The sequence below is a fragment of the Curtobacterium sp. YR515 genome (assembly GCF_900113095.1).
Lineage (GTDB): Bacteria > Actinomycetota > Actinomycetes > Actinomycetales > Microbacteriaceae > Curtobacterium.
Map to the genome: position 1 here is coordinate 170,463 of NZ_FOOD01000004.1, position 115,343 is coordinate 285,805.

Sequence of the window (115,343 nt, forward strand, 5' to 3'; positions counted from 1 at the left end):
GTCAGGGACCGGGCGCGAATTCCACTCGGTCGTGTCGCTCTGCGGCGTAGTGCCGGCCGGGGTACCTGAGCCCGCCGAAGTACATGTTCGTGTGGGCGACGATCTGCTCACCACTGATGCGGACACCGTCGTGCTCTGCGTCCGTCGTCGTGTGTGCATCGGACACCAGCGTCACGTCGAAGCCCCGCGCGGCCGCGGCCTGGGTCGTCGTCCGGATGCAGTAGTCGCTCTGCGCACCCGCGACGACGAGATGCCGCACGCCCAAGCGATCGAGGACCTCGTCGAGGTCCGTGTCCGAGAACGAGTCCCGGTACGCCTTCTTCACCAGTGGCTCGTTCGATCGCCGCTCCAGCGGCGCCGCCAGTTGCCAGTCTGCGGACCCCTCCGCGAAGTCGTCGTGATCCTGCACCCACACGACAGGCACGTCGCTTGCTCGGGCACGATCAACGAGTCGGGCAGTCCGCGCGAGCACACCCTCCGCGTCGAAACAGTCCCTCATCACGCCCCGCTGCAGATCGATGACAAGAAGCGCACTCATGGTCGGCATGACCAGCATCCTGTCACCCATGTGCGATCCGGATGACGGTTCGGACAAGCGTCGGGCCCTGAGCAAGGTCTCGACATCTGATCCGCAACCGGTCGCCGCCACAGGCGCATGGCTTCAGTACTCGAACCGGGGCCACTCCTGCAGTCGCGCGAAGCGCGGGCGCGGAGGCATCGACTCGTCGTCGTTCCGAAGACCCGTCAACGGTGTGCAGGACGCCGTCCTCGTAGCGGTCGCGGTGCGCATACCCCTGCTGGTCGAACGTCCAGCTCTTATTCCGCTTGTCGACGAGGGCTTGGAACTGCGAGGGGCGTTCACCCGCGTCGCGTCGCATGGTCACGCCTCGCGCCAGTCGACGTCCCGGGAGCCGGAGCGCAGCAACCTCAGCTCGGACGGTGGGGACGTCCGCCTGGGTCAGTACGGTATCGAGACGCACCCGACCAGTGTGGCCGACCCTCGTGGCTCTGACCACAGAGGGGCACGTACGCCGCTCCTCTACCGGCCACCTCCGGATAGCTTCACCAACACGACGACTCTTCAGCGATCAGGTCGACGCCTCCCGCTGTGGACGTTGGTGCTCGTAGGGGTCGTACTCCTGGGTGTCGCTGCGCTCCTGTTGTTCCGCGTCGACTCAATGATCGTGTTCCTGGCGATCTCTCCACTCACGATCAGTGGGCTGTACACGCTTGACTACGCTGGCGGCGAGTGGCGACAGCGAAGCGACGAACGGGACGTTCGATAGCCGATCGACTACCGGTCTCAAGTCACTCCAGGAGCGATTGCACCGCGTTCCAGAGGTCCATCTGCTTCCCGCCGGCGAAGAGCGCTCCAGCCTTCTTGAACCGGTAGGTCGTAGCGCCCGGCACGCCCGCCCCGAGCAGACGCACATGACCCACCAGGCGACCATCCCCTGCGCTGGACACATCCCAGTCCGACGGTGAACCAACAGGAGGGCCCTGACACACGACGAGGTACCTGTGGCCAGCGTCCGTCTCAACCTCGAACTGTTGCACATGGTCCAGGTCCGCATCGCGGCCCTGCTGCTCGCCACGGACGGTCACCAGCCGGATGTTCGCCTGCATACCGGAAGGATCCCACCAATCCCCATGCGCGCCCGGTCGACGATCCTCAATCGGCCGTGCGTAGTCCCTTATTGATAGCCTCGGCGGATGGTCCAGACGCTCGCCGAATCTGCTGCACCGACCATGGCGGCGGTGAACCCGAACGACGGCAACTCGCTGCCGCCGTGGCTGTTCGTCATTGTTGCCATCGTGATCGTCGGTGTTGCTGTCGTTCTGTTTGCTCGTCGCAAACGCTGAACGGGCGCTCCGCGCCGTCCGATAGGTGATCGGCTAACGGTCAGTCCGCGTGAGCGGTTTCGGGCGACTCCGAGACGGCTGGCACGCGCTGGCCGATCGCATGGCGCTCAGCCGGCACGCTGCGCCTCGACGAAGTGCTGGCCGATCGGCGCGGGAAGCAAACATCCTCTGCCTGCCCCCAAACTCGTCGCGGTCCTCGACTAGATTCGGATGGTGTCCGACTCCCCGTCGCCGTACGGAGACCGCCGTCCAGTGCCGCCCAACAAGGGTCAGGCTGCGCCATGGCGTGGCGTCGCACTGAGTCTGCTCGTCGTCGCACTCGTCTTGTTCCTCGGCGCGGCCGTCGCGGTCGTGGTCGCAGTTGCCCGAATATGGATAACGCTCTCGCAAGATACGGGCGTGGACATTGCCGTAGGGCTGATCATCATCGTGTTCGTGGCGTTGGTCCTCTCTGGCTACGCCGTAGCGACCGCAGCCAGTAGAAGGCGCCAGAACTGACGCTCAGCGGAGCGCACTGGTCGGACTCCTTACGCCGAGTACACCTAGCCGGTCATTCAGCGAACCACCGGGCCCGCGGGACTCTGCCCGGTAAGACGTCACCGCTCGAACGCTACGGCGCAGCATGACATTCGATAGCCGATCGTCGTTTGGGGTGGAGGGGTGGGGGGCCGCGGTCACATGGTGAGCCGTTCCTGCTCGACGTGGGCCTCGGGCACACCGAGGCGCCGAAGTAGCCGTTGTGTGGCGAGGACCGCAGGGTTCGGCCCCACGACGAAGAAGCGGCCGGCTTTCAGCTCCTCGGAGCTGAGGAGGTTCCGGAGCGTCTCCGGTCGGAATCGTCCGACCTGGATCGTGGACCGGAATGGTGCGCCATCGCTGCTTTCATAGGCCGCAAGTACGTCCGCGTAGTAGGCGTCGTCCGAGTTCCGCACGGACCAAAGAACGTTGATGGGACGGTGGCCATGGTGCGCATCAGCGAGGCTGAGCAGGGGCGCGATGCCCGCCCCCATACCGAGGAAGACCAACGGGGTGCATGCAGGGAGGCGCTCGATCGCAGGCGCGAAGCGTCCGAACGGACCCTCGAGCCGGACGGGGGTACCTGCTGTCACGCGGTCGAGGGTGCGGGTGAAGTCCCCCGAGGCTCGGATCGTGAACGCGAGTCTGTCGGTCGACGCGTCCGTCGCCGAGAACGGGTGTGGTTCCCGGCTGACTCCGCGGCCTTCGAAGCGCGCGAAGTAGAAGTCGCCCGGGCGGGCGTTCGTTGCTGGTTCGTCGAGTGCGACCTCGAGACGGCGGGTGCTGGCGTTGAGTGGTTCGCTGGTGCCGACGACACCGGCGAGGTCTCGTTGCGGTGCTACCCATTTCTTCCAGGCGTAGATGCCGAGGACGGTGACGGTGTAGACGTCGAACAGCGTCATGAAGGCGAGGTGCTGGTTTACCCGGTCGATGACGTGGACGTGAAGCCAGATGAGCAGCACGATTGCGATGGTCGCGCGGTGTATCCAGACCGAGAGCTGATGGCGGAACACCACCTCGAGCGCCGCCTTCGCTCGGTGTGCGATTCGTGAGCGGTCGGTGAGCCACCCGCTGAGGAACAGCACGGCGTGGCACACCACGACGATGATGCTCCAGAACGCCCAGTCGCCGAGGAGCAACGCGAGACGGTCGGGGGCGAAGGTGTTCTGCCGGTGCAGGTAGGCCGGCACGATGGCGAGGACCGCGAGGACGCCGTGCACAGCGTAGATGGAAGGAAGTCCGACGGCGCGGTCGAGCCACGACGGTCGGGTGCTGAGGATGATGCCGAGGAGCCACCAGCTGTAAGCGATCAGCCCGAAGGTGATCGGGATCCGCAGTGAGAGTGCGTCGTCCATCTGCGCGTTCAGAGTCAAAACCAGCGGCAGCGGGAAGACGACGGTCGACGCCCAGAGCAGCAGTCGTGCGGCCATCTCAGAACCCCAACCCGTCGAGCCACTCGTCGACCTCGCCTTGCACTGCGTCCGGGTCGTCCGCGACGTCCGCGCCACGCATCGCGAGTCCGTCGAGGATGTTCGCATCGGGGTAGTAGTCCTCGAGCACGTTGAGCGAGTTGCCGAACCCAGACCCGTCGTGTGTGGTGAACGGCACGATTGTCGCGTCTCCGAGGTCGTGGTCACGCATGAACGTCTGCACGATCATCGGCTGTTCACCCCACCAGTTCGGGTAGCCGAGGAACACGGTGTCGTATGCAGAAGTGTCGGGCTGAGCGCCGGCGATGTTCGGGTAGATGCCTTCATCCTGCTCTCGCTGCGCCTGTTCGCTGGTGTCGTCGCGGTCGGCTGGGTACGGGTCTGCAGGCACGATCTCGTAGATGTCGCCATCGACGTGCTCATCGATGGCGATGGCCAGCCGTGCCGTGTTGCCGATGTCGAGGTCAAGGTTCGGGAAGTTCTCGCCGGTCCGTGAGAAGTACACGACGAGGGCGTCAGCGGCGGGAGCCCCCAGATCCTCTGACGCAGGCGCGGATGACTCGTTCGGCCCGTCGGCAGCGGCCTGCTGACTCGGGCGGCTGTCGGGTGGTCTCGATGTGTCGGCGGCGGTGAGGACGTTCGTCACCGTCAGGCCGGCGATTGCGACGACGCCGAGTGTCAGAAGGGCGATGAGACGGTAGGGCTTTCGCATGCGGAGCTCTTCCAGATGGGACCGGGCGTTTGTGCACGCCGGTGGAGCGAGAAAGCGAGGGGAGAGAGGGACGGTCGACAGTTGGTCGACCGCCCCCTTTCGGCGGCCTGATCAGCAGGTCTTCGTCGGTAGGCAAGTGCGGGCCTCGTGAACCCGGTGATGCCGGGAGGTGCCCTTAGACGGTGTGACGGTCGATGATCGCGGTGACGCGGATCTCGACGCGCATGCCGGGCAGACCAAAGGCGGGAGCGCCGATCTGGGTCCAAATCGGCCGACGGGCACCCATGCGTGAGTGCAGATGCTGCACCATCAGGCGTGTGTCTTCCGCTCCGATGACGCCGTCTTCGGGGAGGTGGAAGGAAGTGACGTCGACGACGTCGTGCCAGCTGGCGCCGGCTGCTGCGAGGGTGCGTTCCACGTTGTCGAATGCGCGCCGCATCTGCTCTTCGAGCGTGTCGGCTATCTGCATGCTGTCGTCCCAACCGCCCTGCCCGGAGGTCTCGACACGCTGTCCGATCCGTACCGCCTGTGACGCGTGAACGGTGTCCCGTGCCGTTTGGCCGTATCCGTCGGTGGCGAAGAACTCCGGGGTAGTGCCGGCGCTGTCGATCATTGGGTGGTCCTCCGTCGTGGACGGGTGCGGGGCGGTTCAGGAGTGGTAGACGTTGCTGAGCGGCTGCGGTTCACTGGTCGATGGACGCCATGTTGCCGTCGTCGTGGCGGGCGCCGGCGGCGGGGGTCAGGCGGTCGAGGCGGTCGAGCTGGTCCGCGGTGAGCTCTACGGCGTCTGCTGCGGTGTTCTCCTCGACGCGACCCACGCGACGCGTGCCGGGGATGGGGGCGATGTCGTCTCCGCGGGTGAGGATCCAGGCGAGAGCCGTCTGCGCGGGGGTCGCCTCTACTTCGGCACCGATTGCCTTCACTTCGTCGACGATCGCGAGGTTCCGGGTGAAGTTTTCCCCGGTGAAGCGGGGGTTGGTCTTGCGCCAGTCGTCGTCGGGGAAGTCGGCGACGCTGCGAATCTGGCCGGTGAGTAGGCCGTGTCCGAGCGGCGAGTACGGAACGAAGCCGATGTGCAACTCGCGCAGCAGCGGCAGGATCTCGGCTTCCACGTCGCGGGTCCACAGCGAGTACTCGGTCTGGAGGGCGGTCACGGGATGGACGGCGTGAGCTCGGCGAATCGTGGCGGGGCTTGCCTCGGAGAGCCCGAAGTGCAGCACCTTTCCTTCGGTGACGAGATCGGCGACCGCCTGGGCGGTCTCCTCGATGGGTGTCGAGGGGTCGACACGGTGCTGGTAGTAGAGATCGATGTGGTCGGTGCCGAGTCGCTTCAGCGATCCTTCGACGGCGGTCTTGATGTTGGCGGCGCTGCTGTCGATGGTGCCCGGGCCGCCTGAGTTGTGGGAGACGAGGCCGAACTTCGTGGCGATGACCACATCGTCGCGTCGCCCGGCGATGGCCTTGCCCACGACTTCTTCACTGTGGAAGGGGCCGTAGATCTCGGCGGTGTCGATGTGGGTGACACCGAGGTCGAGGGCGCGGTGGATGGTCGCTATCGATTCGCTGTCGTCGAGGGCTCCCTCTGACGTGTAGGTGCCGGCCATGGTCATGGCGCCGAGGCCGATGCGGGAGACGGTGAGGTCCCCGAGGTGTGCGTTCTTCATGTACTGCTCCTTGTTCGTTGTCGTTCGTTCAGTGGGCGGTTGCGAGGCGGGTGGGGGCGTTCCCTGTCTCGTGTGCTTCATCGGACTGGGCGCGTCGAATTGTCGGTCGCAGGCTGAGGGCGAGGATTGCGGCGATGATCACGAAGGCAAGGGCGACCATCGGGACAGCGCGGATGCCGAGCGTCTCAAGCGTGATTCCTCCGACGGTTGCGCCGGCGGCGAATCCTGCCTGCGCCAGGAGCACCCCGACACTGGTCGCCGTTTCCGGTGCGCGTCGGCCGGTGAGTAGGAGCGCCTGCTGGAAGATGACGACGACGGCTGCTACTCCGACGCCCCAGATGATGACGCCCACGAGCACGACCACGATCGACCGGCCTCCCACGATGAGGACGATGAACCCGGAGGCAACAACGGCTGGAGCGATGAGGATCGCCGCGAACACCGATCGTCGTGAGACCTGCCCGACGAAGAGCGTGCCGACGATCCCACCGACTCCGATGATGAGCAGGGTGATGCTCGTCAGCGCTTCGGGGGCGCCGAGCTCCAAGAGGTATGCGTCGATGTAGGTCAGGACGACGAAGTGCGAGAGCATCACCAGCGCCCAGGCGAGCGCAACGCGGAACACTCCGGGCAGGCGAATTGCCGAGAGGAAGGGAACGGTGCCGTGCGGGCTATCTCGGAACGTCGGGATCGTGAACGCCATCGCTGCGCCGGCGACGAGGACGAGTGCTGCTGCGCCGAGGAACACCAGCCGCCACCCGACCGAGTTTCCGGTGATGGAAGCAATCGGAGCTCCGAATGCCGTGCCGAGGCTCGTTGCGGTGAACACGACGGTGATGGCCTTCCCAGCGTTGCCAGGCCCGGCCATCCGAATTGCGACGGCGGGGAAGAGCGTGCAGATCACGGCGTAGGACGCACCACCGATGAAGCGTCCGATGTCGGCGACGACGATCGACGGGGCGACGGCGACGATCACGTTGCTCAGTACGAGCGTCCCCATCACGGTCACGAGGACGGGGCGTCGGGCGAATCGAAGCACCAACGCCGTCAACGGGAGCACGAGGATCGCATTGCCGAGTGCGTAGAACGTTGTCAGCGTGCCGGCCGTGGCCAGGCTGATGTTGAGGTCCCGAGAGATGTCGCCGAGGAGTCCGGCGGGGCTGAGTTCGATGGCGACGCCGAGGAACCAAGCGAACCCGAGGACGAGGATGGGACCCCATGGGAACCGTGCGGGAGGTGTGGTGCCGGAGGGTGCGGTCATCGTTTTCTTCCGTGAGAGAGGCTCCGGCAGCCGTAGGGGGAACGGCTGCCGGAGCGGCTGAGGGGAGAGGGTTCAGCGAGGGGAGATGCGAACGGTGGCTGCTGTGGGCCCGTCGCCTTGCATGATCGGAACGGCTGAACTGCCGGGGTACTTGTCCTCGTACGCCTGGTCGATGGCATCAGCCAAGGACGGGTCAGCAGCGGTGAAGGTGACCTCGTGGTCGCGACCGGCGACACGCACTCGCCCAGCGCCTTGGCGGATGGCGGCCTGGTACCAGCTCGACGAGGTGCCATTGGCCGCCCGCACGTAGACGTCGCCGTCGACGACGAGAGCCCAAGTTTGGGTGGGGGTGCCGTAGGTGGTGCCGTCCTCCCGGAAGGGCGCGACGAACAGGTCGGGTTCGTTTTCAATGACGGTGAGGTCTGCCCGTGTCCAAGCAGTCATGCGCGGCTCTCCGTCTGCTGTGAGGGTTCGGCCGTCGGATTCGCGGACGCGGCCACGTTTGCGAGCAGCTGAAGACCGTCGGCAGAGGCCGACCCAGGCTCAGCACTGAATACGAGCACCTGCAGCCCCCGCTCAGAGGCGAGATCCATGGTTTCGAACGACAAGGTCAGATCGCCGACGACAGGGTGGTGGATGTTCTTGATGCCGGTGCGGTGTTCGCGGACGTCGTGTGATGCCCAGAGTTTGCGGAACAGGTCGCTGCGGGTTGACAGCTCACCGACGAGGTCGGTCAGCTCCTTGTCGTACGGGGAACGACCTGCCTCGCGGCGAAGGAGTGCGACGATCTGCCTCGCGTTGGCATCCCAATCGCGGTAGAAGTCCTGGGACCGCCAGTCGAGGAAGACGAATCGGGCGGCGTTCACGGGACTGCCCTGGCCGCGGTACAGCTCGGAGAATAGTTCCCTGCCTAGGGGATTCGTCGCGACGGCGTCGAGCCGTCCGTTTTGGACGAAGACGGGCACCGTTGTCATGGCGGCGATCATCTGCTGCACGCCCGCACGCAGCTGCGTCTTCCGAGGCGCTGGCTGGTGTCGAGCGGGATGCGTGCCAATGTTGGCGGCGCGGACGAGGTCTGCGAGGTGGGCTGCTTCGGCATCGTCAAGCTGCAGGGCACGGTTGATGCCCTCCAGCACGGCGTCGGAAACGCCGAGCGCGTTGCCTCGCTCGAGCTTGCGGTAGTACTCCGGGCTGACGCCGGCGAGGAGAGCGACCTCCTCGCGCCGCAGCCCGGGCACCCGGCGGCGGCCGCCGAAGTCAGGCAGGCCTACCTCCGCCGGGGTCAGGCGGGCGCGCCTCGAGGTGAGGAACCCTCCGATGGCTTCGTGCTCTGCGTCCATGCCTTGAACCTACGACGCACATCAGTTCCAAAAGGGTCCCTCTTGATGACCCTCTAGAACCCCCCGGCACGAGCTAAAGGGGCACAGCGAGCGGGGTCTCATCCGGGCCCCTCTTGCATTGCGGCGTCTGCATAGCGTCGGGTCAGCCGTCGTTGAACGTGGACGGCTTAAGCCTCGAGGGAGTTGACCGTGAAGGGTTACGTGTTGCAGGAGAAGGGCCGAGCGGACTGGCAGGAGGTGCCAGTTCCGGAGATCGGTCCGTTTGACGCGTTGGTGCGTCCGACCGCAGTCGCCACCTGCACGACGGACGTGCACCTGATCGACGCCCTCTCGCTTCCAGGCGCGCTCGGGAAGGTGATCGGTCACGAGGCCGTCGGCGTCGTCCACGAAAACGGCGACCAAGTCACCGACTTCCAGGTCGGAGACCGCGTTCTTCTTCCCGCCGGCCTGGCCGACTGGCGCCACCCGCGAGCCCAGCGCGGCGAGGCCAAGTACCACCAGAGCCGAAGCCCGTACTTCTCCGACGATCCCAGGAACGGCGGGTGGTTCTCCGAGCTCGTCGCGTGCTACGACGCCGACTCCAACCTCGCCCACATCCCCGACGGCGTCACCGACGTCCAGGCCGTCGCCGTCGACGACATGGCCGCGACGGGCTTCACGGGCGTGGAACGGATGGAGATCCAATTCGGCGAGGTCGTCGTCATCATGGGCGTCGGCCCGGTGGGGCTGATGGGCGCCGCCGGAGCGGCCCTGCGCGGTGCGGGACGCATCATCGCCGTCGGCTCACGCCCCGCCACGATGGAACTTGCCAAACAGTACGGCGCAACCGATCTCATCGACTACAAGGCCGGCGATGTCCACGACCAGATCATGGCGCTCACTGGCGGCGTGCAGGTCGACAGTGTCCTCGTCGCCAGCGGCGGCGACGCCAGCGATCAGATCAGCACCGCCATGCGGTTGACGAAGTTAGGCGGTCATGTCTCCGTCGTCTCGGGGTTCTTCGACGACGAGACCGTGACGATCCCGCTCGAGGTGTGGAACTACGGCGTGATGGAGAAGTTCCTCACCGCTGCGCAGGCGAATCAGGGGCGGGACTGGATGGAGCGGCTCCTGCTCTTGATCGCGAACGGCAAGTTCGACACCGCGCCGATGGTCACTCACGTCCTCCACGGCTGGGACGCCCTTAGCGACAGCCTCGAACTGATGCGCAGCCGCGACCAGAACGTCGTCAAGCCCGTCGTCGTCATCGACTAACCACTCAGACCAACACATCAGCCGCCCCTCACCCCGAGAAGCGGCATTGGAATGGAAGGAAAACACTCATCATGAGCACATCCCTCACCGGCACCGTCGCCATCATCACCGGCGCCAGCAGCGGTATCGGACACGCGACCGCGCTGTCCCTCGCTGAGCAGGGCGCCGCCGTCGCCCTCGTCGCCCGCCGTCAGGACCGCCTCGACGCCCTGGTCGCCGAGGTCGAAGCTGCTGGCGGAACGGCCATCGCTGTCGCCACCGACATCTCCGACCGCGCTCAAGCGGAGGCGGCCGTTCAGAAGACCATCGAACGGTTCGGTCGTCTCGACATCCTCGTCAACAACGCGGGCCTCATGATCCTCGGCCCCTTCGCCGAAGCTGACATCGACGACTTCGAGCGCATGATCGCCATCAACCAGAAGGGGCTGCTGTACCTGACCAAGGCCGCCCTGCCGCACCTGCAGACGGCCGCAACTGACGACGTCCGCGGGGTGGCCGACATCGTCAACATCTCCTCCATCGCCGGACGTGAGGCCTGGGCGAACTTCGGTGTGTACGCCATGACCAAGTTCGGTATCAACGGGTTCACCGAGTCCCTGCGCCAGGAGATCACGCAGAGCCACGTCCGCGTCGGAGTCCTCGAGCCCGGCGCCGTCGACACCGAGCTGGTGTCGCACAACACCGACGAGATCGCGAACGGTGTCGCCGCGTTCCCCGAGGGCAAGGAGAAGCTGCTGCCCGAAAACATCGCCGACGGAATCACGTACATGGTCACCCGGCCCCGTCACATGTCCATCGGGGAGATCTGGATCATGCCCACTGACCAGGTCTGATCCCACACCGCTGCACCACCAGGAGGACACACCCATGAAGTACCGCATGCTCGGCAATACCGGCACCACCGTCTCGACGATCGCCCTCGGCACCATGGGCTTCGGGACCGAGACCGAGGAGAACGACGCGTTCGCGATCCTTGATCGCTTCTTCGACGCAGGAGGCAACTTCCTCGACACCGCGAACGTCTACGGCGCCGGAGCCTCCGAGGAGCTCCTTGGCCGGTGGTTCGCGAACCGTCCTACTGACGTCACAGACCGGGTCGTGCTCGCCACCAAGGGCCGGTTCGGCTTTGGGCCCGACATGAACGACGTGGGTCTGTCCCGGCGGAACCTCGACCGGGCGCTGGGCGGATCGCTGCGTCGCTTGGGCAGGGACACCGTGGACCTGTACCAGCTCCACGGCTTCGACCCGCTGACCCCGGTGGAGGAGACCTTGTCCTTCCTCGACGATGCGGTTCACGCCGGGAAGATCCACTACGTCGGTTTGTCCAACTTCACGGGGTGGCAGATGCAGCTGATGATCTCGACTGCGAAAGCGATGGGCGTCCAGCTGCCCGTCACTTTGCAGCCGCAGTACAGCCTCGTGTCGCGTGAGATCGAGTTCGAGATCGTTCCAGCGGCGCTGCACTCCAACATCGGACTGCTGCCGTGGTCGCCAGCCGCCGGCGGGTTCCTGACCGGAAAGTACACCCGTGATGCCCTCAAGATCGACGGCACACGGGCTGGGGCCGATAACCCGATGAACGACCACATCTTCGGAGACCTCGCCCGCAAGGACCAGAACTGGGCCACCCTCGACGTCGTGAAGGACGTCGCGGCGGAGATCGGGGCGACGCCGAACCAGGTGGCGCTCAGCTGGGTCGCCGCGCGGCCCGGGGTGACGGCGCCCGTGGTCGGTGCCAGGACTCTCACGCAGCTCGAGGAGAATCTCGCCGCGGCGGATCTCGAGTTGCCGGAGGCGACGGTAGCCCGGCTCGACGAGGTCAGCGCTCCGACTCCGAACGATTACCCCTACGGGCCGTTCGGTGTGAAGCAGCGCGACCGCTACGTCGACTCCAGCGACCAGGCCATCGGCGAACTCTTCTGACGCCCTCCCCGGCTTGATCCAAAGGGACCCTCTCTGACCTAGGTCAGGGAGGGTCTCTCGTGTTCGCGATTCGGGCTCAGCTCGGCCGGTCGGCCGGGACCGACGTCAGGTTGCCGAGGAGTTGCAACGCCGTCGCTGACGCTGAACCGGGCTCAGCCGTGAACGCCACCAGCTGCAGGCCGGGACCTCCTGCGACATCGAGCGCCTGGTACTCGAGCTCGACGGGGCCGACTATCTCGTGACGGAGACGCTTCCTCCCTGTGCGGTGTTCCCGAACGTCGTGCGCACCCCACAAGGCTCGAAACGGCTCGCTCCTCGTGGCGAGCTCGCCGACCAGGTCGCTGAGCTCGCGGTCGAACGGGGCTCTGCCTGTCTCGATGCGGAGCAGGGCGACGAGCTCATCGGCGGAGTCCTCCCAGTCGAGGTAGAACGAAGCGCTTCGGGGGTCGAGGAATAGATAGCGGGCGAAGTTCGGGGTCCGGTCGACGTCGGCGAACATCGGGGAGAACAGTGCTCGGGCCATGGCATTGGTGCCGAGCACGTCAAGCCGGCCGTCCTGCACCAGGGCGGGGACCTCGGTCATTGCGTCGAGAAGCTGCTGAACGGAGGGTGCGATCGTTCGCGGGCGGGCCGGCGCGCGCCTCCTGACAGGGCGGACACCGTCGTTCGCGGCTCGCACCAGATCGTGCAGGTGTGCGCGCTCGGTGTCGTCGAGCCGCAGGGCGCGGCTGACACCATCGATGATGCCCTCCGAGATCCCGGACGCATTCCCGCGCTCAAAGCGGACGTAATACTCGACGCTCATTCCCGCGAGCAGGGCGACCTCTTCTCGGCGCAGCCCCGGCACGCGGCGCCTTCCGCCGAAATCAGGCAACCCAACCTCCTGAGGTGTGAGACGGGCGCGCCGCGACGTCAGGAAGTCGCGGATGTCGCGGGTCTGATCCATGCACCGAATGTAGGCGACCACGCAACGCGCACGGGGGTCCTGCCAGTGACCGTGTAGAGCGGGTCTGTCTCGGCTGACGGAGGTCGCCTTGACTGAAGGCATCGCCGCCGCGGGTCCTCCGCGGAGCAGACCCCACAAGAAAAAGGACATCATCATGGCTGGCAAGAACGTTTGGCTCGTCACCGGAGCGAGCCGCGGGCTCGGCACCGACATCGCACGCGCGGCTCTCGCCGCTGGCCACTCAGTCGTCGCGACCGGCCGCGACGCCGCCAAAGTCGAGGCCGCCGTCGGCGCCCACGAGAACCTCTTCGCGCTCACCCTCGACATCACTGACCAGGACGCCGCCGAGGCTGCGGTCAAGGACACGCTCGACCGATTCGGTCGGATCGATGTCCTCGTGAACAACGCCGGAAACTTCTACGCCGGGTTCTTCGAGACCATCAGCGACGCCCAGTTCCGCGCCCAGATGGACACCAACTTCTTCGGCCAGCTCAACGTCACCCGCGCCGTCCTGCCGACGCTCCGCAAGCAGCGATCCGGTCAGATCATCACCGTCACCTCGACCGCCGGATTCGTCGGCGGTGTCTTCCAGTCCGCCTACGCCGCCTCCAAGCACGCCCTCGAGGGGTGGATGGAATCCCTCACCCCGGAACTCGCCCAGTTCGGCATCTCCGCCATGGCAGTCGAGCCCGGCTTCTTCCGCACCGACCTCCTCGTCGCAGGGTCCTCCACCATCAGCCCCGAGATCAACATCGACGACTACGCCGACGCGACCGCGCAGACCCTCGCGGCCTTCGCCGGCATGAACGGAACCCAGCCGGGCGACCCCGCGAAGCTTGCCCAGGCGATCGTCACCCTCTCGGATGGAGACACTCTGCCTGCACGGTTCATCGCCGGGGCCGACGCCGCCCAGATGATCGAGCAGAAGCAGGCCGACGTGCAGCAGCAGATCGACGCCAACCGTGCTCTGTCCGAGTCTCTCTCCCACGACGCCTAACCCTGCCCTCGAAGCACACCTCCTGGTCTGAAAGGACAACACCCATGACCACACCGCTTGGCATCGTCGGCTCCGGCGCCATCGGCAGCACCCTTGCCCGCCTCACCGTCGCCGCCGGCCTCGATGTCGTCATCAGCAACTCTCGCGGACCCGAGAGCCTGGCCGAACTTGTCTCGGACCTCGGCCCCCGAGCGCGTGCGGCGTCCGTCGTCGACGTAGCCACGGAGGCCGATGTTGTCGTCGCGGCCATCCCGCTCGTCGCCGCGACCGATCTGCCTGCGCCGGCCCTAGCGGGGAAGATCGTCATCGACACGACGAACTACTACCCGCAGCGCGACGGCCACATCGCGGCCCTGGACTCGAACGAGTCCACAGCAAGCGAACTCGTCCAGGCCCACCTCGCCGACTCGCACGTCGTCAAGGCGTTCAACGCGATCACGTTCGCGAGCCTCGGCAATGGAGCGCGACCCCTGGGCGACCCTGAGCGCAGTACCCTGCCCATCGCCGGTGAGAACGCCACGGCGAAGGCTCGTGCGGCCGAGCTGATCAGCACGCTCGGGTACGACACTCTCGACACGGGTGGGCTGACGGACAGCTGGCGTTTCGAGCCCGGTACCCCGATCTACTGTGACCCGTACATGCCGGCCTGGCCGAGCGAGACGTTGCCGTTCGACGAACTGCTCGCATGGCTGCTCGCTGCCCCGGTCATCACCATGACGAAGGAGCGGGCTCAGAGACTCATCGACGACGCCGTCCGCGGTGCCGCTGGCGGGTACTTCCCCGAAACGGCTTAGCCCCAAGGAGCAGAAGGCCCCGGTCAGTTCAGTCGGCCGGGGCCTTCCGCCGGACATCGGCCCGCCCGTCAGACGGTGGTCCATCGAACTCGCCTGCATCTCAGCGAGCGCCGAGCCGACCACCATACCCCCGTCGCGGCATGGCTGGCACCGTCGTTCTCGCTCGCTCCGTCGGCTCCGTCTCACATGGGTGGTCCGCGAGCTCTCGCAGTGAAGGCGCGCCGAACGGACGCCCCGCAGGAGTCGGTCACGCGTCGCATGGCGGACCAGAACCTCCCCGAACCACCCGGTGACCAGTCGAACGCGACGGCGACGAGTGGGCGCGCAGCGACGAGACCCGACCCCTCCGGACGGCGACAGCGACGAGGGAGAACACTGGCCCCATGACGACCAAGATCACCCTCATCATCGACAACCCGACCGACCCCGCCGCCTTCGAGCAGGCGTACCCCGCGCTCGAGGAAGCAGCCGGCGCCCTGCCGCAGCTGCGCCGCCTCGAGGCAGGCAAGGTCTGGCCGAAGGAAGACGGCACGCCCACCCCGGCCCACCGGACGCTCGACCTGTACTTCGACTCCTACGACGACGCGTCCGCAGCCGTCGCCGGCGAGGAAGCGGGCGCCTTCTTCGGCCAGCTCGGCGCCACCGGAGCGACCTTCACCGGGCTCTTCTCCGACGTCGAGAAGGCGTGACCACCACCGTCCTCGTCGCCGGCGCGACCGGTGACCTCGGCGGACGCATCGTCCGGGCACTCCGTCGGCACGACACCCACGTCCGCGTCCTGACCCGCCCCGGGTCCACCGCGACGGCACCGACCGAAGGCGACGACCACGTCGAGGTGGTCCGCGCGGACTACGACGACCACGCAGCGTTGACCTCGGCGCTCGCCGGGGCCGAGGTCGTGGTGTCCGCGGTGAGCGGCACGCGCTCGGTGATCGTCGACGCGCAGCGCGCCCTGCTCCGGGCAGCGGTGGACGCCGGCGTCGAACGGTTCATCCCGTCCGACTACGCCGCCGACTACCGGTCCATCACCCCGGGGACGAACCGGAACTTCGAGCTGCGCCGCGAGTTCGCCGCCGACGTCGACGCCGCACGCATCCGGGCCACGTCGGTGCTCAATGGCGCGTTCACCGACATGCTCACCGGGCAGGCGCCGCTCATCCTGTTCGACCGACAGCGGGTGCTCTACTGGTCCTCGGCCGACCAGGTGCTCGACTTCACCACGAAGGACGACGTCGCCCGCACCACCGCCCTCGTCGCGCTCGACCCGGGTGCACCGCGCTTCGTCGAGGTCGCGGGGGACCGGGTGACCTCGCGGAGCATCGCCGACACGATGTCCCGGCTCACCGGCACCCCCTTCCGACTGCAGTGGGCGGGGACCGCGTCGACGCTCTCGGCGATGGCCCGGGTGGGGCGGCGCCTGTCGAAGGCCGGCGACGACGAGCCGTTCCCGGCGTGGCAGGGCATGCAGTACTTCGTCAGCATGTTCAGCGGCGAGGCCACGCTGCGCCACGTCGACGACGAGCGGTACGGTGCAGAGGGCTGGACGACGGTGCGGGAGGTGCTCGCAGAACACGTCCGAGCCTGAACCCACGACGGAGCCTGAACCCTCGAACGGAAGCGCACCTGATGACCGACACCACCTGCCACATGTCGATCTCCCTCGACGGCTTCGTCGCCGGGCCCGACCAGCGCCTCGACCAACCGCTCGGACGCCGGGGCGGGGAACTCCACACCTGGCACATGCCCGGCGCCGACGTCGGCGAGGTGGACCGCACGGCAGCGGGCTGGCTCATGCGACCCCGCGGCGCCTACGTGATGGGCCAGAACATGTTCGGGCCGCCCAGCACCGAGCGGCCCGACGACTGGACGGGCTGGTGGGGCGACGAACCGCCGTACCACGCACCCGTCTTCGTGCTCTCGCACACGGCCCACGACCCGATCGAGCTCGACGGCGGCACGACCTTCCACTTCGTCACCGACGGCTTCGACGCCGCCTACGCCCGCGCGGTCGAGGCGGCCGGTGACGCCGGGGTCGACATCGCCGGCGGCGCCTCGACGGTCCGCCAGGCGCTCGCCGCCGGGGTCGTCGACGAACTCACGCTCGACGTCGCGCCGGTGCTGCTCGGCTCCGGGGAGCGGATCTTCGAGGACGGCGCCGAGTCGTTCGACTTCGAGCCCGTCGAGGTCCTGCACTCGCCGCTGACGACCCACATCCGGTACCGCCGCCGCGCCTGACCATCGCCGCAGAACACGGCCACGAGCACGAACAGACGCACGAGCACGCGCCGAGACCGTCACGCCCCGTCCGGCACCGTCACGATCCGGTTCTGGTACGCCCACACGACGGCCTGCAGCCGCGACCGCACCCCGAGCTTCGGCAGCATCCGGGCGAGGTGCGACTTCACCGTGGAGACCTCGACGACGAGCGCGGCGGCGATCTCCTCGTTCGACATCCCCTGGGCGAGCAGCAGGAGCACGTCCCGCTCGCGAGCCGTGAGGACCTCGTCCGCCCGGTCGCCCGACACCGGCTGCAGGCTCCGCCGCGCGACGAACTCGCGCAGCACGCGACGGGTGAGCGCCTGGTCGATGGTGCCGTTCCCGGCGGCGACCTGCCGCACGGCCCCGACGATCACGTCGGGCTCGGCGTCCTTCAGGAGGAAGCCCGACGCACCCGCCTCGAGCGCGCCGAACACGAGGTCGTCGAGGTCGAACGTGGTGAGCACGAGCACCGGGACCGCGGGGTCGGCCCCGGGCGCGCAGAGTTCGCGCGTGACCTCGATGCCGTTCCGCACCGGCATCCGGATGTCGAGGCACGCGACGTCGGGCCGGGTGCTCCGGGCGAGTGCGAGGGCCTCGCCGCCGTCGGCGGCGACCCCGACGACCTCGATGTCGGGCTCTGCGGACAGCAGGGCGGAGACACCGGCGCGGACCAGCGGCTGGTCGTCCGCCACCAGCACGCGGATCACCCGGCCACCTCCGGCGCGTCGGCCGACGTGTCGGCGGCGGGTCGCGCCTCCCGAGCCGTCACCAGCTCGACCGTCCAGCCACCGTCACCGGTGGGTCCGACCTGGAGGCGCGCCCCGACCAGTTCTGCCCGCTCGCGCATGCCGCGCAGTCCGTTCCCACCCGACGGCGAGCTGCCGACGGACGGTGCGGTGGGCACCCCGTTCTCGACGCGGACCGTCAGGTGGCCGGGGTCGCGGTCGTCGACGGTCACCCGGCACGGTGCGCCGGCGGCGTGGAGCGCGACGTTGGCGAGGGCCTCCTGCACGGTGCGGTAGGCGACGAGCTGGGTGAGCGGACCGATGCCGTCCGCCAGCGGGTGGTCGCCCGGCTGCACGGAGAGCTCGACCGCGCTGCGGGTGCGGGCGGCCTCGACGAGGTCGACGATGCCGGCGACGGTCTCGACCACGGTCTCGGCGGGGGTGTCGTCGCGGAGGAGTCCGACGAGGCGGCGGAGGTCCTCGAGGACGGCCGTGCTCTGCTCGCGCACCTGCCGGACACCCTCGTGCGCGCCGTCCGGGTCGGTGTCGATCTGCCGGTCGACGACGGCCGACATCAGGGCGATCCCGGACAGGTGGTGGGCGGCGATGTCGTGCAGCTCGCGGGCCATCGCGGCGCGTTCGCGGGAGACGGCCGCCTCGACGCGGGCGTCCTGCTCCCGGGCGAGGGCGGCTGCCTCGGCGGTCCGGGCGTCGGCTGCCGCGGTGCGGGCGTCGGCTGCTGCGGTGCGGGCGTCCGACTCGGCCCGGCGTGCGGCACGGAGCTCGCGGCGGGACCGGACGATGAGCGTGACCACGAGGGGGAGTCCGACCGCGCCGACGGCCTGCAACACGCCCTGCCCGGCCGACGCGCCGAGTCCGGACACGACGCCGCTCCGCATCGCGCCGGAGCCGTGGGCCCACGTGATCCCCGTGCCGACCGCCACGAGGACCGCCGATCCCGCGACGGCCGGCCAGAGGCGGGAGAGCGGGACCCGGAGCGTGGCGAGCACGACGGCCACGACGACGGGCAGCGCGGTGAGGCCGAACGCGGCGCTCGTCGACACGAGGGCAAGGAGGATCGGCAGCGCACCGACGGCGAGGAGCACGGAGCGGGGTGCTCGGCGGGCGCCGAGCAGCAGGGCCGACTGGGCGACCAGGGTGATCGCGAGGAGGGTCCACGCGGTCCCGCCGACATCGGGGAACCCGGGGCCTGCTCCCATCGTGTCCGTGGTGTCCGGGTCCATGGCGTCGAGTGGCGGCAGGCCGAGCAGGAGTCCGAGCGTGACCACGGCGGTGCCGGCGGCGACGAGCAGGTCGGTCCAGCGGCGTCGTCGGGTGGGCACGCCGCGTGCGTCGCGTCGGTCGGGCGCGTCAGCGGGTGCCATCGTTCGATCCTACGAGTCGGGGCGTGCCGACGGCGCGGCCGCTGCCGCCGCGTCCGCCGCCGGTGTAGCCGAGCCGCCCCCGTGTCACCACGAGCAGGACGAGGGCCGCGACGGTGGACACGATCGCGAGGCCGTGCATCATCGTGCCGGCGGTCATCCCCGGGTACATGTCTGCCCACAGCGTCGAGATGGTGTTGTTGACGCCGACGTGCAGGAGGAGGGCGACCGGCAGGCTCTCGCCGGTGCGGTTGAACACCCACGTCATCACGACGTTGAAGGTGATGGTGAACAGGGCGAACACGACCGGCTCCGTCCAGTGCGCGTCCGGCCACCCGCCCCAGTCGCTGAGGTAGAGCGGCATGTGCCAGAGCGCCCACAGCGGGCCGAGGACGGCGGCTGCGCCCAGCGGGCCGAACCGTTCCTGCAGTCGCGGCAGGGCGAAGTCGCGCCAGCCGGGCTCCTCGGACAGCCCGGTGGAGAAGAGCTGCACCACGAGTCCGGGAACGAGGGCGAGCAGCGCGAGCGCACTCGGCGCCTGCACCTGGCCGCCGGCGAAGGGCAGCCCGGTGGCGACGATGATCGCGGGCACGCCGACGAGGGCGAGGGCGTACCAGTACCAGGCGACCCGCCAGCGCCAGAGCCGACCGACCCAGCGGCGGAGTCCGGGGCGGCCGTCGGCGATCGCCGTCACGAGGAAGGCACCGCCGAGGGGGCCGAGCAACGCTCCCGGCAGGACGCCGGTGAACTGCGCCGTGCCGAGGAACTCGGGGAAGTGGAGGTCCCAGACGCCGAGGCCGTGCGGCGACAGGATGTAGGGGATCCACGCCAGCCAGCTGAGGCCGAGGGCGAGGGTGGCGAAGGAGGCCAGCGTGTGCCGCGTGATGACCCCGCGGACCCCGGTCCGACGGGCGGTGCCGGTGCCGGCGCTGTGCCGGTGTTCGGTGGTGATCGTCATGGCATCGACGCTACGAACGGCGCGTCCGACGGACGACCGGCGAAGGGACGCACTCCGCGGGGTTCCTCCGAAGGATGCAAGGACGTGGACGCGAGGACCACGGACTGGAGGCGCGGTGCCAGCTGGCACCGCGCCTCCAGTCCTTCAGCCGGTCAGTCCCAGATCGAGACCCAGTCGATGTCGACGTGTCCGCTCGCGGACGCCGGCACGGAGCCGCCGATGGCGGTCTCCGCCTGCAGCGTGACCCGCATCGGGTCCGTCGGGACCGCCTTGCGGGTGACCGACACGAGCGAGTTGTTCCAGTAGAACCGGACCACGCCGTGGTCCCACTCGGTGGTCGCCACGTGGTAGCCGCTGCTCTGGGCCGACTTGGTCGGCTTCTGCACGCTGCCGTCGAACGACATCATCCCGTTCCGCATCGATCCCGGGATCGCCGACGCGGGTCGAGCCGTGCTGCCGAGGTCACCCTCGGGCCAGTCGATCTCGCCCTTGTTCCAGTCGTCGTCCGTCGGCCACAGCATCCCGACGAACTTGTAGCCCGGGGTGTCCGTCGTCTTGTAGCGGATGGACACCCGACCCGTGGTGTGTGCGCGGTAGTTGTCCGGCAGCACCGTGGCGACGAGTGGCTGCCCGTTCTCCGAGTGCACCCAGAAGTCGAGCTTGCCGTCCTTGACGCTCAGCACCTTGTCCGGTGCGTAGAGCCCGCGACCACTCGTGTCGCGGTAGCCGTCGTAGGCCCCGAGGCCCGGGTACTTGCTGAGGACGCTGCCGCGCGGTGCAGCGGTGGAGAAGTCCTCGGCGTACGTCTGCTTCCACGTCCGACCGTTCGACACCACCGTGCCCGTGGGCATCTTGGTCAGCGAGGTGGTCGCCGCTTCGGACGCGCTCGGTTGCTGCGCGAGTCCGATGACGACGGCGCCGGCCGCGACGAGTGCCATCCCTGCGGCGACTCGCCTCCTGGTGCGGGTCCTGGTCGTGTGGTTCGTTTCCCTGTTGTCCATGTCCTTCTTCCGGGTGTCCCTGATCACCGTCTGCTCGCGTCCTCCTGCGGGTCGTGAGCGACGCGGAACCGTACCCCGTGCTCACTGCCCGCGCGCCGAGGAGTCCCCAGGGAAATCGGATGAGCAATGCTCTGGGACAGCCGCGGATCCGCCCCCCGAACGGGGGACGCGTCACTGAGTGGATGTTCAGGATTCTGGTCGCACCTAGGCTGAGGCGGTGTTCGAACTCCACCACCTCGCCGCGCAGGAACTCTGGGACTGGATCCGACGCGGTGAGGCGACCGCGCTCGAGGTGACCGACCACTACCTGGCGAGGATCGCCCGGCTCGATCCCGGTCTCGGCGCCTTCGTGACGGTGACCGCGGACGCCGCACGCGACCGAGCCGAGCACCTCGGCCACCGGGTGCCGACGTCGAGGCCGCTGTGGGGCCTCCCGTCCGCCGACAAGGACCTGTACGACCGCGCCGGCGTCGCCACGCGGAACGGATCCTCGAGCCTGCCCGACCGCCCCGCGGCAGCTGACCACCCGCTCGTCGCAGCGCTCGACGCCGCCGGTGCGGTGAGCCTCGGCAAGACGGCGTCGCCCGAGTTCGGGATGTCGTCGTCGTCGGAGACCCGGTTCGGCGTGACCCGGAACCCGTACGACACGAGCCGCGCGCCCGGGGGGTCGTCGAGCGGTGCGGCGGTCGCGGTCGCGGCCGGACTCCTCCCGGCCGCGGTGGGGTCGGACGGTGGGGGCTCCGTGCGGATCCCGGCGGCGGCGACCGGGTTGGTGGGGCTGAAGCCGAGCCGTGGTCGTGTGCCGTCGATGCCCGGGCGCTCGGGCGTCGGCGGGCTGTCGGTCGCGGGGCCGATCACGCGGAACGTCGCGGACGCGGGCATGCTGCTCGACGCGCTCGTGGCGCCGACCGGGCTCCCGGAGCTGCACCCGTACGCGCTGGTCACGCCCGACGTCGGCGAGGGGCCGTTCACCGCCGCGGCCGTCCGCGGCGAGGGGCGCTTCGTCGTCGGGCTGCTCGAGGGCTCCCCGTGGGACGACACCGTCGACGTGGTGGTCGACCCCGCGGCACGCGCCGCCGTCGAGACCGCCGTCCGGGTGCTCGGCGAGGTCGGGCACGGCGTCGAGGACGTCCGGATGCCCCGGGCGCCGTACGCTGACGCGTTCCGGGTGGCGTGGGAGTCGAGCGCTGCCCGGCTGCCGATGGTCCCCGGGATCGACCTGTCCGGGTTGACGCCCCTGGTGTCGTGGCTCGTCGACCGCGGCCGCGCGCTGACCGGCACGCAGGTGCTCGACGCGATGACGGCGCTCGACACCTTCTCGGCGGCGCTCATCGGTGCGTTCGACCGGTTCGACGCCGTCCTCACGCCGACCCTCGCGCTCACGCCGCGGCCGCTCGGCTGGTACGGGTCCGACCCGGAGGAAGACTTCCGCCGCCAGTGCGCCTACTCGCCGTGGACGTCGATGGCGAACGTGGCCGGGCTGCCGGCGATCACGCTGCCCGTCGGTGTGACGGACGAGGAGCACCCGGACGGCGCGGGACTGCCGATGGGCGTGCAGCTCATCGGGCGTCCCGGTGGCGAACGGGTGCTCCTGGCGATCGGCGCGCAGCTCGAGCGGCGGTTCCGGTGGCAGCGGCGGCACCCGGCGGCCTGGACCGCCTGACCGGGCGCTCGGCGTCGGAGCCCAGGGCTCAGCCCTGCTTCTCCATCGCCTCGCTGTACTCCTTGCGCATCTTGTCGCCTGCGGCAGCGGTCCACGTCTTCACCCCGGCCTTGACGGCGGCGAGGTTCGTCCGACCGAGCACGTAGTCGTTGCAGACGCTGTTGAACGCCTGGTTCGCCGACTGCGTGGACGTGGCCGAGGGGGAGTAGAAGCCGTCGACCGGGTTCTTCACGAGCATGTCCTGCGTGGCGACCTGCCACGCGTGCGACTGGCGGAGCTGCTCGTCGATCCGGACCGCGGTGTTGAGCACCTGCGGACCCGCCGCGAGCCGGTACAGCGAGCTGGCGTTGATCATCTGCTCGCCGGTCTTCGTGAGCACCGCATCCGGTCCGCTGCCGGTGTGGTGCACGTTCTTCTTGCCGTGGGTGAGCGTGAAGGCCTCGCGCGAGCCGAACGGTGCCGACAGGTAGTCGAGCAGCCGGAGCTGGGAGCGGATCCTCGCCGGGGTGGTCTTCTTCAGTGCGGCGAACGAGAAGCTCGACGTGCCCTGGTAGTTCGCGCCCTTCCCGCCGTCGGCACCGAACGGCACGATGCCGCCGGTCACGATCCCCTTCGGCATGGTGACGTCGAGCAGCGCCGAGATGCCGTCGAGGTGCATGAGCACGGTGCCGTTGTTGATGTACGTCTTCGCCTTGGCGCTCTCGAGGCTCGGGGTGTCCGGGTGGTAGATCCCGAGGTTCCAGAGCTTCTTGATGTACGAGAGCATCTCGAGCCAGGCACCGGTCTCGTTCTTGTGCGTGAGCGTCCCGCCCGAGGACTGCTTCCACTGGTTCGGGACGCCGAAGGTCGCGCCGATGAAGTCGTACGACCAGTCGACGCCGCTCGATCCGCCGCCGCCGGCGATCGCGTACCGGCCGGCCTTGGTGTCCGTGACCGCCCTGCAGAGCTCGGTGAACTCGTCCTTGTCCTTCGGCGCGGGTGCTGCGCCGGTGAGCTGTTCGATGAGGTCGGGGCGGCAGACCATGACCGAGCCGAACGGCGGACGGTGCTCCGGGACGCCGTAGATCTTCCCGTTGATGCGGGCACTCCGCCACGACGCGGTGGGGATGTTCGCGAGGTTCGGGTAGTCCTTCACGGCGTCGCCGGACAGGTACTCCGACAGGTCCGAGAACTTCGCGTCGAGCAGCTGCGGGAACCGTGGTGGCATCGCGAAGGTCAGGAACTCGACGATGTCCGGGATGTCGTTGCCCGCCGTCATCGTGGCGAACTTCGTGTCGAACGAGTCGCCGGGGACGAACGTCAGGTCGTACTCGGTGTTCGTCAGACCACCGATGTAGTCGAGGAACGAGTTGTCGGCGGGCGGCGGCGCCGTGTACGTGACGACGAACCCGGACGTCTTCGACCCGTCGGCGACCTTCCCGGTCACCGAGGTGAAGAGTTCGCTGTCCTGGGGGTACGAGTAGTACACGGGCTGCACGACGTCGTTGCCGGGCAGGTCCGGCTTCGGACCCTTCGTGATCGGCACGTACGTCGGCAGCGCGGCGACCGTGTCGGAGATGGTCGCGGCGGTGCCGCCGGAGGAGCAGCCGGCGAGGCCGCCCGCCGCGCTGAACGCGACGAGGCCGAAGGCGGCGCCGGAGAGGAGGGTCCGTCGGCTGAGGCCGGCGGTGGTCGTGTCGGTCATGGCTTCTCCCTTGAAGCGTTCGGGTGGAGGGTGGTTCGGCGGGGCCGCGTCAGCCCTTGACGGCGCCGGTCAGGACGCCCTTGGTGAGGTGGCGCTGGACGAGCGGGTAGGCGGCGAGGATCGGGATGATCGCGATCATCACCACCGCCATCTGGATCGACTCCGCCGGCGGCTGCATGGTCGCGTCCGACCCGGCGCCGGACACCAGGCTCGATCCCTGCAGCACGTACGTCCGGAGCACCAGCTGGAGCGTCCACTTCGTTGAGTCCGACAGGTAGAGCAGGGCGTTGAAGAACGCGTTCCAGTACCCGACCGCGTAGAACAGCCCGACGACGGCGATCACCGCGCGCGACAGCGGCAGCACCATCTGCCAGAGGATGCGGAACTCGCCGGCGCCGTCGATCTTCGCGCTGTCGATGAGCTCCTGCGGGATGCTCATCATGAAGCCGCGGACGACGACCATGTTGAACACGCTGAACGCGCTCGGCAGGATCAGCGCCCAGTAGTTGTCGAGGAGCCCGAGCTGCTTGACCATCAGGTAGAGCGGGATCATCCCCGGCGCGAACAGGAACGTGATGAGGACGAACGTCAGCAGCGGTCGCTGGAAGAGCGATCCCTGCCGGCTGAGCGCCCAGGCGGCGAGGACGGTCGACGCGAGGCTGATCGCCGTGCCGACGATCGTCACCAGGAGCGTGACCACCACGGCGCGGGTGACGACCCCGCCGGACAGGATCTGCACGTAGGCGGAGAGGTCGAAGGACCGTGGCCAGACGACGTAGCCGCCGGCGGCCGTGACGTCGGCCTGGCTCGACACGCTCGTCGAGAAGACGATGAGGAACGGGAACAGCACCACCGCGAGGATCAGGACGATCGCGACGGCCTTCAGTGCGAGGACGACGGGCTTGGGCTTCCCGGCCCAGACCGGACGGACGATGGTGCTCATGATCGCGAATACACTCCCTGCTCACCGAGCATGTGGGCGGCCTTGTTCGCCGCCATGATGAGGACGAACCCGACGAGGCCCTTGATCAGGCCGACGGCGATGCCCGTGGACCAGTTGCCGTCGACGACGCCGTGGTAGTAGACGTAGGTGTCGAGCACTTCGGCGGCGTCGGCCCCCACGGCGTTCCGTTGCAGGATGATCTGCTCGAAGCCGACGGACAGCGCCTCGCCGAGCCGCAGGATGAGCAGCAACACGATGATCGGCCGGATGCCGGGCAGCGTCACGTGCCAGAACCGGCTCCACGCACCCGAGCCGTCGATCGCGGCGGCCTCGTACAGGTTGTCGTCGATCGCCGCGAGGGCCGCGAGGAAGATGATCGTCCCCCAGCCGGCGTCCTTCCAGATCACCTGGCTCGTCAGCAGCAGCTTGAACGTCGACGGGTCGCTCATCACGCTGATCGTGCCGGCGTCGAGTTGCCGGAGCGCGTGGTTCACGACACCGCCCGAGCCGAGCGACTGCTGGAAGAACCCGACGACGATGACCCAGGACAGGAAGTGCGGCAGGTAGAGGACCGACTGCACGGTCGCCCGCAGCCACGGCCACACCAGCGAGTGGATGAGCAGCGCGAGGGCGATCGGCACCGGGAAGAACAGCACCAGCTGGATGAACGTGATCTCCAGCGTGTTGAGCGTCGCGCGCCAGAAGTCCGGGTCCGCGAAGAGCACCTGGAAGTTCGACAACCCGACCCACGGGCTCTGGGCGATCGGGATGTACGGCTGGTAGTCCATGAACGCGATCACGTTCCCGAGCATCGGGACGTACACGAACAGCAGGAGCAGGACCACCGCCGGCGCGACCATGATCAGCAGCGGGTAGTCCCGTCGCAACCTCGCGGTGAACGGGACCTTGCGGGCCACCGGGACGCCGTCGGACCGTGGGGTCCGCGTCTCGGTGGCCGGGTCGACCATCGTCGCGCTCATGTGGCTCCTTTGCTCACGTGGCTGGGGTCCGCGGCCGGACCTCCGGTGGCGGTTTCGTCATCCTGGGACGTCCGTATGATGACGGTCAAGCGGGCGTATTCACCCGCACACGAAACGAACATGGGAGCGACGATGCACCCGACCAGACGGCAGGAACGGATCCTGGCCGAACTCCGTGTCCACGGCAGCCTGTCCGCCTCGGACTTCGCAGCGCGCGAAGGGATCTCGGCGATGACGGTGCGCCGCGACCTGTCCGAACTCGCCGACCGCGGACTCGTGCGACGTGTGCACGGCGGCGCGGTGTCGGTCGAGACACTGCCCACCGCCGGCGCACCGCACCGTCCGGCACCGCGACCCGAGCCGACCACGCGGACCGCGACCGAACCCGGCGCGCTGTTCACACTCGGACTCGTCGTCCCCGACCCGGGCTACTACTTCCCGAAGATCGTCGCGGGCGTCGCCGAGCGCACCGAGGCCCTCGGCGGACGGGTCGTCCTCGGGGTGTCCCGCTACGACCCGGACCGCGAACGACAGCAGGTCGAACGGCTCATCGCCGCCGGGGTCGACGGGCTCCTCGTGACGACCACCGTCGCGGACGCCGTCGACACCCTCGAGCTCCTCGACCGGGCACCGATGCCCGTGGTCGTCGTCGAGCGCTCCCTCACCGAGGCACCCGTCGGCACGCAGCTCGAGTCCGTCCGGAGCGACCACGAGGCCGGGGCCGGGATCGCCCTCCGCCACCTCGCCTCGCTCGGGCACCGGAAGATCGGCATGGCCGTGTTCGAGACCCCGACGACCCCGCAGCTCCGCACCGGCTACGAGCGCAGCGTCCGCCAGCTCGGCCTCGGCACCGACGCACCCGTCGAGGTGATCGACGAGACGCACGCGGTCGGCGAGGCCACACGGGCGTTCGTCCGACGCTGCATCGACACGGGCACCACCGCGGTGTTCGTGCACTCGGACCACTACGCCGTGGAGTTCGTCGAGACCGTCACCGAGATGGGCCTGACGATCCCGGGCGACCTCTCCGTGGTGGCCTACGACGACGAGGTCGCCGCGCTCGCCGAGGTCCCGCTCACCGCGGTGGCGCCACCGAAGAACGACGTCGGCCGGTTCGCGGCGACGATGTGCTTCGAGCGGATCTCGGCCACGGCGCAGACCGGGTTCGCCCGACGGCACATGACCCTGACGCCGACGCTGAGCGTGCGCGGGTCCTCGGTCGCGCCGGTGTTCGCTTCGTGATCGTTTGCGCGGCCGTTCTTGACATCGAACACCGCGCGGCGCTGGCATGGTGATCGCCGACCGCCTACGAGGAGCCGCCGACGATGACGTCACACCCCCGCACGCACCGCGCCGTACCGCGGGTGTCCGAACCCGTGCCCCCGCCCGGAACAGGCCGCGTACCGGTCGCGTTCGTGATGCCGGAGACGACCTTCGCGCGGGTGTTCGACCACGGGGACCTCGCCGCACTCCACGCCTCCGAGGCGGTCCGGCTCGTCGCCGACCGCCCGCTCGACCCGGACGACCCGCGTGACGCCGTGCTCCTCACCGAGGTCGAGGTCCTCGTGACCGGGTGGGGGAGTCCGGAGCTCGACGCGGGCCGCCTCGACCGGATGCCGCGGCTGCGCGCCGTGGCGCACTCCGCCGGGTCGGTGAAACCCGTGGTGGACGACGACGTCTGGTCCCGGGGCATCGCGGTGACCTCGAGCGCCGCTGCGAACGCCGTGCCGGTCGCCGAGTTCACGGTCGCGATGATCGTCCTCGCCGCCAAGCGCGCGTTCGCGACCGCCGCCGCCCTCGGGTCCGCCACCGGGCCCGTCGACGTCGAGGGGTCCTGGCCGGTCGTCGGTATGCACGGCATCACCGTCGGCGTGGTCGGTGCCTCCCGCGTCGGCCGTGCGGTGATCGAGCGGCTCCGGGCACACGACGTCCGAGTGCTCGTCAGCGACCCGTACCTCGACGACGACGAGGCCACGCTGCTCGGTGTCACCGTGGTCGACCTCGACACGCTCGCCGTCACGAGCGACATCGTCACGCTGCACGCGCCATTGCTGCCGTCCACCCGGGGCATGATCGACCGGCACGTCATCGGCCTGCTCCGGCCGGGGACCACCGTCGTGAACACCGCCCGTGGCGCGATCCTCGACCAGGACGCCCTCGCCGACCGACTGGACCGCGGTGACCTCGCCGCCGTGCTCGACGTCACCGAACCCGAGCTCCTGCCGCCGGACGCGCGCCTCCGCTCGACGCCGAACACCTTCATCACGCCCCACATCGCGGGCTCACTCGGCAACGAGCTCCGCCGGCTCGCCGAGAACGCGGTGCGCGAGACCATCGCCTTCGCCGCGACCGGCGCCTTCACCGACCCCATCGTCCCCGACGGCTTCGCCGTCCAGGCCTGATCGCTGGAACCCCCATGACCGTCACCGTCACCGTCACCGTCGACGCCCAGACCCTCACCGACCGCTTCACCGCGACCGCCCGCCGGGCGCTCCGACCGAGGACGTGGCGACCCGCGCCTCCCGTCACCGACCGCGCCGCGTGGGCCGACGTGGGGACGGCGGACCAGGAGGCGCTGCTCGCGCTGGCGAGGGACCGTCGCGACGCCGCCGCGGTCGCCTTCCCGACCCTCTCGCTCTGGGCGCGCTACAGCCGGGATGGCGACCGGCAGCCGTACGAGCGCGCGCAGCGGAACCTGCTCGAGTCGGCCGCTTCGGCCGCGCTCGCGCTCGCGGTGACCGACGAGGACGAGTGGGCGACGGTCCTCGCCGACCAGGTCTGGCGGATCTGCGAACTGCGCGCGTGGTGCCTGCCGTCGCACTACGCGCTGCCGGAGAGCGGCGAGCGGCCGTTCCTGCCGGTGCCGGGCCGGGACGTGCTCGACCTGTCGGACGCGTACGTCGGCGGCATGCTGGCGGCGATCGACGCGATCGCCGGTGAGCGGCTCGAACGCGACGCGCCGGGCATCCGCGCCCACGTGCACCACGAGGTCCGCCGCCGCGTCCTGGACCCGTGGGAACGCGAGGAGTACTTCTGGCACGGGGCCGACGGGCCGCCCAACAACTGGGCGCCGTGGATCGTGTCGAACGTGCTCGTCTGTGCTGCCGTGGTGGAGCCCGACGCCGAGCGACTCGGAGCGACGATCGACCGCGCGCTCGTCATCCTCGACCGGTTCCGGGCCGGGTACGACGCCGACGGCAGCTGCGACGAGGGCGCGACCTACTGGTGGTGGGCCGGTGCGACGCTGTTCGAGGCCCTCGACCTCGTCGAGCAGCTCACCGACGGGGCCTTCGGCGGCTTCGTGGTGGAACCGGTGGCCGCCACGGCACGGTTCCCGATGGGCATGCAGATCGACGCCCACCGCCAGGTCAACCACTCCGACGGGTCGCCGGTGCTGCCCGAGAACGCGAACTGGCACCTGTTGGCCCGGTTCGGTGCACGCGTCGGGGACGACGAGGTCGTGCAGCACGCCCGGTGGATGGGGCGCCGGCACGCGTTGCGGTTCGACGGGCAGCTCGCAGCGCTCTTCCGCCGCACCCTCGCCGAGCTCCGGGCACCGGGGTGGCAGGACGCCGGACCCGCAGCGCCGGGCATGCCCACGTCGCTGTACCTGCCCGGCACCGAGGTGGCCGTTGCCCGCTCCGACGCCTTCTTCCTGTCGGCGAAGGGCGGCCACAACGCCGTCAGCCACAACCACAACGACGCGGGGTCCGTCATCGTCTCGCTCGACGGCGAACCCGTCGTCGTGGACGCCGGTGTCGGGGTGTACCGCCGTGAGACGTTCCTGCCCGAGCACCGGTACGGCATCTGGACCATGCGGTCGAGCTGGCACAGCGTGCCGTGGCCGAACGGGGTCGAGCAGCACGAGGGGGAGTCGTTCCGGGCCACGGGCACCGAGTTCGCCGACGACGGCGACCGAGCGACGCTGTCCACGGACCTGACCGCGGCGTACCCCGCGTCGTCCGGGCTGGTGCGAGCGGTGCGGATCGCCTCGCTCGACCGGGCCGCCGAGGTCGTCGAGCTGCATGACGAGTGGGCGTTCGCGGAACCGGGTGTCATGACGCTCGTGCTGTTGACGCTCCACGAACCGGTGGTGACTCCCGGCGGTCTGCACGTCGGGCCGGCACACGTGGCGGTCGACGGCGCGCGCTTCGAGGTGCGCACGGAGCGACGCGAGCTCGACGACGAGAAGCTGCGGGCGGCCTGGGGCGCGGCGCTGCACCGGGTCCTGCTCGTCGAACGCGAGCCCGCCCGCGCGGGGTCGCACACCGTCCGCATCACCCGGGCCACCGCGTGAGTGCGGTGCTGCTCGGCGGGGTCGGACGGTGGACGGACCCCTGGCACCCCTTCGACGAGACGACCGCGGCGCTGACGGCGATCGCGGCCCAGGTGGGGATCGGGCTGTCATCGTCGTCGGACGTCGACCGGACGCTCGAGTCCTTCGGGGTCGGCCCGCTGCCGTCGCTCGTGGTCGTGGACCTCGGCCTGCCGCGGGACGGCCTGCCGGTGCCGTTGCCCGCAGCGGAACCGGGGTTCCGTCGGCTGCTCGCGAGCCGCGTGCCGATGCTCGTCATGCACGTGTCGTCGACGTCCTTCGCCGGAGACGACGACTGGGAACGGGCCCTCGGCGGCGTGTGGGTGCGCGGCACGACGATGCACCCGCCGTCCGGACCGTGCACCGTGCACGTGGTCGACGACCAGCACCCGGTCACGGCGGGCATCGGCGACTTCTCGCTCGACGACGAGCGGTACTCCCACCAGCGGGTCTCGGCGGTGGTCCGGGTCCTGGTCGACCACGAGCACGACGGTGTCCGACACCCGCTGGTCTGGGTGCACGAGCGTCCGGGCGGCGGCGTCACGGTCTACGACGGCCTCGGTCACGCCGGGGCGTCGTTCGCCTCGCCGGATCACCGCCGGCTGGTCGCACAGGCGCTGGGATTCCTGACCGAGTCCGGCTCGTGACCGTTCCGGTTCGCGATCGCGGGGGATCGCGAACCGGAACGGTCACGACGGCTCAGGAGACCGTGACGTCCCCGACGACGAGCCAGCCGTTCGTCGTCGTCCCCTGCGCCGCGAGCGCGATCGCCGGGGTGTCCGACCGGGTCGTGTCCACGATCGCGACGCCCCAGCGGTAGGAGCCGCGGGCGACGCCGGCGACCGACGGCGTGTACGAGTACGCGGTGGGCGTGCCCCGCAGCCAGTCCGAGGGCTCGGACGCCGCGTCCACGACGACCCGGACGGGCGTTCCGTCCGCCCCGAGCAGCGCGAGCGCGGCCTTGTACTTGTGCTTCCAGACCGGGAGGTTCGTCGGCAGGAAGCCCCAGCCGAGGTTCGTCCACTCGTGGGTGATCGCAGCGGTACCGCCGGCGCGGAGCGCGTCCGGGGCGACGACCTTCGACGGGTAGAGCCGGTACCCGCCCTCGGCGTCGAAGCGCTGCGTGAGCGGGGCGGTCTCGGCGGCGAACCACGAGAGTGTCTCGCCGTTCCGGAAGTCCATCATGTTGACGTGGGCCTCGACGGAGTCGTCGAACTCGCCCTGCCGCACGTCGGCGACCGTCTCGTAGCCGCGGGGGTCCTGCGTGACGTCGTGCTGGGCGGTGACCCAACCGCCCTCCATGATGATCGGGCGCCGGTACCGCCACTTCGCGGCCATCGACCTCTCCCAGTCGGAGTAGTAGGTGGTCATCCCGAAGGCGTCGTGGCGGAGGACGTACCCCTTCTCGTACGCGCCGTCGAGCATCCGTTCGCTCTCCGGGTCCGGCGCACCCCAGTCCTTCCCGCCGCCGATCATCCGGTGGTAGTTCAACGCCAGCGGCACCGTGGTGAAGTGCCGCTGGTACAGGTCGATGATCCAGTCGAACACGGGCTCGCGGTTCGCGGCGTCCCGGTAGAGCATCGAGTGTCCCTCGCCCCACTTGCCGAGGCCGTACCCGTCGATGAAGTCCGTCGTCTCCGGGTGGTCGTACTGCGCGGCGAAGGCGGCGACGAACGCCGCGTACTTCGCCTGGAACACCGGGTCGTCCGGGTAGGGCGACCAGACCGTCTTGCTGCCGGTCTGCGTCTCGTACCCGGAGGCACCCGCGGCCCGCACCCAGTCGGGCGTGAAGTTCGACGCCTTGTCGCGGCTGTCGACCACCACCCGGAACGCCAGCCGGAGTCCCCGACGGCGGGCCTCGGCGAGGATGCCCGCGAAGGCAGCGTTCGTGTCCCATCCGTAGACGCCCTCTGACGGTTCGAGGATCGTCCACGACACCCGCATGTACAGCACCGAGGCGTGGTCGGACACGGTGATCGTGGTGCCGTCGGGCAGCGGGACGTCGTCGTACTGCGTCCAGTAGTCCGCCGCCGGGGTGGACGAGCCGTACAGCGCCCAGCCGTTGAGCGGGTTCTTCAGCAGCGTGGTCGTGTCGGCCGCGAACTCCTTCGTGACCGTGGCGGCGAGGTGTGGTCGGCCGTGCCCTGGTCCGAGGACCCCGCTCGCGGCCGATGCGGTGGCGACGATGCCGAGACCGAGTGCCGTCCGTCTGGTGATGTCGTTCGACGTGCTCATGCGTTCTCCCCTTCGAGAAGCGATCGATGCACGTCGATGCTCCCGAGGGTCCCGCACAGTGGGCAAGGAATCCCGCCCAGTCGAACAGGAGTCGCACATCGCCGGCGCTACGGCAGCGTGGGCGCCGCCTCCACCAGGGACCGGGTCACCGGGTGCTCGGGCGCATCGAGCAGGGACACCGGCCCGTGCTCGACGATCCGCCCCGCGGACATCACCGCCACCGTGTCGCACAGCCGCTGCACCACGCCGATGTCGTGCGACACCAGCACCAGCGTCAGCCCGAGGTCGTCAGCGAGCGACCGGAACAGCTCGATCACGCGGGCCCGGACCACCACGTCGAGGGCGCTCATCGGCTCGTCCCCGAACAGGATCCGCGGCGAGTGCACGACGGCCCGGGCGATCGCGATGCGCTGCCGTTGGCCGCCGGAGAACTCGTGCGGGTACCGGTCGACGACGTCGGCGGGGAGATCGACGCGCGCGAGGACGTCCCGGACGAGCGCGTCGTGCGAACCGTCGATCCGGAGCGCCCGCAGCGGTTCCGCGACGATCGCGCCCACGCGCATCCGCGGGTCGAGCGACGCGTACGGGTCCTGGAATACCACCCCGGTCTCGCGACGGAACCAGCGCATCGCGGCCGCGGACCCGGACGCCACCACCGGACGACCGGAGGCGGTCACGCTGCCCGCGGAAGGCGCCTCCAGGCCGGCGAGCAGCCGCACCAGCGTCGACTTGCCCGATCCGGACTCGCCGACGATCCCCAGGCGTGCGCCGGGCGCGACCGTCAGGTCGACGCCGTCCACCGCGGTCCGGACGGGCCCGGGTTCGAACGGTCCGCGGCGGGGGAGTCGGTAGGTGCGGTGCAGGTCGCTGGCGTGCAGGACGTCGGTCATGCGGAGCCTCCGGTCCGAGGGGCACGACGGGCGGTGGCGCGGGCAGCGTCGACGAGGGCGGCCGTCGCGGGGTGCTGCGGCGCCGCGAGGAGTCCTGCGACCGACCCGTGTTCGACGACCCGGCCGGCGTCGAGCACGACGGCCGTGTCCGCGATCCGGGCGAGCACCGCGAGGTCGTGCGTGACGAAGACCATGCCCGCGGTGAGGCCCTCGAACAGCTCGAGGATCCGCGCCTCGGTCGTGACGTCGAGCGCCGTGGTGGGTTCGTCGGCCACGAGGTAGGACGGCTGACCCGCCATCGCCATCGCGATGCAGATCCGCTGCCGCTGCCCACCCGAGAGCTGGTGCGGGTACTGCCGCAGCAGCGACTCCGGATCCGGCAGCCCCACGCTGACCGCCAGGTCGAGCGCGGCAGCCGCTGCGGCACGCCGGTCGAGCCCGCGGTGCAGTCGCAGCGGTTCGGCGATCTGCGCGCCGACCCGGCGGAGCGGGTCGAGCGCGGTGCCGGGTTCCTGGAAGACCATCCCGATGCCGGCGCCGCGGTGGCGGGCCCGCTCGCGGTCGGGTAGGCCGACGAGCTCGGTGCCGTCCAACCGGACGCTGCCGGTGACGGTCGCGCCGGTCGGCTCGAGTCCCATCAGGGCGAGCGAGGTCATCGACTTGCCGGACCCGGACGCGCCGATCACGCCGACGCGGCGGCCAGGAGGCACGGTGAACGTCACGTCGTCGAGGATCGTCCGACGGTCGATGCGGACCGTCAACCCCCGCACCTCGAGCCCGGAGGCTGCGGTGCCCGGAGTGGTCGCGTCGCTCATGCGGTCACCCCCGTGCTCGTCGTGGCCGGGTCGTCCGGCGTGCGGGGCGCGGGTCCGCCACCGGCCGCGCGGTCGTTCGTCGTCAGGCGCGGGTCCGTCGCGTCGCGGACGGCGTCGCCGAGCAGCGACAGTGCCGCGACGACCAGGGCGATGGCCGCACCGGGCCAGGTGGCGCTCCACGGGTGCACGCCGATGTACGTCTGCAGGTCGGCGAGCATGCTGCCCCACGAGGCCGTGTTCGAGCCGGCGCCGTACCCGAGGTACGAGAGCCCGGCCTCGGCGAGGACCGCGGTCGCCATCGCGAGCGAGAGCTGCACGGTGAACAGCGGCGCCGCGTTCGGCACGAGGTGGCGGAACAGCACCCCGGCACCGCCCACGCCCGACGCCCGCGCGGCGGTGACGTAGTCGCTGCGGGCGATGCGGCGGATCTCCCCGCGGGCCACCCGGGCGATCGTGACGCCGAAGGACAGGCCGACGCTGACGATCACGACGCCGAGCGACCCGCCGGCGATCGCGGTGAGCAGCATCGCGGTGAGGAGGGTCGGGAACGCCACGAGGATGTCGAGCAGGACGGCCGTGCCCTCGCGGACCCAGCGCGCGGTGAGCGAGCCGATCGCGGTGAGGACCATGCCGACGACGCTCGCGATGACGCCGGAGCCCACCGCGACGAGCACGGTCGTGCGGGTGCCGGCGAGCAGGTAGCTCGCGATGTCCCGGCCGGAGGCGTCGGTGCCGAACCAGTGCGCGGGGCTCGGTGGCTCCCACTGGTGGAAGGGGTCGGCGCGGAAGGGGTCCTGCGGCGTCCACACGAGCGACACCACGGCGAGGACGACGAGCAGGCCGAGGACTACCACGGCGAAGACCCCGGTCGGCCGGGCGAGGAGGCGGCGGATCACTCGGACACCTCGCGCTGTCGGGGGTCCAGCGTGCGGTGCACGACGTCGACCGCGAAGCCCACGAGCAGCACGAGTCCGGTGAGCACGAGCAGCTCGGACTGCACCTTCGTGATGTCACGGCGCCCCACGTCGGTGACGAGCATGCGTCCGACGCCGGGGAGCGAGAAGAGCTGTTCCACGACGACGGCCCCGACCAGGAGCCCGGCGATCTGCACGCCCAGCACGGCCAGCACGGTCAGCGCCACCGACGGGAGCCCGTGCTTGACGAGCGCCTGCGTCCGGGTGAGGCCGATCGCCGCCGCCGTGCGGACGTGGTCGGCGTCGAGCACCCCGAGTGTCGCCGACCTGGTGAAGCGCAGGATCACCGCACCCTCGACGGCGCCGATCGTCAGCGCGGGCAGCACGAGCGCGGCGAACGCCCGACCGGGTTCGTCCCAACCGTCGAGCGGGAAGCCCTGCGTCGGCAGCCAGTGCAGCGTGACGGCGAACAGCGCCACGAGGAGCATGCCGGCCCAGACGATCGGGATCGCCGCGACCGCCTGCGCCGCGAAGGCGATGACGGCCCCGCCCGGGCGACGCCGCAGCACCGCCGCGAGCACGCCGAGCGGCACCCCGATGACGAGCGCGGCGACGAGCGACATGGCCGCGAGCGGCAGCGTGACGCTGAGCTTCTGGGCGATCTCGGGTGCGACCCGTCCGTCGGTGACGAGTGACCGCCCGAGGTCGCCGCGGAACAGCCCGCCGATCCAGTCGAGGTACTGCACGACGACCGGTCGGTCGAGCCCGAGCTGCTGGCGCAGTTCGGCCACCTGCGCCGGCGACGCCTGGGTGCCCGCGACGATCTGCGCCACGTCGCCGGGCAGCACCCGGAGCGTCGCGAAGATGATCACGCTGGCCACGAGCAGGCCGACGACGAGCAGGAGCACCCGCCCGATGAGGAACCGGGTCACGACACCGATGCTACGGGAGCCGTGGTCCGTGCCCGCCTCACTTGACGGCGAGCTTCGACAGGTCGAGGCGCGAGTTCGTGCCGTCGTACGGGAAGCCCGTGACGCCCTTCCGTACCGCCGTGATCGACGTCGCCGTGTAGAGCCACTCGCCGGCGGCGTCCTCGCTGACGATCCGCGCCGCCTTCTGCAGGTCGTCGACCTTGGCGGCTTCGTCCGTCGCGGCGACCGAGTCGGCGTAGAGCGACTGCACCTCGGCGTTGTCGTAGCCGAAGTAGTACTCCGGGTTCGCCCAGTTGCCGAAGTCGCGCGCCTCGACGTGGTTCACCATCGACAGGTCGAAGTCGCGCGTGCCGCTCTTCGGCGCCTCGAACACCTGCGACAGCCAGGTGGCGAAGTCGACGCGCTTGACCGTCAGGGTGATGCCGACGTCGGCGAGTTGCGACTTCAGCACGTCGCCGATCGTCGCCGAGTAGATGTTCGCGTACGTCAGCGTGAGGTTGAGCTTCGGGTGGCCGGCCTCGGCGAGGAGCTTCTTCGCGTTCGCGGGGTCGTACGCGTCGATGTCGGTGAGGTCCTGGTAGCCCGGGTCGAGCTCGGGGATCGGCCCCCCCTGCTCGACGCCGGTGCCGCCGATCGCCTTGATGATCGCCTTCGCGTCGATCGCCTGCCGGATCGCCTGGCGCACCCGCTTGTCGGTGAAGGGCGCCTTCTGGTCGTTGAACGCGAGCGTGTACTTGTCGGTCGTCTTGCCGGTGTGCAGCGAGATGTCCGAGCTGTTCTGCAGCTGGCTCTTGAGCGTGCCGTCGACGGCGGTCTGCACGTCGAGGTCGCCGTTCGCCATCGCGTTCACCGCGGTGGACGGCTGCGTGATGTAGCGGAAGACGACCTTGGCGACCTTCGCCTTCGTGCCCCAGTAGTCGGCGTTCCGCTCGAAGGTGAGGGAGTCGCCCTGCTTCCAGCTCGACACCTCGTACGGGCCGGTGCCGTTGGCGGTGTCCGACAGGTCGTTCTTCGCCGCCTTCTCGAGCACGAGGCCGGCGCGCCCCGTGAGGTTCCAGAGCAGGTCGGAGTCGGGCTTCGCCAGCTTGAGCTCCACCACACCGGAGGACGGCGAGGTGATCGACGTCACGTTGGCGAGCTGCGCGGAGTCGACGTACGAATCGTTCGACTTGACCTGCTGCAGCGACCAGACGACGTCGGCCGCGGTGACGTCCTTGCCGTCCTGGAACGTGGTGCCGTCGCGCAGCGTGAACGTGTACGTCAGACCGTCGTCCGACACCGCGTGCTTCGACGCCAGCACGTCGCGGACGTCACCGTCCGCGGTGCGGCCGACGAGCCCCTGGTAGACGTTGTCGATGAGCACCTGGTCGAGTGCTGCACCGGACTGCGTGCGGATGTCGAGGCTCGTCGGTTCGAGGACGAGACCGACGCGGACGGTGGCGTCGGTGCCGCCGTCCTCGTTCGAGGATCCGGAGCAGCCGGTCAGCACGAGGGCCGAGGCGACGGCCACCGCGGTGGCGGCGAGGGCCGCGCGGCCGAGGCGGGAGGTGCTGCGGGCGGGGAGCGGACTCATGGGTGGTGGGTTCCTTCCGGCGCGGTGGCGACGGTCGTCGCGCGCGCTTGCACGAGGTTAGCGGCGGCCGGGGTGCTCCGGCGACGGTTCTTCGATCCGGTGCAACAAACCGTTACGTTCCGCCCATGCCCGGATCGCCGTGGCCAGTTCGAGGGGGGCCTGGTTCTGCACGGCGTGCCGGGCCTCGACCGTGACGATCTCGGCGTCGGGCAGGCGCTCGGCGAACTGCGCGTGCAGCTTCGGTGACACGTAGCCGCGGTCGCCGCGGACGAGCAGGATCGGGACGTCGAGGGCCTCGAGGTCCGGCCACGCGTCCGCGAACCGCCCCACCGACGAGGTGCGCCCGGCGGGGAGGTGCGGGAAGTGGTGGCGCCGCACGAGCCGCCCGTCGGCCCCGAGCCGTGTGGTGTGCCGGGCCTCGCGCAGGAGCACCGCGCGGTCGTCGCCGACGCGGGCCTCCACGGCGCGGTCGACGACCTGTTCGAGCGACGTGAACGGCTCCTCGGCCTCGAGCGCGCGGGCGATCCGGTCGACGGCTCGCTGGGCGAAGTCCGGTGACATGTCGACGAGCACGAGTCCGGTGACGCGTTCCGGCGCGGTCGCTGCGAGCCGGGCGGCGAGGATCGCGCCGAGGGAGTGCCCCACGACGATCCCCGGCCGGACCCCGAGCGCGTCGAGGGCAGCGAGCACGCTCGGTGCCGTCGCGCCGGCCCCGTAGTCCGCGTCGTCGCGCCACCCGGACCGGCCGTGGCCGGGCAGGTCCACGGCGACCGCCGGCTCGCCGACGGCGAGCGCGGTCTGGTCGAAGCTGTGGGCGTCGATGCCGAGCCCGTGCAGGTAGGTGATCCGCGCCTCCTGGCCGTCCGCCGTGTCCCAGCGGATCGCGGCGATCTCCTGTCCGTCGGTGGTGCGGACCACCTGCCTGGAGGCGCGCATCGGCGCCGTCACGCCGCTCGCGTGGGCGAGGTCGGCCAGGTCTGCGAATTCGTCGTCGGCATCGGGCACGGGGACGATCCTCGCACCGTGCGGACCCTTGGGTCTCTTAGGTAAGGCATGCCATACTTGCCGTCGTGGCAGCCCGGTACCGTGTCTTCTCCGTCCGCGTGGCAGCCGTCACGTCCCTCACCCCGCACTTCGTCCGGGTGACCCTGACGGGCGACGCCCTCGCCGAGTTCTCGTCCGTCGGCCTCGACCAGCGCATCAAGATCGTGCTGCCGATCCCCGGGCACGGCTTCACGGACCTGCCCGACGGCGAGGACTGGTACGGCGCCTGGCGTGCCCTGCCCGACGCGGTCCGGAACCCGCTCCGCACCTACACGGTCCGCTCCTTCCGACCGGACGCCCGTGAGCTCGACATCGACTTCGTCGCGCACGGCGACACCGGACCCGCCTCGCGCTGGGTCTCGGCGTGCCGGGTCGGCGACGAACTGCGCATCGTCGGGCCGGCGGTGCCGTCGTCGCCCGCGGAGCTCCCGACCGGTGCGGCCGAGTTCGACCCCGGCGCCGCGAACCGGATCCTGCTCGCCGGCGACGAGACCGCCGCGCCGGCCATCTGCGCCATCCTCGAGGCGCTCGACGTCGCCACCGTCGGCCACGTCTTCATCGAGGTCCCGACCGACGCCGATCGGCTGCCGGTGTCCGCGCCCGCCGGGGTCGAGGTCCGCTGGATCGCCCGGAACGGCGCCTCGCACGGCGTCCGGATGACCGACCAGGTGCACGCCTGGGCGTCGACCGTCGCGGCGGGGCCGGCGTGCGGCGACGCGGGGGAGCTCGCGGACGTCGACGTCGACGAGCAGTTGCTCTGGGACATCCCGGCCGGCGACGAGCCGCGACCCGTCTACGCCTGGATCGCGGGCGAGGCCGGATGCGTCAAGGAACTTCGCCGGCACCTCGTGCGCGGTGTCGGGCTCGACCGGAAGCAGGTCGCGTTCATGGGGTACTGGCGGCACGGCAAGGCCGAGAATTGAGCGTTTCCGCCGACGGTGCCGGGGTTGCGTCGTCCGTGCCGGCGACCGCGCTCGGGGCCAGGGGGCTGACGCTCGCGTACGACGACCGGGTCGTGGTGTCCGCGCTCGACGTCGACATCCCGGACGGTGAACTCACCGTCATCGTCGGGCCGAACGCGTGCGGCAAGTCGACACTGCTGAAGTCGTTCGCGCGGACGCTCAAGCCGACCGCCGGCACCGTGTACCTCGACGGGTCGCCGATCTCGTCCCTCCGCCCGAAGGCCGTCGCGCGCCGCGTCGGGATGCTCCCGCAGACCCCGATCGCGCCGGACGGCATCACCGTGCGCGATCTGGTGTCCCGCGGGCGGTTCCCGCACCAGGACCTGCTGCACCCCTCGTCGGGGTCGGACCGGCGGGCCGTGCAGGCCGCGCTCGAGCAGACGTCGACCGTGTCGCTCGCCGACCGCAGCGTGGACGAGCTCTCCGGCGGGCAGCGACAGCGGGTGTGGATCGCGATGGTGCTCGCGCAGGAGACCGACATCGTCCTGCTCGACGAGCCCACCACGTTCCTGGACATCGCGCACCAGTACGACGTGCTCGAGCTGGCCTCGGCGTTGCACGCGGCCGGGCGGACCGTCGTCGCGGTGCTGCACGACCTCAACCAGGCGGCGCGGTACGCCACGCACGTGATCGCGATGCGTGACGGGTCGATCGTGGCGTCGGGGCCGCCGGCGTCGGTGGTGACGGCCGACCTCGTCGAGGACGTGTTCGGGCTGCCGTGCGTCGTCGTCGCCGACCCCGAGACGGGCACGCCCCTCGTGGTGCCGCGGCGCCCCGCGGCCTGACGCGCTGCGGGCGCGCGGGGCGCCGCGCGCCCGCGAGCGGGCACGACACGCCGCTCGCGTCTGCCGACCGGGCGGAACCTGCCGCTCGCCCGCGCCGAACGGGACGTATTCTGCCCGCTCGGGGCGGCGCGTCCGGTGCGGTGCGACCGTCGGACGGGAGGCGCGGGGCGGGCTTGAGCCGAGCCTCCCGTCCGGCCGTGGCTTCGGATGCACTTCCTTCCGGGCGGGGCGCTCCCCGAGCGGGCGCGACGCGCCGCTCGCGTACTCCGAGCGGGCGGAACCTGCTGCTCGCCGGCGTCGAACGGGACGGATTTCGCCCGCTCGGCACGGGTTGGGCCGGGCCGGGCCGGGCCGGGCCGGCCCGGGTTGGGTCGGGTTGGGCCGGGCCGCAGCCGGTCAGCCGAGCGGGTACGACACGCCGCTCGCGTCTGCCGAGCGGGCGGAACCTGCTTCTCGCCGGCGTCGGGCGGGACGGATTTCGCCCGCTCGGGGCGGGCGCGAGGGCGCCGCGCGTCAGCGGTAGTTGCCGTCCTCGAGGCCGGCCTCGATCTCGAACCGGTTCCGCAGTGGATCCTGCCCGGCCAACGCGTACACGATCGGCATGAGCATCCCGTACCGCCGCCACTGGTCGACGTGCACCCGCTCGTGCCGGAGCACCCGGTCGCCGTCGTTGTCCCGCGTGAGGTAGACCGACCCCACGCAGGTGCCACCGCGGCGGAACACCCACCGCGGCAGCCCGGTGCACACGATCAGCCCGTCGACGACCCGTACCTTCCCGGTGGAGAGCGGGACGCCGACGGCGAGGCCGACCGCGGTCGCGAACGCCCACCCCGCCCGGGACACGGGGGAGTCGAGCAGGGGGTTCCGCACCGCTACTCCGGGCGGCCGTAGGTCTCGAGCAGTCGCAGCCAGATCTCGTTCATCGTCGGGTAGGCGGGGACGGCGTGCCAGAGGCGGTCGACCGGGACCTCGCCCACGACGGCGATCGTCGCGGCGTGCAGCATCTCGGCGACGTCCTGGCCGACGAAGGTCACGCCGACGACGACCCCGCGGTCCTCGTCGACGACCATCTTCGCCCGCCCGGTGTAGCCGTCCGCCTGCAGCGAGGCGCCGGCGACGTTGCCGAGCTCGTACTCGACCGCCCTGACGTTCAGCCCCTGCTCGCGGGCCTTGGCCTCGGTCAGGCCGACGCTCGCGACCTCGGGGTCGGTGAAGGTGACCTGCGGGACGGCAGCGTGGTCGGCGGTGGCGACGTGCGCACCCCATGGTTCGGTGTGCAGCGGCGTGCCCTGGTGCCGAGCGGCGATCGCTTCGCCCGCGGCGCGCGCCTGGTACTTGCCCTGGTGGGTGAGGAGCACGCGGTGGTTGACGTCGCCGACGGCGTAGAGCCAGTCGGTGCCCTGCACGAGCATCGTGTCGTCGACCTGCAGCCAGTCGCCCGCGGTCAGCCCGACGGACTCGAGGCCGAGGTCCTTCGTGGTCGCGGCGCGTCCGGTCGCGGCGAGGACCTCGCTCGTGATGACCGTCGAGCCGTCGTCGAGCGTCGTCGTGACGAGGCCGTGCTCGTCGCGGTCGACGCGGGTGGGGTTCACGCCGGTGCGGACGTCGACGCCCAGTTCGCGGAGGGAGTCGGCGACGAGCTCTCCCGCGAACGGCTCCATGCCGCCGAGGAGCCCGTGCCGTGCGACGAGCGTGACCTTCGCCCCGAGGGACGCCCACGCGGTCGCGAGCTCCGAGCCGGAGACCCCGCCGCCGATGACGAGCAGGCTCTCGGGCACCGTCTGCGCGCTGGTGGCCTCACGCGTGCCCCACGGCGTCGCGTCGGCCAGCCCCGGGACGTCGGGGAGGATGTGCAGCGAGCCCGTGACGACCGCGATCGCCGCGGCTGCCGTGTACGTCGTGCCGTCCACCTCGATCGTCTTCTCGCCGGTGATCCGGGCGTGGCCGCGGATGAGGTCGATGTCGGCGGACTCGAGCCACGAGACCTGGCCGTCGTCCTTCCAGTCCGAGGTGAAGGAGTTCCGTCGGGCGAGCACGTGCGCCGCGTCGAGGTCGCCCGTGACCGCCTGCTTCGCACCGTCGAGTCGCTTCGCCGCGGCGAGGGCGTGCCCGCTGCGCAGCAGGGCCTTGGACGGCATGCACGCCCAGTAGGAGCACTCGCCGCCGACGAGCTCGGCCTCCACGATGGCGACCGACAGGCCGCGCTTCTTGGCGTAGTCCGCCACGTTCTCGCCGACTGCGCCGGCGCCGATCACGATGAGGTCGTAGTCCGTCATGTCGCCGAGCGTACGCGGATCGGCATGGGTCATGCCGGGCGCGGTGCGTACCCGTGGAGAACGGGTCCGCGGGGGAGTGTCGGGACCGTCAGGCGGTGCGGGACGCGCTCGTCAGCGCGCCGACCGCACGCAGGATGACGCCGAGGTCGTCGACCGCGCGGTCCGGGTCGACCGGCGCGAACCCGGTGAGGGCCGCGCCCGCCAGTCGTCGTCCGCGCGTGGCGGCCTGGATGCGTTCGACGAGTCCGGCGCCGTCCAACCCGAACGGGACGGGCTCGAGCAGCCCGTCGACCTCCGACGGGTCGAGGACGTCCAGGTCGACGTGCACGAACACCGCCTGGGCACCGGTGGCGTCCACCGCTGCCGCGATCGCGTCCGGGGTGGCGGCGTCGACGTCGAGGTGCGCGATCCCGGCACGGTCGAGGGCACCTGCCTCGGCGTCCTCGACCCCACGCACGCCGGCGACGACGACGGACGACGCCGCCAGGGTCGGAAGGGCCGGGAACAGGTCGTCGGGGCGGTCCACGAGGATGCGGAGCACGGCGGTCTCGGCGGCGACGGGCTGGGCGCGGTTGAGAGCCCGGAAGCCGCTCGACCCCGCGATCCGCACGAAGGCGGTGTCCGGTCCGAGCCCGACCGTGGCACCGAGCACGCTCGCACCGTCACCGCCGACGACGAGGACCGGCTCGCTCGACACCGTGGTCTCCTCGGCGACGCGTTCGGCCACCGACAGCACCGAGGTGTACCGGGCGACGGCCGTCTCGAGACGATCGCCGGCGCCCGCCGGGACGTCGACCACGGTGGTCGACGCGCGCGGGAGGTCGGCCGCGATCGCCGCGGCTCCGTCCCCGAGGCGCATCGCACGGGACGACGCCGAACCCTGCCACTGACCGACCACGAGGAACTGCATCGTGCCAGTCTGTCAGGCGGGGTCCGGCGTCGTCCGAGGAGCGCGTCAGATGCTCGACGAACCGCCGGACTTCAGGGCGGCGAGCCGTGCCTCGACCTCGGCGTCCTTGCCCACGTCCTCGAGGCTCTCGAACTGCGAGTCGAGGCTCGACGACTGCAGCTCCTGCTGGCCGAGGACCTTCGCCTCTTCGCGGCGCACCTTCTCCTCGAAGCGGCCGAGGTCGCTCGTCGGGTCGAGCACGTCGATGTTGCCGAGCGCGTCGTTGACCTTGGACTGCGCCTCGGCCGTCTTCGACCGGGCGACGAGGTTGTCGCGCTTCGAGCGGAGCTCCTCGAGCTTCTGCTCCATGCCGGCGAGGCCCGACTTGAGCTTCTCCACCGCCTCGTTCTGCGAGGCGAGGTTCGGCTCGGCGTCCTTGACCTCCTGCTCGGCCGCGATCTGCTTGCCGATCGCGATCTTGGCGAGGTTGTCGAACTTGTCCGCCTCGGCCGTCTTGCCCTCGGTGCGGTACTTGTCCGCAGCGGAGGAGGCGTTGGCGGCCTTCTGGCCCCACTCCACCGCTGCCCGCTTGTCCTCTTCGTGGTCCTGCTCGAGCAGTCGGACGTTGCCGATCGTCTGCGCGATCGCCGTCTTGGCGTCCGCGATGTTGTTCGTGTAGTCCCGCACGAGCTGGTCGAGCATCTTCTGGGGATCCTCGGCGTCGTCGATGAGCTGGTTGATGTTCGCCCGGACGAGGGTCGAGATCCGCCCGAAGATCGTCTGCTTTGCCATTGCTGTTCCCTTTCGTGGAAGGACTGGTGTGGTGCTGTTGGTCTGTGGTGCCCGGTCTAGAAGCGGCCGCCGCCGGAGAAACCGCCCCCGCCGCCTCCGCCGCCCCCGCCGAAGCCGCCGCCGCCCCCGAAGCCGCCGCCTCCGCCGAAGCCGCCACCCCCGAAGGAGCCGCCGCCGTAGCTGCCGCCGCGACCGCCGAGCAGGCCACCGAGCACGATGCCGGTGACGAGGCCGCCGAGCTGCGCGCCGTTGCCGCCACCGCCGCCGAAGCCGCCGCCACCGCCCCAGCCGCCCATGTCGTCGTTCGCGGCGTCCATCGCGGCCGCCGCGTACTGCTCGGCCGCACGCGCTGCCTGCAGCGCCTGCCCCGGGTCCGTCGTGGCGAGCTGGACGGCGTCGTCGAGTGCTCGTTGCGCCTCGGACAGCCGCGTCCGCGCCGTCGGTCCGACCCCGCCGCGGTGCAGCGAGATGAACTCGCGCGCCTGGCTGATCCGGTTCCGGGCGTCGCGGAGCGCGTCGTCGAGCGCACGGGATGCCCGACGCTGCTGTTCCTCGGCGCCACGGGCCGCGGCGATGGCCTGGTCGATCTCGGTGTTCGCCTTGGTGAGGGCGTCGACCGCGGTGATCGGGTCCTTCGGGTCGAAGCCCTGCCGCAGCACGGTCTCGGCACGGGTGACCGCGGCGGCGAGTTCCGATCCGCCGACGGTGAGGGTGCGCGCCGCGGCGACGTCGCCCTCGATGTCGACGCGCATCGCCTCGGCGCGTGCGGTGGCCTCGGCGAAGCTCGCCTCGGCAGCGCTCGCGCTCGACGTGAGCTGCTGCACCTGCGCGAGGGCGTGCTGGGCGTCGCGCACGGCGACGACGGCCTCGCCCTTGTCGCCCGCGGCGATCGCTGCGGTGGCCGCCTGGGACCGTTCGGTCGCGTAGGCGAGGACCTGCTCGGCCTGGTCGACGCTGTCCGACACGGTCGCGAGGGTCCGGCCGGTGTACGCCGAGCGGACCCGGTCCAACGAGGCGCTCGCCTGCTGGACCGATGCCGGGGCGGCGGCGACGGCCTGCGCGAGCGCGGCAGCGGCTTCCTCGACGCCGTCCTCGAGCGAGCGGAGCTTGTCGAACGACTCCGTCTGCTCCTCGATCGAGGCGTGCGCCTGCTCGCAGATGGCGATGATCTGGTTCGCCCAGTCGGCGCGCTGCTGCGGGGAGTCCGGGATCTCGTCGTCGAGCTGCTGCTGGAACGTGAAGGCCTTGCGCACGGCTTGCTGCGCCGCGGCGACCGCCTCGGCGAAGGGCTTCGCGGCGTCGGCCCCGAACTGCGCGGTGGCGAACCCGACCTCTTGCTCGGCGGTGCGCAGCTCGTCGTCGATCGTCACGAGGGCGCCGCCGGCGGTCCGCTCGAGGTCGGCGAGGGACGCTTCCTGCGCCTTCGTCGCGGCGGCCGTCCGGCGCTTGTTCCGCGTCCGGATGACGAGCACCACGACGACGACCGCGACGACCACGACGGCGAGGAGGATCCACAGCCAGGTGAGGTCCGGCGGCGCCTGGGTGTCGGCGAGGCCGTTCGCGAAGGCCAGCGCGGCACCGGACCAGTCGCTCTGCTTGAGGGCCGGCAGCAGGTCGTCGTCCACCGCGGACTGGACGTCGGACGACGAGATGCTCGTCTCGTTCGTCTGCTGGACGTCGTAGTTCCGGTCGTCGACGGCGACCGACAGCAGGATGCCGTCGGAGTCGATCTGGTTCGCCGACATCGTCGCGGCGCCCCACTCGGTGTGGTCCGACGGGTTCGTGAACGTCGGGACGAAGACGACGTAGAGCTGGGTCTTCGTGTCCGTGTAAAACTGCTGCACGGCGTTCTCGATCTGGGACTGCTGCGAGGAGCTGAGCACGTCGGCCTCGTCGAGGACGTACGCGCCACCGAGATCGACCGGCGCGGTCGCTCGCGCCGTCGCCGCCGGCGCCAGTACGAGGAACACGGCGAGGAGTGCCGCAGCGATGCGTCCCACCAGCCCCGGCGTCCCCCTGTCGGTCCTCGTCCTGCCCGTGGCCGATCCGCCCTGGACCGCTCGCATCCGTCCTCCGTCCGTCGCCGTGGTCACGGTCCGAGTACCCCCGGAACCGCGCCCCGGAGCGCTGTTGCCCGGAGTCTATCCACGCCGCGCAGCGCTCGGACAGACTCCGGGCGAACCCTCGTGGAACCCCGGGCCTGTGCAGGTGTTGTACCCCGGGCCGGGGTATGCTCGGGGAGCGTTCGACGACGAACGAGACAGGGGAACTGCAATGGAGCGAACAACCAGCACCGAGGTCGTCCCACTCGAGGACGGCTACCACCGTGTGTCGACGCCGGCGAGCGGTGTCATCGGCTTCGTGCGCGAGCACGACGGCCGCTACGAGGTCCTCCGCGGACGGGTGCGCCAGGCGACCCGGTCCGAAGGGCTCTACAGCACGATGAACGTCGCGCTCATCGCGCTCACCCACGCCTGAACCACCCGACGTAGGCTCGCCTGCGTGAGTCTCCCGCGCCTCCAGACCGTCGTGGTGACGGTCCGGCGGTCCGGCGGCAGTCCCGACGCGGACCGGGAGGCGCTGCTCACCGCCGTCGCGTCGGCGGCGGGTGTCGACGTCTCCGCCGTGCGCGCGGGGCGCGTCTGCCCGCACTGCGCCGCGACGGATCACGGCCGCCCCTGGGCCGAGGTCGACGGCTCCGCCGTCGGCGTGAGCCTCGCACGGACCACCGACCTCGTCGCACTGGCCGTCGGACCACCCGGGATCGGCGTCGACCTCGAGCGCGTGTCGCGGGTCGCAGCAGCCCCGCTCGACGCGTTCACGCCCGGGGAACTCGCCCGGTCCGGCGACGACACTGCCCGGGCGGCGTGCTGGGCGGTGAAGGAGGCCGTCCTCAAGCGTGACGGCCGAGGACTCCGGGTGGATCCGACCCGCGTCGACGTCGACCTGGGTCGGGGCACGGCGGCCCTGGACGGGATGTCGCAGCCGGTCTCGGTGTTGTTCCCCGCGGTCGACGTGGTGCTCGCGGTCGCGGCGGGAGGGGCTCCGGTCAGCGTGGGAGCGTGAGGACCTCGACGCCGTCCTCGGTGATCGCCACGGTGTGCTCGGTGTGCGCGGTGCGTGCTCCCGTGGCGCTGCGGAGCGTCCAGCCGTCCGGGTCGGTGACGAGCACGTCGGTGTCCGCCATCACCCACGGCTCGAGCGCGAGGAGCAGCCCGGGGCGGAGGGTGTAGCCGCGTCCGGGTCGCCCGGTGTTCGACACGTGCGGGTCCTGGTGCATCGTCGAGCCGATGCCGTGGCCGCCGAACTCGACGTTGACCGGGTAGCCGGCGCCCTCGAGCACCGTGCCGATGGCGTGCGACAGGTCGCCCGTGCGGACCCCGGGGCCGGCGGTCTCGATCGCTGCGGCGAGGGCGCGCTCGGTGGCGTCGATGAGGGCGAGGTCGGCCGGGTCCGGTGTGCCGACCACGAAGCTGACGGCGGCGTCGGCGGCGATGCCGTCGAGCGAGACGGCCAGGTCGAGCGTCAGCAGGTCGCCGTCCTGCAGGGTCCGGTCGTGGGGGAGTCCGTGCAGGACGGCGTCGTTGACGGCGGTGCACACGTGGTGGCCGAACGGCCCGCGTCCGAACGACGGGGCGTAGTCGACGTAGCAGGACTCGGCGCCGGCGTCCTCGATCATCGCCTTCGTCCACCGGTCGATCTCGAGCAGGTTCGTGCCGACGCGGGTGCGCTCGCGCAGGGTCTGCAGGATCGTGCCGACGAGGGCTCCGGTGGCGCGGGCACGGTCGACCTCGGCCGGGGTGAGGATCTCGATCATGGGATGATCATACCGGTACTGGAAGACCGGTATTAGTGTGGGCACATGGTCCGTCTCCCGCTCAGCCCCGCCGAGGTCGCCCGTGGTCGGCGGCTCGGAGCGCTGCTCCGTCGTGCCCGCGGGGAGCGCTCGATGCTCGACACGGCGCTGCGGGCCGGGATCTCGCCGGAGACGCTGCGGAAGATCGAGACCGGCCGCATCGCGACGCCGGCGTTCTCGACGATCGCGTCCGTCGCCGGGGTCGTCGGGCTGTCCCTCGACGCGGTGTGGGCCGAGGTGAACCGTACCCCGGAGACGGCCGACGTCGGCGGCGCTCCGGACCTGGTCGAGACCGCGAGCTGACGCGCGCGACGCCGCCGACCGATCCCTAGAGCGCGGGGACGGTGGGCTCGTCGAGCCAGGGTGCCGTCACGGCCCGGACCGCGTCGACGGCGGTCCCTGCTGCGTCGGCGAACGCGGCGTGCACGTCCTCCGGTGCGACCGACCCGTACCGGTGTCGCTCGGTGATCGTCCGGAGCCCGGCGAAGAACGCGTCGTCGCCGACCGACCGGCGGACGGCGTGCAGGGCCAGGGCGCCACGCTTGTAGACCCGGTCGTCGAACATGTCCTTCGGGCCCGGGTCGGCCACGACGAGGTCCTCGGGCTGCTCCAGGAGCCCGTCGCGGTACGTCGCCGCGAGGGTGTCCGCCGACTCGCCGCCGCGGTGCTCCGACCAGAGCCACTCGGCGTAGCAGGCGAAGCCCTCGTGCAACCAGATGTCCTTCCACCTGGTGACCGTCACGGAGTTGCCGAACCACTGGTGCGCGAGCTCGTGTGCGATGAGCCGGTCGGTGCCGTGCTCGCCGTCGACGTGGTTCCGGCCGAAGACCGCCAGGCCGTGCGCCTCGAGCGGGATCTCGAGCTCGTCGTCGGTCACCACGACGCCGTAGGATGCGAACGGGTACGGCCCGAACCGGTCCGCGTACAGGGCGAGCATGTCCGGCACCCGCCCGAAGTCCGTCTTCGCTGCCGTGCCGAGGTCGGCGGGGTGGTGCAGCGTGACGGGGGTGTCCGAGCCGCGGAGCCTCGTCGTGCGGTAGCGCCCGATCTGCACCGTCGCGAGGTAGGTCGCCATCGGCTCGGTCGTGGCGTACGTCCACGTCGTGCCGGCGCGGGCGCGCTCCTTGCCGAGCAGCTCGCCGTTCGCGACGACGTCGTACGCGGCCTCGGCGGTGATCTCGAACCGGTAGGTGGCCTTGTCGTCCGGTCGGTCGTTGCACGGGAACCACGACGGGGCGCCGGTGGGCTGCGCGGCGACGATGACGCCGTCGGTCAGCTCCTCCCAGCCGATCTGGCCCCACGGGCTGCGGAGCGGGTGCGGTGTGCCGCGGTACCTCACGTGGACGGTGAACTCCGTGCCGGCGGCGACGGGCTCGGCCGGGGTCACGGTGAGCTTGTGCGTCGCGGTCGTGTGCTTCTTCGCCCGCTTGCCGTCGACGTCCACCCGGTCGACCGTCATGCCGTGCAGGTCGAGGACGACACGGTCGAGGTCCTCGTGCGCACGGCCGGTGATCGTCGCGGTGCCGTCGAGGCGGTTCGTCGCGACGCGGTACTCCAGACGGAGGTCGTAGTGGTGGGCGCTCCACCGTCGGTCGCCGCTGTGCGGGGTGTACGGGTCGGCGTCTGGGTTCGTCGAGGCGGGCTTCACGGTGCCGTCGAGTCTGCCACGGCGACGTGCTCGACGGACGACCGCGCCGGCACCGGCGGCGCCGATGTCCACGGAGCGATCGGGTTGCCCGACCAGTGCGTCCCGCCGGGCACCTGCTCGCCGCGCATCACGAGGGACGCCGGCCCGACGGTGGCGCCCGGTCCGATGCCCGCCGCCGGCAGCACCACGCTGTGCGGCCCGAGCGTCGCACCCGGGTCGAGACGGACCTCGTCGAGCTGCATCACCCGGTCGTGGAACAGGTGCGTCTGCACGACCGTGCCGCGGGCCACGGCGGCTCCGGACCCGATCGTCACGAGGTCGGCCTCCGGGAGCCAGTACGTCTCGAGCCAGGTGCCGCGGCCGATCGTCGCCCCGAGACTGCGGAGCCACGCCGCGAGGGCCGGCGTCCCCGTCGCCTGCTCGGCGAACCACGGCCGGGCGACGGTCTCGACGAACGTGTCCTGCACCTCGTTCCGCCACACGAACGACGACCAGAGCGGGTGCTCACGGGCGGCGATCCGGCCGACGAAGGACCACTTCGCGATCGTCGACACCACCGCTGCGACGGCACCGGCGACGATGAGCACCGGCCCGGCGAGCAGCACCGTCCACCCGATGCCGACTGCCGTCCAGAGCGCGAGCAGCGTGCCGACGACCCCGAGCGCGATCCCCGCGGACACCATCGGGGCGACGAGGCGCAGGAGTTCCCAGCAGCCTCGAGCGACCTTGAGGGACCGCGGCGGCCGGAACGTGCGCTCCTCGTCGAACTCCGCCGTGGCGCGCCGGAGCCGCACCGGGGGAGAGCCGAGCCACGACGATCCGCGCTTCGCCTTCTTCGGGACGGCGGACAGCACCGCGACCAGGGCCTCGCGCGGCACCGAACGTCCGGCGCCGGTCATCCCGCTGTTGCCGAGGAACGCCCGCCGCCCCACCTTCGACCGACCGATCCGCACCCGACCGCCGCCGAGCTCGTACGTCGCCACCATCGTGTCGTCGGCGAGGAACGCCCCCGAGGCGATCTGCGTGAGCGCCGGGATGAGCAGGACCGTCGAGATCTCGGTGTTCCGTCCCACCCGCGCCCCGAGCAGCCGGAGCCAGAGCGGGGTCACGAGCGACGCGTACACCGGGAACAGCAGCGTCCGGGCGCCGTCGAGGATCCGCTCGGTCGTCCACACCTGCCAGCCGATCCGAGAGCGCACCGGGTGCCGACCCTCGTGCAGACCGATCCCGAGCAACCGCACCGCGGCCACGACGAGTGCCGCGTACACGAGCCCCGCGACGACCGTCCCCACCGGTACCCACGCCAGCGCGAGCAGCACGGCCCGCTGGAGGGACGCGACCGGTCCGACGAGGAGCCACACCAGCCCCACCCCCGCGGCGACACCGATCACCGGCAACCCGGCCACGGCCAGGGACCCGGCCCCGTACGCCAGCAGCCACCGGCGTCGGGACGGGGGCCGCGCCTCCCGGTCGTGCCGAGCCGACCCGACGCGTTCCGCCGGCGACCCCGCCCACCGCTCCCCGTCGGGGACCCGGTCGGCGACCGCGGAACCGGCCTCCACCTCGGCACCGACGCCCACGTGCGCACCCGGCAGCAGCGTCGTCCGGCTGTGCACCACGGCGTCCGCGTCGATCCGGACCCGGCCGAGCCGGAACACGTCGCCGTCGACCCAGTGTCCGGCGAGGTCGACCTCGGGCTCGATCGACGCCCGCTTGCCGACCGTCAGCATCCCGGTCACCGGCGGCAGCGCGTGCAGGTCCACGTCCTTGCCGATCGTCGCGCCCAGGGCCCTGGCGTAGTAGCTGATCCACGGCGCACCTGCCGTCGAGGGGCCGTCCACCGCCTCGGCGATCCGCTCCGCGAGCCAGACCCGCACGTGCACCGACCCGCCACGGGGGTGGTCACCCGGACGCACCCCGACGAGCAGGGCCCGGACGAGGACGACCGTCACGGCCATCTTCCCCGCCGGGGTGACGAACAGCACGAGCGCCACGACGAGCGCCGGCCAGGGCAGCACCGGGACGGACGGTAGCGTCGTCGCGTGCAGCACCGCCGCCACGAGCGCCGTCCACGTCAGCACCCGCAGACCGCGGAGCACCTGCAGGGGCAGCCCGAGCACCGTCATCACCACACCGGTCGCCGGCGGGACCGGCCGGACGTCGCGCGGCACCGACGTCACCGGGCCGGAGTCGTCGAGCGCGTCCGCCAGCGCCCCGATCCGGGGGTGGTCGTACACGTCGGCCACCGTCGTCGTCGGGAAGCGCTCACGGATCGCCGACACGAGCTGCGCCGCCGTCAGCGACCCCCCGCCGTGCGCGAAGAAGTCGTCGTCGACGCTCGCCACCGGCACCCCGAGGATCGCGGACCACCGCTCGGCGATCCACGCCACCGTGTCCGGGAGCATCGCCGTGTCCGACGACCCCGGCAACGGCCACGGGAGCGCGGCACGGTCGACCTTGCCCGAGGTCCGCGTCGGCAGCGAGTCCACCACCGCGAGCAGGGGCACGAGCGCCGCCGGGAGCTCCTCGCGCAGCCGAGCGTTCGCCGCCGCCACGTCCACCGTCGCACCCGTGACCGGCGCGACGTACCCGACCAGCACCTGGTTGCCCGCCGGCGTCCGCTGCACCACGGCAGCACCCCCGGCCACGTCCGGCAGCCCCTGCAACGCCGCGTCGATCTCCCCGAGCTCGATGCGACGACCGCCGAGCTTCACCTGGTCGTCCGCACGACCCTGGAACACGAGCCCCTCGGGGTCGTACCGCACCAGGTCCCCGCTCCGGTACGCCCGCTCCCACCCGAGCTCCGGGAACGGCGCGTACTTCTCGGCGTCCTTCGCCGGGTCCAGGTACCGCCCGAGCCCGACGCCGCCGATGACGAGCTCCCCGACACCCCCGGGCTCCACCCGGGCACCCGCCGCGTCCACGACCGCGAGGTCCCAGCCGTCCAACGGCAACCCGATCCGGATCGGCGTGCTCCCGTCGAGCAGGGCACCGCACGCCACCACCGTCGCCTCGGTCGGACCGTACGTGTTCCACACCTCCCGCCCGCGGCTCGCGATCCGCGCAGCGAGCTCCGGCGGGCAGGCCTCACCACCGAAGGTGACCAACCGCACCTGCTCCAGCGCGTCGTCCGGCCACAGCGCCGCGAGCGTCGGCACCGTCGACACCACCGTGATCCCGTGCGCGATGAGCCACGGCCCCAGGTCCACCCCGGTGCGCACGAGCGACCGCGGCGCCGGCACCAGGCACGCACCGTGGCCCCACGCCAACCACATCTCCTCGCACGACGCGTCGAACGCCACGCTCAGACCCGCCAGCACCCGGTCGCCGGGACCGATCGGCGCGGCCTGCAGGAACATCCGCGCCTCGGCGTCCACGAACGCCGCCGCGGACCGGTGCGTCACGGCGACGCCCTTGGGCACACCGGTCGACCCGGACGTGAAGATGATCCACGCGTCGTCGTCCTGCCGGGGGAGCTCGCCGCTCGCCGCGGGGTCGGTCACCGGGAGTTCCGCGCCGTCGCGGTCACGCAGGACGCCGCCCACTCCGATCACGCCGACGACGCCGGCCTCGCCGAACACGAGCGTGGCGCGTTCCTCGGGGTCGTCGGCGTCCACCGGGACGTACGCCGCGCCGGCCGCGAGGACCGCGAGGATCGACACGTACAGGTCGCGCCCGCCGGACGGGATCCGGACGCCCACCCGGTCGCCCCGTCGGACCCCGCGTCGCGCGAGGTCGTCGGCCTGCTCGTGCACCAGTCGCACGAGCGTCGCGTAGTCGATCGTGCCGGCCGGGTCCTCGAGCGCGGTGGCGTCGGGGTGCTCGGCGGCGGTCGCGGTGAGGACGTCGAGCAGGGTCCGTGGTGCTGGGGCGTCGGCGCCCCGGGCGAGTTCGTGCTGCGGGTTCCCGGTGGCTGCGGTCATCGAGTCCTCTTCCCGGTCGCGTGCGGGGTCGACCGGCCCGTGATCCTAGGGGGTGGACGTGTCGCGTTCGGAAACACCGGGGGCGTCCGCCCGGGGACCGAGCGCGGACCGCGCCGCGTCGAGCGTCGCGGCGAGGTCGATCGAGTCGTCGAGCGAGTGCAGCGGCGACTCCGTGCGCCCCTCGGCGACGTCCTGCGCGAGCGCCGCGGTCTGCCAGACGAGGCCCTGTCTGCCACGGAGGCCGCTCTCGTCCTCCCAGTGCGCCGTCTCCGCGCCGTGGTGCAGCGCGAAGGACGCCGGGAACACGAAGTGGTCGGTGTACCGTACGGTGGCCGTGCTCCCCGCGATGACCGCGAGTCCGGGCGTCCACGCCGTCATCGTCGTGGTCACCACGGCCTGCGCGCCGCCGGCCGACGTCGACACGGTGACGGACTGGAGGTCCACCCCGCGTCCGGAGACCGCTCCCGTCGTGCTGCTGGTCACCGGGGTGCCGGTGGCGAACCGTGCGAACCAGTGCCCGTACACGCCGGCATCGAGGAGGGCGCCGCCGCCGGCGGCGGGGTCGAACATGCGATCGGCGGGGTCGGGGTCGTGCGGCCAGCCGACGTCGACGGACGCGAGCCGGACGTCGCCGAGGGCGCCGTCCGCGAGGAGCCGTGCGACGACGGTGGTCCCCGGGAGGTACCGGGTCCACATCGCCTCCATCGCGAACACCCCGGCGCGACGGGCGGCCTCGGCGACGGTGCGGGTGTCCGCCTCGGACGTGGTCATCGGCTTCTCGACGAGGACGTGCTTGCCCGCGGCGATCGCGAGGAGCGCGTGGCCGAGGTGCTGCGGGTGCGGTGAGGCGACGTAGACGACGTCGACGGCGGGGTCGGCGACGAGGGCTTCGTACGAGCCGTGCACGCCGGGGATCCCGTGTCGCCGGGCGAAGGCGGCGGCGCGTTCGGGGGAGCGGGAGCCGACGGCGACGACGCGCTGGTCGGAGTTGGCGTGGAGCGTCGACGTGAAGTCGCCCGCGATCTCGCCGGGACCGATCACGCCCCACCCGAGCCTCGGCCCACCTCGCAGCGGCGCAACACCAGGTTCCGGAAACACGAGGCTCATGCGCCCGACGCTACCGCGTTGTGCGCCCCCGATGGCCCCTGCCCCGACTGCTCCCAGAGGGAAGGTCGGCGAAGCCGACATCGCGCGGCGCGTCCTGAGCGAAGCGAAGAACTCGCCTTGCGCGGGAATGTCACTGTGCCCCCAGGAGGATTCGAACCTCCGCCCCTGCCTCCGGAGGGCAGTGCTCTATCCCCTGAGCTATGGGGGCCCTGGGTGGAACCAACCGTAGCAGGTCCGCACGGCTGTCCGAGACCACGCGTGTCGTGACGGGAGGCGCGGGTCGGGCCCGCACCGCGCCTCCCGTCCGACCCGTGTCGGGTCAGCCGGCCGGCGTCGCGGACGCGCTCGGCTGCACGACGCTCCGCACCGCGTCGACGACCGGCTGCGCGCCGCCGGGCTCGGTGAAGAGGGTGGAGGTCGCTGTGATCCAGTACGGGTCGGCGAAGGCGTCCGCGCGCCCGACGCCGTCGGTGAGCGAGAAGTACCCCTCGACCCGGTAGGTCGGCACGGATCCGCCCCGTTCGTAGAGCGCGTCCTTGAGGTTCGTGAGCGACTTCTCAGGCAGGTCGGCGACGGCGACCGTGATCGTCGTCGAGGCGTCGTCGGTCGCGCTCCAGTGGCACACGCGACCCCGCTGCTCGGCGATGCGCGCCGCCGGGGTCCCCTTCTCCGGCGTGAAGTCGTCGTCGAGGGTGAACGTCTTCCCGTAGACGGACAGGGCGTCGGCGGGCAGGAGCTCGGTGCACGTCTGTGCGACCCGTTTCCCGATCGGACCCGCCGTGGCGCTCGGCGTGGCGCCGTCCGAGCCGCCGCCGGAGCACGCCACCAGGGCGACGGACGCGGACACGGTGAGGAGGGCGACGCTGATCGCCCGGACGCGGCTGCGGGTGGTCATCCCGACATGATGGTGCATCGACCGGGGAGGACCTGTGCGTCCCGGTAGACTCGACCCTCGTGACTCCTGCCGAACTCTCCGCCGCGTACCTGTCGATCCTGACCGGGATCGTCGAGCGACGAGGCGCGTCCGACACCGTGACCATCGAGGAGTCCCACGCGGCACTCGAACGTCCGAAGAACCGCGCGCACGGCGACTGGGCCTCGAACGCGGCGATGCAGCTCGCGAAGCGGCTCGGCACGAACCCGCGCGAGCTCGCGACGGAGATCGCCGGTGAGCTGACCGAGCTCGACGGCGTGGACTCGGTCGACGTCGCGGGCCCCGGCTTCATCAACATCACGCTCGAGGCCGCCGCTGCCGGCGAGATCGCGCGCACGATCGTCGAGGGCGGCGAGTCCTTCGGGCACGGCGACCTGTACGACGGCGTGCGGATCAACCTCGAGTTCGTGTCCGCGAACCCGACCGGGCCGATCCACATGGGCGGCGTGCGCTGGGCCGCGGTGGGCGACAGCCTCGCGCGGGTGTTCCAGGCGCAGGGCGGCCTCGTCACCCGCGAGTACTACTTCAACGACCACGGCGCGCAGATCGACCGCTTCGCCCGCTCCCTCGTCGCGTCGGCCCTCGGCGAGCCGACGCCCGAGGACGGCTACGGCGGCGCGTACATCGCCGAGATCGCGGCGCGCGTGATCGCGACGCTCGACCCGTCGGTCGACGTCGAGGACCTGCCGCGCGACGAGGCGCAGGAGCTCTTCCGGCGCGAGGGCGTCGACTTCATGTTCGCCGACATCAAGTCGTCGCTGCACGACTTCGGCGTCGACTTCGACGTGTACTTCCACGAGAACGCCCTGCACGAGTCGAAGGCCGTCGAGCGCGCCATCGAGCGACTCCGCTCGGAGGGCGTGATGTACGAGGCCGAGGGTGCCGAGTGGCTCCGGACCACCGACTTCGGCGACGACCGCGACCGCGTCGTCATCAAGTCGGACGGCGAGCCCGCCTACATCGCCGGCGACCTGGCGTACTACCTCGACAAGCGCGAGCGCGGGTTCGAGCGGAACCTCATCATGCTCGGCGCGGACCACCACGGCTACGTCGGCCGGATGATGGCGATGTGCGCCGCGTTCGGGGACGAGCCGGGCAAGAACCTCGAGATCCTCATCGGGCAGATGGTCAACCTGCTCAAGGACGGCGAGCCGATGCGCATGTCGAAGCGCAACGGCACGATCGTCACGATGGAGGACCTCGTCGACGCCGTGGGCGTGGACGCCGGCCGGTACTCGCTCGTCCGGTTCGCCAGCGACACCGCGATCGACATCGACCTCGACCTGCTCACGAAGCGCACGAACGACAACCCCGTGTTCTACGTGCAGTACGCCCACGCCCGCACGCAGTCCGTGGCCCGCAACGCCGCGAACGCCGGGGTGGACCGGTCGGCCTTCGACGCCTCGCTCCTGACGCACGACACCGAGGGGGCCCTGCTCGGCGCCCTGGCGGAGTACCCGCGCGTGGTGCGCCAGGCTGCCGAGCTCCGCGAGCCGCACCGTGTGGCGCGGTACATCGAGCAGCTCGCCGGGCTCTACCACCGCTGGTACGACGCCTGCCGGGTCACGCCCCTCGGCGACGAGGCCGTGACCGACCTGCACCGCACGCGCCTCTGGCTGAACGACGCCACCGGCCAGGTCGTCCGCAACGGGCTGGGCCTGCTCGGCGTGACGGCGCCGGAGCGCATGTAGCGGTCGCCGTCCGGCCGGCGCGCCGGGCGCACGCCGCGCCTCCAGGCTCGCTGCCGGGGCCACCTGGCAAGGTGGGACGCATGTCCGCCGCCACCGTGACCCCCCGGAAGCGCCGTCGCTGGCCCGTCGTGCTGATCGTCGTCGTGGTCGTCCTCGCCGCGCTCGTCGTGATCGCCGAGTTCGTCCTCCGCGGTGTCGTCGACCGCATCATCGCCCAGCAGGTCGAGCAGTCGCTGCCGTCCGGCGCCACCGGCGAGGTCGAGGCGCACGCGAAGGGCATCGTCATCCCGCAGCTGATCAGCGGGCAGCTCGACGAGGTCGAGATCTCCTCCGAGAAGCTCACCATCGACGGCATCCCGCTCGCCGCCGACGTCACCGCGCGAGACGTGCCCGTCGACGGCAAGGGCGACGTGCGCGACGTCGACGGCCACGTCCGGCTCGCGGCCGCGTCCGTGAAGGACCTGTCGAAGTACAGCCCGCTGTTCGACCGGCTCAGCCTGGTCGACGGCGGCGTGGAGCTCTCCGGCAAGACCGCGGTCCTCGGCTACGACATCACCTACGCGGCGAAGGGCGACGTCGCCGCGCAGGACGACGGCAAGGGCATCACGATCACGCCGAAGACGGTGCGGATCACGAACTCGTCGCTCGGCCTCAAGGTGGACTCGATCCCGGGCGTCACGAACGTCCCCGTCGAGGTCTGCACGGCGCAGTTCCTGCCGTCGGGGCTCCTGGTGCGGTCGCTCGACGTCACCGCCTCCGAGGCGACGGTGCGCGTCACGGCCGACTCGCTGCCGCTCAACGAGGCGGGGTTGCAGACGGTCGGTTCGTGCGGTTGAGCACGTGGCTGCGTCACACGGCCAGGAGGCGCGGCTCGGCTCGGTAGGATCGGGTCCCGTGAGCGAGAACCCCCTTGCCCCGCAGCACCTGCGGTTCCCGACGGACGCCTCCGCGCTGACCGCGCGGATCTGGCCCGCCTCCGCGACCCGGACCGACGACGGCGAGCTCGTCGTCGGCGGGATCGCCGCGTCCGACCTGGTCGCGCAGTTCGGCACGCCGCTGTACGTGGTCGACGAACGCGACGTGCAGTCCCGTGCGGTGCGGGTGCGGAACGCCTTCACCGAGGCGTTCGAGCGGATCGGCACCCGGGCGCACGTCTACTACGCCGGCAAGGCGTTCCTGACGACGCAGGTCGCGGCGTGGATGGTCGAGGCCGACCTCCGCGTCGACGTGTGCACCGGCGGCGAGCTCGCGGTGGCCCTGGCCGGCGGAGTCGACCCGGCGCTCCTCGGCTTCCACGGCAACGACAAGTCGGACGCCGAGATCGCCCGCGCGGTCGAGGTCGGCGTCGGCACCATCGTCCTCGACAGCCACGAGGAAGTGCAGCGCGTCGCCCGTGCCGCGGCCGACGCCGGGGTCGTGCAGCGCGTGCGCATCCGGATCAACAGCGGGGTGCACGCGTCGACGCACGAGTACCTCGCCACCGCGCGCGAGGACCAGAAGTTCGGCATCCCCCTGACCGAGGCCGTCACCGCTGCCGAGGCCGTCCGCGCCGAGCCCTCGCTCGCCTTCGTCGGCCTGCACTCGCACATCGGCTCGCAGATCTTCGACGAGTCCGGCTTCCGCGAGGCCGCGCGTCGCCTGATGGACGTGCACGCCACGCTCGTGGCGACCGGTCCGGTGCCGGAGCTCAACCTCGGCGGCGGCTGGGGCATCGACTACACCGAGGCCGACTCGGCGTTCGAGCCGGAGGACGTCGCCGACGCGCTCGCGACCATCGTGGCCGAGGCCTGCGCCGAGCGGGACATCCCGGTCCCCGAGATCGCGGTCGAGCCCGGCCGGTACATCGTCGGGCCCGCGGGCATCACGCTCTACCGCGTCGGCACCATCAAGCCCGTGACGCTCTCGGACGACGAGCAGGAGCCCGCCACCCGGACGTACGTGTCGGTCGACGGCGGCATGAGCGACAACGCCCGACCCGCGCTCTACGGCGCCGACTACACGGCCCGGCTCGCCCGGACGTCCGACGCCCCCGCGGTCCTCACCCGGGTGGTCGGGAAGCACTGCGAGTCCGGCGACATCGTCGTGAACGACGAGTACCTGCCCGGTGACGTGCACCGCGGGGACCTCCTCGCCGTCGCCGCCACCGGTGCGTACTGCTGGAGCCTGGCGAGCAACTACAACCACGTCGGACGCCCGCCGGTCGTGGCGGTCGCCGACGGCGTACCCCGTATCCTCGTGCGTGGCGAGTCGATCGACGACCTCCTCGCCCGCGACACCGGGGTGGTCCCGGGGGCCTGAGCCCCTCGGACGACCCGACTCCCCACGAACAGGACCCGCACCAGATGATCGAATACCGCAACGTCCGCGTCGCGCTGCTCGGAGCCGGCTCGGTCGGTTCCCAGGTGGCGCGGCTCCTCCTCGAACACGGCGACGAGCTCGCCTCGCGCGCCGGGGCCGGCCTCGAGCTCGTCGGGATCGCGGTGCGCGACCTCGAGGCCCCGCGCGACGTCGACCTGCCGAAGGAGCTCTTCACGACGGACGCGGCGTCGCTCATCCTCGGCGCGGACATCGTCGTCGAGCTGATCGGCGGCATCGAGCCGGCACGGACGCTCGTGCTCCAGGCGCTGCAGTCCGGCGCCGACGTCGTCACCGGCAACAAGGCCCTCCTGGCGACCCACGGCCCGGAGCTCTTCGCGGTCGCCGAGCAGGTGGGCGCACAGCTCTACTACGAGGCCGCCGTCGCCGGCGCGATCCCGATCATCCGACCGCTGCACGACTCCCTCGCCGGTGACCGCATCGAGCGCATCATGGGCATCGTCAACGGCACGACCAACTTCATCCTCGACCTGATGGACCGCGAGGGCTCGACGTTCGAGGACGCCCTCGCGACCGCCACCGAGCTCGGGTACGCCGAGGCCGACCCGACCGCCGACATCGAGGGCTACGACGCCGCGCAGAAGGCCGCGATCCTGGCGTCGCTCGCGTTCCACACCTCGGTGCCGCTCGCCGCCGTCCACCGCGAGGGCATCACCTCGGTGACGATCGAGCAGGTCCGGGCCGCGCGCAAGGCCGGGTACGTCGTGAAGATCCTCGCGACGGCCGAGCGCCTGACCGACGAGCAGGGCACCGAGGGCGTCAGCGCCCGCGTGTACCCGGCCCTCGTGCCGGAGTCGCACCCGCTCGCGAGCGTGCACGGGGCGAAGAACGCCGTGTTCGTCGAGGCCGAGGCCGCCGGCGACCTGATGTTCTACGGCGCCGGTGCCGGCGGGGTCGAGACCGCCTCGGCCGTCCTCGGCGACCTGGTGTCCGCCGCACGCCGACACGTCATCGGTGGCCCCGGCATCGCCGAGTCGACCCAGTCCGCGCTGCCGGTGTTCCCGATCGGCACCGTCCGCACGCGCTACCAGATCACGCTGCAGGTCACGGACGCCCCGGGTGTGCTGTCGACCGTCGCCGGCGTCCTCGCGAAGCACGGCGTCAGCGTCGAGACCGTCGAGCAGACCGTCGCCACCGGGTCCGACGCGACCGCGACCCTCGTCATCGGCACGCACCTGGCGCGCGAGTCCGACCTCGCCGCGACCGTGGTCGCCCTCCGCAACGAGGACGTCGTCGCCGAGGTCACGAGCGTCCTCCGCGTCGTCGGCGCCTGAGCCGCGCCCGACCGAACTCCAGAACCGACAAGAAGGGGAGCCTCATGGCCCACCAGTGGCAGGGTGTCCTGCGCGAGTACGCCGACCGTCTCGACGTCACCGAGGCGACGCCCGTCGTCACGCTCGGTGAGGGCGGGACCCCGCTCATCCCGGCGCGCCGCCTGTCCGAGCGCACGGGGGCCGAGGTCTACGTCAAGTTCGAGGGCATGAACCCGACCGGGTCGTTCAAGGACCGCGGCATGACCATGGCGATCTCGAAGGCCGTCGAGCACGGTGCGAAGGCCGTCATCTGCGCCTCGACCGGCAACACCAGCGCCTCCGCCGCCGCGTACGCCACGCACGCCGGCATCACCGCCGCGGTGCTCGTGCCCGAGGGCAAGATCGCCATGGGCAAGCTCAGCCAGGCCGTCGCCCACGACGCCCAGCTGCTGCAGGTGCAGGGCAACTTCGACGACTGCCTCGACATCGCGCGCGACCTCGCCGCGAACTACCCGGTGCACCTGGTGAACTCGGTCAACAACGACCGCATCGAGGGGCAGAAGACCGCCGCGTTCGAGGTCGTCGACGTACTCGGTGACGCGCCCGACTTCCACTTCCTGCCGGTCGGCAACGCGGGCAACTACACGGCGTACTCCCGCGGCTACCGCGAGGACGTGGCCGCCGGTCGGTCGTCCAGGCTCCCGCGCATGTTCGGCTTCCAGGCCGCGGGCTCGGCCCCGATCGTCCGCGGCGAGGTCGTCCGCAACCCGGACACCATCGCGTCCGCGATCCGCATCGGCAACCCGGCCTCGTGGGAGTTCGCGCTCGAGGCCCGTGACGAGACCGACGGCTACTTCGGTGCCATCACCGACGAGGCGATCCTCGCCGCGCACCGCATCCTCTCCGCCGAGGTCGGCGTCTTCGTCGAGCCCGCCTCGGCCATCGGCGTCGCCGGGCTCCTCGAGCGTGCCGACGCCGGCGTCGTGCCGAAGGGCGCGAAGGTCGTCATCACGGTGACCGGCCACGGCCTCAAGGACCCGCAGTGGGCCCTCCGCACGCAGGACGGCGGCGAGGTCACCCCGACGAGCGTCCCGGTCGACACCAAGTCGGTCGCCGACGTGCTCGGACTGGTCGGCGCCGAGTGAGCCCCGACCGCTCGTCCGGACCGGGGGAGGGCATGACCGCCCAGATCGCTGTACCGGCCGGACGGGCGGTCCGCGTACGGGTCCCGGCGACCTCCGCGAACCTCGGACCGGGGTTCGACTCCCTGGGCCTCGCCCTGTCGCTCTACGACGAGGTCGTCGTCCGGGTCCGGCCCGAGCCCGGCGCGACCGTCACGGTCGACGGTGTCGGCGCGGGTGAGGTCGCCACCGACGACACGAACCTCGTCGTCCGCGCCGTGCGCCGCGGGCTCGAGCACGCCGGCGTCGCACAGCAGCCCGGCCTCGAGCTGCACGCGGTGAACGCCATCCCGCACGGCCGCGGCATGGGGTCCTCGGCGGCCGCGATCGTCGCCGGGCTGATGGCCGCGCGCGGGTTGCTCGAAGGCGTCGTCGACCTCGACGCCTCGACCCTGCTCACGCTCGCGACCGAGATGGAGGGGCACCCCGACAACGTCGCGCCGGCGCTGTTCGGCGGGCTGACCATCGCGTGGATGACCGCGGAGGGCCCGGCGTACAAGCGCCTGCTCGTCCACCGCGGTGTCTCGCCGGTGGTCTTCGTGCCGACCTCGACGCTCTCGACGAAGCTCGCGCGCTCCCTGCAGCCGGCGAGCGTCCCGCACGAGGACGCCGCGTTCAACGTGTCCCGCTCCGCCCTGCTCGTCGCCGCGCTCATCCAGAGCCCCGAGCTGCTCCTGGCGGCGACCGAGGACCGGTTGCACCAGGCCTACCGTGCCAGCGCCATGCCGGAGACCGACGCCCTCATCGGCCTGCTGCGGCAGCACGGCCTGGCGGCGGTCGTCTCCGGAGCCGGCCCGAGCCTCCTGGTCCTCGGCAGCGACCCCGCGCAGCGACTCACCGCGGCCGACCTCGTGTCGCGACACGGGGAATCCGACTGGCGGGCGCTCATGCTGGCCGTCGACCTCGGTGGTGCTACAGTGGTGCCGCACTCGGCGCTCCAAGCCGAACCCGCGTAGGCAGCAGGAACTTCCTCGCCATGCTGGGTCCGGTGCGCGGGGGCAATCTCTTTCTGATCACCGAATCCCGGTCCGTCGTCTGAACGGCGGTCGATGCATACCCGTGCATCCGGGACGGTGGAAACTCTCCGCGTTCTGCGGTTCGAAAGGAAACACCGACCTTGACGAACGTCAACGACTCCACCCAGGTGGAGATCCCCAGCGATCTGCGCGCCCTCCGGCTCCCGGAACTCCAGCGCATCGCCTCCTCCCTCGGCATCACGGGGCTCTCGAAGCTCCGCAAGGGTGACCTCATCGCCTCGATCGAGGACAAGCGTCCCGTGACGGACGACGCTCCCGCCGAGCCGGCCGCACCCGCGGTCGAGGCCCCCGTGGCCGAGCAGCCGACGCTGCCGGAGCCGACCGAGGCACCCGCTGCCGAGGCCGTCGCCGACGCAGCGGCAGCGACCGAGGCCCCTGCGGAGCAGCCGGCGTCCTCGCGGGCCCGCCGTTCGCGCCGTGCCTCCTCCGGCGGCACCGTGAGCGCCGCGCCGACCTCGGCCGCCGAGCACACCAACCACGGTCAGACCGGCACCGAGGACCTCCTCGCCGGGCTCGACCAGGTCCGCGCCGAGAAGGACGCCCAGGAAGCCGCGCAGACCGGCGGCCAGCGTCGTGGCCGCGGGCAGCGCGACCAGCAGAACGGCCAGCAGGCCGAGCGCACCGAGCGCTCCGAGCAGACGCCGGACCAGGCCGAGCAGCCGACCCAGCCGGACGCCGCGGGCGACCAGCAGGAGCAGTCCGCGCACGGCACCGAGTCGGGCGACCAGAACGAACAGCAGGGCGAGGGCGGCTCGCGCCGCGGCCGTCGGAGCCGTGGTCGCGGTCGTGGCCGTGGCCAGAACGCCGAGAACGGCGAGCAGGGCGGCGACCAGAACGGTCGCGACAACGCCCCGAAGACCGACGCAGCCCAGAAGAACGGCCAGAACGGCCAGAACGGCCAGGGCCAGCAGGGCGAGCAGAAGAACGCCCAGCAGGACGACAAGAACGAGCAGAAGCAGAACGGCCAGCAGCAGAACGGCCAGCAGAAGCAGCAGGGCCAGCAGGGCCAGCAGAAGCAGCAGCAGCAGGCCCAGCAGAACGCCGACGAGACCGAGGGCGGCCGCAGCCGTCGCCAGCGTGACCGCAAGCGCGGCCGCGGCGGGCAGAACGACGAGTTCGAGCCGGAGATCACCGAGGACGACGTCCTGATCCCGATCGCGGGCATCCTCGACGTCCTCGACAACTACGCCTTCGTGCGCACGACCGGCTACCTGCCGGGCCCGAACGACGTCTACGTCTCCCTCGGCCAGGTGAAGAAGTACCACCTGCGCAAGGGCGACGCGGTCGTCGGTGCGATCAAGCAGCCGCGCGACAACGAACAGCAGAGCCGCCAGAAGTACAACGCGCTCGTGAAGGTCGACTCGGTCAACGGGCAGACCGCCGAAGAGGCCGCCGCGCGCGTCGACTTCCAGGACCTCACCCCGCTGTACCCGAACGAGCGTCTCCGCCTCGAGACCGAGCCCTCGAAGCTCAGCACGCGGATCATCGACCTCGTGTCGCCGATCGGCAAGGGCCAGCGCGGCCTGATCGTCTCCCCGCCGAAGGCCGGCAAGACGGTCGTGCTGCAGGCCATCGCCAACGCGATCGCGAAGAACAACCCCGAGGCGCACCTCATGGTCGTCCTCGTGGACGAGCGGCCCGAAGAGGTCACCGACATGCAGCGCACGGTGAAGGGCGAGGTCATCGCCTCGACCTTCGACCGTCCGGCAGAAGACCACACGACGGTCGCCGAGCTCGCCATCGAGCGTGCGAAGCGTCTCGTCGAGCTGGGTCACGACGTGGTCCTGCTCCTCGACTCGATCACCCGTCTGGGCCGCGCCTACAACCTGGCGACGCCGGCCTCCGGTCGCGTGCTCTCCGGTGGCGTCGACTCGTCGGCCCTCTACCCGCCGAAGCGCTTCTTCGGCGCCGCGCGCAACATCGAGGACGGCGGGTCGCTGACCATCCTCGCGACGGCGCTCGTCGAGACCGGGTCGAAGATGGACGAGGTGATCTTCGAGGAGTTCAAGGGCACCGGCAACATGGAGCTCCGCCTCAACCGTCACCTGGCCGACAAGCGGATCTTCCCGGCCGTCGACGTCAACGCGTCCGGCACCCGTCGCGAGGAGCAGCTGCTCTCCGCCGACGAGGTCAAGATCACGTGGCGCCTGCGCCGTGCCCTCGCCGGGCTCGACCCGCAGCAGGCCCTCGAGATCGTGCTGCGGAACCTCAAGGAGACGCAGTCGAACGTCGAGTTCCTGGTCCAGGTGCAGAAGTCGGTCCCCACGACCGGTGGGCACCACAACGGTCACCAGGAGTAACGCGTGTTCGAGTCGGTGGCAGGGCTGCTGGCGGAACACGAGGACCTGACGCAGCAGCTGTCGGACCCCGCGCTCCACGCCGATGCGGCCCGGGCGAAGAAGGTGAACCGGCGGTACGCCGAGCTCAACCAGATCAAGTCCGCGTACGAGTCCTGGAAGGCGGCGGGGGACGACCTCGCCGCCGCCCAGGAGCTCGCGCGTGAGGACGAGGCGTTCGCGGACGAGGTCCCGGCGCTCGAGGAGCAGCTGTCGGAGCGCCAGGAGCGTCTCCGCCGGCTGCTCATCCCGCGCGACCCCGACGACGGGCGCGACGTGATCATGGAGATCAAGGGTGGCGAGGGCGGCGAGGAATCGGCGCTCTTCGCGGCCGACCTCCTGCGCATGTACTCGCACTACGCCGAGTCCAAGGGCTGGAAGATCGAGATGCTCGAGCGCACCGAGTCCGACCTCGGTGGCTACAAGGACGTCCAGGTCGCGATCAAGTCGAACGCGACCGACCCGTCGCAGGGCGTCTGGGCGCACCTCAAGTACGAGGGCGGCGTGCACCGCGTGCAGCGTGTGCCGGCGACCGAGTCGCAGGGGCGCATCCACACCTCGACGACCGGTGTCCTCGTCTTCCCCGAGGTCGACGAGCCCGAAGAGGTCCAGATCAACCAGAACGACCTCAAGATCGACGTCTACCGGTCCTCGGGGCCCGGGGGACAGTCCGTCAACACGACCGACTCCGCGGTCCGCATCACCCACCTGCCCACGGGCATCACGGTCGCGATGCAGAACGAGAAGTCGCAGCTGCAGAACCGCGAGGCCGGCATGCGCGTCCTGCGTGCCCGCATCCTCGCGCGCCAGCAGGAGGAGCTCGACGCCATCGCTTCGGACGCGCGCAAGTCGCAGATCCGCGGCATGGACCGTTCGGAGCGCATCCGTACGTACAACTTCCCGGAGAACCGCATCGCGGACCACCGCACCGGGTACAAGGCGTACGACCTCGACCGCGTCATGAACGGTGCGCTCGAACCCGTCATCCAGTCCGCCATCCAGGCGGACGAAGAGGCACGACTGGCCGCCATCGGCGACCAGGACGCGTGAGCGACGTCCCCTCGGACGGCCTGGAGGCGCGACCCGCCTCCGACACGCCCGTCGCGTTCGCCGCGGACCGCCTCCTGCGCGAGGCGGCCGCGGCGTTCGACGCGGCCGGCGTCCCGACCCCGCAGGTGGACGCGGAGCTGTTGCTCGCCTGGGCGACCGACACCTCGCGCGGCGCCGTGCAGGCCCGGGCGATGACCGGCGGCGCGATCGCTGCCGAGCACGTCGAGCGCTTCCGGCACGCCGTCGCCCGACGCGTCACCCGCGAGCCGCTCCAGCACATCACCGGCGAGGCGTACTTCCGGGCGCTGACCCTGGCCGTCGGCCCCGGCGTGTTCGTCCCGCGGCCGGAGACCGAGGGCGTCGTGCAGTTCGGCATCGACGCACTCCGCGCGGTGCCCGTGCCGTCGCCGGTCGCCGTCGACCTCGGGTCCGGCAGCGGCGCGATCGCCATCGCCATGGACACCGAGGTGCCGAACGCGGTCGTGTACGCGGTCGAACGCTCGCCCGAGGCGCTCCCGTGGACGCGGCGCAACATCGATGCCCACGGCGGGACGGTCCGCCTCGTCGAGGGCGACCTCGCCGACGCGCTGCCCGAGCTCGACGGCACGGTGTCGGTCGTCGTGTCGAACCCGCCGTACGTGCCCGACGACGCGGTGCCGATCGACCCCGAGGTCCGCGACCACGACCCGGCCGTGGCGCTCTACGGCGGTCCGGACGGACTCGATGCGGTGCGTGCCCTGGCCGACACCGCGTGGCGCCTGCTCGTCCCCGGGGGAGTCCTCGTCATCGAGCACGCCGAGCCGCAGGGCGCCGGCGTGCGCGAGGTCCTGGCGCGCCGGGGGTTCCGTTCCCCGGAGACGCACGTCGACCTGACGGGACGCGACCGCACGACCACGGCGACACGCTAGGCGGGGTCGAGCCGCGCCTCCTGGACCCGGTGTGGGCGCGTGGTCCTGTGGGCCGCTCCGCGCATGGTAGGCCGTTCCGCGCGTACCTGGTCGTTCGTTCCTGCCCGGTACGCGCGTTTCCGCTTCCTACCGCACGCGTGATGGGAAGGATCGCGCGGCGGTCCGGGCCTGGAGGCGCGGATCACCTCCGCCGGTCAGCCCGCCGCCGTGAGTCGGTGCCGTTCCGCGAATGGCGGGCCGTTCCGCGCGTACCTGGTCGTCCGTTCCTGCCCGGTACGCGCGATTCTGCTTCCTAGCGCACGCGTGATGGGACGTTCGCGCTGCGGTCCGGCTGCTCCGCTAGGGGCGCGGCGGCCTGCTGTTCCGCGACGAAGGCGAGGACGGCTTCGCGCAGGTCGGTGTGCTCCTCGACGAGCACCGCGTGGATGCCGACACTCTGTGCGCCCTCGACGTTGATCGGCATGTCGTCCGCGAAGAACGTGCGCTCGGCGGGCACGCCGTGGTGCTCGAGCGCGCGGCGGTAGACCTCCGGCTCGGGCTTGCGCGCCCCGAAGTTGCTCGTGGTGTCGAGGTGCTCGCCGAAGACGGGCGCGAGGGACGGCGCCCAGCGGTGGATCCACCGGCCGGCCAGTGGCCCGTTGTTCGTCAGGAGACCGACGCGACCGTGCTCGCTCGCGACGCGCACCGCCTCGATCCGGTCGGGCAGCTCGGTCATCGCGGCGCCGCGGATCCGCGCCCACTCGGTCTCGGGGACGTCGCAGCCCATGGCCTCGGCGAAGGCGGCGAGGTACTCGTCGCCGTCGGCGTACCCGCCGGCCTCGGCGCGCTGCTCGTTGCCGCAGTCCCACCAGCGGCGACGGAGCTCCGCGAACTCGTGCCCGGTGAACTCGGCGAGTGCGGCCATCCGCACCTGCCAGTCGTACCGGACGAGGACCTCGTCCATGTCGAAGAGGAACAGGAGGCGGGGCGCAGGGGACTCGTTCACGATGCCACCCATTGTGTCGCACTATCATCGTCGAGTCATGGCATCCCGATACGACTGCACCGACTCCGACGGGCTCCTGACCGGGATGCGGCTCGCACGTGCCGCACTCGGGCGCGGAGAGCTCGTCGTGGTCCCCACCGACACCGTCTACGGCGTGGCCGCGGACGCCTTCAGCGCGGCCGCCGTCCAGCGACTGCTCGACGCGAAGGGACGCACCCGGCAGTCGCCGCCGCCGGTGCTCATCCCCGGACCGCCGACCCTGGACGCGCTCGCGAGCGACATCCCGCAGCAGGTGCGCGACCTCGTCGACGAGTTCTGGCCCGGCGGCCTCACCGTGATCCTCCGTGCGCAGCCGTCCCTCGACTGGGACCTCGGCGAGACACGGGGCACCGTGGCGCTCCGGATGCCGGACTCGCGGATCGCCCTCGAACTCCTGCAAGAGGTCGGTCCGCTCGCGGTGTCCTCGGCGAACACGACGGGAGACCCGGCCGCGATGGACGCCGACCAGGCCGAGGCGATGCTCGGCGACAGCGTCGCGGTGTACCTCGACGGGGGCTCGCTCGAGCCGCACGAGGGGTTCGCGGAGTCGACCGGTTCGACGATCGTCGACGCCACGGGGCTCTCCGACGGCGGCAAGCTCCGGATCGTCCGCCACGGTGTGATCCCGGACGAGGAGATCACCAGGGTCGTCGGAGCCGACCTCGTCGGATGAAGTACTACCTGCTCGCCGGGGCCATCGCGGCCGTGGTGAGCTTCTGCGTCAGCTGGATCGTCTGGAAGCTGGGGCTGAAGTACAAGTGGTACCCGAAGGTCCGTGAGCGGGACGTGCACCGCACGCCGACGCCCCGGCTCGGCGGCATCGCGATGTACATCGGCGTCATCGTCTCCCTGCTCGCGGCGTGGTTCCTCTTCCCGTCGATCGCCGGCACGGACTACTTCCGGTTGGTGTTCTCCGAGCCGGGTCGTGTGCTGGCGGTGCTCGGAGGGGCGACCATCATCGTGGTCCTCGGCGTCGCCGACGACATCTGGGACCTCGACTGGATGACGAAGCTCGCCGGGCAGATCATCGCCGCGGGGATCCTCGCCTGGCAGGGCGTGGCGATCGTGTCGCTGCCGATCGGGAACACGCTCGGGGTCGGGTCGTCCTACATGAGCCTGATCTTCACCGTGCTGGCGGTGGTGCTCGTCATGAACGCGGTGAACTTCATCGACGGCCTCGACGGCCTCGTCGCCGGGGTGGCGATCATCGCCGGCGGCGTGTTCTTCCTCTACACGTTCTTCATCAACCGCGTGGTCGTGCAGACGGAGTTCTTCTTCAACCTGCCGTCACTGCTCACCGCCGTGCTCGTCGGTGCCTGCTTCGGCTTCCTCATCCTCAACTGGCACCCCGCGAAGCTCTTCATGGGGGATGCCGGCGCCCTGCTCGTGGGCTTCCTGATGGCCACCAGCGCGGTCTCGGTCACGGGCAACATCGACCCGGCAGCGGTGCAGACACGCCAGGCGCTGCTGCCGGCGTTCATCCCGATCCTGCTGCCGTTCGCGATCCTCATCGTGCCGATCCTCGACTTCGGACTCGCGGTCACGCGTCGGCTCAGCGCGGGCAAGTCCCCGTTCTCGGCCGACCGGAAGCACCTGCACCACCGCCTGCTCGACATGGGGCACTCGCACTTCCACGCCGTGCTCATCTTCTACGCGTGGACGGCCACCGTGGCGATCGGCTGCCTGCTGTTCCTCTTCGTGGACTGGTACTGGGTGGTCGTCTTCGTCGCCGTCGGCTTCATAGTCTGCGCCGTCGCCACCTTCGCCCCGCTCGGCCGCAAACGCGCCGAGTTCGCCGCACAAGTCGCCACCCGGTCCACCGCCGTGGTGGACGCCAGCCTCGACCCGCTCGACCGGGCCGCCAACGACCGCTCGATCCCAGGAGACAACTCGTGACCGCACCGAACGCGCTCGACCACGTCCGGCCGGTGTTCCGCCGCATCATCACCTGGGGCGCGCTCCTGGCCGTCGGACTCGCCGTCGTCGGGGGAGTCGTCGGACTGCTCGTCGCCGGCGGTCCCGGGCTCGCCGGTGGCCTGCTCGGAGCCGTCCTCAGCGTCGTGTTCCTCGGGCTGACCGCTGTGAGCGTGCTGGTGGCGCTGCGGGTCTCCAAGGGGCAGATGATCTCCGGCGCGTTCTTCGGGATCGTGATGGGCACGTGGCTGCTCAAGTTCGTCGTGTTCATCGTCGTCCTCGTCCTGCTGCGCGACCGCGGCTGGGTGGACTTCCCGGTGCTCGCGATCGCGATCATCGTCGGGGTCGTCGGCTCGCTCGTGATCGACGTGGTCGCGGTCGCGAAGGCCCGGATCCCGATCGGGGTCAGCCTTCCCGGAGACTCCGCGTCTCCTGAGAAGGACGCGCCCCGCAACTGAGAGCCCGGGAAGCCTCTCGCACCTGATAGGCTTCTCGGAGTCCGCGTCCGGAGCATTGCTCGGAGCGGACGAGCCTCCACAACGTCCACCATCGCGTGCCATGCGTGCGCGCGCCGACACAGGAGACAGCGCTGCTATCCCACGCTCTTCCCCTGTCCCTCACCGCTGCGGGTAACACCGTTGCGGCGGGGAGCAGCAAGGCCGCCGAGTTCCATGGTCCGTCGATCAACGAGTTCTTCCCGGATGCGATCTTCTTCGCCGGGACGCCCTTCGAGATCGACCGACTCGTCATCATCCGGTTCATCGCCGTCGCGGTCCTGCTGCTGATCGGCATCATCGGGACCCGTTCGCTCAAGCTCGTCCCCGGCCGCGGCCAGGCGCTCATCGAGTACGCGTTCGACGTCGTCCGCCGGAACACCTTCGACAACCTGGGTGAGAAGGACGGCAAGCGGTTCCTCCCGCTGCTGGCCACGATCTTCTTCTCCGTGCTGTTCCTGAACCTCACGGGTCTGATCCCGGGGCTCAACCTGCAGGGCACCAGCCGTATCGCGTACCCGATGATCCTCGCGATCGTCGCCTACGTGGCGTTCATCTACGCGGGTCTGCGCAAGCACCCGGGCACCTTCCTCCGGAACTCGCTGTTCCCGCCTGGGGTCCCGTGGTACCTGTACATCATCGTGACGCCGATCGAGCTCGTCTCGACCTTCGTGCTCCGTCCGGTGACGCTGACCCTGCGACTCCTGATGAACATGGTCGTCGGCCACCTGCTGCTCGTCCTCTTCTTCGCTGCCACGCAGTTCTTCTTCTTCGACGCCTCGCTCGGTTTCAAGGCGTTCGGAGTCGGGACGCTCGCGTTCGGCATCGCGTTCAGTTTCTTCGAGATCCTGGTCGCGCTGCTGCAGGCGTACGTCTTCATGCTGCTGACCGCTGTGTACATCCAGCTCGCGCTGGCTGACGAGCACTGACCAACGACCTGAACTGACCCCCAATACGGCACGGCATCCGCCGGGCCGCATCCTGAAAGGAAAACACGTGGACGCAACGACCGTTCTCGCGGAAATCTCCGGCAACATCGCGACGGTGGGCTACGGCCTCGCGGCGATCGGCCCGGCCATCGGCGTGGGCATCGTCGTCGGCAAGACGATCGAGTCCGTCGCTCGCCAGCCGGAGCTCCAGGGCCGCCTGACGACCCTCATGTACATCGGTATCGCCTTCACCGAGGCCCTCGCCTTCATCGGTATCGCGACGTACTTCATCTTCACCAACTAAGGCCTCTCGATGCAGAACGCACTCATCATCGCGGCCGAGGAGACGCACAATCCCCTCGTACCGCCGCTGTACGACATCGTGTGGTCCGCGGTGGCGTTCGTCGTCATCCTGCTGGTCTTCTGGCGGGTCATCATCCCGCGGATCACGAAGATGCTCGACGAGCGCACCGAGGCCATCGAGGGTGGCATAAAGAAGGCGGAGGCTGCTCAGGAGCAGGCCGCTGCCGCGCTCGACGAGTACAACAAGCAGCTCGCCGAGGCCCGTGCCGAGGCATCGCGCATCCGTGAGCAGGCCCGTTCCGACGCCAACGCGATCGGCAACGAGCTCCGCGAGCAGGCGCAGGCCGATGCAGCACGCATCACCGCCAACGCGCAGGCCCAGATCGAGGCCGAGCGTCAGAGCGCGCTCCAGTCGCTCCGGACCGAGGTGGGCACCCTCGCCCTCGACCTCGCCTCCGGCGTGATCGGGGAGTCGCTCAAGGACGACGCCAAGTCGACCGCGGTCGTGGACCGGTTCCTCGCTGACCTCGAAGCCTCGCAGGGTTCGTCGGCATCGTCGGCCGGGGAGCGCTGAGCATGCGCAGCGCCACCAGGGAAGCACTGGCGTCGACGAGGGCGGTGCTCGCCGACCTCGGCGGTGCGGCCGACCTCGCCGCCGGTGCCGAGATCCTCGCCGCAGGGCGTGCGATCGCCGGTGCGCCGCAGCTGCTCGGTCTGCTGTCCGACCCGACGGCCGACCCGGCCGGCAAGAAGGTGGTCCTCGACCGCGTCTTCGCCGGCCAGTCGGCCGCGACGCGTGCGGTCCTGACCGCGGTGGCCGGCTCGCGCTGGTCCTCGCACCAGGACCTGCTCGTCGGCATCGAGGACGCGGGCATCCGCGCCGTCGCCGCCACGGCAGCGTCCGGCATGCCGATCGAAGCCGAACTGTTCTCCTTCGAGACCGCCGTCCGTTCGGACGCCGACCTCGAGCTGGCGCTGGGCACCAAGCTCGGCAGCCCGTCGGAGAAGAGCGCCCTCGTCGAGCGCCTGCTCGGCGGCAAGGCATCGGAGCAGACCATCGTGATCCTGTCGCACCTGGTGCAGCAGCCGCGTGGTCGTCGCATCGGTGAACTCGTCCGCGACGCCTCGCGCATCGTGGCCGAGCAGGCCGGCAAGCTCGTCGCGACGGTCATCACCGCGACGCCGCTCACGGACGGTCAGGCGGCTCGCGTCGCCCGTGCCCTCGCGGAGCAGCACGGCAAGGGCATCAGCATCAACCACGTGGTCGACCCCTCGGTCGTCGGCGGGGTCCGGGTGCAGATCGGCGGCGACGTCATCGACGGCACCGTGTCCACGCGGCTCTCGGAGCTCCGGCTCCAGGTCGCCGGCTAGGCGTACCGTCGAAGCCGCTCCTCCCAAGTCCACAACGGGAACTGCCGAGTCAGGCAGCGTCACCCTCTCGGAGCCGAAGGGCCCCGGAAACCAACAAGGAAAATCCCATGGCAGACATCACCATCAGCCCCGATGAGATCCGTGATGCCCTGAAGGACTTCGTCTCGAACTACGAGCCGACGAAGGCCTCCACGGCCGAGGTCGGGCACGTCATCGACGCCGGCGACGGCATCGCGCACGTCGAGGGCCTCCCCGGCGTCATGGCGAACGAGCTCATCCGCTTCGAGGACGGCACGCTCGGCCTCGCGCAGAACCTCGACGAGGACGAGATCGGCGCCATCGTGCTCGGCGAGTTCGCCGGTGTCGAAGAGGGCCAGGAAGTCACCCGCACGGGCGAGGTCCTCTCGGCTCCCGTCGGCGACGGCTTCCTCGGTCGCGTCGTCGACCCGCTCGGCGCTCCGATCGACGGCCTCGGCGAGATCCCGGCCGAGGGTCGTCGTGCCCTCGAGCTGCAGGCGCCCGGCGTCATGTCCCGCAAGTCGGTGCACGAGCCGCTCCAGACCGGCATCAAGGCCATCGACGCGATGATCCCCGTCGGCCGCGGTCAGCGTCAGCTGATCATCGGCGACCGCCAGACCGGCAAGACGGCCATCGCGATCGACACGATCATCAACCAGAAGGCCAACTGGGAGTCGGGCGACGAGGACAAGCAGGTCCGCTGCATCTACGTCGCCATCGGTCAGAAGGGCTCCACGATCGCCTCCGTCAAGGGTGCGCTCGAGGACGCCGGCGCGATGGAGTACACCACCATCGTCGCCGCCCCGGCCTCCGACCCGGCCGGCTTCAAGTACCTCGCCCCGTACACCGGCTCGGCCATCGGCCAGCACTGGATGTACCAGGGCAAGCACGTCCTGATCATCTTCGACGACCTGTCGAAGCAGGCCGAGGCCTACCGTGCGGTATCGCTCCTCCTGCGTCGTCCGCCGGGCCGCGAGGCCTACCCGGGTGACGTCTTCTACCTGCACTCCCGCCTGCTGGAGCGTTGCGCGAAGCTGTCCGACGAGCTCGGCGCCGGATCGATGACGGGTCTCCCGATCATCGAGACGAAGGCGAACGACGTCTCGGCGTACATCCCGACCAACGTCATCTCCATCACCGACGGCCAGATCTTCCTGCAGTCGGACCTGTTCAACGCGAACCAGCGTCCGGCCGTCGACGTGGGCATCTCGGTGTCCCGCGTCGGTGGTGACGCGCAGGTCAAGTCGATCAAGAAGGTCTCCGGCACGCTCAAGCTCGAGCTCGCGCAGTACCGCTCGCTCGAGGCGTTCGCGATGTTCGCGTCCGACCTCGACCAGGCGTCGCGTCGTCAGCTGGAGCGCGGTGCCCGTCTGACCGAGCTCCTCAAGCAGCCGCAGTACTCGCCGTACCCGGTCGAGGAGCAGGTCGTCTCGATCTGGGCCGGCACGAACGGCAAGCTCGACGAGGTCCCCGTGGCCGACGTCCTGCGCTTCGAGTCGGAGCTGCTCGACCACCTGCGTCGCAACTCGGACGTCCTGACGACGCTCCGTGAGACGAACCAGCTCAGCGACGACACCGTCGCCGAGATGACCAAGCAGATCGACGAGTTCTCCAAGAGCTTCCAGACGAGCGACGGCAAGACGCTCGGGTCCGAGCAGTTCGAGGCCGCTTCGGCCGACGACGTCGACCAGGAGCAGATCGTCAAGGGTCGTCGCTAGATGGCAGCGCAGGTCCGGGTCTACCGACAGCGAATCAAGTCCGCGAAGACCACGAAGAAGGTCACTCGCGCGATGGAGTTGATCTCGGCGTCGCGGATCCAGAAGGCGCAGGCCCGCATGGCCGCGTCGGGTCCGTACTCGCGGGCCGTGACGCGCGCGGTGTCGGCCGTGGCGACGTTCTCGAACGTCGACCACGTGCTGACCACCGAGCCGGAGTCGTCGACGCGTGCAGCCGTCGTGCTGTTCACGTCGGACCGCGGGCTGAACGGTGCGTTCAGCACGAACGTCCTCAAGCAGGGCGAGGAGCTGGCCTCCCTGCTCCGCAGCGAGGGCAAGGACGTCGTGTTCTACCTGGTCGGGCGCAAGTCCGTCGGGTACTTCGCGTTCCGTGAGCGCGCGTCGGAGCAGCAGTGGGTCGGCAACACCGACCAGCCGGAGTTCTCGACCGCGAAGTCGATCGGTGACGCCGTCGTGGCGAAGTTCCTGCAGGACACGGCCGAGGGTGGCGTGGACGAGATCCACATCGTCTTCAACCGCTTCCTGAGCCTCGCCACGCAGGAGCCGCAGGTCGTCCGGCTGCTCCCGCTCGAGGTCGTCGAGGGGGTCGAGGCACCGTCGAACGACGAGCCGCTCCCGCTCTACGAGTTCGAGCCGGACGCCGACGCGGTGCTCGACGCGCTGCTCCCGGTCTACATCGAGAGCCGCATCTTCAACGCCATGCTGCAGTCGGCTGCTTCCGAGCACGCCGCCCGGCAGAAGGCGATGAAGGCGGCGAGCGACAACGCCGACTCGCTCATCCGCGACTTCACGCGTCTCGCGAACAACGCCCGACAGGCCGAGATCACCCAGCAGATCTCCGAGATCGTCGGCGGCGCCGACGCCCTCTCGTCGAAGAAGAAGTAGTCCGCGTCGTTCGCGGACAGTTACCCACCCTCAGGAAGGCACCAGCCATGACCGACACCGCAACCACCGCGGTCGAGACGTCGTCGGCGCCCGGTGTCGGCCGGATCGCCCGTGTCACGGGCCCCGTCGTCGACATCGAGTTCCCGCACGACGCCATCCCCGAGATGTACAACCTCCTGTTCACGACCATCACCATCGGTGACTCGTCGCAGGAGATCGGCCTCGAGGTCGCGCAGCACCTCGGCGACGACCTCGTCCGCGCCATCTCCCTGAAGCCGACCGACGGTCTGGTCCGTGGCCAGGAGGTCCGTGACTCGGGCGCTCCGATCTCGGTCCCCGTCGGCGACGTCACCAAGGGCAAGGTCTTCGACGTGCTGGGCAACGTGCTCAACACCGACGAGAAGCTCGAGATCACCGAGCGCTGGCCGATCCACCGCAAGGCCCCGGCCTTCGACCAGCTCGAGTCGAAGACCTCCATGTTCGAGACCGGCATCAAGTCGATCGACCTCCTCACCCCGTACGTGCAGGGTGGCAAGATCGGCCTCTTCGGTGGTGCGGGCGTCGGCAAGACGGTCCTCATCCAGGAGATGATCCAGCGCGTCGCGCAGGACCACGGTGGTGTGTCGGTGTTCGCCGGTGTCGGCGAGCGCACCCGTGAGGGCAACGACCTCATCGGCGAGATGGAAGAGGCGGGCGTCTTCGACAAGACCGCCCTCGTGTTCGGCCAGATGGACGAGCCGCCGGGAACGCGTCTGCGCGTGGCCCTGTCGGCGCTGACGATGGCGGAGTACTTCCGTGATGTCCAGAAGCAGGACGTGCTCCTCTTCATCGACAACATCTTCCGCTTCACGCAGGCCGGCTCCGAGGTCTCCACGCTGCTCGGTCGCATGCCGTCCGCGGTGGGCTACCAGCCCAACCTCGCCGACGAGATGGGTGTGCTCCAGGAGCGCATCACCTCGACGCGTGGTCACTCGATCACCTCGCTGCAGGCGATCTACGTGCCGGCTGACGACTACACCGACCCGGCGCCGGCGACCACGTTCGCGCACCTCGACGCCACGACCGAGCTGTCGCGTGAGATCGCTTCGCAGGGTCTCTACCCGGCGATCGACCCGCTGACGTCGACCTCGCGGATCATGGACCCCCGTTACCTGGGTGCCGACCACTACGAGACGGCCACGCGCGTCAAGCAGATCCTCCAGAAGAACAAGGAACTGCAGGAGATCATCGCCATCCTCGGTGTCGACGAGCTCTCCGAAGAGGACAAGATCACGGTCGAGCGCGCTCGTCGTATCCAGCAGTTCCTCTCGCAGAACACGTACATGGCGAAGAAGTTCACGGGCGTCGAGGGTTCGACCGTCCCGCTGAAGGACACCATCGAGTCCTTCCGCGCCATCGCCGACGGCGAGTTCGACCACGTGGCCGTGCAGGCCTTCTTCAACGTCGGTGGCATCAACGACGTCGAAGAGAAGTGGGCGCAGATCCAGAAGGAGAACCGCTGACATGGCGGCACTCACCGTGAGCGTCGTCTCGGCCGACCGTGAGGTCTGGTCGGGCGACGCCACCATGGTCGTCGCTCGCACGACGGAGGGCCAGATCGGTATCCTCGCGGGACACGAGCCGCTGCTCGCGACCCTCGCGCAGGGACAGGTCCGCATCACCCGAGCCGACGGCTCGACGGTGGCGGCGGACGCCGAGGACGGCTTCCTGTCGGTCGAGCACGACACGGTCACGATCGTGGCGCGGCAGGCCGCGCTGGCGTCCTGACCGGACTGACCGTCCTCCTCCCGCCTTCGGAGACGAAGCGGGAGGGCGGGGACACGGACCGCACGCTCGACCTGCGTGCGCTGTCGTTCCCGGAACTGGCTGCTGAACGGGCCGCGGTGATCACCGCGGCCCGTTCCGTCAGTTCCGAGGAGTCCTCGGCCCGGACGGCCCTGAAGCTCGGCCCGAAGTCGATCGGGGAGCGGTTCCGCAACCTCGAGCTCGACACGTCGGGCACGATGCCGGCGATCGACCGGTACACGGGCGTGCTCTACGACCCGCTCGGCTCCCTCGACGCGGACGCTGCGACGCGTGCGTGGTGGTTCGAGCACGTGGTCGTGCAGTCCGCGATGTTCGGTCCCGTCCGCGGTGGCGATCGCATCCCGGCCTACCGGCTCTCCCACGACTCGCGGCTCGGGTCCGTCCGGCTCGCGTCGCACTGGCCGCAGCCGTCCGCCCGGGTGCTCGCGGCACACACGGCGGACGGGCTCGTGCTCGACCTGCGTTCCGAGGGGTACCGGCAACTCGGCCCCGTCGCGGGCGCGGTCGTCCCGCGCGTCGTGAGCGTCGACGGTTCCGGTCGGCGCAAGGCGTTGAACCACTGGAACAAGACCGCGAAGGGTCGCCTGGTCGCGCTCCTCGCCCGGACGGGCGCGGCGGTCACGACGACGGCCGAGCTGGTCGACTGGGCCCGCGCGCACGGCGTCGTCCTCGAGGAGCACGACGGCTCGTGGGACCTCGTCGCGGAGAGCCTCGAGCCCGCGACGGTCTGATCCCGGTTCCGCCCCGCTCGTCCTCCACAGGACGGGTGGGGCGGGTCGCGTTCCACAGGTGCCCACGTCGGCGGGTCCAGGAGGCGCGGCGTGCGTTTCGATGACGTGCATGATCCCCGTCACGACACGAAGCCACCCCGACGCCGCAGTGCGCTACCCGCGCGAGATCGCGGCCGCCGTCACCCTCCCCGCCGCCTGCGCGGCCCTCGTCGCGCCCGGCGACGCACCGTCGTCGCGTGGTGCGTCGATCGCGGTCGTCACGGCGTGCGGAGCACTGGCGACCCGGCTCGCGGTGATCCGGTTCCTCGCCGACCCCGCGCCGATCGAGCCCCGTGCGGTGGCCGCCTTCGACCCCTTCTCCGACCCGACACCGCCGGCGCTGTGCGGGTTCGGTCCCGAGCCGGACCGGGCGCGACTCCGGACCGCGGGCGACCGGTGCGCCGATGCCTGGCGGCACTGGCGTGCGGAGGACCCGTCGGCCGACTCGGCCGCCGGCGCCGCGGGGGCGTTGGCCGTCGCGGCGTGGTGCTCCTGGGCGCTCGGGTCCGCCGCGCGGGCACAGACGCGCGCGCAGCACGCCCTCGACACCCGGGCGGACGATCCGTTGGCGGGCCTGGTGCTGCGCTCGGTCCGGGCGGGGAGCGGTCCCGCGTGGGACCGTGGATGACGGTCGGCGGACAGGATCGTCTACGGTTGTCTCGACCACGCTTGGAGGGCTCGGGTGCGCGACGACGACATCGACGACACGGTCGTCCGTCGACCCCGCACCGCCGCGTCCCACGAACCGGTGCACGCGTCAGTGGACGACCCGTTGGGCGACACCGTGATCCGTCCGGTCCCGCCCGTCCCCGGTGCATCCCGACTCCCGGGCGCTCCGACCGCCGACTCGGTCGACGACACGGTGATCCGTCCGGTGCCGCCGTTGCCGGCCGCGCCGGTGGTGCGCGGCGTCTCGGAAGCGCAGGACGTCGACGACACGGTGATCCGTCCGGTGCCGCCCGTGCCGGGTGCGCCTGCCGCTCCGGCGACCGGTTCCCTCGACGACACGGTGCTGCGGCCCGGTCGCGCGCCGCGCCCGGAGGGCGGCTCGATCGACGACACCGTGGTCGGGGCCCGGACGCACCCCACCACCCAGGGCGGGACGCCCGTCGGGGGCGAGCCGCGCCTCCCGTCCGACGTCCCCGCACCGACGACCAGGGTGCCGTCCGTGCGGATCGGCGACCGCGTCATCCGACTCGACCACCCCGTCATCGTCGGCCGGCGGCCCGCGCTGCCGCGGATCCTGCGCGGTCCGGCTCCCGAACTGGTGTCCGTCCCGTCGTCGAGCGGCCAGGTGTCGTCGTCGCACGTGATGCTGCACGCCGAGGGCGAAGCCGCCGTGGTCGACGACCTCCGGTCCACCAACGGGACCGTCGTGCGGCCCGCCGGGTCGGCGCCGTTCCGGATGCCGGCGGGTGCGTCGAACGTCGTGCTGACGGGTACGGTTGTCGAGATCGGTGACGGCAACGTGATCGAGGTCCTCTCGCCACACCTGCGGGTCGCACCGTCGTCGAGGGACCTCCCACCCCTTCCCACGTGGCCGACCGACCCACCCGCCGGCACGCCCCGAACCCCCAGAGAGCGATCCTGAAACGTGACCGAACTCGGCCGAGCAGCGACTGCGCACGCCATCGACGTCCCCGGTGCCGACGGCGCCACCCTGACGCTCTCGTGGGGAGCCGCGACCGACGTCGGTCGGCGCCGTGACCACAACGAGGACAGCTACATCGTCGGGGCGCCCTTCTTCGTCGTCGCCGACGGGATGGGCGGCCACCTCGCGGGCGACCGTGCGAGCGACGCCGTGGTCCGCCGCCTCGAGCAGGCGACGGAGAGCGCGTTCACGACGCGGCAGTCCATCCAGCGGGCGCTCCTGCTCGCCACCGCCGACATCGAGCGCGCAGCGGGCGGCAACGCGATCGGCGCCGGGACGACCGTCACCGGCATCGCGCTCGTCGCCGCGCAGGGACAGCCGGCCGCGCTCGTCTTCAACGTCGGCGACTCCCGGACCTACCGGATCGAGGGCGGCGTCCTCCGACGCGTCACCGTCGACCACTCGGTCGTGCAGGAGATGGTCGACGCCGGCCTCCTCCGCGCCGAGGACGCCGAGCGGCACCCGGACAGCAACGTGATCACCCGGGCCGTGGGCTTCGGCGAACCGCCGGAGCCGGACTGGTGGACCCTGCCGCTCCGTGCGGGGGACCGGTACATCGTGTGCTCGGACGGGCTCACCAAGGAACTCGGCGACGCCGGCATCGCCCGGATCGCCGCACGCGTGCCGGCGGCGCAGGACCTCGCCGAGCGTCTGGTGGGCGACGCGGTCGTCGCGGGCGGTCGGGACAACGTGACGGTCGTCGTCCTCCAGGTGGACGACGCCCCGGACGACGGCGACGTGGAGGACACGCTGCCGCGGCACTGAGTGCCCCCCGAACTGGGGGACGGGTGACCTCGGGCTGCGCGCAGTGTGCGGAATGTCGGTCACCCACGGTTCGTACAATGGCATGGCCGTGACGAGAGAGCTGGCCGCTCGGCCGGGGAGGAGGGGACGATGGCGCGACGCCTGCCGTCCACCCCGCCCGTCATCGCGGGCTTCAGCCCCGTGCACGTCCTCGGTTCCGGTGGCTTCGCGGACGTCTTCCTCTACGAGCAGGACATGCCGCGCCGGCAGGTCGCCGTGAAGGTCCTGCTCGACGAGGTCGTGGACGACCGCGTCCGGCAGATGTTCCAGGCCGAGGCGAACCTGATGGCGCGACTCAGCACGCACCCGTCGATCCTCACGGTGTTCCAGGCGAGCGTGGCCTCCGACGGCCGGCCGTACCTGGTGATGGAGCTCTGCTCGTCATCCCTCAGCGAGCGGTACCGCCGCGAGCCGATCCCCGTGTCCGAGGTCCTCGCGATCGGCATCCGCATCGGATCCGCGCTCGAGACCGCGCACCGTGAAGGCGTGCTGCACCGCGACATCAAGCCGTCGAACATCCTGCTCACGGCGTACGGCAACCCGGTGCTGTCCGACTTCGGCATCGCGGCGACCATCGGCGAGGCCGACCCCGACGAGCCGATCGGCATGTCGATCCCGTGGTCCGCGCCCGAGGTGCTCATCGACGAGTCCCGCGGCACGATCCAGTCCGAGGTCTACTCGCTGGCGGCGACGGTCTTCTCCCTGCTCGCGGGCCGGAGCCCCTTCGAGGTCCGCGGCGGCAAGAACGGCGCGGCCGACCTCATGGGGCGCATCGACAAGGGCGGTGTGAAGCCCACCGGGCGGACCGACGTCCCGCCGTCGCTCGAGCGGCTGCTCGCATCCGCGATGTCGCGCAAGGTCGCCGGTCGGCCGTCCACCGTCATGGAGCTCGTCCGTGGGTTCCAGCAGGTCGAGGCCGAGCTCGGCATCCCGCAGACCTCGGCGGACGTCGCGGTCGAGGCGTGGGCCGTCGCGACGCCGACCCCGCACGGTGACCGGACGATGATCCGCGAGCTCCAGCCCCCGACCCGCGTGGGTGCACGTCGTCGCACGCGCAAGGCGCTGCAGGGCGGATCGGCGGGGGCCGCGGCGCAGAGCGTCGGCACCGTCCACCGCACCGGCTCCGTCACGCGCGCCCGCCGCCGCACGCGGTCGACGTTGGTCTGGGCGACCTCGATCGCGGTCGTGGTGGTCGCCGCACTCGCCGTCGCCACCGTGCTCGTCATCGGTCGCCTCGGCTCCGGCGCGATCCCGGTGGTCGCCGACGTGCGCGCCGAGCCGTCCCCGTCGTCAGTGACCTTCACCTGGGCCGACCCGGGCCTGCGCACGGGGGACACCTACGTCATCTCGTCGAACGGTGCGGCGAGCCAGCAGACCGGCACCAGCTTCGTCGTCTCGGGTCAGAAGGGCGACGAGGAGTGCATCGCCGTCGCGGTCAACCGTGACGGCAAGACCGGGGTCGCGAGCGCCCAGAAGTGCGCCACGATCGGGAGCGCCGGGTGATCCGGGCGTTCCTCGCCAAGCACCGGTCCGCAGCGGTGACGGTCGGCGCCTCGGTCGTCGTCGGCGCGGTCGTCGCCACCGCGGCCATCGCGTCGACCGGGTACCACACGCAGCGGGTCGACCTCGGTGACGGCACCGTGTGGGTGCCGTCCGCCGAGTACGGTGCGGTCGGCCGGGCGAACACCGGGGTCCTGCAGCTCAACACCGCCGTCGAGACCGCGAGCGACGACCTGTCCGTCCTGCAGCGCGGCTCCACGGTCTACAGCGTCGACGAGACGAAGGGCACGGTCGCGAAGGTCGACGTGGCCGACGCCACGGTGGCCGACCCGGTCACGCTGCCGGCCGGGACGCCGCAGGTCTTCTTCGCGGGTTCCACGGCGGTCATCGGCAACGGGGACACCGGCGAGCTCTGGGCGACCCCGGCGAAGGACCTCGGCGAGTTCGACGCGTCGACGAAGGCCGACCTGACGCTCGGCGCCGACGCCGTCTTCGACGCCTCGGACGACCACGTCGCCGTCTACTCGCCGAAGACCGGCACCGCCGCACTCGTCGACGTCGGCACCACGCCGACGGTCGCGAAGCGGTGGACGGTGAAGATGGACCGCGCCGACGACTTCCAGGTCGCGTCCTTCGGGGACCACCTGGCCGTGCTCGACCGCAGCTCGGGCCGGATGTCGGTGGACGGTCGCACGGTCGACCTCGGTGACCGCGTCGGCAGTGCGCCCGCCCTGCAGCACTCGACGGACAGCTCGTCCGAGGTCGTCGTCGCCGGCACCGCCGGACTGGTCCGTGTCTCGGCATCCGGCGACGTCAGCAGCACTGCGATGCAGGTCTCCGGTCGTGCTGCACGACCGATGGTCGTCGGCTCCTGCACGTACGCGGCGTGGGCCGGCGGGCAGGCGATCGACACCTGCAAGGGTTCCGGGCTGCAGCGACTCGCGAGCACCGCGGGCACCGGTGACCTGCAGATCCTGCACAACGGCGAGACGGTCGTCGCGAACGACCCGCAGAGCGGGCGCTCCTGGGCGATCGACCGGAGTGGACAGCTCATCGACAACTGGGCCGACCTCATCAAGAAGGACGAGGACCAGCAGCAGGAGCAGGTGTCCGACGACGACCCCGAGGTCGAGAAGGACCAGAAGCCGCCGGTGGCGGTCGACGATGACCTGGGCGCTCGTCCGGGACGCACCACGAGCCTCCCGGTCCTGCTGAACGACTACGACCCGAACGGCGACCCGATCGTCGTGAGCGAGGTCGGGAAGATCGACGACGCCGTCGGCGACGTCGCGATCGTCGGCGACGGCCAGCGCCTCCAGATCACGCTGTCCGGCCGCGCCACCGGGACCGTCTCCTTCCCGTACACGATCACGGACGGCAACGGCGGGTCCGACACCGCCACCGTCCGGGTGACCGTCCGCCCCGACTCCGAGAACGACCCGCCCCGACAGGTCCGCGACACCTCGGCCGACGTCGTGCAGAACGGGCACGTCGTCTCGAACGTGCTCGGCGACTGGGTCGACCCCGACGGCGACCCGGTGTACCTCAAGTCGGCGACCGCGGCCGACGGCGACCGCGTGTCGACGACACCCGACGGGCTGCTCGACTACCGGAACGCGAGCGCGCGGACCGGCGACCGTGCCGTGCAGCTCGTCGTGAGCGACGGGCGTGCGGACGGTCGGGGCTCGGTCACGGTCCACGTGGCGAAGCAGGGCAGCGTGCCGCTCTACGCCGACCCGTTCCCCGTGCAGGGGTACGCGGGCAAGGCGTTCACGGTGGACCCGCTCGACCACGTCCGCGGCGGGAACGGCACCGTCACGCTCACGAGCGTGTCGTCGTCGACCGGCCTCACCGTCACCCCGAGCTACGACTCCGGCACGTTCCGCGTGCAGGGCGCCGGCGCGGGGGACCACCAGCTCGAGTACACCGTGACCGACGGCACGAAGACGACGAGCGGCATCGTGCGGGTCACGATCCTCGCTCCGCCGGACGCCTCGACCGCGCCGATCACGACGCCGAAGACCGTGTTCGTCAACACCCTGTCGACGAAGGACACCGACGTCACCGCCACCGACATCGACCCGGCCGGCGGCGTGCTGCTCGTGACCGCGCTCGACGGTCCGGGCAGTGATTCCGGGGTCGAGGCGAGCATCCTCGACCAGCACACCGTCCGGGTCACGCTCACCGCGCCGCTCGACGGTCCGGTCTCCTTCGGCTACACCGAGACGAACGGACTCGCCTCGGCGACCGGCACGATCACGGTCGTCGAGATCCCCAAGCCGGACCGGATCCAGCCGCCCGTGGCGCAGCCGGACACCGCGACCGTGCGGGTCGGCGACGTGGCGAACATCGACGTGCTCGACAACGACACCCAGCCCGAGGGGGAGCCGCTCACGCTGCAGCCCGACCTCGTGCAGAACGTCCCCGGCGACGGTGGCCTGCTGTTCGTCTCGGGCGACCACCTGCGGTACCTCGCCCCGAAGACCCCGGGCAACTACACCGCCGTGTACCGGGTCGCCGGGCCCGACGGCCAGTACGCCGACGCGACCGTCTCGATCTCGGTGCGCGAGCAGGACGCCGCGACGAACAACCCGCCTGTCCCGCAGACGGTGACCGCGCGGGTCGTCGCCGGGCAGTCCGTCAGGGTGTCCATCCCGTTGAACGGGATCGACCCCGACGGTGACTCGGTGCAACTCGTCGGTGTCGCCTCGAACCCCGACAAGGGCTCCGTCGCCGACGTGTCGTCCGACTCGCTGACGTACGAGGCCGGCGACTACTCCGCCGGCACCGACGAGTTCACGTACACGGTCGTCGACGCGCTCGGCGCCCGTGCGACCGGGACCGTACGCGTCGGCATCGCGCCCCGTGCCGAACAGGCGTCGAACCCCGTCGCCGAAGCCGACCACGTGACCATCCGGCCGGGCGGCTCGGTCACCGTGCGGGTCCTGCAGAACGACTCCGACCCCGAGGGCGGGCAGCTCACCGTCACGAAGGCCGAGCCCACCGCCGAGTCGGTCTCCGCCAAGATCCTGCAGAAGCAGCAGATCCGGGTCACACCGCCGAAGACCGCGAAGAACGGCGACTACGCGGTGCTGTACACGGTGACGAACGAGAACGGCGGAGCGAGCACGGCCTTCCTCACCGTCACGGTCGACCCCGACGCCCAGCCGCTGCGGCCCGAGGTCGACGACACCACGCTCGACCTGCAGGACATCCTGCACCGGCAGAGCGTCACGGTCGACGTCCTCGAGAACGTCTTCTTCGCCGAGGGGACCACGGCCGACCTGAAGGTCGGTGTCGTCGACGGCTACGGCGACAACGCCCGCACCACCGACGACGGGCGCATCGTCGTCCGGCTCTCCGACGACTCGCAGGTGATCCCGTTCTCGGTCGCCCGCGTCGACCACCCGGACATCGTCTCCTACGGGTTCATCCACGTGCCCGGCTTCGACGACGCCCTGCCGCAGGTCAACCGGACCGCCGGTGCGATCACGGTGAAGAGCGAGGCGACGGTCCGGATCCCGCTGTCGAAGTACGTCGTCACAGCGAACGGGCAGACCGCGAAGATCACCGACCGCGGCACGGTGAAGGCGACGCACGCGAACGGGCAGAGCCTCGTCGTCGACTCCTCGACGCTGCAGTTCACCTCGTCGAAGCTCTACTACGGCAACGCCTCCATCTCGTTCGAGGTCACCGACGGCTCGAACGCCAACGGCGGCAAGGGACGCGTCGCGACGCTCGTGCTGCCGGTCAAGGTCACGCCCCGGTCCAACCAGCCGCCGGCGTTCACCGGCTCCGCCGTCGACATGCAGCCGGGGGAGTCGCGCACGATCGACCTCAGCAAGCTGACCGACTACCCGTACCCGCAGGACCTCCCCGAGCTCAAGTACTCCGTCGTCAGCAAGCCGAGCGACGGCACCACCGCCACGATCAGCGGGCAGAACCTGACGATCAAGGTCGCCGACACCGCGAAGAAGAACACGACCGCCTCGATCGGCATCGGGGTCGCCGACGACGCCAACGCCGGCCGGTCCGGGGTCGTGAGCGTCGACGTCGTCGCCTCGACGCGGCCGCTCGTGCAGCCCGGGGCGGACAAGTCGGTCACGAAGCGTGGCCAGACGACCACGATCGACGTCCTCGCCAACGACCAGCCCACGAACCCGTTCCCTGGCCAGCGGTTGCGCGTCGTGAACATCCGCGGCCTCGGCGGCGGGCTCCCCGGTGGCGTGACCGTCACGCCGAGCGCCGACAAGTCGCGGCTGCAGGTCAGTGTCTCCGACAGTGCGAAGCCCGTCGACACGCACCTGCAGTACCAGGTCGCCGACGCCACCGACGATCCGGACCGGTACGTGTGGGGCGACGTGACGATCTCGGTGCAGGACGTCCCGGACGCACCCGGTGCTCCCACCCGCACCGGATCGTACGAAGGCGGGCAGGCGACCCTGACGTGGTCGACGCCGCAGGCGAACAACTCGCCCATCACCGGCTACCGACTGCAGGGCACGAACGGGGTGTCGAAGGACTGCGGGACGGCGACGGTCTGCACGATCAAGGGGCTCGACCCGAAGGGGTCGTACCAGTTCTCCGTCGTGGCCACGAACGCCGTCGGCGACTCGGCCGCCTCCGCGAACTCCGCGCCGATCAGCGCCGACTTCGTCCCCGCGCCGCCCACCGGCATCAGCGTCACCCCGAGCAAGAGCACGCCGAACCAGCTCGACGTGAACTGGAACGCAGTCGCGGCGCCGAACAACGGCAGCGCCGTAGACAACTACGTCGTCTCGATCGAGGGGCCGGATCTATCGACGACACGCAGCACGGGTACGGCCACGAACACCTCCTTCACGGGGGCGCAGAGCGGGGCGCAGTACACGGTGACGGTGTCCGCCCGGAACGGCGCCGACCGCAACGGGACCGTGGTGCAGTGGAACTCGGCGTCGGCGACCGGCTCCGCCGTCGGCGCACCGACGGCCCCTGGGAACCTCAGGGCGACCGGTGAAGAGTCCGGAAATTCGACGGCCGTCTCCGTGAACTTCTCGCCGGCGAATGGAAATGGCAGCGGAATCCAGGCGTACTGGTTGTTCCGGCTCCCCAGTAAGACCTTCGATTGCAAAGCTGTGCGTGCACAGGACGCAACGAAGACCGCGGGCGCGGGAGCCTCCGGCTTCTCCGACATGCCAGGCGGCGAGGGAGACGTGTACTACGCGGTGGTCGCAGTGAATGGACTCGGCTTCTGCGCGGCCAGCGTCACCGGGCCGGTTTCGTCGTACACGTCGCCATCTTCGGCGTCGGCACGTGTCTCGCTTCCGCCGACTTCGGATCGGGACGGCAACTTTCCAGTTGTGGTCTCCGATATCCGTGCGGTCGGCGGCACTGCGACCTTCTTCAAGGTGAGCCTTGAGGCCGGGACGAGCACGACGACCGACGGTTCAGACGTGACCTTGTACCCGAGCGCTTACGGCAGCGAACTCGGCGTGACCATCGAAGCTTGCAGGCTGCCCGACGGCGGCGGTACATACTGCGCTGATCCAACGAAGGTGGGTAGCGCGATACCCGTCGCCACCCGCGCGACTGCCGAGAATCCGCAGGCAGACAAAACACTGAAGGTGATTGCCCCGGCCAACACCGGCAACCATGACATCAGGTACTCGATCTACATTTGCACCGGATCGGCGCTCGAATTCTTGGGGTGCCCGACGAGTGGTGCAGACGGACGACCGTACGCGGATGGGTCCACGATCCCCTCGGACGGGAAATCGATCACTGTAGTCGCCCGAGTAGATGGAAAAACTGATGCTGCTCCAGTCGAGCAGGATGTGGCTGCGGTCGCGCCATCCACGCCGCCGAGTACATAGCCTTGGCTTGCCGCCACCAGGCCATAGCCTGCCCATAACGCCATCCCCGAGAACGAGGAACGACACCGCATGAGCATGACCCCGGAGCAGGCCACCTGGTTCGCCGACGTCGCAGGCCGCATCGTGACCAACGTCGAGCAGGTGCTCCTCGGGAAGACGTTCGTGATCCGCCTCGCGGTCACGGCGATGCTCAGCGAGGGGCACCTGCTGCTCGAGGACGTCCCCGGCACGGGCAAGACGAGCCTGGCGCGGGCGATGGCCCAGAGCGTGCAGGGCTCGACGAACCGCATCCAGTTCACGCCGGACCTGCTGCCGGGCGACATCACGGGTATCAGCGTCTACGACCAGAAGACCCAGGAGTTCGACTTCCACCGGGGCCCGATCTTCTCGAACATCGTGCTGGCTGACGAGATCAACCGTGCGAGCCCGAAGACCCAGTCGGCCCTGCTCGAGGCGATGGAGGAGTCCGCCGTCACGGTCGACGGCGTGAACCACCGACTCGCGGCGCCGTTCATGGTGATCGCGACCCAGAACCCCGTCGAGCAGGCCGGCACGTACCGCCTGCCGGAGGCCCAGCTCGACCGCTTCCTCATGAAGGCGTCGATCGGGTACCCGGACCACGCCGCGACGGTGAAGATCCTCGAGACGTCGTCGGCGCCGTCGAGTTCGGTGCCGCTCGCGAGTGTCGTGCCCGCGGCGACGATCACCGAGATGGCGACGCTGGCGCGCTCGGTCCACGTCGACCCGGTCATCGCCGACTACGTGGCCCGACTGGTCGACGCGACCCGCTCGGCGAGCGAGGTCCGGCTCGGCGTCAGCGTCCGCGGTGCGATGGGCCTCATGCGCGCCTCCCGCGTCTTCGCGGCGTTGGCCGGTCGCCACTACGTCACGCCGGACGACGTGAAGGCACTCGCGGTGCCGATCCTCGCGCACCGCCTGGTCCTCGACGCCGAGGCCGAGTTCGACGGCGTCAGCGCCACGAGCGTCATCGCACAGCTGCTGGTCGAGACCCCGCCGCCGGCGGACCGGGCCGGGTCGTGACCGACCGCCGGCCCGTCTCGACGCGCTCGCGCCGTCCGTCCTCGACGCGGTCGCGTCGAGGCACGACGGCCTACGAGCGCACCGGGACGGTCGCCGGCCTCACGAACGTCCGGACGCGCCTGGTGGGCGACCGTGACGGCGTGGCAGCGGACGCGGTCGTCGGTCTCGCCAGGGCCTGGTCGACGGCCTGGAGGCTCGTCAAGCGTGGGTGGGCAGAGGTCTCGTCCGTGGTCACCGGCCTCGGGTGGACGGTCGCGGCGCTCACGCTGGTCGCGTTCGTGCTCGGCTACCGGTTCGGCCTGCGCGAGGTCGTCGTCGTGGGCTTCGCGGGGGCGCTCCTCGTGGTCGTCGCTGCGGTCGCGCTCATCGGCCGTTCGCGGCTCGTGATCCGGATGCGCCTGCCGCAGCACCGGGTGGCGGTGGGCGATGCCGCCGGCGTGGTGGTCACGGCGGAGAACCCGGTGCGGTTCCCCTCGGTCCCGACGACGGTCGAGGTGCCGGTCGGGTCCGGGCTGGTGGACGTGGCGATCCCGTCGATCGGCCCGCGCGGCACGTTCGAGCGCGAGGTCCCGGTGCCGACGGTCCGGCGCGGCGTGCTCGACGTCGGTCCGGTGACCGGTGTGCGAGCGGACCCGGTCGGCCTGGTCCGACGCGAGATCGTCTGGACGGCCCGGGAGCAGGTCATCGTGCACCCGCGGACGATCGCGATCCCGTCGACGAGCACCGGCCTGGTGCGGGACCTCGAGGGGCAGGCGACGACCGACCTGTCGCCGTCCGACATCGCCTTCCACGCCATCCGGGAGTACATGCCCGGTGACGATCCCCGCACGATCCACTGGAAGTCCACGGCGAAGTCCGGTGCGCTGATGGTGCGCCAGTTCGAGGACACCCGCCGGTCGCACCTCGTTGTGGCCCTCGGCCTCTCACGTGCCGAGTTCGCCGACGACGAGGAGTTCGAGCTCGCGGTGAGCGCAGCGGCGTCGCTCGGCGCACGCGCGATCCGCGACGGCCGCGAGGTCACCGTGGTGGTGTCGGAGCGGACGCCGGAGTTCGCCAAGCGCCCCGTGTACGCCGTGCACCCGCTGCCCACCGTGACGCCCACCCGCCTGCTCGACGACTTCGCGTCCGTCGGACTCGCCGACGCCTGCCTGCCGATCGCCGAGGTCGCGCGCATCGTCGGCACCGACACCGCGGGCATCTCCGTGGCCTTCCTGGTGGTCGGCTCGACGGTCGAGCTGCCGGCGCTGCGACTGGCCGCGACGCGATTCCCGGTCGGCGTCGAGGTCGTCGCGGTGATCTGCGAGCCCGAGGCCCAGCCCCGGTTCCTGCGTGTGGCGGGCCTGACGGTGATGACGATCGGCTACCTCGACGACCTCCGCCACGCACTGCACCGATCGGCGTCGGCCGCATGAGCGTCGCAGCGGGCCCGGACACCCGGGCACGGAAGACGGTCCGGCGCGATGCCCGCCGTGTCGCCCGCCGCCTCTCGCCCTTCCGGCTGGTGGGTGGCACGCTCGCGGTGTGGCTGGTCCTCGCCGTCGCGAGCGTCGCCTGGTGGCCCGTCTACCGCGACGACGCCATGATCGTCGCCGCCGTCACCGCGGTGGTGTTCGGCACGCTCGTCGCGCTCCTGGGCACGGTGTTCCGGCTGCCCACCGCGGTCGTCGCCGTCGCCACGGTCGCAGCGTTCGCGCTCACCGGCGTGCCGGCAGCGGTGCCGGGCGAGGCGAACGGGATCCTGCCGACCGGCCAGGGACTCGTCGACCTGTTCGCCGGCGTCGCCCTCGGCTGGAAGCAGCTGGTGACCATCAGCCTGCCGGTCGGCTCCTACGAGTCGTTGCTCGTGCCGTACTTCGCGACGTTGCTCGTCGCCACGGTGACCGGCGTGAGCGTGGCGACCCGCGCCTCCAGGCAGGAACTCGCCAGCATCCCGGCGCTGGTGGTCTTCGCGGCCGGTGTGGTCGTCGGACCCGGTCGGCTCGACACGTCGATCGTGACGGCCGTCGCGCTCACCGGGATCGCGCTGGTGTGGGCGCTGACGGTGCGGCACGCACGGCGTGCCGTGGCCGTCGCGACGACCATCGGGTCCCGCGTGCCGGTGGCGCGTTCGGTGATCCGGCCGGCGCTCGTCGGGACGGGGACCATCGTCGCCGCGGCGGTCGTCGCGACCGGACTGGGGCTCGTCGCTCCGCCGTCCGTCGGCCGGACCGTCGCCCGGACCGACGTGGTGAAGCCGTTCGACCCGCGGGACTACGTCAGTCCGCTCAGCGGCTTCCGCGCCTACGAGGAGGACACCGCGTCGAACACGCCGCAGCTCACGGTCACGGGGCTGCCGGAGAACGGGTTCGTCCGGATCGCCACGCTCGACACCTACGACGGGGTCGTCTACCGCGTCGGCGGGTCGGACGGATCGACGGCGTCCGGGACCTTCGAGCGCGTCCCGACCTCGGTCGACGTCCGGGGCGTCGAGGGGACGACCGTGCGCGTCGGCGTCCGGGTCGACGGGTACAGCGGGGTGTGGCTGCCGACGGTGGGTGACCTCGAGCGGGTCGACTTCACCGGGTCCGGGGCCGAGCAGGAGCGTGGCGCGTTCTTCTACAACGGCTCCACCGCGACCGGAGCGGTCGTCGGTGGTGTCGGTGAAGGAACCCGGTACGACCTGACCGCCGTCGTGCCGGACCAACCGACGGACGAGCAGCTCGCGTCCGCACGCCCGGGGAGCGCCTCGGTGCCGACGCCGCGGTCGGTCCCCGACGCGGTGCGGGACACCGTGGACGCCTACTCCGACGATGCCGGCACCGACGGTGCGAAGCTCGTGGCGATGGTGCAGGCGCTCAAGCGCAACGGGTACGTCAGCCACGGCGTCGGCGACGACCGAGCGAGTCGTTCCGGGCACGGTGCCGATCGCATCCAAGAGCTCCTGACGTCGCCGCTGATGATCGGCGACCAGGAGCAGTACGCCGCCGCGGCGGCGCTGATGGCGGACCAGCTCGGCTTCCCGGCGCGCGTGGTCATGGGGTTCACCGCCGGCGGCGACGCGGGCGGCGGAGCGGGCCGGAGCGCGACCTCGGGCGGGACGACGACGTTCCGCGGGTCCGACGTCACCGCGCGGGTCGAGGTCGACACGGCGCAGTGGGGGTGGGTCATGATCGACCCGAACCCCGCCGTCCGTGAGATCCCGGACGAGCAGCAGCAGACGCCGCAGCCGGTCACGCGCCCGGAGACGGTCGTGCCGCCGCCCCCGGCCGAGCAGCAGGACCAGTCGCAGCAGGCGCCGCCGCAGAGCGACCGCAACACGCCTCCGGTCCAGCCGCTCTGGCTGCAGATCCTGCTCGCCGTGCTGCCGTGGGCCCTCGGGGTGCTGGGGCTCGCCGCGCTCGTGCTGCTGCCGTTCGGCGTCATCGTGCTGCTCAAGCGGATCCGGCGTCGTCGCCGGCGCCGAGCCCCGACGCCACGTGCCCGGATCGTCGGGGCGTGGGACGAGTACCGCGACGCCCTGGTCGACCGGGGTCACGACGTCGCTCGGGCAGCGACCCGACGCGAGGCCGTCGTGGGAGCTCCGGGGGAGGGCGGCACCGGACTCGCGGCGTTGGCCGACCGGTCCGTCTTCGGGCCGAGCGAGGCCGACGGCACCGCTGCCGACCGGATGTGGTCGGCGACGGACGACGCGATCACGAGCCTGCGGGCCGGCCGGACCCGCAAGGAACGGATCCGCGCGGCGGTGTCCCTGCGCTCGCTCCGCGTCGTCGACGCCACCCGGTCTGCGCGGGCATCGGTCGCCTCCGCGGTGACGGTCCGGGGCCGACGCTCCACAGGTGGCCAGGGAGCCGCTGGAGGGCGCGACTACGATGGCGTGCAGGCCGGCGAGCGTCGTGGACGGCCGAGTGAGGACAGGCGGAACACGTGATCAGATGCGAACACTGCGGATCGACGCTCCCGGACGGAGCCATCTTCTGCGGTGAGTGCGGACGCGCCGTGACCGCTGCGGCGAGTCGGCGCCCGGTCGCGACGCCCCCCGTCGAGCAGGCACCGCCGCCGCCGCTCCAGCAGCCGGACCTGCACGGACGCCGTCAGGACCCGGCGGCCGAGGCCTGGCTGCCCGAATCGACCCTCGACCCCGCGACCCGTGCCTGGCTGACGGGTGCGGACCGTGGTGGCGAGCAGCAGCCTGCGGCCGTGCCGGTCGAGCGTCCCGACGACTTCACGCCCCGGACGGCACCGAGCCACGTGCACGGGAGCGGTTCCGGGCTCACCGACTGGTCCGGGCAGCAGCCGGGTGGGGTCGGCCCGTCGGAGCCTGCTCGTCCGTCGGAGCCCTCGCAGCCCTCGCAGCTCGACGAGCCGTTCACCCCGCAGCCGCCGGCGGTGCCGTTCACCCCGCAGCCGCCCGAGCCGCCGCTCGACCCGGACGCGTACCCGTCCGACGCCGACGCCGTCGCCGACGCGGACGCGAAGTCCGTCTCGTCGCCAGAGGGGGAGGACCCCGAGGTCACCCGCATCGCCGAGCGCCCAGCCGCCCAGCGCTGGGCGCCGCCAGCAGAGCAGGCCGCTGCACCGGCGCCGTCCGGGCCCTCGTGGTGGGTCGGACGATCCACGGCTGCGAACGACTCCGCTGCGGACGCCGCGAACGTGACCCCCGAGACCGCCGGTACTCCGGACGCGGTCGTCTCTCCGCCGCAGCCCGGTGACACCGCGGTCGTCGAGCCCTTGGTCGACCGACGCCCGCCGCGCCCGGCGCCGCTGGTCACTCCGGGCTCGCAGGCGACGACGTGCCACGTGTGCGGGCACCGTCTCGAGCCCGACGACATCTTCTGTGCCGAGTGCGGCGCCGTGCGGCCCGCCGTGACCGCGGCGTTCACCGGACCCATCGTGCCGCTCCCGATGGACCGACCCGACTGGGCGGCGGACGACGCTGCCGAGACTCCCGACGACGCGGTTGACGCTCCGGACGGCGCGGCGGACGCTCCGGATGACGAGGTCACCGACGACGAAGTCGCCGAGGTGTCGGACGACGCTGCTCCGGACGTCGTGCGTGACGGCGATGCGCTGCCGGAGCCTGCGGTCGCCGACGACGGCGCCGAGGGCTCCGCCGGTATCCTCCCCTCGTGGGTGAACGGTGGCGGCGACGGTGCACCCGCGGGCGACGCCCCGCTCCGACCGCGCGGTCTGCACGCGGCCTCGGAGCCCGTGTCACCAGCCGTCGGCACACCCTTCCTCCCGCCCGCTCCCGGTTCCGCGACCGTCCCGTCGTCGGCACCCTCAGCACAGGACAGCGGCGCGATCGGAGTACCGATGGCCGCACCGCTGCCGCCGCTGCCCGGGGTGGCCGGTGCCGCGCTGCCGGCACCGGCGACGATCGACGCTCCGACGAGCGCCGACGGCGACCTCGAGGACGACGTCGACGAGACCCGCATCGTCTCCGCGACCCCGACCCATGCGCCCTTCGTGCTGCACTTCAGCACCGGGGAGCGCTTCGGCGTGCACGGCACCGGCCTCGTCGGACGTCTCCCGCGCCCCCAGCCCGGGGAACGGTTCGACGACCTGCTGACCGTCCACGACCCGGGCAAGTCCGTGTCGAAGACCCACCTCGAGCTCGGGCGCGACGGCGACGACCTGTGGGTGTCCGACCGGTTCTCGGGGAACGGCACCGTCGTCCGGCACATCGACGGGTCGATCCGTCGTTGCGAGCCGGGCCGCCGCTACCGGGTCGAGCGCGGCGCGCGGGTGGACATCGGGGAGCAGTTCTTCCTCGTGCAGTGACGGCGGGGGGTCCTCCACAGCGGTGTGATCGTCAGCGCTCTCCACAGTTCGGTGGCTGAGCGTCGGTGGCACCGGGGTCGTGTGGTGCTCTGGAGGCATGAGCCCCTTCACCGCCCGCTGCACCCTGGTCGGCGCAGCGGTGGTGCTGCTCGTGGTGGGGCTCGTCGTGCCGGTCGAGTGGCCGTCGCGCGCGGTGCTCCTCGGGGCGGCGGGGTGTTGCGCGGTGCTCGACGTCCTCGTGGTCCGTGCGACCAGGGTCCGTCGCTCCCGCGGCACCGAGTGCGTGGCGGACGTGGCGGTCCTGGTGCCGACGTCGTCCGGACCGCCGGGCGCCGAGAACGAGACCGTCGGGACGGGGACGCACCGGCGGCTCATCGTCCTCGGCACGGCGTCGAACGGGCGCGAGCTCGCCGTCGACGATCGGTCGCGGCCCCACATCGTCGTGATCGGGTCCGGCGTGCTCGCGCTGGCGGTGTTCCGGGCTGTCGCGTCGCAGGTCCGCGCCGCGGCCGGTCCGGACGACGAGGTCCGAGCCGCGTGCGGTGCCGAAGCGCGCGCGGTGGTGGCTGCGGGCACCGATCACTGCCCGGCGATGCCCTCCGGCACGGCCGCCGTCGTGGTCGACCGCCCAGCCCACACAGCGAGCCCCGAGCGCCCACCCCGCGCATCGAACCCCGACCACGCAGCCAGCGCAGCGAGCCCCGACGACGCAGACCGCCCAGGGAGCCCGAACGGCCCAGCCCACGCAGCGAACCCCGAGCGCCCGGACCGGGCGTGCCCGCCGACCCGCACGACCGTGGTCCTCGTACCCGGCCTCAGCGTCCTGCCCCGGCACTGGGACGTCGCCGTCGAGGTCACCCGCCACGGATGCGCCGTCCGACACCCGCACGAACGGCGGGCTACCCCCGTGGCACCGGCACTGCCGCAGCTGCAGCAGGACGAACCCGGATGACCTCGGCACAGGGCCACCCCACGAACCCGCCCTCAGCGCAGCCCGGACCCAGCCCGCAGCGTCCCCACCGGCACCCCGCCACCGAGCACCTGCTCGCCCGTGGCCGCCATGACGTCCGCGACCCCCGCCGCGTCCACGATGCCGTTGCGCTCGAGCAGCGTGAGGGCCGCGAGCGTCCCCGACCGCTGCGCGCCGTCGAGGGTCTTGACCGCGACCGCTGCACCACCGGGCAGCCCCATCACCATGACGCCCTCGGCACCGAGCTTCGCCAGCACCCGGAGTCGTTCGATCGTCACCGTGTTCGCCCGTCCGATGCCGTCGATGGCCCACGGGTGGTCGAGCACCGCGTCGGTGAGCGCTGCCGTGTCGGACTCGGCCCGCGCGACGACACCGGCGAAGCCCCGGGCGAGTCCGGCCAGCGTCAGGGGGAACACCGGGGCCCCGCACCCGTCGGTCCCGACGACGTCGACGGTCTCGTGGGTGAACTCCTCGACGGTCTCGCGGACGCGCTGCTGCAGCGGGTGCGCCATCTCGAGGTAGGTCTCCTCGTCCCAGCCGTTCACCCGGCACGCCGCGAGCATGCCCGCGTGCTTGCCGGAGCAGTTCATCGCGAGACGCCTCGGCTCGGTCATGGTGCGGGCCGTGGCGCGGTCGAACGGCATGTCCGGCGGGCAGCCGAGGTCCGACTCGACGTGGTCGTACGACTCGAGCATGTGCAGCGCGATGGCCTGGTGCGCGGGGGTGCCGGCGTGGCTCGCGGTGGTGAGGACGAGCTCCTCGTCGGAGAACACGGCTCCGGCGCGGCGGACCGCGAGCGCCTGGAAGGGCTTCATCGTGGAGCGGGGGTAGACGCTGGCCTGCACGTCACCGACGGCGTCGATCACGGTGCCGTCCGCGGCGACGACGACCCCGGCACCGACGTGCCGGCTCTCGTCGAACCCGTTGCGGTCGAGGACCGCCAGTTCGACCGACCCCTCGGCGGTGAGAGGATGGCGGTCAGTGTGGACGTCGGAGAGCACCGTCATGCCGCAATCGTACTGATCTTCGAGGAGCCCACCGTGTCCGACCACTCCTACGAGGTCTCCGTCCACTGGACCGGCGACCGCGGCACCGGAACGAGCGGCTACCGCGACTACGGGCGCGACCACGACGTCCGCGCCGCGGGCAAGCACGACATCGAGGGCTCCGCCGACCCGACGTTCCGCGGGGACCGCGACCGCTGGAACCCCGAGGAGCTCGTCGTCGCGTCCCTCGCCCAGTGCCACATGCTGAGCTACCTCCACGTCGCCGTGACCGAGGGCTTCACCGTCGTCGACTACGAGGACCGCGCCACGGCCAGCCTCAACCTCAACCGCGACGGCTCCGGGGAGCTCACCGAGGCGACGCTGCACCCGGTGGTCACCATCCTCGAGGCGGACCGCGTCGCCGATGCCGAGGCCGCGCACGCCACCGCGAACAGCCTCTGCTTCATCGCACGCTCGGTGGCCTTTCCTGTGCACCACGTCCCGCACACCAAGGTCCGTGCGGCAGACTAGGTCCTCGTGAAGCGTCTGCGTCTCCTCCCGATCGCCCTCGTCCCCGCCGTCGTGCTGGGACTCGCCGCGTGCTCCGGATCCGGGTCGAGCGACTCGACCGCCACCCCGAGTGCGTCGTCGAGCGCGACCGCCGCAGCCATCACGTCCTGCCCCGACCCGGGTTCGGCGTCGAAGGCGATCACGGTGTCCGGTGCGTTCGGCGGCAGCACCGCACCGACGGTGAAGTTCACGGGCGGCCTCACCGCGAGCAAGCCCCAGGCGAGCACGGTCGTACGCGGCAAGGGTGCCTCGCTGGACGAGGGCGACTACGCGCAGGTCTCGTACAGCGTGTACCAGGCGTCAGACGCGAAGAAGCTCGGCACGGTCGGCTTCGACCAGGGCAACCCGCAGGTCCTCTCGGTGGGCGGTTCGGGCTTCGGCGCCCTCCTGGCGTGCTCGAAGGTCGGTGACCGCATCGCGGCGGTCGGTCAGTCGTCGGCGCTCGGCTTCAACACCGGCGGCGAGATCGTCGTCGTCGCCGACGTCGTGGCGCAGACCCCGACGAAGGCCACCGGGAAGGCCCAGGCGCAGGACCCGAAGCTCCCGACCGTGCAGGACAAGGCGGACGGCGAGCCGGAGATCACGATCCCCAAGGGCGTCGCGGCACCGTCGAAGACCACGCCCGAGGTCATCAAGCAGGGCACCGGCGACACCATCGCCGACGGCGACACCGCGCTCGTGCAGTACAAGGGCGTCGTCTACGACACCGGCAAGGAGTTCGACTCCTCGTGGTCGAAGGGCGTCCCGACGACCTTCACCATCTCCGAGGGCTCGCTCATCAAGGGCTTCGTGACCGGGCTGGTCGGCCAGAAGGTCGGCTCGCAGGTCCTGATCGTCGTCACGCCGGAGGACGGCTACGGCGCGAACCCGCAGGAAGGCTCGGGCATCCCGAAGAACGCCACGCTCGTCTTCGTCGTCGACATCCTCGCCAAGGGCTGACCGTGCGCCAGAAGCGGCGCATCGCGATCCTCGGCAGCACCGGCTCGATCGGCACCCAGGCACTCGACGTCGTCGCCCGCAACCCCGACCGCTTCGAGGTCGTCGGCCTCACCGCCGGCAGCAACCGCACCGTGGTCGCCGAGCAGGCCGCACGCTTCGGCGTCCGTGACACCGCGTTCGGCGCCGCGGACACCGAACGCCTGGTCCGCAGCGTCGAGGCCGACGTCGTCCTCAACGGCATCACCGGGTCGGTCGGCCTCGGCCCCACCCTGGCCGCGCTCGAGTCCGGCGCCACGCTGGCGTTGGCGAACAAGGAGAGCCTCATCGTGGGTGGCCCCCTCGTGCAGGCCGCCGCGGCACCCGGGCAGATCGTCCCGGTCGACAGCGAGCACTCCGCCATCGCCCAGGCGCTCCGCTCCGGCACGACGGACGAGGTCCGCCGGCTCGTGCTCACCGCGAGCGGCGGCCCGTTCCGCGGGCGATCGCGCGCGGACCTCACGGACGTCACCCCGGCCGAGGCGCTCGCGCACCCGACGTGGGACATGGGCCTCGTGGTCACGACGAACTCCGCGACGCTCGTCAACAAGGGCCTCGAGGTCATCGAGGCCCACCTGCTCTTCGACGTCCCCTACGACCGCATCGACGTGACGGTGCACGCGCAGTCGATCGTGCACTCGATGGTCGAGTTCGTCGACGGCTCGACGATCGCACAGGCGTCGCCGCCGGACATGCGGCTGCCCATCGCCCTCGGTCTCGCGTGGCCCGACCGTGTCCCGGGCGTCGGGGTGCCGCTCGACTGGACGACGGCGAGCACCTGGACGTTCGAGCCCCTCGACGACGAGGCCTTCGGTGCGGTCGCCCTCGCGAAGCGCGTCGGACAGCTCGGGGGCACGTTCCCGGCCGTGTTCAACGCGGCGAACGAGCAGGCCGTGGCCGCGTTCCACGCGGGAGCGATCGGTTTCCTCGACATCGTCGACACGGTCGAGCGCGTGGTCGACGAGCACACGGCGGGGGAGCCCTCCCTCGAGGGCGTGCTGGCAGCGGAGCGCTGGGCGCGCACCGCGGCCGACCGCATGCTCTCCCGCTGAGGCGAGTCGCGCCTCCCGTCCGTCAGCACGGCTGCGGGAGCAGACGGACCGGGCGGTCCAGGAGGCGCGGCGCACCTCCCAGGGTGCGCTCGGCTCGGTCATGGGAACCGTCCCGTACCCTTTCCCGGTGACCGTCGAAACCGTCCTGCTCTTCGTCCTCGGCGTGGTCGTCTTCATCATCGGCCTGCTGGTCTCGATCGGACTCCACGAGCTGGGGCACCTGTCCTTCGCGAAGCTGTTCAACGTCAAGGTGACCCAGTACTCGCTGGGCTTCGGCAAGGCGATCTGGTCGTTCAGGCGGGGCGAGACCGAGTACGGCATCCGCCCGATCCTGCTCGGCGGCTACATCTCGATGGTCGGCATGCTCAAGCCGCGGGCGTCCGGGCGACCGAGTGCGATCACGAACACGGGCATGTACGGCGCCTTCGTGCAGGACGCACGGCAGGCGAGCGCCGAGCAGATCGCGGACTCCGGCGGCGACGACTCGCGTGCGTTCTACCGGTTGACCCCGTGGAAGCGGATCATCGTGATGGTCGCTGGTCCGGCGATGAACCTCGTGATCGGCATCGTGCTGTTCGGGGTGCTGCTCGTCGGGTTCGGTGCGCCGACGACCACGTTCACGTCGAGCGTCGACTGCGTGCTGCCGACGAGCCAGGCGACGACGTGCACCTCCGGGGACGCCGTCTCGCCGGCGAAGCAGGCCGGCATCCGGTCTGGTGACGTCGTGCTCTCGGTCGACGGGAAGCAGGACCCGACGATCGCCCAGGTCTCCGAGGTCTTCCAGCGGTCCGCCGGCGAGGACGTCACCGTCGTGGTGTCCCGTGACGGCGCCGAGAAGACGCTGCACATCACGCCGACGACCGCCACGCGGGACGTCTACACCGCCGACGGCACGGTCGCGAAGAACGACGACGGCAGCACGAAGACGCAGCAGGTCGGCGTCGTCGGCGTGAGCATCGGCCAGTCGCTCGTGCGGCAGTCGCCGGCCGCGGTGCTGCCGGCCACCGGGGCGCAGATCTCGGCGTCGGCGCACCTCATCATCGACCTGCCGCAGCGCCTGGTCGCGGTGTGGAACGCGGCGTTCGGCTCGCAGGAGCGATCGCAGGACAGCCCCGTGTCGGTCGTCGGCGTCGGCCGCGCGATCGGCGAGGTCTCGTCGATGAGCGGCGTGCCGGTGGTCGACAAGGCGTACACGATCCTCGGACTGCTCGCCTCGCTGAACATCGGCCTGTTCGTCCTCAACATGGTGCCGCTGCTCCCGCTGGACGGCGGCCACATCGCCGGCGCCCTGTGGGAGGCCGTGAAGCGCCGCTCCTTCACGCTGGTCGGCAAGGCGGACCCGGGGCCGATCGACCTCGCGAAGACGATGCCGCTGACGATGGTCGTCGTGGTCCTGCTCGCGGGCATGAGCGCCCTGCTCATCTACGCCGACATCGTGCGCCCCGTGAACCTGTTCGGGTAGCGACGAGGTCTCGGCCGCGCACTACGCTTTCGCACATGAGCACAGCTCCGGAAGTCCGCACGGTCGAGCGGCAGGGCACCGACGTCATCGCCGAGTCCGACCGGAAGGGACGTCCGAGGGACCTCTTCTGGCCGTGGTTCGCGGCGAACATCTCGGTGCTCGGCCTGTCGTACGGCTCGTTCGTCCTCGGGTTCGGCATCTCCTTCTGGCAGGCCACGATCGTCTCCGTCATCGGGGTCGCGTTCTCGTTCCTGCTGTGCGGGATCGTCGCCATCGCCGGCAAACGGGGCTCGGCACCGACGATGGTGCTCGGCCGCGCGGCGTTCGGCGTCCGGGGGAACCGGCTGCCGGCGTTCCTCAGCTGGATCCTCACCGTCGGGTGGGAGACCGCGCTCGCGTCGGCGGCGGTCCTGGCCACGTCGACGGTGTTCCGGGAGCTCGGGTGGGACGGCGGTGTCCTGACGAAGCTCGTCGCACTCGTGGTCGTCGCCGCACTCGTCGTCGGTGCGGGCATCGCCGGGTTCGACGTGATCATGCGACTGCAGACGTGGATCACGGTCATCACCGCGGTGCTGACGATCGTCTACGTGGTGCTCGCGCTGCCCTCGATCGACCTCGGTGCGATCGCCGCACTGCCCGCCGGGAGCGCCCAGAACGTCGTCGGCGCCCTCGTGCTCGTGATGACCGGGTTCGGCCTCGGTTGGGTCAACGCCGCCGCGGACTACTCGCGCTACCTGCCACGGTCGGCCTCGACCCGCGGGGTCGTCTGGTGGACCACGTTCGGCGGGGCGCTCGCGCCGATCGTGCTCGTCGTCCTCGGCGTCCTGCTCGCCGGCTCGTCGAAGGACCTCAACACGGCGATCGCCGCCGACCCGATCGGTGCGCTGACGACCGTGCTGCCGGTGTGGTTCCTCATCCCGTTCGCCCTCGTCGCGGTGCTCGGGCTCGTCGGCGGTGCGGTGCTCGACATCTACAGCTCCGGACTGGCCCTGCTGAGCGCCGGCATCCGCATCCCGAGGCCCGTCGCGGCCGGGGTCGACGGTGTCTTCATGGTGGCGGGCGCCGTGTACGTGGTGTTCTTCGCCGACTCGTTCATCCAGCCGTTCCAGGCGTTCCTCGTGACGCTCGGCGTGCCGATCGCCGCGTGGTGCGGGATCTTCGTCGCCGACGTCGTGATCCGCCGGGCTCCGTACGCCGAGCGGGAGCTCGAGGACCGCCGTGGCCGGTACGGCGACGTGCGCTGGCTCGCCGTCGGCCTCGTCGTCGTGGGGACCGCGCTCGGCTGGGGCCTGGTGACGAACACGTACGGCGTGCCGTCCTGGCTCAACTGGCAAGGGTACCTGCTCGAGCCGTTCGGCCTCGGCGGGCGAACCGGCGCCTGGGCGTACGCGAACCTCGGGGTGCTCGTGGCGCTCGTCGTCGGGTTCCTGGGCACCCTGCTGTTCGCCCGCGGCTCGGTCCGCCGGCAGGAGCAGGCATGAGCGCGGTCGAGGCCGCCGTCGCCGGGGTACCGGAGGACGCGTGGCTCGTCGTCGTCGACATGCAGGAGGTCTTCACGGGTGAGAGCCCCTGGGCCACCGGGCGCTTCGACCACGCCGCCGCCGGGATCGAGCGCCTGCTCCCGCGGTTCACCGGCCGCACGGTGTTCACCCGCTTCGTCGCTCCGGAGCACCCGCGGGGTGCCTGGGTGCCCTACTACCGGGACTGGTCGTTCGCGCTCGTGCCGCACACCGACCCGCTCTGGGACCTGACCGAACCGTTCGCGACGGCCGCGGCGGACCGACGCGACCCCGTCGTCACCGAGACGACCTTCGGCAAGTGGGGGACGCGCCTCCAGGCCGTCACCGGCGACCACCCGCACCTCGTCCTGGTCGGGGTGTCCACCGACTGCTGCGTCCTGTCGACCGCGCTGGCGGCCGCGGACGCCGGCGCGACGGTGACCGTCGTGGCGGACGCGTGCGCCGGGGCGAGCGACGAGGACCACGAGCGCGCCCTCGCGGCGATGCGGCTCTACGCGCCGCTGATCACCGTCGTCTGAGCATCACGCGTGCGCGGGGCTGGGCGTCACCGGGAGCGCGTAGAGTGCACCTCGTGCCTGCAGTGAACCTCGGTCTGCCGAAAGTCCCCGAAACCCTGAGCCCGCGCCGCAAGTCCCGGCAGATCCGGGTCGGCAAGGTGCTCGTGGGCGGCGACGCGCCGGTGTCCGTCCAGTCGATGACCACGACGCCGACGACGAACATCAACGCGACCCTCCAGCAGATCGCCGAGCTCACGGCGTCCGGCTGCGACATCGTCCGCGTGGCGGTGCCGAGCCAGGACGACGCCGACGCGCTGCCGATCATCGCGAAGAAGTCGCAGATCCCGGTGATCGCCGACATCCACTTCCAGCCGAAGTACGTCTTCCAGGCCATCGACGCCGGGTGCGCCGCGGTCCGCGTGAACCCGGGCAACATCCGGAAGTTCGACGACCAGGTCGGCGCCATCGCCAAGGCCGCGAAGGACGCCGGCGTCTCGCTCCGCATCGGCGTCAACGCCGGTTCCCTCGAGCCGAGCCTGCTGCAGAAGTACGGCAAGGCCACGCCCGAGGCGCTCGTCGAGTCCGCCGTGTGGGAAGCCTCCCTGTTCGAGGAGCACGACTTCCACGACTTCAAGATCTCGGTCAAGCACAACGACCCGATCGTCATGGTGAAGGCCTACCGGCAGCTCGCCGCGGCGGGGGACTGGCCGCTGCACCTCGGCGTGACCGAGGCCGGCCCGGAGTTCCAGGGCACCATCAAGAGCGCCACGGCGTTCGGCATCCTGCTGGCCGAGGGCATCGGCGACACCATCCGCGTGTCCCTCTCCGCCCCGCCCGCGCAAGAGGTCAAGGTCGGCCTGCAGATCCTGCAGTCGCTCAACCTCCGCGAGCGCAAGCTCGAGATCGTCTCGTGCCCCAGCTGCGGCCGGGCCCAGGTCGACGTCTACCAGCTGGCGAACGACGTGACGAAGGGGCTCGAGGGCATGACCGTGCCGCTCCGCGTCGCCGTCATGGGCTGTGTCGTGAACGGCCCGGGCGAGGCGCGTGAGGCCGACCTCGGCGTCGCGTCCGGCAACGGCAAGGGGCAGATCTTCGTCAAGGGCGAGGTCATCAAGACGGTTCCGGAAGCCGAGATCGTCGAGACCCTGATCACCGAGGCGAACCGTCTCGCCGACGAGATGGGGCCGGCGGCCGGCACCGGCAAGCCGCTCGTCGTCACGTCGTAGGCGCGCGCGCGGGCGCGCCCGAAGCGCGCGCAGCGCTTTCGTGAGCAGAAGAGGTCGGGTCGCGCGAACGCACCCGACCTCTTCTGCTCACGAAGTGCCGCACAGCGGACCGAACGCAGGACGGGAGGCACGGTGCCAGCCCGCACCGCGCCTCCCGACCGCAGTCGCCCGCCGCACCCACTCCCACGCGCCGCTAGGCTTGCCCCGTGGTCACACGGCTTTCGCATCTGTTCCTCCGTACGCTCCGCGACGACCCCTCCGACGCCGAGGTGACGAGCGCGAAGCTGCTCGTCCGCGCCGGGTACGTCCGTCGCCAGGCCCCGGGCATCTTCGCGTGGCTGCCGCTCGGCCTGAAGGTCCGTGCGCGCATCGAGGCGATCATCCGCGACGAGATGGTCGCCGCCGGCGCGCAGGAGGTCCTCCTCCCGGCGCTCCTGCCGCGCGAGCCGTACGAGGCGACGGACCGCTGGACCGAGTACGGCGACGGCATGTTCCGCCTGCAGGACCGCAAGGGCGCCGACTACCTGCTCGCGCCCACGCACGAGGAGATGTTCGCGCTCCTGGTGAAGGACCTGTACGGCTCGTACAAGGACCTCCCCGTCACGCTGTTCCAGATCCAGGACAAGTACCGCGACGAGGCACGCCCCCGCGCCGGACTCCTGCGCGGCCGCGAGTTCACCATGAAGGACGCGTACTCGTTCGACCTCACCGACGAGGGCCTCGAGCGCAGCTACCAGGTCATGCGCGACGCGTACGAGAAGATCTTCGCCCGACTCGGCCTCGAGTACGTCATCGTCAAGGCGGACGCCGGCGCGATGGGCGGGTCGAAGTCCGAGGAGTTCCTGCACCCGATCGGCGTCGGCGAGGACACCTTCGTCCGCAGTGCCGGCGGCTACGCGGCCAACGTCGAGGCCTACGTCACCCCGGTGCCGGACGCCCTGCCGATCGAGGGACAGCCCGAACCCGTGCTCCTGCCCGCGTCGGACACCCCGACGATCGAGACGCTCGTGGCGCACGCGAACGAGATCGCACCGCGCGACGGCGCCCCCTGGACGGCCGCCGACACGCTGAAGAACGTCGTGCTCGCCCTGACGCACCTCGACGGCACGCGCGAGATCGTCGTCGTCGGGCTCCCCGGTGACCGCGACGTCGACCTGAAGCGCGCCGAGGTGGCCTTCGCCCCGGCCGAGGTCGAGCCCGCCGGTGACGACGACTTCCGCAAGCACAAGGGCCTGGTCAAGGGCTACATCGGGCCGCAGGTCCTCGGCGCCGAGAGCACGACGGGCATCCGCTACTTCGTCGACCCCCGCGTGGTCGACGGCACCGCGTGGATCACGGGCGCGAACGAGCGCGGCGCGCACGTCTCCGGCCTCGTCGCCGGTCGTGACTTCGTGGCCGACGGCGTCGCCGAGGTGTCCGACGTCCGCGCCGGCGACCCGGCCCCCGACGGTTCCGGCCCGCTCGAGACGGCCCGCGGCATGGAGATCGGCCACGTCTTCCAGCTCGGCCGCAAGTACGCCGAGGCGCTCGGCCTCAAGGTGCAGGACGAGAACGGCAAGCTCGCCACGGTCACGATGGGCTCGTACGGCATCGGCGTGACGCGCATCCTGGCGATCCTCGCCGAGGCGCACAACGACGAGAAGGGCCTCGCCTGGCCGAAGAACGTCGCACCGTTCGACGTGCACGTCGTCGCGACCGGCAAGGACGAGGTCGCCTACGACCTGGCCACGTCGATCGTCGCCGAGCTCGAGGGCGAGCGGTTCGAGGTCCTCTACGACGACCGTCCGAAGGTCTCGCCCGGGGTGAAGCTGCGCGACGCCGAGCTGCTCGGCATGCCGATCGTCGTCGTCGCCGGTCGCGGCGCCGCCGACGGCGTCGTCGAGCTGTGGAACCGGGCGAGCGGCGAACGCCGCGACGTGCCGGTCGCCGAGCTGCTCGAGGCGGTCCGCGCGATCTAGCGGGTCACGTCCTCGACGTGACGACACGGCGGACGGGAGGCGCGGTGCCAGCTGGCACCGTCCCTCCCGTCCGTCGTCCGGCCGGGTCCGTGACCCGCAGTGCGGTAGTCTGGTCGCCGACTTCCGCGCGGTTCCATCCGCGGGAGCGACTCATCTGAATACGGAGGCCCTCGGTGAAGATCGATCTCGCAGTCCTGCGACTCATGGAGCGTGAGCGGGAGATCCCGTTCGACGAACTCGTCCAGATCATCGAACAGGCCATCCTGACGGCGTACCAGAAGCACCGCACCGAGAACGAGGAGCCCGTCGACGCGGATGTCCGCGTCGGGCTCGACCGCAAGTCGGGCGAGGTCTCGGTCTACGTGCCCGAGCGCGACGACGAGGGCACCGTGATCGGCGAGGCCGTCGACCAGCCCAGCGACTTCGGTCGCATCGCCGCGTTCGCCGCCAAGCAGGTCATCAACCAGCGCCTGCGCGACATCGGCGACGACAAGATCCTCGGCGAGTTCCGCGGCAAGGAAGGCGACATCGTCGCGGGCATCGTCCAGCAGGGCCCGAACCCGAAGATGGTGCACGTCGACCTCGGCACGGTCGAGGCGATCCTGCCGCCGGAGGAGCAGGTGCCCGGCGAGGACTACAAGCACGGTGCACGGCTGCGCGTCTACGTGACGAGCGTCGGCCGCGGCATGAAGGGCCCGCAGATCACGGTCTCGCGCACCCACCCCGGCCTGGTCCGCAAGCTGTTCGCGCTCGAGGTCCCGGAGATCGCGTCCGGCGTCGTGGAGATCACCTCCCTCGCGCGCGAGGCCGGCCACCGCACGAAGATCGCCGTCAAGGCGAACGAGCCCGGCGTGAACGCGAAGGGTGCGTGCATCGGCGAGCTCGGTGCCCGCGTCCGCGCCGTGACGACGGAGCTCGGCGCCGAGAAGATCGACATCGTCGACTACTCGTCCGACCTGGCCTCGTTCGTCGCCAGCGCCCTGTCGCCGGCCAAGGTGACGAGTGCCTTCGTGCTCGACGCCTCGACGAAGGCCGTCCGCGCCCTCGTGCCGGACTACCAGCTGTCGCTCGCGATCGGCAAGGAAGGGCAGAACGCCCGCCTCGCCGCGAAGCTCACGGGCGCCCGGATCGACATCCAGCCGGACTCGATCCTGGACGGCGAGGACTGACGGTTTCGCTCGTGGCACGTCCGGTCCGGGCGTGCCGGATCGCGGTCGTCGAGAGGGAGGAGTAAGGTGGTTCCCGTCAGAACATGCATCGGCAGTCGCCGTCGTGCTCCCCGGTCCTCCCTCCTCCGTGTCGTCGCCCTGAGCGACGGTCGTGTCGTGGCGGACCCGAAGGCAGTCATGCCGGGGCGGGGAGCGTGGCTCACCCCGACCGTCGAAGCACATGATCAGGCCGTCAAGCGCAAGGCGTACCGCCGGGCGCTCCGGCTCGATCATGAACCGGACACGTCCGCGGTGCGTGACTACCTCGAAGCGCTCCGGCGCCCCGAACCACAGGCACGCGACCAGGACATGACAGAACAGGCTGAACGGCTTATGGACAACTGATGAGCGGCTCGAAATGAGACCCGTCATCCATTGAGTCCTGCCCCTCCACGGGGTGGGACCCGTGAAGGAGAACAGTGGCAAAACCACGCGTACACGAGATCGCATCCGAACTCGGTGTCGACAGCAAGACCGCAATGGAGAAGCTCAAGGAACTCGGCGAGTTCGTCAAGGGCCCGAGCTCCAGTGTCGAACCCCCCGTCGCGCGCAAGCTCCGTGCTGCGCTGCAGGCTGACGGCGCCTCGGCGTCGAAGCCCGCTGCGGCACAGACCCCGAGCGCGCCGGCCAAGACCGCGGCGCCGAAGTCGGGCGCACCGAAGCCCGGCGGCCCCCGCCCGGGTCCGGCCCGTCCGGCACCCACCCCCGAGCCCGAGCCCGAGGTGCAGGCGCCCGCCGCCGACGTGCCGACGCCGGCCGCCCCGAAGTCCGTCGCCCAGCGACAGGCCGAGGCCGAGGCCGCTCGCAAGGCCGCCGCTGCCGAGAAGGCCGCTGCCGAGAAGTCCGGCGACGCCGGTCCCGACGCAGCAGCCGAGCCGAAGGACGACGCCGTCAAGCCCGGCGGCGCACCGAAGCCCGGTGCCGCAGCCGGCCCCAAGCCGGGCGGCCCGAAGCCGGGCGCACGTCCCGGCAACAACCCCTACGCGTCGAGCCAGGGCATGGGCTCGCGCCCGCCGCGTCCGGGCAACAACCCGTACTCGTCCAACCAGGGCATGGGCCAGCGCCCCGCCGCCGGCGCCGGTGGCGGCAACGGCATCCCGCGTCCGGCCCCGCCGCGTCCGGGTGCTCCCCGTCCGGGCGCTCCGCGTCCCGGTGGTCCCGGCCAGGCAGGCCGTCCCAACGGCTTCGGGCAGCGCCCGGGCCAGGGTGGCGGCGGTCGTGGCGGCCCCGGTGGTCGTCCGGGCGGTGCCGGTGGTGCCGGTGGCGGCTTCCCGCGTCCGGCCTTCAGCGGCCCGCGTCCCGCCGGTGGCGGTGGCCGCGGTCGTGGCCCCGGTGGCGGTACCGCTGGTGCGTTCGGTCGCGGTGGCGGCAAGAGCCGTGCCCGCAAGTCGAAGCGGACGAAGCGCGCCGAGTACGAGATGCGGCAGGCGCCGTCGCTCGGCGGTGTGCAGGTCCCTCGTGGCGACGGCAACACGGTCGTCCGTCTGCGTCGCGGTGCGAGCATCTCGGACTTCGCGGACAAGATCGACGCGAGCCCCGGCAACCTGGTGACGGTGCTGTTCCACCTCGGTGAGATGGCGACCGCGACCGAGTCGCTGGACGAGGCCACGTTCGAGGTCCTCGGCGAGGAGCTGGGCTACAAGATCCAGATCGTCTCGCCGGAAGACGAGGACAAGGAGCTCCTCGAGGGCTTCGACATCGACCTCGAAGCCGAGCTGGACGACGAGGACGACTCGGTGCTGCAGCAGCGGCCCCCGGTGGTCACCGTCATGGGTCACGTCGACCACGGCAAGACCCGCCTGCTCGACGCGATCCGCAACTCGAAGGTCGTCGAGGGTGAAGCCGGTGGCATCACCCAGCACATCGGTGCGTACCAGATCGTCACCGAGCACGAGGGCATCGAGCGCCCGATCACCTTCATCGACACCCCGGGTCACGAGGCCTTCACGGCCATGCGTGCCCGTGGTGCCCAGGTGACGGACATCGCGATCCTCGTGGTCGCGGCGGACGACGGCATCATGCCCCAGACGATCGAGGCACTGAACCACGCGCAGTCGGCCGGTGTGCCGATCGTGGTCGCGGTGAACAAGATCGACAAGGAAGGCGCGAACCCGGCCAAGGTCCGCCAGCAGCTCACCGAGTACAACCTGGTGGCCGAGGAGTACGGCGGCGACGTCATGTTCGTCGACGTGTCGGCTCGTCAGAACATCGGCATCCAGGACCTCCTGGACGCCGTGCTGCTCACGGCCGACGCCGGTCTCGACCTGCGTGCGAACCCCGACAAGGACGCCCGCGGTGTGGCGATCGAAGCACGCCTCGACAAGGGCCGTGGTTCGGTTGCGACCGTGCTCATCCAGTCGGGCACACTGCACGTCGGCGACGCCATCGTGGCGGGGACGGCCTACGGCCGCGTCCGTGCGATGACCGACGAGAACGGCGTGGCGGTCAAGGCCGCGACGCCGAGCCGCCCGGTCCAGGTGCAGGGTCTGTCCTCGGTGCCCCGCGCCGGTGACACGTTCCTCGTCACCGAAGAGGACCGCACGGCACGTCAGATCGCCGAGAAGCGTGAAGCCGCCGAGCGCAACGCCCAGCTGGCCAAGGCCCGCAAGCGCATCTCGCTCGAGGACTTCACCCGTGCACTCGAAGAGGGCAAGGTCGACTCGCTCAACCTCATCATCAAGGGTGACGTCTCCGGTGCCGTCGAGGCACTCGAGCAGTCGCTCCTGGACATCGAGGTCGACGACAGCGTCCAGCTCCGGATCCTGCACCGCGGCGTCGGTGCGATCACGGAGTCGGACATCGACCTGGCCACGATCGACAACGCGATCGTCGTCGGCTTCAACGTCCGCCCGGACGTCAAGGCCCGTGAGCGTGCAGCGCGCGAAGGCATCGACGTGCGCTTCTACTCGGTCATCTACAACGCACTCGAGGACATCGAGCAGTCCCTCAAGGGCATGCTCAAGCCCGAGTACGAAGAGGTCCAGTCGGGTGTCGCCGAGATCCGCGAGGTGTTCCGTTCCTCGAAGTTCGGCAACATCGCGGGTGTCATCGTCCGCTCCGGCACGATCACGCGCAACGCCAAGGCGCGCGTCATCCGCGAAGGCGTGGTGCTCGCCGATGGTCTGGCCATCGAGTCGCTGCGTCGCTTCAAGGACGACGTGACCGAGGTCCGCACGGACTTCGAAGCCGGTATCGGTCTGGGCAAGTTCAACGACATCCAGATCGGCGACGAGATCGAGACCACCGAGCTCGTCGAGAAGCCGCGCGACTGATCGCGTGACTACCCTGGGCCCCGGCTTCCTTCACGGGAGGTCGGGGCCCAGCCCCGTTCCAGAGCAAGACATCTCCACAGGAGGCACCCATGGCCGATCCGCAGCGCGCACGCAAGATGGCGGACCGCATCAAGGAAGTCGTCGCACGCCGACTCGACAAGGGCCTTCGCGACCCGCGACTCGGGTTCGTGACGATCACCGACGTCCGTGTGACCGGTGATCTGCAGCACGCGTCGATCTTCTACACCGTGTACGGCACCGACGAGGAGCGTGCCGACTCCGCCGCGGCGCTCAAGGCCGCGACCGGGATGCTCCGGTCCGAGGTCGGCAAGAACATCACCGCTCGTCTGACCCCGTCGCTCGAGTTCATCGCCGACGCCCTGCCGGAGACCTCGGCGCACATGGAGGACCTGCTCGTGCAGGCCCAGGTGCGCGACGAGCAGGTCCGTGCAGCCGCGGCCGGCGCGACCTACGCCGGCGACGCCGACCCGTACAAGCACGACGAGGACGAGGACGAGGACGACGCCGACGCGGCGCGCGCCTGACCCGTCCGATCAGCCCTCGGGCAGCCGGTAGCCGCTCGCGTCGTCCCCGACGGCCAGTCCGTCGCGCAGGAGCGACGCGAGCGCCCGGTCCCGCTGCTCGGCGTCGGGCCACACCGGTTCGATCTCGTCGCGCGTGACGGGGACGTCGCTCGCGCGGAGCTCGGCCATGATGAGTCCGCGCACCTGCCGGTCGCTGCCGGCGAACTTCGCCTGCTTCGGCGCGCGTGGGCCGTCGTGCTCCGGGTAGCCGGCGGCCCGCCACGCGCAGCGGTCGGCGATCGGGCACGCGTCGCACGCGGGGGAGCGGGCGACGCAGACGAGCGCACCGAGCTCCATCACCGCGGCGTTCGTCGCTGCGGCGTCGGCACGGTCGTCCGGCAGCACCGACTCCATCAGCGGGAGGTCCTGCTTCGCCTTCGCCGGGCCCGGTTCGCCCTGGCCGAGCAGGGCGCGGGCGAGGACGCGCCGGACGTTCACGTCGACGACCGGGTGCCGGTCGCCGTACGCGAACACGGCGACCGCTCGGGCCGTGTAGTCCCCGATCCCGGGCAGCGCGAGCAGCGCGCCCACGTCCCGGGGCACCACGTTGTCGTGCTGCTCGGCGATCGCCGTCGCGGCCGCGTGCAGCGCGAGCGCCCGTCTCGGGTAGCCGAGCCGGTCCCAGGCACGCACCGCGTCCGCCGGGGGTGAGGCCGCGAGGTCCGCAGGCGTCGGCCAGCGGGTGAGCCATGCCTCCAGACGGGGCACGACGCGCGCGACCTGCGTCTGCTGCAGCATGATCTCGCTGACCAGCGTGCCCCACGCGGGGAACCCGGGACGCCGCCACGGCAGGTCGCGCGCCTCGGCGCGGAACCACGCGATGAGCGGCGTCGCGATGTCCGTTCCTCGTGCCGCGTCCTGTGGACGGGTCGGGTTGTCCACATTCGGACTGGAGGCACGACTCGCGTTCACCACGACAGCCTACGGTGGGTGCATGGCACGTTGGGCACCCCAGGAGACCGACACCATGGCCGCGATCGCGGCCGAGGTGATCGCACAGGTCGGCACGAACCGGACCGTCGTCGGCATCGACGGACAGGACGGCGTCGACCTCGAACGCGTGGCCTCCGGGCTCGTCGACGGCTTCCAGCAGCACGGGGTGTCCGCGATGGCCGCCGCCGCACCGTCGAGCGACGTCGACGCGTTGCGGGCCGACCTCGTCGCGCCGTTCCGGTCCACCGGCGAGGGCCCCGGCATCCTCGTGGTGCACGGACACGGGGTGCTGGCACACGGTGCCCACCGACTCTGGCGTTGGTCGCTGTGGGTGGAGCAGGAGTCCGGGCGCCTCGAGCGCCGCGCGGACGTCAAGATCGCCGCGTCCGCGGTGCTGGACGTCACCGACCCCGAGCACCCGCGTCGCGAGTGGAACGACGCCTGCTGAGTCGCCGGAGCGCTGGTAATCTCCTCTGGTGCTCGAAACCGCGCCCGACGGCATCCTCCTCGTCGACAAGCCGCAGGGGATCTCCAGCCACCGGGTCGTCTCCATCGCCCGACGTCGGCTGGGTCTGAAGAAGGTCGGCCACGCCGGCACGCTCGACCCGATGGCAACCGGCCTGCTCCTGCTCGGGATCGGCCCGTCGACCCGGCTCCTGACGCACCTCGTCGGGCTCGGCAAGACCTACACCGCCACGATCCGTCTCGGGGTCTCGACCGACTCGGACGACGCCGACGGGACCCCCACCGCGGCCGTGGGCACGTCCTCGGCGGACGTGTCCGAGGCCGCGGTCGAGCGGGCCGTCGCCGCGCAGCGCGGACAGATCTCGCAGGTGCCGTCGACCGTCAGCGCCATCAAGGTCGACGGCCGCCGCGCCTACGACCTCGCGCGCAAGGGTGAAGCGGTCGTCCTGCAGTCCCGGACCGTGACGGTGTCGCGGTTCGACGTCACCGGCCGGGGCGACCGCGTCGTCTCCGTCGACGGCGAGGACGTGGCCGTGATCGACCTCGACGTCGTCGTGTCGTGCTCGTCCGGCACCTACGTGCGCGCGCTGGCCCGTGACGTCGGCGCCGCACTCGGCACCGGCGCCCACCTCACCGCGCTCCGCCGCACCGAGGTCGGCCCCTTCAGCGTCGACGACGCGATCGACCTCGAGGACGAGTCCGTCGACGTCCGGGCCGCACTCGCCCGACCGGTCGACGTCGCCCGCACCCTGTTCCCGTCCGTGCCGCTCGACCCGGCCGCGGCGAAGGACCTCGCCGACGGCAAGCGCGTCGCGGCGGACCACCCGGACACCGACGGCCCGGTCGCGGCCGTCGCCACCGAGGGGGACCGGCTCGTCGGGCTCGTCTCGGTGCGACGCGGACTGCTGCGCGTCATCACCAACTTCCCGACGGCATCGGGGGTGGGCGCGTGATCGAGTGGTTCATGTGGGTGCAGCTCGTCATCGCCGTGCTCGCCGGGCTCTTCGCGGTCGTCGTGGGGTTCATCGGCTGGAAGCCGAACGACTACACGGTCGGGTCGCTCGCGCTCATCGAGCTGCTGCTCCTCGCCCAGGGCGTGATCTCCCTCGTCCTGCCGGCCACGGGCAGCCCGCCGGTCGGCAACGCGCTCGAGTTCGGCGTGTACGCGGTCTCGGTGCTCCTCGTCCCGCCGGCGACCATCGTCTGGGCGCTCATCGACCGGACGAAGTGGAGCACGGTGGTCCTCGGGGCCGGTGCGTTCACGGTCGCGGTGATGGTCTACCGGATGTACCAGATCTGGTTCGCCCTGAACTGACCCGCTCGCGTGCCCTCGGCGACTGCGGGTTCGTCGTGGTGCGTCATCGTGGCCGCCCGCCGTCGGTAGAATCGGTGCAATGGCGACCAGATCCTCCCTCGCGACCGGCATCGGCCGCGTCCTCATCGCCGTCTACGGCATCCTCGCGCTGGCAGCGACGGGACGCAGCGTCGTGCAGATCATCGAGAAGTTCTCGTTCGCACCGTTCGCGTACACCCTCAGCGCCGTCGCCGCGGTCGTGTACATCGTCGCGATGATCGCCCTCATCGTGCCGGGTCGGTTCTGGTACCGCGTGGCCTGCGTCACGATCGTCTTCGAGATGACCGGCGTGCTCGTGATCGGCACGCTGTCACTATTCGACCGGCAGCTGTTCCCCGACGACACCATCTGGTCGTACTACGGCATGGGCTACGCCTTCGCGCCGCTGGTGCTGCCGGTGGCCGGACTCTGGTGGCTCCGCAAGCACCACCGCACC

At 71.0% G+C, this 115,343-nt stretch carries 104 protein-coding genes, 1 tRNA gene and 1 pseudogene (1 of these 106 only partly in view); 68 read left to right on the forward strand and 38 right to left on the reverse strand.

Annotation, left to right across the window (positions count from 1 at the left end; all coding sequences use genetic code 11):
- Window position 1: 1 nt before the first annotated feature.
- The gene (locus tag BM028_RS12175; protein ID WP_092387290.1) at window positions 2–547 is read right to left on the reverse strand and encodes a cysteine hydrolase family protein; all 546 of its coding nucleotides are present in this window, start codon (window positions 545–547) and stop codon (window positions 2–4) included.
- On the opposite strand from BM028_RS12175, the gene BM028_RS12180 reads away from it, so the two are divergent.
- Window positions 546–1,286: a hypothetical protein gene (locus BM028_RS12180; protein WP_139219822.1), complete on the forward strand. Its 741-nt coding sequence runs from the start codon at window positions 546–548 to the stop codon at window positions 1,284–1,286. The genes BM028_RS12175 and BM028_RS12180 overlap by 2 nt on opposite strands.
- 22 nt (window positions 1,287–1,308) lie before the next feature.
- Here the strand turns inward: BM028_RS12180 and BM028_RS12185 are convergent, their stop codons facing one another.
- Window positions 1,309–1,626 (reverse strand): hypothetical protein, encoded by a 318-nt coding sequence (locus tag BM028_RS12185; RefSeq protein ID WP_092386867.1) that lies wholly within the window; start codon window positions 1,624–1,626, stop codon window positions 1,309–1,311.
- A gap of 87 nt (window positions 1,627–1,713) precedes the next feature.
- Here BM028_RS12185 and BM028_RS18550 point away from each other — a divergent pair, with 87 nt between their 5' ends.
- Window positions 1,714–1,863, forward strand: coding sequence for a hypothetical protein (locus BM028_RS18550; RefSeq protein WP_175496067.1), 150 nt, complete (start codon window positions 1,714–1,716; stop codon window positions 1,861–1,863).
- Window positions 1,864–2,537: 674 nt separating this feature from the next.
- Here the strand turns inward: BM028_RS18550 and BM028_RS12195 are convergent.
- The 7 genes from BM028_RS12195 to BM028_RS12225 form a co-directional block, all read right to left on the reverse strand.
- Complete coding sequence (locus tag BM028_RS12195; protein ID WP_217647255.1) at window positions 2,538–3,809, reverse strand: ferric reductase-like transmembrane domain-containing protein; 1,272 nt, start codon at window positions 3,807–3,809, stop codon at window positions 2,538–2,540.
- 1 nt (window position 3,810) lies between these two features.
- Complete coding sequence (locus BM028_RS12200) at window positions 3,811–4,521, reverse strand: flavodoxin (protein WP_092386869.1); 711 nt, start codon at window positions 4,519–4,521, stop codon at window positions 3,811–3,813.
- Window positions 4,522–4,696: 175 nt separating this feature from the next.
- Complete coding sequence (locus tag BM028_RS12205; RefSeq protein ID WP_092386870.1) at window positions 4,697–5,134, reverse strand: Rid family hydrolase; 438 nt, start codon at window positions 5,132–5,134, stop codon at window positions 4,697–4,699.
- A gap of 70 nt (window positions 5,135–5,204) precedes the next feature.
- Window positions 5,205–6,185 carry an aldo/keto reductase gene (locus tag BM028_RS12210; protein WP_092386871.1) on the reverse strand — a complete coding sequence of 327 codons (981 nt, stop codon included), beginning with the start codon at window positions 6,183–6,185 and terminating at the stop codon, window positions 5,205–5,207.
- A gap of 28 nt (window positions 6,186–6,213) precedes the next feature.
- Window positions 6,214–7,446 carry an MFS transporter gene (locus BM028_RS12215; RefSeq protein ID WP_092386878.1) on the reverse strand — a complete coding sequence of 411 codons (1,233 nt, stop codon included), beginning with the start codon at window positions 7,444–7,446 and terminating at the stop codon, window positions 6,214–6,216.
- Between the two features lie 72 nt (window positions 7,447–7,518).
- On the reverse strand, window positions 7,519–7,890 hold the full coding sequence (locus BM028_RS12220; RefSeq protein WP_092386880.1) for a DUF2255 family protein: 372 nt from the start codon (window positions 7,888–7,890) through the stop codon (window positions 7,519–7,521).
- Entirely contained in the window at window positions 7,887–8,786 is a 900-nt protein-coding gene (locus BM028_RS12225) for a helix-turn-helix transcriptional regulator (protein WP_092386882.1), read from the reverse strand. Before BM028_RS12225 ends, BM028_RS12220 begins: the two co-directional genes overlap by 4 nt.
- A 189-nt stretch (window positions 8,787–8,975) precedes the next feature.
- On the opposite strand from BM028_RS12225, the gene BM028_RS12230 reads away from it, so the two are divergent.
- The 3 genes from BM028_RS12230 (at window position 8,976) to BM028_RS12240 (ending at window position 11,963) form a co-directional block, all read left to right on the forward strand.
- Window positions 8,976–10,040 (forward strand): zinc-binding dehydrogenase, encoded by a 1,065-nt coding sequence (locus BM028_RS12230; RefSeq protein ID WP_175496068.1) that lies wholly within the window; start codon window positions 8,976–8,978, stop codon window positions 10,038–10,040.
- A 71-nt stretch (window positions 10,041–10,111) separates the two neighbouring features.
- Window positions 10,112–10,873 (forward strand): SDR family NAD(P)-dependent oxidoreductase, encoded by a 762-nt coding sequence (locus BM028_RS12235; RefSeq protein WP_092386884.1) that lies wholly within the window; start codon window positions 10,112–10,114, stop codon window positions 10,871–10,873.
- Window positions 10,874–10,907: 34 nt separating this feature from the next.
- Window positions 10,908–11,963, forward strand: coding sequence for an aldo/keto reductase (locus BM028_RS12240; RefSeq protein WP_092386885.1), 1,056 nt, complete (start codon window positions 10,908–10,910; stop codon window positions 11,961–11,963).
- A gap of 76 nt (window positions 11,964–12,039) precedes the next feature.
- Here BM028_RS12240 and BM028_RS12245 read toward each other — a convergent pair whose 3' ends face one another.
- Complete coding sequence (locus BM028_RS12245) at window positions 12,040–12,909, reverse strand: helix-turn-helix transcriptional regulator (RefSeq protein ID WP_092387293.1); 870 nt, start codon at window positions 12,907–12,909, stop codon at window positions 12,040–12,042.
- A gap of 154 nt (window positions 12,910–13,063) precedes the next feature.
- Between BM028_RS12245 and BM028_RS12250 the strand changes: the two genes are divergently transcribed.
- From BM028_RS12250 to BM028_RS12270, 5 genes are all read left to right on the forward strand, one after another.
- Window positions 13,064–13,906 carry an SDR family NAD(P)-dependent oxidoreductase gene (locus BM028_RS12250; RefSeq protein WP_092386886.1) on the forward strand — a complete coding sequence of 281 codons (843 nt, stop codon included), beginning with the start codon at window positions 13,064–13,066 and terminating at the stop codon, window positions 13,904–13,906.
- 44 nt (window positions 13,907–13,950) lie between these two features.
- A complete protein-coding gene (locus BM028_RS12255; RefSeq protein ID WP_092386888.1) occupies window positions 13,951–14,700 on the forward strand; it encodes an NADPH-dependent F420 reductase in 750 nt (249 codons plus the stop codon).
- Window positions 14,701–15,083: 383 nt separating this feature from the next.
- Window positions 15,084–15,389, forward strand: coding sequence for a hypothetical protein (locus tag BM028_RS12260; RefSeq protein ID WP_092386890.1), 306 nt, complete (start codon window positions 15,084–15,086; stop codon window positions 15,387–15,389).
- Window positions 15,386–16,285 (forward strand): NmrA family NAD(P)-binding protein, encoded by a 900-nt coding sequence (locus BM028_RS12265; RefSeq protein ID WP_092386892.1) that lies wholly within the window; start codon window positions 15,386–15,388, stop codon window positions 16,283–16,285. Before BM028_RS12260 ends, BM028_RS12265 begins: the two co-directional genes overlap by 4 nt.
- A gap of 41 nt (window positions 16,286–16,326) precedes the next feature.
- Window positions 16,327–16,935, forward strand: a complete 609-nt coding sequence (locus tag BM028_RS12270; protein ID WP_092386894.1) for a dihydrofolate reductase family protein — start codon at window positions 16,327–16,329, stop codon at window positions 16,933–16,935.
- A 59-nt stretch (window positions 16,936–16,994) separates the two neighbouring features.
- Here BM028_RS12270 and BM028_RS12275 read toward each other — a convergent pair whose 3' ends face one another.
- From BM028_RS12275 to BM028_RS12290, 4 genes are all read right to left on the reverse strand, one after another.
- A complete protein-coding gene (locus BM028_RS12275) occupies window positions 16,995–17,666 on the reverse strand; it encodes a response regulator (RefSeq protein WP_092386896.1) in 672 nt (223 codons plus the stop codon).
- Window positions 17,663–19,069, reverse strand: coding sequence for a sensor histidine kinase (locus tag BM028_RS12280; protein ID WP_092386898.1), 1,407 nt, complete (start codon window positions 19,067–19,069; stop codon window positions 17,663–17,665). Before BM028_RS12280 ends, BM028_RS12275 begins: the two co-directional genes overlap by 4 nt.
- A complete protein-coding gene (locus BM028_RS12285; protein ID WP_092386900.1) occupies window positions 19,056–20,024 on the reverse strand; it encodes a CPBP family intramembrane glutamic endopeptidase in 969 nt (322 codons plus the stop codon). Before BM028_RS12285 ends, BM028_RS12280 begins: the two co-directional genes overlap by 14 nt.
- 152 nt (window positions 20,025–20,176) lie before the next feature.
- On the reverse strand, window positions 20,177–20,962 hold the full coding sequence (locus tag BM028_RS12290) for a glycoside hydrolase family 16 protein (protein WP_092386902.1): 786 nt from the start codon (window positions 20,960–20,962) through the stop codon (window positions 20,177–20,179).
- 280 nt (window positions 20,963–21,242) lie between these two features.
- On the opposite strand from BM028_RS12290, the gene BM028_RS12295 reads away from it, so the two are divergent.
- The gene (locus tag BM028_RS12295) at window positions 21,243–22,688 is read left to right on the forward strand and encodes an amidase (protein WP_092386904.1); all 1,446 of its coding nucleotides are present in this window, start codon (window positions 21,243–21,245) and stop codon (window positions 22,686–22,688) included.
- A gap of 28 nt (window positions 22,689–22,716) precedes the next feature.
- On the opposite strand, the gene BM028_RS12300 is transcribed toward BM028_RS12295, so the two are convergent.
- The 3 genes from BM028_RS12300 to BM028_RS12310 are packed head-to-tail and all read right to left on the reverse strand — an operon-like array spanning window position 22,717 to window position 26,295.
- Window positions 22,717–24,372 (reverse strand): extracellular solute-binding protein, encoded by a 1,656-nt coding sequence (locus BM028_RS12300; RefSeq protein ID WP_092386906.1) that lies wholly within the window; start codon window positions 24,370–24,372, stop codon window positions 22,717–22,719.
- Between the two features lie 49 nt (window positions 24,373–24,421).
- A complete protein-coding gene (locus BM028_RS12305) occupies window positions 24,422–25,315 on the reverse strand; it encodes a carbohydrate ABC transporter permease (RefSeq protein ID WP_071296218.1) in 894 nt (297 codons plus the stop codon).
- Window positions 25,312–26,295, reverse strand: a complete 984-nt coding sequence (locus BM028_RS12310; RefSeq protein ID WP_229085653.1) for an ABC transporter permease — start codon at window positions 26,293–26,295, stop codon at window positions 25,312–25,314. The genes BM028_RS12305 and BM028_RS12310 overlap by 4 nt, the downstream gene beginning before the upstream one ends.
- A 132-nt stretch (window positions 26,296–26,427) precedes the next feature.
- On the opposite strand from BM028_RS12310, the gene BM028_RS12315 reads away from it, so the two are divergent.
- The 4 genes from BM028_RS12315 to BM028_RS12330 all read left to right on the forward strand — a co-directional run bounded on the left by BM028_RS12315 (window position 26,428) and on the right by BM028_RS12330 (window position 31,257).
- Entirely contained in the window at window positions 26,428–27,537 is a 1,110-nt protein-coding gene (locus tag BM028_RS12315; RefSeq protein WP_217647256.1) for a substrate-binding domain-containing protein, read from the forward strand.
- A 176-nt stretch (window positions 27,538–27,713) separates the two neighbouring features.
- Window positions 27,714–28,697: a hydroxyacid dehydrogenase gene (locus BM028_RS12320; protein WP_092386910.1), complete on the forward strand. Its 984-nt coding sequence runs from the start codon at window positions 27,714–27,716 to the stop codon at window positions 28,695–28,697.
- 14 nt (window positions 28,698–28,711) lie between these two features.
- On the forward strand, window positions 28,712–30,592 hold the full coding sequence (locus BM028_RS12325; protein WP_092386912.1) for a heparinase II/III domain-containing protein: 1,881 nt from the start codon (window positions 28,712–28,714) through the stop codon (window positions 30,590–30,592).
- The gene (locus BM028_RS12330; RefSeq protein WP_175496069.1) at window positions 30,589–31,257 is read left to right on the forward strand and encodes a ThuA domain-containing protein; all 669 of its coding nucleotides are present in this window, start codon (window positions 30,589–30,591) and stop codon (window positions 31,255–31,257) included. Before BM028_RS12325 ends, BM028_RS12330 begins: the two co-directional genes overlap by 4 nt.
- 52 nt (window positions 31,258–31,309) lie before the next feature.
- On the opposite strand, the gene BM028_RS12335 is transcribed toward BM028_RS12330, so the two are convergent.
- From BM028_RS12335 to BM028_RS12365, 7 genes are all read right to left on the reverse strand, one after another.
- Window positions 31,310–32,845, reverse strand: a complete 1,536-nt coding sequence (locus tag BM028_RS12335; protein WP_092386916.1) for a hypothetical protein — start codon at window positions 32,843–32,845, stop codon at window positions 31,310–31,312.
- A 107-nt stretch (window positions 32,846–32,952) separates the two neighbouring features.
- Complete coding sequence (locus tag BM028_RS12340) at window positions 32,953–33,735, reverse strand: ABC transporter ATP-binding protein (protein WP_092386918.1); 783 nt, start codon at window positions 33,733–33,735, stop codon at window positions 32,953–32,955.
- Window positions 33,732–34,550 carry an ABC transporter ATP-binding protein gene (locus BM028_RS12345; RefSeq protein WP_070416319.1) on the reverse strand — a complete coding sequence of 273 codons (819 nt, stop codon included), beginning with the start codon at window positions 34,548–34,550 and terminating at the stop codon, window positions 33,732–33,734. Before BM028_RS12345 ends, BM028_RS12340 begins: the two co-directional genes overlap by 4 nt.
- Window positions 34,547–35,446 (reverse strand): ABC transporter permease, encoded by a 900-nt coding sequence (locus BM028_RS12350; protein ID WP_071296223.1) that lies wholly within the window; start codon window positions 35,444–35,446, stop codon window positions 34,547–34,549. The genes BM028_RS12345 and BM028_RS12350 overlap by 4 nt, the downstream gene beginning before the upstream one ends.
- Window positions 35,443–36,396: an ABC transporter permease gene (locus tag BM028_RS12355; RefSeq protein WP_092386920.1), complete on the reverse strand. Its 954-nt coding sequence runs from the start codon at window positions 36,394–36,396 to the stop codon at window positions 35,443–35,445. Before BM028_RS12355 ends, BM028_RS12350 begins: the two co-directional genes overlap by 4 nt.
- Before the next feature lie 37 nt (window positions 36,397–36,433).
- A complete protein-coding gene (locus BM028_RS12360; RefSeq protein ID WP_092386922.1) occupies window positions 36,434–37,969 on the reverse strand; it encodes an ABC transporter substrate-binding protein in 1,536 nt (511 codons plus the stop codon).
- Window positions 37,970–38,026: 57 nt separating this feature from the next.
- Window positions 38,027–38,974, reverse strand: a complete 948-nt coding sequence (locus BM028_RS12365; RefSeq protein WP_092386924.1) for an alpha/beta fold hydrolase — start codon at window positions 38,972–38,974, stop codon at window positions 38,027–38,029.
- A 65-nt stretch (window positions 38,975–39,039) separates the two neighbouring features.
- Here BM028_RS12365 and BM028_RS12370 point away from each other — a divergent pair, with 65 nt between their 5' ends.
- Together BM028_RS12370 and BM028_RS12375 are read left to right on the forward strand one after the other, a co-directional pair.
- Window positions 39,040–39,936 carry a siderophore-interacting protein gene (locus BM028_RS12370; protein WP_254789558.1) on the forward strand — a complete coding sequence of 299 codons (897 nt, stop codon included), beginning with the start codon at window positions 39,040–39,042 and terminating at the stop codon, window positions 39,934–39,936.
- Window positions 39,933–40,760, forward strand: a complete 828-nt coding sequence (locus BM028_RS12375; RefSeq protein WP_441294444.1) for an ABC transporter ATP-binding protein — start codon at window positions 39,933–39,935, stop codon at window positions 40,758–40,760. Before BM028_RS12370 ends, BM028_RS12375 begins: the two co-directional genes overlap by 4 nt.
- Before the next feature lie 513 nt (window positions 40,761–41,273).
- Here BM028_RS12375 and BM028_RS12380 read toward each other — a convergent pair.
- The 5 genes from BM028_RS12380 to BM028_RS18870 all read right to left on the reverse strand — a co-directional run bounded on the left by BM028_RS12380 (window position 41,274) and on the right by BM028_RS18870 (window position 46,717).
- Window positions 41,274–41,630 carry a Fe-S oxidoreductase gene (locus tag BM028_RS12380; RefSeq protein WP_175496070.1) on the reverse strand — a complete coding sequence of 119 codons (357 nt, stop codon included), beginning with the start codon at window positions 41,628–41,630 and terminating at the stop codon, window positions 41,274–41,276.
- A gap of 2 nt (window positions 41,631–41,632) precedes the next feature.
- The gene (locus BM028_RS12385; RefSeq protein WP_092386928.1) at window positions 41,633–43,036 is read right to left on the reverse strand and encodes a dihydrolipoyl dehydrogenase family protein; all 1,404 of its coding nucleotides are present in this window, start codon (window positions 43,034–43,036) and stop codon (window positions 41,633–41,635) included.
- A gap of 88 nt (window positions 43,037–43,124) precedes the next feature.
- Window positions 43,125–43,946: an arginase family protein gene (locus BM028_RS12390; RefSeq protein WP_092386930.1), complete on the reverse strand. Its 822-nt coding sequence runs from the start codon at window positions 43,944–43,946 to the stop codon at window positions 43,125–43,127.
- A 45-nt stretch (window positions 43,947–43,991) separates the two neighbouring features.
- Window positions 43,992–44,717: a PspA/IM30 family protein gene (locus BM028_RS12395; protein ID WP_070416310.1), complete on the reverse strand. Its 726-nt coding sequence runs from the start codon at window positions 44,715–44,717 to the stop codon at window positions 43,992–43,994.
- A 56-nt stretch (window positions 44,718–44,773) separates the two neighbouring features.
- Complete coding sequence (locus BM028_RS18870; protein ID WP_175496071.1) at window positions 44,774–46,717, reverse strand: TPM domain-containing protein; 1,944 nt, start codon at window positions 46,715–46,717, stop codon at window positions 44,774–44,776.
- A 274-nt stretch (window positions 46,718–46,991) separates the two neighbouring features.
- On the opposite strand from BM028_RS18870, the gene BM028_RS12405 reads away from it, so the two are divergent.
- Window positions 46,992–47,195, forward strand: a complete 204-nt coding sequence (locus tag BM028_RS12405) for a hypothetical protein (RefSeq protein WP_022905704.1) — start codon at window positions 46,992–46,994, stop codon at window positions 47,193–47,195.
- A 24-nt stretch (window positions 47,196–47,219) separates the two neighbouring features.
- Window positions 47,220–47,783, forward strand: a complete 564-nt coding sequence (locus BM028_RS12410; protein WP_092386934.1) for a 4'-phosphopantetheinyl transferase family protein — start codon at window positions 47,220–47,222, stop codon at window positions 47,781–47,783.
- Here the strand turns inward: BM028_RS12410 and map are convergent.
- The gene (gene map, locus BM028_RS12415; RefSeq protein ID WP_071302524.1) at window positions 47,767–48,534 is read right to left on the reverse strand and encodes a type I methionyl aminopeptidase; all 768 of its coding nucleotides are present in this window, start codon (window positions 48,532–48,534) and stop codon (window positions 47,767–47,769) included. The two genes, BM028_RS12410 and map, sit on opposite strands and share 17 nt — an antisense overlap.
- Before the next feature lie 45 nt (window positions 48,535–48,579).
- Between map and BM028_RS12420 the strand changes: the two genes are divergently transcribed.
- Complete coding sequence (locus BM028_RS12420) at window positions 48,580–48,876, forward strand: helix-turn-helix domain-containing protein (RefSeq protein ID WP_092386939.1); 297 nt, start codon at window positions 48,580–48,582, stop codon at window positions 48,874–48,876.
- Window positions 48,877–48,901: 25 nt separating this feature from the next.
- On the opposite strand, the gene BM028_RS12425 is transcribed toward BM028_RS12420, so the two are convergent.
- From BM028_RS12425 to BM028_RS12445, 5 genes are all read right to left on the reverse strand, one after another.
- Window positions 48,902–50,293 (reverse strand): M1 family metallopeptidase, encoded by a 1,392-nt coding sequence (locus tag BM028_RS12425; protein ID WP_254789560.1) that lies wholly within the window; start codon window positions 50,291–50,293, stop codon window positions 48,902–48,904.
- Window positions 50,218–54,144, reverse strand: a complete 3,927-nt coding sequence (locus BM028_RS12430; protein WP_092386941.1) for a Pls/PosA family non-ribosomal peptide synthetase — start codon at window positions 54,142–54,144, stop codon at window positions 50,218–50,220. Before BM028_RS12430 ends, BM028_RS12425 begins: the two co-directional genes overlap by 76 nt.
- Before the next feature lie 45 nt (window positions 54,145–54,189).
- A complete protein-coding gene (locus BM028_RS12435) occupies window positions 54,190–55,185 on the reverse strand; it encodes a Gfo/Idh/MocA family protein (protein ID WP_254789562.1) in 996 nt (331 codons plus the stop codon).
- Window positions 55,186–55,387: 202 nt separating this feature from the next.
- Window positions 55,388–55,459: transfer RNA gene (locus BM028_RS12440), tRNA-Arg, on the reverse strand.
- Window positions 55,460–55,570: 111 nt separating this feature from the next.
- Window positions 55,571–56,146, reverse strand: coding sequence for a hypothetical protein (locus BM028_RS12445; RefSeq protein ID WP_070416304.1), 576 nt, complete (start codon window positions 56,144–56,146; stop codon window positions 55,571–55,573).
- Window positions 56,147–56,205: 59 nt separating this feature from the next.
- Between BM028_RS12445 and argS the strand changes: the two genes are divergently transcribed.
- The 9 genes from argS (at window position 56,206) to prmC (ending at window position 68,017) form a co-directional block, all read left to right on the forward strand.
- Window positions 56,206–57,876 carry an arginine--tRNA ligase gene (gene argS, locus BM028_RS12450; RefSeq protein ID WP_092386945.1) on the forward strand — a complete coding sequence of 557 codons (1,671 nt, stop codon included), beginning with the start codon at window positions 56,206–56,208 and terminating at the stop codon, window positions 57,874–57,876.
- Between the two features lie 80 nt (window positions 57,877–57,956).
- Window positions 57,957–58,712, forward strand: coding sequence for an LmeA family phospholipid-binding protein (locus BM028_RS12455; protein WP_070416302.1), 756 nt, complete (start codon window positions 57,957–57,959; stop codon window positions 58,710–58,712).
- 58 nt (window positions 58,713–58,770) lie between these two features.
- Window positions 58,771–60,174, forward strand: a complete 1,404-nt coding sequence (gene lysA / locus BM028_RS12460; RefSeq protein WP_092386947.1) for a diaminopimelate decarboxylase — start codon at window positions 58,771–58,773, stop codon at window positions 60,172–60,174.
- Between the two features lie 44 nt (window positions 60,175–60,218).
- A complete protein-coding gene (locus BM028_RS12465; protein ID WP_092386949.1) occupies window positions 60,219–61,526 on the forward strand; it encodes a homoserine dehydrogenase in 1,308 nt (435 codons plus the stop codon).
- A gap of 44 nt (window positions 61,527–61,570) precedes the next feature.
- Window positions 61,571–62,650, forward strand: a complete 1,080-nt coding sequence (thrC, locus tag BM028_RS12470) for a threonine synthase (protein WP_070416299.1) — start codon at window positions 61,571–61,573, stop codon at window positions 62,648–62,650.
- 32 nt (window positions 62,651–62,682) lie between these two features.
- The gene (gene thrB, locus BM028_RS12475) at window positions 62,683–63,642 is read left to right on the forward strand and encodes a homoserine kinase (protein WP_071296240.1); all 960 of its coding nucleotides are present in this window, start codon (window positions 62,683–62,685) and stop codon (window positions 63,640–63,642) included.
- Between the two features lie 161 nt (window positions 63,643–63,803).
- On the forward strand, window positions 63,804–66,023 hold the full coding sequence (gene rho / locus BM028_RS12480) for a transcription termination factor Rho (RefSeq protein ID WP_092386951.1): 2,220 nt from the start codon (window positions 63,804–63,806) through the stop codon (window positions 66,021–66,023).
- A gap of 3 nt (window positions 66,024–66,026) precedes the next feature.
- On the forward strand, window positions 66,027–67,109 hold the full coding sequence (gene prfA, locus BM028_RS12485) for a peptide chain release factor 1 (protein WP_070416296.1): 1,083 nt from the start codon (window positions 66,027–66,029) through the stop codon (window positions 67,107–67,109).
- 20 nt (window positions 67,110–67,129) lie between these two features.
- Window positions 67,130–68,017 (forward strand): peptide chain release factor N(5)-glutamine methyltransferase, encoded by an 888-nt coding sequence (gene prmC / locus BM028_RS12490; protein WP_092387296.1) that lies wholly within the window; start codon window positions 67,130–67,132, stop codon window positions 68,015–68,017.
- A 292-nt stretch (window positions 68,018–68,309) separates the two neighbouring features.
- On the opposite strand, the gene BM028_RS12495 is transcribed toward prmC, so the two are convergent.
- Window positions 68,310–69,002 carry an HAD family hydrolase gene (locus tag BM028_RS12495; protein ID WP_139219824.1) on the reverse strand — a complete coding sequence of 231 codons (693 nt, stop codon included), beginning with the start codon at window positions 69,000–69,002 and terminating at the stop codon, window positions 68,310–68,312.
- Window positions 69,003–69,039: 37 nt separating this feature from the next.
- Here BM028_RS12495 and BM028_RS12500 point away from each other — a divergent pair, with 37 nt between their 5' ends.
- The 23 genes and pseudogenes from BM028_RS12500 to BM028_RS12605 all read left to right on the forward strand — a co-directional run bounded on the left by BM028_RS12500 (window position 69,040) and on the right by BM028_RS12605 (window position 96,827).
- Window positions 69,040–69,714, forward strand: a complete 675-nt coding sequence (locus BM028_RS12500) for an L-threonylcarbamoyladenylate synthase (protein ID WP_070416294.1) — start codon at window positions 69,040–69,042, stop codon at window positions 69,712–69,714.
- Window positions 69,711–70,937, forward strand: a complete 1,227-nt coding sequence (locus BM028_RS12505; RefSeq protein WP_070416293.1) for an MraY family glycosyltransferase — start codon at window positions 69,711–69,713, stop codon at window positions 70,935–70,937. The genes BM028_RS12500 and BM028_RS12505 overlap by 4 nt, the downstream gene beginning before the upstream one ends.
- Window positions 70,934–71,413: a Cg1360 family ATP-synthase-associated protein gene (locus tag BM028_RS12510; protein WP_254789564.1), complete on the forward strand. Its 480-nt coding sequence runs from the start codon at window positions 70,934–70,936 to the stop codon at window positions 71,411–71,413. The genes BM028_RS12505 and BM028_RS12510 overlap by 4 nt, the downstream gene beginning before the upstream one ends.
- A 104-nt stretch (window positions 71,414–71,517) precedes the next feature.
- Complete coding sequence (gene atpB / locus BM028_RS12515) at window positions 71,518–72,378, forward strand: F0F1 ATP synthase subunit A (RefSeq protein ID WP_374115161.1); 861 nt, start codon at window positions 71,518–71,520, stop codon at window positions 72,376–72,378.
- A 67-nt stretch (window positions 72,379–72,445) separates the two neighbouring features.
- Window positions 72,446–72,682, forward strand: a complete 237-nt coding sequence (gene atpE / locus BM028_RS12520; RefSeq protein WP_070416292.1) for an ATP synthase F0 subunit C — start codon at window positions 72,446–72,448, stop codon at window positions 72,680–72,682.
- Window positions 72,683–72,691: 9 nt separating this feature from the next.
- Window positions 72,692–73,255, forward strand: a complete 564-nt coding sequence (locus BM028_RS12525; protein WP_070416291.1) for a F0F1 ATP synthase subunit B — start codon at window positions 72,692–72,694, stop codon at window positions 73,253–73,255.
- A 2-nt stretch (window positions 73,256–73,257) separates the two neighbouring features.
- Window positions 73,258–74,052 (forward strand): F0F1 ATP synthase subunit delta, encoded by a 795-nt coding sequence (locus BM028_RS12530; RefSeq protein ID WP_092386955.1) that lies wholly within the window; start codon window positions 73,258–73,260, stop codon window positions 74,050–74,052.
- A gap of 107 nt (window positions 74,053–74,159) precedes the next feature.
- Window positions 74,160–75,788, forward strand: a complete 1,629-nt coding sequence (gene atpA / locus BM028_RS12535) for a F0F1 ATP synthase subunit alpha (protein WP_070416289.1) — start codon at window positions 74,160–74,162, stop codon at window positions 75,786–75,788.
- Complete coding sequence (locus BM028_RS12540) at window positions 75,789–76,691, forward strand: F0F1 ATP synthase subunit gamma (protein WP_071296243.1); 903 nt, start codon at window positions 75,789–75,791, stop codon at window positions 76,689–76,691.
- 47 nt (window positions 76,692–76,738) lie between these two features.
- Window positions 76,739–78,193 carry a F0F1 ATP synthase subunit beta gene (gene atpD, locus BM028_RS12545; RefSeq protein WP_022905457.1) on the forward strand — a complete coding sequence of 485 codons (1,455 nt, stop codon included), beginning with the start codon at window positions 76,739–76,741 and terminating at the stop codon, window positions 78,191–78,193.
- A 1-nt stretch (window position 78,194) separates the two neighbouring features.
- Window positions 78,195–78,458 (forward strand): F0F1 ATP synthase subunit epsilon, encoded by a 264-nt coding sequence (locus BM028_RS12550; protein ID WP_022905458.1) that lies wholly within the window; start codon window positions 78,195–78,197, stop codon window positions 78,456–78,458.
- A 5-nt stretch (window positions 78,459–78,463) separates the two neighbouring features.
- Window positions 78,464–79,228 (forward strand): YaaA family protein, encoded by a 765-nt coding sequence (locus tag BM028_RS12555; protein ID WP_254789595.1) that lies wholly within the window; start codon window positions 78,464–78,466, stop codon window positions 79,226–79,228.
- A 109-nt stretch (window positions 79,229–79,337) separates the two neighbouring features.
- Complete coding sequence (locus tag BM028_RS12560; protein WP_139219825.1) at window positions 79,338–79,895, forward strand: hypothetical protein; 558 nt, start codon at window positions 79,338–79,340, stop codon at window positions 79,893–79,895.
- 54 nt (window positions 79,896–79,949) lie between these two features.
- Window positions 79,950–80,858, forward strand: coding sequence for a hypothetical protein (locus BM028_RS12565; RefSeq protein ID WP_092386960.1), 909 nt, complete (start codon window positions 79,950–79,952; stop codon window positions 80,856–80,858).
- A gap of 3 nt (window positions 80,859–80,861) precedes the next feature.
- On the forward strand, window positions 80,862–81,683 hold the full coding sequence (locus tag BM028_RS12570) for a PP2C family protein-serine/threonine phosphatase (protein ID WP_070416284.1): 822 nt from the start codon (window positions 80,862–80,864) through the stop codon (window positions 81,681–81,683).
- A 129-nt stretch (window positions 81,684–81,812) separates the two neighbouring features.
- The gene (locus BM028_RS12575) at window positions 81,813–83,225 is read left to right on the forward strand and encodes a serine/threonine-protein kinase (protein WP_071296246.1); all 1,413 of its coding nucleotides are present in this window, start codon (window positions 81,813–81,815) and stop codon (window positions 83,223–83,225) included.
- Window positions 83,222–89,074, forward strand: a complete 5,853-nt coding sequence (locus BM028_RS12580) for an Ig-like domain-containing protein (protein ID WP_092386961.1) — start codon at window positions 83,222–83,224, stop codon at window positions 89,072–89,074. The genes BM028_RS12575 and BM028_RS12580 overlap by 4 nt, the downstream gene beginning before the upstream one ends.
- 69 nt (window positions 89,075–89,143) lie before the next feature.
- Window positions 89,144–90,115 (forward strand): AAA family ATPase, encoded by a 972-nt coding sequence (locus BM028_RS12585; protein WP_070416281.1) that lies wholly within the window; start codon window positions 89,144–89,146, stop codon window positions 90,113–90,115.
- A gap of 140 nt (window positions 90,116–90,255) precedes the next feature.
- Window positions 90,256–91,527 (forward strand): DUF58 domain-containing protein, encoded by a 1,272-nt coding sequence (locus tag BM028_RS12590; protein WP_254789566.1) that lies wholly within the window; start codon window positions 90,256–90,258, stop codon window positions 91,525–91,527.
- The gene (locus BM028_RS12595) at window positions 91,524–94,022 is read left to right on the forward strand and encodes a transglutaminaseTgpA domain-containing protein (protein ID WP_092386962.1); all 2,499 of its coding nucleotides are present in this window, start codon (window positions 91,524–91,526) and stop codon (window positions 94,020–94,022) included. Before BM028_RS12590 ends, BM028_RS12595 begins: the two co-directional genes overlap by 4 nt.
- Window positions 94,019–94,087: pseudogene (locus tag BM028_RS18890) on the forward strand (zinc-ribbon domain-containing protein); the annotation flags it as partial. The gene BM028_RS12595 and the pseudogene BM028_RS18890, both read left to right, overlap by 4 nt.
- A 3-nt stretch (window positions 94,088–94,090) precedes the next feature.
- Window positions 94,091–95,875: an FHA domain-containing protein gene (locus BM028_RS12600; protein WP_092386963.1), complete on the forward strand. Its 1,785-nt coding sequence runs from the start codon at window positions 94,091–94,093 to the stop codon at window positions 95,873–95,875.
- A 97-nt stretch (window positions 95,876–95,972) separates the two neighbouring features.
- Entirely contained in the window at window positions 95,973–96,827 is an 855-nt protein-coding gene (locus BM028_RS12605) for a hypothetical protein (RefSeq protein ID WP_092386965.1), read from the forward strand.
- A gap of 32 nt (window positions 96,828–96,859) precedes the next feature.
- Here the strand turns inward: BM028_RS12605 and BM028_RS12610 are convergent, their stop codons facing one another.
- Complete coding sequence (locus tag BM028_RS12610; protein ID WP_071296251.1) at window positions 96,860–97,852, reverse strand: asparaginase; 993 nt, start codon at window positions 97,850–97,852, stop codon at window positions 96,860–96,862.
- A 33-nt stretch (window positions 97,853–97,885) separates the two neighbouring features.
- On the opposite strand from BM028_RS12610, the gene BM028_RS12615 reads away from it, so the two are divergent.
- From BM028_RS12615 to rbfA, 12 genes are all read left to right on the forward strand, one after another.
- Window positions 97,886–98,362: an OsmC family protein gene (locus BM028_RS12615; protein ID WP_254789568.1), complete on the forward strand. Its 477-nt coding sequence runs from the start codon at window positions 97,886–97,888 to the stop codon at window positions 98,360–98,362.
- Between the two features lie 6 nt (window positions 98,363–98,368).
- Window positions 98,369–99,340 (forward strand): FKBP-type peptidyl-prolyl cis-trans isomerase, encoded by a 972-nt coding sequence (locus tag BM028_RS12620; protein ID WP_092386967.1) that lies wholly within the window; start codon window positions 98,369–98,371, stop codon window positions 99,338–99,340.
- A gap of 2 nt (window positions 99,341–99,342) precedes the next feature.
- The gene (dxr, locus tag BM028_RS12625) at window positions 99,343–100,428 is read left to right on the forward strand and encodes a 1-deoxy-D-xylulose-5-phosphate reductoisomerase (RefSeq protein WP_092386969.1); all 1,086 of its coding nucleotides are present in this window, start codon (window positions 99,343–99,345) and stop codon (window positions 100,426–100,428) included.
- 127 nt (window positions 100,429–100,555) lie between these two features.
- A complete protein-coding gene (locus tag BM028_RS12630) occupies window positions 100,556–101,890 on the forward strand; it encodes a M50 family metallopeptidase (RefSeq protein ID WP_175496072.1) in 1,335 nt (444 codons plus the stop codon).
- Between the two features lie 35 nt (window positions 101,891–101,925).
- Window positions 101,926–103,371, forward strand: a complete 1,446-nt coding sequence (locus BM028_RS12635) for a purine-cytosine permease family protein (protein WP_092386971.1) — start codon at window positions 101,926–101,928, stop codon at window positions 103,369–103,371.
- Entirely contained in the window at window positions 103,368–103,928 is a 561-nt protein-coding gene (locus BM028_RS12640) for a cysteine hydrolase family protein (protein WP_092386972.1), read from the forward strand. Before BM028_RS12635 ends, BM028_RS12640 begins: the two co-directional genes overlap by 4 nt.
- A gap of 74 nt (window positions 103,929–104,002) precedes the next feature.
- The gene (ispG, locus tag BM028_RS12645; protein WP_070419067.1) at window positions 104,003–105,133 is read left to right on the forward strand and encodes a flavodoxin-dependent (E)-4-hydroxy-3-methylbut-2-enyl-diphosphate synthase; all 1,131 of its coding nucleotides are present in this window, start codon (window positions 104,003–104,005) and stop codon (window positions 105,131–105,133) included.
- Between the two features lie 206 nt (window positions 105,134–105,339).
- Complete coding sequence (locus BM028_RS12650; protein WP_092386973.1) at window positions 105,340–107,091, forward strand: proline--tRNA ligase; 1,752 nt, start codon at window positions 105,340–105,342, stop codon at window positions 107,089–107,091.
- A 173-nt stretch (window positions 107,092–107,264) separates the two neighbouring features.
- Window positions 107,265–108,260: a transcription termination factor NusA gene (gene nusA / locus BM028_RS12655; protein WP_092386975.1), complete on the forward strand. Its 996-nt coding sequence runs from the start codon at window positions 107,265–107,267 to the stop codon at window positions 108,258–108,260.
- Window positions 108,261–108,326: 66 nt separating this feature from the next.
- On the forward strand, window positions 108,327–108,644 hold the full coding sequence (locus BM028_RS12660; RefSeq protein ID WP_083294949.1) for a YlxR family protein: 318 nt from the start codon (window positions 108,327–108,329) through the stop codon (window positions 108,642–108,644).
- 74 nt (window positions 108,645–108,718) lie between these two features.
- A complete protein-coding gene (infB, locus tag BM028_RS12665; protein WP_071296258.1) occupies window positions 108,719–111,571 on the forward strand; it encodes a translation initiation factor IF-2 in 2,853 nt (950 codons plus the stop codon).
- Between the two features lie 89 nt (window positions 111,572–111,660).
- Window positions 111,661–112,116 carry a 30S ribosome-binding factor RbfA gene (rbfA, locus tag BM028_RS12670; protein WP_071303737.1) on the forward strand — a complete coding sequence of 152 codons (456 nt, stop codon included), beginning with the start codon at window positions 111,661–111,663 and terminating at the stop codon, window positions 112,114–112,116.
- Between the two features lie 9 nt (window positions 112,117–112,125).
- On the opposite strand, the gene BM028_RS12675 is transcribed toward rbfA, so the two are convergent.
- Window positions 112,126–113,037, reverse strand: coding sequence for an A/G-specific adenine glycosylase (locus tag BM028_RS12675; RefSeq protein ID WP_175496073.1), 912 nt, complete (start codon window positions 113,035–113,037; stop codon window positions 112,126–112,128).
- Window positions 113,038–113,089: 52 nt separating this feature from the next.
- On the opposite strand from BM028_RS12675, the gene BM028_RS12680 reads away from it, so the two are divergent.
- The 4 genes from BM028_RS12680 to BM028_RS12695 all read left to right on the forward strand — a co-directional run.
- The gene (locus BM028_RS12680; protein ID WP_092386977.1) at window positions 113,090–113,536 is read left to right on the forward strand and encodes a hypothetical protein; all 447 of its coding nucleotides are present in this window, start codon (window positions 113,090–113,092) and stop codon (window positions 113,534–113,536) included.
- 28 nt (window positions 113,537–113,564) lie between these two features.
- Entirely contained in the window at window positions 113,565–114,506 is a 942-nt protein-coding gene (gene truB, locus BM028_RS12685; protein ID WP_071296262.1) for a tRNA pseudouridine(55) synthase TruB, read from the forward strand.
- The gene (locus tag BM028_RS12690; RefSeq protein WP_070416264.1) at window positions 114,503–114,868 is read left to right on the forward strand and encodes a hypothetical protein; all 366 of its coding nucleotides are present in this window, start codon (window positions 114,503–114,505) and stop codon (window positions 114,866–114,868) included. The genes truB and BM028_RS12690 overlap by 4 nt, the downstream gene beginning before the upstream one ends.
- A gap of 79 nt (window positions 114,869–114,947) precedes the next feature.
- Window positions 114,948–115,343, forward strand: partial view of a hypothetical protein gene (locus BM028_RS12695; RefSeq protein ID WP_070416263.1) — the 5' portion only. Its footprint extends 48 nt past the window's final position; the window shows 396 of its 444 coding nt (coding positions 1–396); its start codon is at window positions 114,948–114,950; its stop codon lies beyond the right edge, outside the window.

What these genes read in the sequence shown, in the direction of transcription:
- BM028_RS12250 (WP_092386886.1), top strand. Translation starts at nt 13,064, where the DNA reads ATGGCTGGCAAGAACGTTTGGCTCGTCACCGGAGCGAGCCGCGGGCTC.
- rbfA (WP_071303737.1), top strand. Translation starts at nt 111,661, where the DNA reads ATGGCCGATCCGCAGCGCGCACGCAAGATGGCGGACCGCATCAAGGAA.
- BM028_RS12240 (WP_092386885.1), top strand. Translation starts at nt 10,908, where the DNA reads ATGAAGTACCGCATGCTCGGCAATACCGGCACCACCGTCTCGACGATC.
- BM028_RS12255 (WP_092386888.1), top strand. Translation starts at nt 13,951, where the DNA reads ATGACCACACCGCTTGGCATCGTCGGCTCCGGCGCCATCGGCAGCACC.
- BM028_RS18550 (WP_175496067.1), top strand. Translation starts at nt 1,714, where the DNA reads ATGGTCCAGACGCTCGCCGAATCTGCTGCACCGACCATGGCGGCGGTG.
- BM028_RS12680 (WP_092386977.1), top strand. Translation starts at nt 113,090, where the DNA reads ATGGCACGTTGGGCACCCCAGGAGACCGACACCATGGCCGCGATCGCG.
- atpD (WP_022905457.1), top strand. Translation starts at nt 76,739, where the DNA reads ATGACCGACACCGCAACCACCGCGGTCGAGACGTCGTCGGCGCCCGGT.
- thrB (WP_071296240.1), top strand. Translation starts at nt 62,683, where the DNA reads ATGACCGCCCAGATCGCTGTACCGGCCGGACGGGCGGTCCGCGTACGG.
- BM028_RS12200 (WP_092386869.1), bottom strand. Translation starts at nt 4,521, where the DNA reads ATGCGAAAGCCCTACCGTCTCATCGCCCTTCTGACACTCGGCGTCGTC.
- BM028_RS12325 (WP_092386912.1), top strand. Translation starts at nt 28,712, where the DNA reads ATGACCGTCACCGTCACCGTCACCGTCGACGCCCAGACCCTCACCGAC.
- BM028_RS12540 (WP_071296243.1), top strand. Translation starts at nt 75,789, where the DNA reads ATGGCAGCGCAGGTCCGGGTCTACCGACAGCGAATCAAGTCCGCGAAG.
- BM028_RS12430 (WP_092386941.1), bottom strand. Translation starts at nt 54,144, where the DNA reads ATGACCGCAGCCACCGGGAACCCGCAGCACGAACTCGCCCGGGGCGCC.
- BM028_RS12640 (WP_092386972.1), top strand. Translation starts at nt 103,368, where the DNA reads ATGAGCGCGGTCGAGGCCGCCGTCGCCGGGGTACCGGAGGACGCGTGG.
- BM028_RS12390 (WP_092386930.1), bottom strand. Translation starts at nt 43,946, where the DNA reads ATGCAGTTCCTCGTGGTCGGTCAGTGGCAGGGTTCGGCGTCGTCCCGT.
- BM028_RS12180 (WP_139219822.1), top strand. Translation starts at nt 546, where the DNA reads ATGACCAGCATCCTGTCACCCATGTGCGATCCGGATGACGGTTCGGAC.
- BM028_RS12530 (WP_092386955.1), top strand. Translation starts at nt 73,258, where the DNA reads ATGCGCAGCGCCACCAGGGAAGCACTGGCGTCGACGAGGGCGGTGCTC.
- BM028_RS12550 (WP_022905458.1), top strand. Translation starts at nt 78,195, where the DNA reads ATGGCGGCACTCACCGTGAGCGTCGTCTCGGCCGACCGTGAGGTCTGG.
- BM028_RS12210 (WP_092386871.1), bottom strand. Translation starts at nt 6,185, where the DNA reads ATGAAGAACGCACACCTCGGGGACCTCACCGTCTCCCGCATCGGCCTC.
- BM028_RS12260 (WP_092386890.1), top strand. Translation starts at nt 15,084, where the DNA reads ATGACGACCAAGATCACCCTCATCATCGACAACCCGACCGACCCCGCC.
- BM028_RS12235 (WP_092386884.1), top strand. Translation starts at nt 10,112, where the DNA reads ATGAGCACATCCCTCACCGGCACCGTCGCCATCATCACCGGCGCCAGC.
- BM028_RS12635 (WP_092386971.1), top strand. Translation starts at nt 101,926, where the DNA reads ATGAGCACAGCTCCGGAAGTCCGCACGGTCGAGCGGCAGGGCACCGAC.
- BM028_RS12195 (WP_217647255.1), bottom strand. Translation starts at nt 3,809, where the DNA reads ATGGCCGCACGACTGCTGCTCTGGGCGTCGACCGTCGTCTTCCCGCTG.
- BM028_RS12225 (WP_092386882.1), bottom strand. Translation starts at nt 8,786, where the DNA reads ATGGACGCAGAGCACGAAGCCATCGGAGGGTTCCTCACCTCGAGGCGC.
- thrC (WP_070416299.1), top strand. Translation starts at nt 61,571, where the DNA reads ATGGCCCACCAGTGGCAGGGTGTCCTGCGCGAGTACGCCGACCGTCTC.
- BM028_RS12215 (WP_092386878.1), bottom strand. Translation starts at nt 7,446, where the DNA reads ATGACCGCACCCTCCGGCACCACACCTCCCGCACGGTTCCCATGGGGT.
- BM028_RS12290 (WP_092386902.1), bottom strand. Translation starts at nt 20,962, where the DNA reads ATGGCACTCGTCGCGGCCGGCGCCGTCGTCATCGGACTCGCGCAGCAA.
- BM028_RS12385 (WP_092386928.1), bottom strand. Translation starts at nt 43,036, where the DNA reads ATGACGGACTACGACCTCATCGTGATCGGCGCCGGCGCAGTCGGCGAG.
- BM028_RS12310 (WP_229085653.1), bottom strand. Translation starts at nt 26,295, where the DNA reads ATGAGCGCGACGATGGTCGACCCGGCCACCGAGACGCGGACCCCACGG.
- BM028_RS12175 (WP_092387290.1), bottom strand. Translation starts at nt 547, where the DNA reads ATGCCGACCATGAGTGCGCTTCTTGTCATCGATCTGCAGCGGGGCGTG.
- BM028_RS12220 (WP_092386880.1), bottom strand. Translation starts at nt 7,890, where the DNA reads ATGACTGCTTGGACACGGGCAGACCTCACCGTCATTGAAAACGAACCC.
- BM028_RS12525 (WP_070416291.1), top strand. Translation starts at nt 72,692, where the DNA reads ATGCAGAACGCACTCATCATCGCGGCCGAGGAGACGCACAATCCCCTC.
- BM028_RS12595 (WP_092386962.1), top strand. Translation starts at nt 91,524, where the DNA reads ATGAGCGTCGCAGCGGGCCCGGACACCCGGGCACGGAAGACGGTCCGG.
- BM028_RS12605 (WP_092386965.1), top strand. Translation starts at nt 95,973, where the DNA reads ATGAGCCCCTTCACCGCCCGCTGCACCCTGGTCGGCGCAGCGGTGGTG.
- BM028_RS12560 (WP_139219825.1), top strand. Translation starts at nt 79,338, where the DNA reads ATGATCCCCGTCACGACACGAAGCCACCCCGACGCCGCAGTGCGCTAC.
- BM028_RS12585 (WP_070416281.1), top strand. Translation starts at nt 89,144, where the DNA reads ATGAGCATGACCCCGGAGCAGGCCACCTGGTTCGCCGACGTCGCAGGC.
- BM028_RS12320 (WP_092386910.1), top strand. Translation starts at nt 27,714, where the DNA reads ATGCCGGAGACGACCTTCGCGCGGGTGTTCGACCACGGGGACCTCGCC.
- BM028_RS12280 (WP_092386898.1), bottom strand. Translation starts at nt 19,069, where the DNA reads ATGGCACCCGCTGACGCGCCCGACCGACGCGACGCACGCGGCGTGCCC.
- BM028_RS12610 (WP_071296251.1), bottom strand. Translation starts at nt 97,852, where the DNA reads ATGACGGTGCTCTCCGACGTCCACACTGACCGCCATCCTCTCACCGCC.
- BM028_RS12205 (WP_092386870.1), bottom strand. Translation starts at nt 5,134, where the DNA reads ATGATCGACAGCGCCGGCACTACCCCGGAGTTCTTCGCCACCGACGGA.
- BM028_RS12575 (WP_071296246.1), top strand. Translation starts at nt 81,813, where the DNA reads ATGGCGCGACGCCTGCCGTCCACCCCGCCCGTCATCGCGGGCTTCAGC.
- map (WP_071302524.1), bottom strand. Translation starts at nt 48,534, where the DNA reads ATGATCGAGATCCTCACCCCGGCCGAGGTCGACCGTGCCCGCGCCACC.
- BM028_RS12340 (WP_092386918.1), bottom strand. Translation starts at nt 33,735, where the DNA reads ATGACCGACGTCCTGCACGCCAGCGACCTGCACCGCACCTACCGACTC.
- BM028_RS12270 (WP_092386894.1), top strand. Translation starts at nt 16,327, where the DNA reads ATGACCGACACCACCTGCCACATGTCGATCTCCCTCGACGGCTTCGTC.
- BM028_RS12245 (WP_092387293.1), bottom strand. Translation starts at nt 12,909, where the DNA reads ATGGATCAGACCCGCGACATCCGCGACTTCCTGACGTCGCGGCGCGCC.
- BM028_RS12345 (WP_070416319.1), bottom strand. Translation starts at nt 34,550, where the DNA reads ATGAGCGACGCGACCACTCCGGGCACCGCAGCCTCCGGGCTCGAGGTG.
- BM028_RS12405 (WP_022905704.1), top strand. Translation starts at nt 46,992, where the DNA reads ATGGAGCGAACAACCAGCACCGAGGTCGTCCCACTCGAGGACGGCTAC.
- BM028_RS12300 (WP_092386906.1), bottom strand. Translation starts at nt 24,372, where the DNA reads ATGACCGACACGACCACCGCCGGCCTCAGCCGACGGACCCTCCTCTCC.
- BM028_RS12500 (WP_070416294.1), top strand. Translation starts at nt 69,040, where the DNA reads ATGGCATCCCGATACGACTGCACCGACTCCGACGGGCTCCTGACCGGG.
- BM028_RS12305 (WP_071296218.1), bottom strand. Translation starts at nt 25,315, where the DNA reads ATGAGCACCATCGTCCGTCCGGTCTGGGCCGGGAAGCCCAAGCCCGTC.
- BM028_RS12455 (WP_070416302.1), top strand. Translation starts at nt 57,957, where the DNA reads ATGTCCGCCGCCACCGTGACCCCCCGGAAGCGCCGTCGCTGGCCCGTC.
- BM028_RS12315 (WP_217647256.1), top strand. Translation starts at nt 26,428, where the DNA reads ATGCACCCGACCAGACGGCAGGAACGGATCCTGGCCGAACTCCGTGTC.
- BM028_RS12395 (WP_070416310.1), bottom strand. Translation starts at nt 44,717, where the DNA reads ATGGCAAAGCAGACGATCTTCGGGCGGATCTCGACCCTCGTCCGGGCG.
- BM028_RS12335 (WP_092386916.1), bottom strand. Translation starts at nt 32,845, where the DNA reads ATGAGCACGTCGAACGACATCACCAGACGGACGGCACTCGGTCTCGGC.
- atpA (WP_070416289.1), top strand. Translation starts at nt 74,160, where the DNA reads ATGGCAGACATCACCATCAGCCCCGATGAGATCCGTGATGCCCTGAAG.
- BM028_RS12465 (WP_092386949.1), top strand. Translation starts at nt 60,219, where the DNA reads ATGATCGAATACCGCAACGTCCGCGTCGCGCTGCTCGGAGCCGGCTCG.
- BM028_RS12445 (WP_070416304.1), bottom strand. Translation starts at nt 56,146, where the DNA reads ATGACCACCCGCAGCCGCGTCCGGGCGATCAGCGTCGCCCTCCTCACC.
- BM028_RS12360 (WP_092386922.1), bottom strand. Translation starts at nt 37,969, where the DNA reads ATGAGTCCGCTCCCCGCCCGCAGCACCTCCCGCCTCGGCCGCGCGGCC.
- BM028_RS12285 (WP_092386900.1), bottom strand. Translation starts at nt 20,024, where the DNA reads ATGACGATCACCACCGAACACCGGCACAGCGCCGGCACCGGCACCGCC.
- BM028_RS12185 (WP_092386867.1), bottom strand. Translation starts at nt 1,626, where the DNA reads ATGCAGGCGAACATCCGGCTGGTGACCGTCCGTGGCGAGCAGCAGGGC.
- BM028_RS12420 (WP_092386939.1), top strand. Translation starts at nt 48,580, where the DNA reads ATGGTCCGTCTCCCGCTCAGCCCCGCCGAGGTCGCCCGTGGTCGGCGG.
- BM028_RS12505 (WP_070416293.1), top strand. Translation starts at nt 69,711, where the DNA reads ATGAAGTACTACCTGCTCGCCGGGGCCATCGCGGCCGTGGTGAGCTTC.